This window comes from Streptomyces sp. NPDC111516 (assembly GCF_055635345.1).
Map to the genome: position 1 here is coordinate 57,672 of NZ_JBVKBV010000018.1, position 99,201 is coordinate 156,872.

Genomic DNA, 99,201 nt, shown 5'->3' on the forward strand with positions numbered 1-99,201 from the left:
AGCTGGTGGAGCCTCGGGCTGACGATCTTCGCCTCGCTGATCATCGGGCGGCTGGTGCGGGTCGACGAGTTCGTACCCGAGGTGGCGATCAGCGCGATGCTCGTCCTGGGCGTCTCGCAGGTCGCGTACACCGCATGGGACCGCGTGCTGGAGACCCTGATCGGGGCGGGCGTGGGACTGCTGTTCAACCTGCTCTTCGCGCCACCGGTGTGGGTACAGCCCGCGGGCGCCTCCATCGACAACCTGGCCCGGGCGATGGGACGCATGTTCCGTGCCATGGGGGAGGACGTCGGGGGTCACATCTCGTTCCAGCGGGCGGCCGACCGGCTCCACGAGGCCCGCCGGCTGGACCACGACATCGTGGAGGTCGACGCCTCGCTGCGGCAGGCCGAGGAAGGCCTCACGCTCAATCCGCGCGTCCGGCAGGGACTGCTGTACCGGGTCGTGCTGCGCACCGGTCTGGACACCCTGGAGATCTGCGCCGTGGTGTTGCGGGTGCTGTCCCGCACCCTGACCGACCTGGCCAGGGCCCGTACCGAGGAGACGCTGTTCCCCGCCGATGTGGCCGCCTCCCTGAGGGAGCTGTTCGGACAGATGGCCGGAGCCATCGAGAGTTTCTCGGAGCTGATCACCACTCCGCTCGCGGAGAACGCCGAGGAGGCGGAGGACCGGCTCGCCCGCGCACTCGCCGTCAGCCGCACGACCCGGGACCGGGTGGCGGACCTGCTTCTTGAGGCCGTTCAGGAACACCCCGGACAGTGGCAGTTGCACGGAGCCCTGCTTGCCGAAGTGGACCGGATTCTGGACGAGCTCGACATCGACAAGCGTACGGAACGCCTGGGCAAGGAGCTCGACCGACGTGCGGCTCACGTGCACGAACGCCACCCCTGGTTGCGTGCCGTATCGCGTCGGCTGCGAGGCAGCCAGAACTGAGGCGGCACGGGTCGGCGGAGGTCACCGAGGTGCCATCACGCGGAGGCCGTCACCCGATGGCGGTCCCCCCGGAGCCGGGAGCCGTTCGATGGCGACCAGAGCCGCGTCGTCGCCCAGGCGGCCGCCGACGTGGTGGACGAGATCGGCACAGAGCGACTTCAGCAGGGGTTCCGGGGCCTGACCGCACCAGGACGCGGCCCGTTCCCGGAGCGGATAGAAGACCCCCGACCGGTCCCGGGACTCGATGACACCGTCCGTGTACAGAAGCAGGGTGTCGCCGACACCGAAGGTGAACGTCTCCGCCGTGTGTTCGGTGACCAGCAGGTGCGCCAGACCGAGCGGCGGGGCGGGCACCCGCACGTGCAGCGGGATCGCCTCGCCCGCGCGCAGCAGCAGCGGCGGTGGATGACCGCAGCTGACGAGGTGGAGCTCGGCGGCGGTATCAGGGATGTCGAGAACGGCCGCGGTGACGAAGGACTCCGCGAGATCCTCGTCGTCGCCCCCGTCCCCGAGGTCGTGGACGGCGAAGCTCTGGTCCGGTGCGACGCTCACCTCCAGATGCGCCACCAGATCCGGCAGTTGCGACTCCTGGCGGGACAGAGCGTGGAAGGCACCCAGCACGCTTGCTGCCTCACCGATCGCGGACAGCCCCTTGCCACGTACATCACCGATGATCAGCCGGGTGCCGTCGCTGGTGCGGGCGGCCGCGTAGAGATCGCCCCCGATCTGCGCCTCCGCCTCCGCGGCCAGATAGACCGAGGCGATGCGCAGTGGACCACTTCGTGCGGGCAACGGCCGCAGCACCACACGCTGCGCCGCCTCGGCCACCGAACGCAGCTGCGTCACCGCCTGCTCGTTCCGTTCTCTCAGGTGGGCGAAGAAGGTGACGAAGGCAGAGATGAGGACGAGCGCGACGATCTGGTAGATGTGGTTGAGGTCGCCGAGAGCGTCGCGCTCGACGGCCACGAGGGTCTGGGCCAGCACGGCGACAGCACCGACGAACGCCGTCATGTGCGGCCCGGTGAACGAGGCGGCCACCGCGGGTGCCGCCACCAGGAACGGGCCGAGATGGACATCCGGCGGCGAGACCAGGTCCACCACCGTGACGAGGGCGATCAGCGCGAACGGCACCGCCACGAGTGAGTTCCTGCGCTGTCCGGACTCGCGGAACGATTGCAGGAATCGCCGGGAAGCCATGCTTCCGGAATACCTCACCCGGTCCGCCGACGCTCCTCGTGCGACGGGTACCACGGCGTACGAGGAGCGGCAGGGCCCAACCGCATCGTCACTCTGCGTCGTTCATATCTCACTCGAACGTCGGCGGTCTTCACTCCCCTGCTTCTCGTGTCGCGCTGTTCCGGCCGGGCCTGGCGACGCTGAGCCCAACCAACCGTTCCACGACGAAGAGAGAACAGCATGACCGTCTCAACCCTCCTCGCCCCGCGGAGACGGATACGCGGGCGTCGCGCGCAGACCCTCGCCGCAGCGCTCACCACGGCCGCCCTTGCCGCGGCCCCCGTACCCGCCGTCGCAGCCGACGGCGGGGGCGATCCGGCCGGCGCCAAGCCCACGGTGGTGCTGGTACACGGCGCGTTCGCCGATGCCTCGGGCTGGAACGGCGTGGTGGAACGTCTGAAACGTGCCGGGTACCAGGTCTCGGTCCCGGCCAATCCGCTGCGCGGGCTCGCCGGTGACTCCGCGCACATTGCCGACGTCCTGAAGGGCATCAGGGGCCCGATCGTGCTGGCCGGGCATTCCTACGGCGGTGCGGTGATCGGCAGCGCCGCCGCCGGGAACCCGAACGTCAAGTCGCTGGTGTACGTGTCCGCGTTCATGCCGGACAAGGGGGAGAGGCTGGCGGATCTGGGCGCGAAGTTCGCCGGCAGCGATCTGAACACGGCCCTGAAGCCGGTGCCGTTCCTGGGCCCCGGCGGCAAGGAGGGCACCGACCTGTACATCCGGCCCGAGAAGTTCCACGACGTCTTCGCGGCGGACGTGCCGTCGGACACCGCGGCCGCGCTGGCCGCCGCCCAACGCCCCATCAACGGAGCCGCGTTCATGGACAAGGCGACTGCGGCGGCCTGGCGGACCATCCCGTCCTGGGCGCTGGTCGCCACCCGCGACAAGGCCATCGCCCCGGACCTCGAACGCTTCGAGGCCAAGCGCGCCAAATCGCACACCATCGAGGTCGACTCCTCCCACGCCGCGATGATCTCGCACCCCGACGTCGTCGCCGATCTGATCAGACAGGCCGCCGGAGACCGGACACCGGCGAAGTCGGGCATGGCCTCGATGGGCACCAGCGCCCTGGTCCTGGCCGGTCTCGGCGGACTCGCGGGCGTGAGCATCCTGACCGGCGCGGGCATCATGGCGGCGGTCCGCAGGCGCCGCGCCACCGACAGCGGAAGCGGCACGGCCATCTGACACGAATCCGCCACGGTCGGGGGCGCGACGCCTGGCACGGCACCTCGCGGTGTTGTCGAAACGGCCGGATGGCTTCGCCGTCAGGACGTCACCGATCAGTGTGTTGTGCAAGACGAGGGTGCCGGCTGCCGCACACACCTGACGGTGGGTGCGGCAGCCCCGGAAGAGGAGTCGGCGCTCGGCCCGACAGGGAGTGCGGCGACCGCGCCGGCCCCCCCTGCCGGGAGAGTCCCGCTCCGGCCCCGGACCGGAGCGGCACTCTCCGGCGGGCCTACCGAACCAGCCGGGACTCCGACAGACGGGGCGAGGGCGCTGCCGCGCCGTCCAGCGTCGCGCAGTACAGCGCGGCGTGCTCCTCGCGGGACACCACCGACCGGCCGCCGCGCAGTGTGAGGCGGTGCCCCCGTGGGGTCGTCCAGCGCACCTCGGCGCAGTCGTCGACCCTCTCCACCTCGGGTTCCGGCGCCGGATCCACGCCCCGCTCCGTACCGGCCGGGACGAGGGACAGCGAACCCGCCGCGAACGTGTCGCCGAGCGTCGCCCAGTCCAGCTCGACCGGGGTCGCGCTCTCGAAGAGGACGACCTCGATCCGTACCCCGTCGGCGAGCGGAACCAGCCGGACCGTCGGTGTGCGGCCGCCGAATCCGCCCCCGGCCAGCCTGAAGCCCAGCCGTGCCGTACCCAGGTCGAGATCGACCCCGCCGTCGACCGCGGACGTCTCCGCCACGGGCGGCGCCCCGACCGCGTCGACCACCAGGCGCAGCGATCGCGCGCGGAACGTGTCACCCGGTTCGATCATGTCGAGGTGGTGGTGCCGGTCGCCCGCCGGGCACGCGAAGCCTGTCAGCCAGGCCACGTGCGGGCCGCTCTGCACGGTGGACAGGACACCCGACGCGAAGTCGAAGTCCTCCGCGCCGTCGTCCTTGACCAGATGGACGTGCAGATGCCCGGAGGTTCCGTCGGGGCGTACCCAGTGGCCGAACAGCGGACGCCGCTGCAGCCAGGTGTCCTGGTGGTTGACGCTGCCCAGCGTGGTGACCGCGTCCAGCCAGGTGGTTCCCGTCTCCGGGGACGGGCTCTCGGCGAAGAGCTCCCGGTGCTCGTGCTCACCCTCCAGCTCCAGTAGCCGCGGCAACGCCCAGTCGGGCATCCGGTAGTCCACGCAGGCATGGACACCGATCGACATCTCTCCCCCGACCGGGCCGATCTCCGGGGTGCCCAGCACCCCCCGTACCGCCTTCACCAGGAACGGTGGCACGTCCAGATCGTTGCTGTAGCAGCGGGCCATGGGGCCGGAGAGCTGACGGGTCGGCGGATGCCAGCGGGCCAGGAAGTGCAGCCAGAGCCGGTCGTGCAGCCGGTCGTTGAGCTCCAGCACCTCGTCGTCCCGGACGTGCTCCCTGATCAGGGTCAGCGTCTGGAACACGACACCCCAGTAGGCCGGGCTGTTGAACTCGGTGAAGCTGCCGGTGCTGTCGATCGCCTCGCACAACCGCACCATACGGTCCTTGCCGTACGCGAACAGCGCCTCGTCGTCGAGGAGTCTCCCGGCGGAAAGCGTGACGAAGGTGCCCATCACGGCGACATTGGTGTACGTCATGTGGACGTTCCGGCGGACGATCGACGCCGCCGCGTGCCGTACCGACTCCCGGAGTTCATGCAGCACCTCGGGTGGCAGACGGTCGCCGTGCCGGGCGTGTATCAACAGCAGATGGATGCCGAGGAAGTCCGCCCAGTTCCAGTCGGCCGGGTCCATCTCCGCCGCCGGCTCCTCGGCGTAGTAGCCCCAGATGCCGTAGGTGGGGCTCTCCGTGGACCGGTCCTGGAGCCCCGCGACCCGCAGGATCGCGTCGTGGGCGCGCTCGGCGTCGCCGGCGCCGCCCCGTTCCAGCAGGAGCAGCGCGTACTGCAGGGAGTTGTGGGTGGGGTGTGCGAGACCGCCCTTGATGTGGGTGTGGATGGGGTTGTACGGGGCTTCGACCTGCAGCAGGTTCGCCTCGGGGTCCCAGCGGCGGTCACCCTCGGACAGGGCTGCTCGCAGCAGGGCACGGTCGTACTCGGCGACCGACCAGGCAGGGTGCACGGGATGTCCTCCAGCTCGCGATCGTCGGACCCGACGATCTCCGGCAATGCTTGGGAAACGTTTTCCAGAGGCTAGGCCGACGTCAACCCTCCGGCAAGGGGTATACGGCGAACCTCCGGGTCGGAAGTCCGTCCCTGACCCATTGACGCAGCGATATCGGGCGGTGCAAGGTGACCCCGGCTGGAAAACGCTTTCCAGTCAAGTTCCGGTCTGCCCTTGAATGGAGTCCCCGATGAGACCCTCCCTGCGCATCGCCCTGACGGGCGTCACCGCGGGTGCGCTCGTCTGCGTGCTTGCCTCGTGTTCCGGTTCCGGCAGTGACACCGCCGGGGACGGTGCGGTGACCATCACGGTCTCCGGGCGCCCGCCGGCCACCAGCGCGGCCGCGCTCAAGATCTTCAACGCGCGGGTGGCGGAGTTCGAGAAGGCCAATCCCAAGATCAAGATCAAGACGAACGAGTACCAGTACGACCAGCAGAGCTTCCAGACCAAGGTGGGCGGCGGCAGCCTGGAGACGGTCGTCCGGGTGCCGTTGACCGAGATGTCTGGCCTGATCAAGCGCAAGCAGATCGCCGATCTCACTGCGGACTTCAAGGGGCTGAAGCACAGCGAGGACTTCAACCAGGTGGTGCTCGGCGCCACGAAGGGCCTGGACGGCAAGATCTATGGCATACCCACCGAGGAGTACGCGCTCGGACTGGTCTACAACCGGGATCTCTTCAAGAAGGCCGGACTCGACCCCGACAAGCCGCCGACCACCTGGCCCGAGGTCCGTGCCGCGGCCAAGGCGATCTCCGAGAAGACCGATGCCACCGGCTATGCCCAGATGACCAAGGAGAACGCCGGCGGCTGGATGCTCACCGCCATGGCCTACTCCTTCGGCGACAACATGCAGGAGGAGTCCGGCGGCAAGTGGGCCAACACCTTCGACCGGTCCGGGAGCGGCGCCGAGAAGTCCCTGAAGGCGCTCAAGGAGATGCGCTGGACGGATCAGTCGATGGGCAAGAACCAGCTGCGCAGCATCACCGACATGGAGAAGGACTTCTCCGCCGGAAAGATCGGCATGACGATCGCCGGGCCCAGCATCATCAGCCACTACGTCCTGCAGTACAAGGGCGACCCGGAGACCATCGGGCTCTCAGCCATGCCCACGGACGGCAGCAGCAGGCGGACCCTGGCCGGCGGCGCCGTCGCCGTGGTCAGCCCCAGGGCCACCCGGCAACAGCGTGAGGCCGCGGCGAAGTTCATCGACTTCTACTACCTCGCCCCCAAGTACGACGTCGCGCTCGGCGAGAAGGACGCGGCGTCCATGAAGAAGGACGGCGCCGTCGTCGGTGCGCCGACCGTCCCGTTCTACAAGCCGGTCATCGCCGCCCCGGTCCAGGCCGCGATCGACAAGCTGGCCAACGTGCCCGTCGCGCACTTCGCCCCGTACACCAAGGCGCTGGGCGAGTACGAGCTGGCCATCGAGCCGCCCGTCGAGGCGCAGAACGTCTACAAGGCCCTCGACAGCGCCGTGCAGGCCGTACTGACACGCCAGGACGCCGACCCGGCCGAGCAGCTGAAGAAGGCCGCCGCGCAGGTCAAGTCCCAGGTGGAGCGCGCGCAGAACTAGTACCCCTCCCGGCAAGCTTTGCCGGTCACGGCACCGGAGCGTGTCCGGCACATCAGGCATGAGCACAGCACGAAGAGAGGCGAGGAGACGTCAATGAGCAGGTCACACGCGCCTGCGGCGCCCGCCGGGAACCGCACCCAGAAGAACCGGACGCAGAAGCGTTCCGCCGACCCCTCCGCGGTCCGGCCGCGGACAGTGGACGGGCCACCGCGCACCGCCTCCCCGCGGCGCGGCGGCCCGGCGGAGCGCTTCGTCCGCTGGGTCAGGCAAGGAGGTGTCACCACCATCCTGTTCGGCCTGCCGATGGTGCTGTGCTTCGCCTACTTCTCCTGGTGGCCGATCGTCCAGAGTGTGCAGCTCAGCTTCCAGCAGACCAATCTGGTCGGCCCCGCCACCTGGGTGGGCCTGGACAACTTCCAGCATGTGCTGGACGACCCGCTGCTGTGGACGGCCGTCGAGAACACCGGGCTGTTCGCGTTGCTCGCCCTGGTGATCGGCTTCCCGGTACCACTCTTCCTCGCCGTGCTCATCGCCGAACTGCGGCGCGGCGGCACGCTGTTCCGTATCCTTGCCTACCTTCCGGTGGCGATTCCCCCGGTCGTGTCCGTCCTGCTCTGGAAGGTGTTCTACGACCCGGACGCCGGCCTGTTCAACCAACTGCTGGCCCATGTGGGCCTCGGCCCGTACCCCTGGCTGCAGTCCACCGACACCGCCATGCTGTCGATCGTCCTGGAAGCCACCTGGGCGGGCTTCGGCTCCACGGTGATCATCTATCTGGCGGCGCTCGGCTCCGTACCGGCCGAACTGTACGAGGCCGCCGAGATCGACGCGGCGGGCATCTGGCGCCGGGTCTGGCACATCACGCTGCCGTCGCTGCGCGGGGTCATCCTGATCATGCTGCTGCTCCAGATCATCGGCACCCTGCAGGTCTTCACCGAACCCTTCGTGATGACGGACGGCGGCCCGGAGGACTCCACCCTCACCGTCCTGATGCTGATCTACAACTACGCCTTCCAGAACGGTGACTTCGGAGCCGCGACCGCGCTCAGCGTGATGCTGGCCCTCGTGCTCGGCGTGCTCTCGGCGATCTATCTGCGGGCGACGAGGAACTGGAGCAACTGATGGCCGTACAGATCCCCCTTCGCAGCCGCCGCAGGAACTCCGCCGAGGACAGCGGACGCGGACTCATATCCAACGCCGACCGGCGGCGGACCTCCGTACGATTCTCGCTCCGTTCCGTGCAGACCCTCTCGCTCCTGCTGCTGCTCGCCTTCGGCGCCGCACCCCTCTACTGGACGTTCAAGGGCGCCGTCTCACCGACCCGGGAGCTGCTGCGCGATCCGCTGGCGCTCTGGCCCGACCACGCGCAATGGGACAACCTCTCCCGCGCCTGGAACGAACTCCAGGTCGGCCAGTACCTCTGGAACACCGTGGTGCTGGTCACCGGCTCGGTCGTCGCACACCTCGTCGTCGCCACCACCGGCGGCTACGTCCTGTCCGTGCTGTGTCCCAAGTGGGCGGCGCCAGTGCGGTGGATGGTGCTCGCCACCCTCTTCATCCCGGGCTCCATCTCCCTGGTCGCGCTCTACCTCACCGTGCTCGACCTGCCGGGCCTCGGCATCTCGCTCGCCAACAGCCCGTGGGGCGTCTGGCTGCCGCACGCCGCCGGCGCCTTCACCGTGCTGATCGTGATGAAATTCTTCGACGGCATCCCGCGCGAACTCTTCGAGGCCGCCAAGGTCGACGGAGCGGGCCCGTTCATCATCTTCCGCCGGATCGTGCTGCCCATGTCGCGGCCGATCCTCGCGGTGGTGACCCTGCTGACGGTCATGAACTCCTGGAAGGACTTCCTCTGGCCCCTGATCGTCATCCCGGACACCGAGAAGCAGCCCATCTCCGCCGCTCTGCCGCGCCTCGCGGAAACCGCGGAACAGTCGCTGCTCATCGCCGGGATGCTGCTCGCCATCCTGCCGCCGCTCGTGCTGTTCCTGGTCTTCCAGCGGCAGATCGTACGCGGCGGGGGAGGCTTCACCGGCCTCAAGGGATGAGTTCCACCCCGGGCACACGCGCGGACCCGGTCCGCGCGGCCGACGGCGGCAGCGGTGCGCGCCGACGGCAAACGGGCCGGTGTGCTCCGCCGGGGTACAGCCCGACGGAGCACACCACCACCCGGGAACCACCGATACGCACCGCGCCGATCCGATCGAGAGGATGCCTCGATGGAACAGAACGGCACGATCCGGCCAGGTCCACTGGTTCCGGCCAGAGTAGCGGGCCGCTCCAGACGTCCCGCCGTATGGGGCGGCGCCGCCGCCCTGCTCGGCTGTCTGCTGGTGGCAGCGCCCCTGCCCGGCACGGCCCCGGCCGCCCACGCGGCCGGCACCCTCACCGTCACCTCGCCCGACCTGATCTTCGTCAAGGGGCAGGCGGAGATCACCCTGGCCTCCGACGAGGCCTCGGTGGCCTGGAAGGCCATCGACGACCAGGGCCTGACCGTCGCGTCGGGCACCGCACCGGTCTCGGGCGGCACGGCCACCGTCGACGTCACCAAGCTCGGCAGCGGCTACTACACGCTCACCGCGACCGCGGGCGCCACCACCCGTACCGCCAATTTCGGCGTACTGAACGCGCTGGCCGGCCACGAGCAGAAGGACACCCGTTTCGGCACCGGCATCCACTACGGATGGAACGACGGCGACGACCAGAAGCTGCTGCGTTCGGTCAAGCTGATGGGCATGCACGGGATACGCTCCGACATCAACTGGAGTGCCATCGAGAAGACTGCCGGCGAGTACACCTGGAGCGGCTACTCCACCGACCAGCACATCCCTTACGCCAAGACGCAGGGGCTGACCGCCCTGCCCATCTCCGCCTACCGGAACCCCCTGTACGACAGTAACCGGACACCGGCGTCCGACGTGGCGCTGGAGGCCTACGGCAAGTACACCGCCGCCGTTGTGGAGAAGTACCAGCAGTCCACGAAGGAGGTCGAGATCTACAACGAGTACAACTCGACCGGCTTCAACAACGGCACCTGCGGCATCACCGCCGACTGCTACCTCAAGCTGCTCAAGGCGAGCTTCGGCAAGGTGCACGCCAAGGTGCCGGACGCCACCGTCGTGGGCGGCGGCCTGGCCGGTCTCCAGACCGACTGGCTGAAGCGGCTGTACGCGATCGGTGGCCTGGACCACATGGACGCGCTCAGCGTCCACGAATACGGCTACCCGAGGCCGCCCGAGGAAGCCCTGGCGAAGCTGCCGCAGGTGCGTGCCGATCTGGACGCGGCGGGCGGCAAGAACTTCCCGCTGTGGATCACGGAGAACGGCTACCCCACCCACAGCGACGGCGTCACCCCGGCCGTGCAGGCCGAGTACCTGCCGCGTGCCCAGATCTTCTCGTTCGCCTCGGGTGTCAACCGCTACTACTGGTACGACCTCACCAACGACGGCACCGACGCCACCAACAAGGAACACAACTTCGGTGGATTCAAGCGCCCCACCGCCGACGTCAAGGCCTGGCAGCCCAAGCCGTCCGTCATCACCGAGGGCGTCCTGATCCGCCAGATCGCGGGCCGTGCCTACACCGGCCGTGACGACGCCGGTTCCGACGCCGTCCGCTCGTACCGCTTCGGCACCGGCGCCGACACCGTCCGGGCGCTGTACACGACCGCGACGACACCCGGAACCGTGGAGCTCTCGGCCGCCGGCCCCCTCACCGTCACCGACCAGCTGGGCCACGCGAAGACCTACACCCCGGCCGGCGGCAAGGTGCAGCTCGGTGTCGACGGAAAGGTGCTGTACGTCAAGGGCGCGGTGACCGCCGTCAAGGCCGTGACCGCTCCCGTCTTCTCCCTCGCACTGCCGAAGCGCTCCAACACGGAGGAGACCGTCGGCGCGGTGCTCCAGGTGGACCGCACCAAAGGGCACACTCCGATGCCGCCGCGCGTCGACTTCCGGATCGCCGGGGCCGAGTACCGGTTGATCGCGCGGCCCGGCAAGGTCACCCGCAAGACGGTGGAACTGCCCACCTCGTCCCTGACCGGGGCTCGTTCGGTCAGTGGCACGGTCGGAGCGGGACCGCTGACCCTCGGCCGGATCACCTCCGACACCGAGGTGGTGCCCCCGACCGAGGTCACCTTCGACCCGGTGGTGAAGAAGGCGGCGCCGTTCGCCGCCGGACTCGAGGTCACCGTCACCAACAACCGTGCCCGCTCCGCGCTCGACCTCACCAAGCTGGAGTGGCAGGTGAACGAGGGCACCGCCTATCTGGACCGGGGCACCATCGACGGACCGATCAAGGTCGGCACCGAGTCCAGCACCTCGTACACCGTGGACGCGCGCAACATCAAGCCCTGGAACCGCTACTGGACGGCCGCCTACATCAGTACCCCCGACGGCACCAGGACCCCCGTGGGCACCTGGAACGGCTGGGGCGCCGTGCAGCCCGCCGGTACGGACACCGCCACGCCCATCGACATCGCCGCTCAGGGCAAGCTGTACTTCGCGGGCGGCTACCAGGGTGCGGCCGACCTCTCCGGCACCATCCGACCCCAGTACACCGACGCCGGACTCGTGCTGAAGGGCGAGATCACCGACAACGTCCTCGCCCAACCCGCCACCACCGCCGAGAACATGTGGCAGGGCGACAGCATCCAGTTCGCCGTCACCCCCCAACTGCCCGGCCGCAGTCGGCAGTACGTCGAGGTCGGCGCCTCGCTCGTGGGCGGCAGGCCGCAGGTCTACACCTGGCGGCCGCCGTCCGGCCAGACCGCCGGGCCGACCCCGGGTGCCACCGCCCAGATCACCCGCGACGGCACCACCACCCGCTATACGGTGACGGTGCCGTGGGCCTCGCTCGGCCTCAGCGGCAAGCCGACCGCGTCCATCGGACTCGGCATCGCCGTCAACGACTTCGACGACGACGGCCGGGGGCGCGGCTGGTCCGAGTGGGGTTCGGGCATCACCAACAACTCCAAGAGCGCCACCGGCCTGCGGGCCGTCCAACTGACCGACTGAACCCACCGATGAACGGGCGGGGCCGGGTGCACCTGACAGCACCCGGCCCCGCCGCTCCATGCGAGACCGTCACCTGGCACACCACGAGGAGAACAGCAACATGGCCCTGTTCGACCTGCCGCTCCACGAACTGCGCGACTACCGGCCGCGGATCGACGAACCCGACGACTTCGACGCCTTCTGGTCGAAGACCCTGGCCGAGACCCGCGCCCACGACCCCGCCGTCTCCTTCGAACCCGTCGACACGGGACTGACCGGCCTGCGCACCTGGGACACCACGTTCGCCGGCTTCGGCGGCCATCCGGTCAAGGGCTGGTTCAGCGCCCCCGCGCACGCCGATGGCCCGCTACCGCTCGTCGTCCAGTTCCACGGCTACAACGGAGGCCGCAGCCTCCCGCACTGCTGGGGCCTGTGGCCACTGGCGGGCTTCGCCCACTTCATCATGGACGTGCGCGGCCAGGGCAGCGGCGGCAACGTCGGTGACACACCCGACCCGGTCGGCTCCGGCCCCTCCCACGCCGGCTTCATGACCCGCGGCATCGAGGACCCGGAGAGCTACTACTACCGCCGGGTCTACGCCGATGCCGTGCGCGCCGTGGAAGCGGCCCGCTCCCATCCACTCGCCGATCCCACCCGCACGGTCGCGCTCGGCGGCAGCCAGGGCGGTGGCCTCACGCTCGCGGTCGGCGGACTGGTCCCCGACATGGCGGCCATCGCCACCGACGTCCCGTTCCTCTGCCACTTCGAGCGGGCCGTCACCCTCACCGACGCCGACCCGTACGCGGAGATAGCCCGCTACCTCAAGATGCACCGAGGCAAGCAGGAGACCGTTTTCCGTACCCTGTCGTACTTCGACGGGGTGTCATTCGCCGCGAGAGGCCGAGCACCCGCGCTGTTCTCCGTCGCCCTCATGGACCAGATCTGCCCGCCGTCCACGGTCTTCGCCGCCCACAACGCGTACCGCGGTGAGAAGAAGATCGAGGTCTACCCGTTCAACGGGCACGAAGGCGGTGCCATGTTCCAAGAGGCTGCTCAACTCCGCTGGGTGCCGAAGACCCTGGACAAGGCCGGCTGAGCCCCCGTCGCGGTCCGGCGGGTGGTGTGGATCACGGACAGACTGTGGACAGCACGTATATCGTCCCTCGGGGCACGTCATGGCCCCGCGACATGGCAGGGGCGAGGGCGGACAGTGCGGCAGAGAGCCTACGGGCAGGTGATGCGGGCCGTCGCCTGCGCGCTGATGGTGTGGCAGGTCTGGATGATGTGGTACATCGCCAGTCACGAGGCCTCCACCGTGCAATGGTCCTGTGACGGGACCGGAGGCTGTGCCAGCGACCAGTTCGCGTCGGCGGCCCCGATCGTCGGATTGGGCTCGGCCGTCGTCCTCGGTCTGCTCTCCGCCCGTTTCCTGCACCGTGCCGCGCCCGGGGCGATGGTCGCGCTCTGCGCCGTCGCCGCGGTCGCCGGCTGGTACGACGCGCTGGCGGAGAATCAGGTCGAGTACGGCACCACCACCTCCTTCCACATCTTCTTCCCGTTCGGTGAGTTCTCCGTCTCCGCCTGGCTCACCTTCCTGTGGTCCGTCGCGGGCGTGGGCTGCCTCGCCGCATGGTGGGGCGCGGCCGTCAGCCTGCGGCGCACCGCGGGGCTGCGCAGGCTCTCCCGCCGCTACACCACGGCCGACGCGGTGCTGAAGGGCTGGCGGTCGGTGGGCCGCAAGTACGGTGAGGTCACCGTGGTCTTCGACGACACGGCCGGGGTGCGCCACGAGGTCCCGGCCGTCGTGGAACGCGTCGCCCTCGAGCGGGACGTCCTCGCCCTGTACGACGCCGACCGCCCCGACGACCCGGACCGCACCAGGGTCGTCATTCCCCGACGCAAGGTGCTGCCCCTCACATGACCACGTCGGCATCCCGGTTCTCTTCCCTGCGCAGGTTCTTCACCCTGTTCAGCCTGGTGTCCGCGCTCGGCACCGGGCTCGCCCTCGCCGCGGTGGTCCAGGGCGCCGTGGACGGCCCCCGCTGGCTGCTGATGACCGGTCTTCCCGTGACGGCCCTGGCGCTGACGGCGTTCGGGAAGGTGGCCGAGGACTCGAGATCGGGCATCGCTCTCCCCGGGCTGCGCTCCGGCGGTCCGCGCGCCTTCGCTCCCGCCGTGGTCCACGGAGTGAAGGCCGTGAACAAGGCGAACGGCCGGCCGGCCGCCGACGGGCAGGCGGTGAACACCGTGTTCGCCTTCGACCTGACGGTGGTGCCGGACGATCTGCCCCCGTACCGGGTCGAGGTCCGTCACCCCCTCGACCTGCAAGGGCTGCTGCACAAATCCAAGGCGGTCGTCGAGTACGACCCCGAGCAGCCCTGGCGGGTCGTCATCCCCAACAACCCGCCGCGCGAGTGGCTGGCCCGCGCGAGCAGCCTCACCCCGCCGGCCGAGGCGAAGCGCCGCGTCGGGGGATTTCCGGCCGGTTTCCGGACGCTGGTGACGGGCGTGGTGTTCGCGGCCGTACTGCTGGTACTGGTCCGGCTGGCCGGCTGAGGCCGATTCGGCTCAGCCGTTGCGCGGATACTCCTTGAGCACTTTGCCGTTGATGTCGGCCCTCAGGTAGGCGCCACCGTACTCGTCGGAGACGTAGACGCTGAGGGTCGGCTGGTAGTCGTCGAACGGGGAGGCCGGATCGATGTTCACGTAGTGGCTGGTGGGTTCGGTGACGCCGAGCTTCTTGTCCGCCCGGCGCATCAGTCCCGGGAGCGCGTCCCAGTTGAACTTTTCGAGGTCCACCGCCTTGGCACCCGGCATGAGGGTGCCGCCCGCTCGCTCGCGGGTGGCTTCTCCGTTCTCGTACGCGTAGACGTCGTACAGGTTCTTGTTCTTCCTGACCGGGGCCTCGATCCGCGCGCGATCCTCGTACAGCGCGAACGAGGTGACCCGGCTGCCGCCCATCACCGGCTTGAGCGCGGCGATGACGGACCGTGCCCCGGCGGGCGTCAGCAGATCCTCGGTCCTCGCCCCGTTCGTCTTGTTCGCCTCCTCGGCCTTCTCCGTCCCGGAGGCCGACGGGCCGCTGGGGGAGCGATCCGAGGCGGAGGGCGTGCCGCCGGAGGCGTTCGTGTCGGGGGCGGGCAGCAGCGACCACACCAGGACACCGGTCAGGGCGGTGCCCGCCAGAGCCGTCGAGATCGCGAAGGCCCGGTTCCGTCGCACCCGGTGGCGGATTTCGCCCGAGCCCAGCGACCCGGGCCGCGGACGGTCGGGTGTGGCGACGGGACGACGGACGGGGGCGGTGGGCAGGACCGTGGTCGGAACGACCGGCGCGTGACCGGGCGCCACAGCGTCCTGCGGCGTCACCGGTTCGCGGCGCGGCGGGACGGCGTCCCGGGGAGGCTCGGGAGTCCGCGGCGCCCCGGTCGGCTCACCCACCGCCGCCAGCATCCGGTCCAGTTCCGCGGGCCCTGGTCTCGCCGTCGTATCGCGGGTCAGCAGTGCGGCCAGCACGGGGGCCAGCGGACCGGCCTGCCGGGGCGGCGGGATCTCCTCGTCGAGCACGGCCGCCAACGTCGCCAGCGTGGTCGCCCGGCGCAGCGGATGCACGCCCTCCACGGCCACGTACAGCATCATGCCGAGCGACCACAGGTCCGACGACGGATCGCCCTCCTCGCCGCGAATCCGTTCCGGCGCCATGTAGTCGGGGGAACCGATGATGGAGCCGGTCGCCGTCAGGCTGGTCGACTCACGGATCGCGGCTATGCCGAAGTCCGTGAGGACCGGGCTGCCGTCGGTCCGCAGCAATACGTTGGCGGGCTTGACGTCACGGTGGAGGATGCCGGCGGCATGGGCGGCACGCAGCGCGGACAGCACCCCGCGGCCGAGCTCGGCGGCCTCGACGGGGCTGAGCGTTCCCTCGGCGAGCCGCTCCGCGAGCGAGGCACCGGGCACCAGCTCCATCACGATCCACGGGTACGTGTGCTCGCCGCCGTCCACGATGTGGTGCACCGTGACGACACCCGGGTGGTCGAGCCGGGCCAACGCACGGGCCTCACGCAGCACCCGCTCGCGCAGCAGCCGGGCCGACTCCGGGTCGTTCTCGGCGAGCGCGGGGTCCGGGGGCCGTACTTCCTTGAGCGCCACATCGCGGTGCAGCGCGAGGTCGTGCGCCCGCCAGACCATTCCCATACCGCCGCTGCCGAGCCTGCTCACCAGCTCGAAACGGTTGTCGATCACACGGCGCACAGGCCCCCCAGCGTTCATGGAAGAGAGGGTACGGGGCGGGCGCGCAGCGGTGCGCACCTGCCCCGCACGCCTGAGAGCCTGCCGGGTGACCTCTGATCGGGCGGCCACGACGATCGAGGGCCACCCGACAGGCTCTCACGCGTCGTCGCTCGGCGTGAGCCGCAGTGTCACGATCTGGAACGGCCGCAGCCGCAGCCGCACCGCATCGCCCTCCACCTCGGCGGCCTCGTCGGCGAGCGGACGCTCCAGGAGGTCCGTGACGCTCGCCCCGGCCAACGCGAAGCCCGCCGTCAGACGTGCGAAGACACGTCCGCCGTGGGCCTCGTGGAGCCGGACCACCACATCCCCGCTGCCATCGTCCGCGAGCTTCACCGCCGTCACGACCACCGCGTCGTCGTCGACCGAGACCAGCGGTGCCACCGCGGCGCTCCCCGGCACCCGGCGCTCCGGGAGGCTGAACTGCCAGCCCTCACGCACCGCGTCACCGATCGTCGCCCCCGGCAGCAGCGCGTACCGCAGCCGGTGCACCCCCTGGTCGGTCGCCGGGTCCGGATAGCGGGGCGCCCGCAGCAGCGACAGCCGCACCGTGGTCGTGGTGGAACCGTCCTCCCGGACCGTACGGGTCACATCGTGCCCGTACGTCGAATCGTTGATCAGCGCCGCACCCCAGCCCGGCTCACCGACGTGCAGGAAGCGGTGGGCGCAGATCTCGAACTTCGCCGCGTCCCAGCTGGTGTTGGTGTGCGTCGGCCGCTGGATGTGCCCGAACTGGGTCTCCGCCGTGGAGTGATCGGCGCGCACATCGATCGGGAACGCCGCCTTGAGGAACTTCTCCTGCTCGTGCCAGTCGACCTCGGTGTCGATGTCCAGGCGCCGGGCCCCGGGCCGCAGCGTCAGCAGCTGGGTGACGCGGGACGACCCGAAGGTACGCACCACCTCGACGCCGTCACCGCTGCGTCGCACCACGTCCGCCTCGGCCAGATCGGTCACCGTGTTGCGGTAGAAGGCATCGACGTCCCAGGCGTCCCAGCGGTTGGGCAGATCCGGGTGGACCTGGAGCAGATTCGCCGCGCAGCCCGGGGCGACGGTCTCGCGGCCGGCCACCAGGTCGACGACCGAGACCACCAGACCCCGCGCGTCCACGGTCACCCGGAGCAGCCCGTTGTCCAGCCGGAAGCCACCGTCGTACGCCTCGGCCTCCACCGGCCGCTCCGGCTGCTCCGGCGCGAGCGCCGCGCCCCCCGCCGCCACACCCGCGCGGCCGTGCGGGGCGGAGTTGAAGACGACCGTGCCACCGTCGTCCGGCGCACCGGCCAGGGCCCGCTGCGCCGCGTCGATCACCCCTTCGAGCTCCTCGGCGATCCGGGCGTACGTCGCCTCCGCCTCACGGTGCACCCAGGCGATGGACGAACCCGGCAGGATGTCGTGGAACTGGTGCAGCAGCACGCTCTTCCAGATCCGGTCCAGCTCCTCGTGCGGATACGGGAGCCCGGTCCGCACCGCCGCGGTGGCCGCCCACAGCTCCGCCTCCCGCAGCAGATGCTCGCTGCGCCGGTTGCCCTGCTTGGTCCGCGCCTGGGAGGTGTACGTACCGCGGTGCAGCTCCAGATACAGCTCACCCAGCCACACCGGCGGCCGGTCGTACTCGGCCTCGGCGGCGGCGAAGAAGTCCGCGGGCCTCTCGACCGTCACCCGGGGCGAGCCCTCGAGATCCTTGAGCCGCTCGGCGCGCGCGAGCATCTCGCGGGTGGGGCCGCCGCCCCCGTCCCCCCAGCCGAACGGGACCAGCGAGCGCGTCGCGTGCCCCTTGTCCCGGAAGTTCCGCTCGGCGTGGGCGAGTTCCTCGCCGGACAGCTCCGCGACATAGGTGTCCACCGGCGGGAAGTGCGTGAACACCCGGGTGCCGTCCAGTCCCTCCCACAGGAAGGAGTGGTGCGGGAACGGGTTGGTGGTGTTCCACGAGATCTTCTGGGTGAGGAACCAGCGCGACCCGGAGAGCACCACCAACTGCGGCAGTGCCGCCGAGTAGCCGAACGAGTCGGGCAGCCACACCTCCTGGGTCTCGATCGCGAACTCCTCCAGGAAGAACCGCTTGCCGTACACGAACTGCCGGGCCAGCGCCTCCGACCCCGGCATGTTGGTGTCGGACTCCACCCACATCCCGCCCACCGGCACGAACTGTCCGGCCGCGGCCTTCTCCTTGACCCGCGCGTACAACGCCGGCTGATGCTCCCGCAGCCAGTCCAGCTGCTGGGCCTGCGACATCGCGAAGACGAACTCCGGATGGTCGTCCATCAGCGCGACCACGTTGGAGGTGGTGCGGGAGACCTTGCGCACCGTCTCCCGAAGCGGCCACAGCCACGCGGAGTCGATGTGCGCATGTCCCACCGCCGACAAACGGTGGGCGGAGGCGTGCGCGGGGGAGGAGAGCACGGGGCGCAGCCGCTGCCGGGCGGCGGCAGCGCTCGCGCCCACGGCGTCCAGGTCCAGTGCATCCAGGCAGCCTTCCACCGCGCGCAGAATCTCCCAGCGGCGGGCGGAGCCGAGCGGCAGCTGCCGCATCAGCTGGTCGAGCACCTCCAGGTCCTGGACCAGTTCCCAGACCTGCCGGTCGAAGACCGCGACGTCCATCCGCTCGACGCGGTACAGCGGTTCGCTGCCCGCGGTCTGCCGGTCGCCGAGCGCACTGACACCGTCCAGGATCTCCGGATTGGCGGCCGCCTCCAGGTAGTACGTGAACTCCTCGCCGCCCGCGACCGGTTCGCCGACGCGCAGCCAGGTGTTGCGCGGGTTGAGCGCCTTGACCACGCCACCGTCCGGCCGGTGGGCCAGCGCCTCGGCGGAGAACCCCGGCCGGTCCCGGGCAAAACCGAGGTCGATGACCGCTTCGACGGTCTCACCGGCCCAGTCGGCCGGGACGCGGCCGGTCACCCGGAACCAGCTGGTGCCCCAGGCCGGTCCCCAGTCGTCGCCGATGGCGCCGGGCTTGAAGGCGGCGGCCACCGCCTCGGCGAACGGCACCGGCTCGCCAGGGGCGTGCCAGACCTCGAATTCCAGGGGCGCCGTACGGGGATGGACGGCGGGGCGGATGCGCTCGCGCAGGGCGCGGTCGAGCCGTTCCTCGGTCAGTGTGCGGTCATCATGCATGAGTGAAAGGGCCCCTCTGAAGGAATGTGTGCGACGGGGTGGTGGCCACCGAGCACCCCGGCAGGAACCGCCGGGCGGGGATGTCGCCGGGCGGGACACGCAGCTCGGCGGTGAGGTCCGGATCGGCGCGGCGGTCGGCGCACACACCACCGCGCAGCCGCTCGAAGAGCGTGAGGAGCAGCCGGTCGGGCTTACAGATGAAGAAGGTGACGCGGGCGCCGTAGAGCGTGAACAGCGGTGCGGCGGCGGCCCATTCGCGTACGTGCCGGTCGTCGAAGGTGAGCAGCAGGGCACGGTCGACGTGGTGCTCCCCGCGGCCGGTCATCGCCCCGGCTCCTCGGGCACCCAGCCGGGCACGGAGCCGTGCAGTGCCGTATAGAACGGGTCGTCCGGCCCGATCTCACCGGCCAGGACGGGGCGTCCGGTGAGCGCCGCCTTGTACATCGAGGTGATCAGCTCCAGGGAACGGCGGCCGTCCCCGGCGCTCGCCCTGGGCCGTCGGCCCGCCCGCATGTCGGCCAGGAGCGAACGGAGCTGTGCGCCGTGCGAGCTGGGGACATCCTCGGCGGGGCAGGCCCAGTCGGCCGCCCGGCCGGGTTCGACACCCGGCGCCGGGGTGTAGGTCCAGTCGCCGTTGCCGTACCCGTACAGATGGTCGAGCTCGATCGTCGCGTCCCGCAGGTCGATCCGCAGATGGCTCAGCTGACGCGGCGAGAGGGCGCTGTTGACCACGGTCGCGAGGGCGCCCGAGGCGAAGCGGACGGTGGCGATGGTGACATCGTCGGTCTCGACATCGCGGGCCAGCCGGCCCGCCATGGCCCGGATCTCGGCCCAGTCCCCGAGCAGTTCCAGCAGCAGATCGATCTGGTGGATGCCGAGTCCCATGGCGGGGCCCGCGCCCTCGGTGGCCCACTTCCCGCGCCACGGGACCGCGTAGTAGGTGTCGTCGCGGTACCAGGTGGTCTGACAGTGGGCGACCAGCGGTGCTCCCAGTTCGCCGGAGGCGATGAGGGCCTTGGCGTGCTCGGCGCCCGATCCGAACCGGTGCTGGAAGACGATCGGGGCGTACGGGCCCCGCTCACCCTCGGCCGCGGTCATGGCGTCGTACTCGGCGAGACTCAGTGCGGGCGGCTTCTCGCACCACACCCAGGCTCCGGCCCCCAGGGCGGCGACGACCTGTTCGCGGTGGGCAACGGGCGGCGAGGCGATGACGACGAGATCGGCGCGCACCTCGCTCAGGGACGCGGCGAGATCGGTGGAGTGGTGGGGGAGCGCGAAGTCGGCGGCGAAGGAGCGGGCCGCGGTGGCATCGGCGTCGACGGCGCCGACCACCGAGAAGTCCGAGGCGAGTTCGAGGAACGCGGGCATATGGACGGCGCGGGCGATGTTGCCCGCGCCGACGAACAGGACACGGTAGGGAGTCGCAGTCACAGAGGGCCGTCCAGGCTGAGGGGCGAAGGGCCGCCAAGATGGGTAAGCGTTTTCCAGCAGGTCCCAGAAGTGCCCTCCCCGAAGGGAGGGCAGCGGGTCTCAGAGGGTGGCGTAGAGCGCCCCGGCGCTGGTCACGGGACCGGTTCGGAGCCGGTCCGGCCAGTTGAGGGCGAGGCCGAGCGAACCGCTCAACCGGCTCTGGAAGGAAGCGAGCCGGTGCTCGGTCCCGCGGACCGCGCGCGGCGGCAGCCGGTGCTCCAGGCAGTACGACACCAGCGCGCCGACGGCCTCGCCGATGCTCCACTGGCCCGCGTGCCCGCCGAGCGCGGGCGCGCTGAGATGCGTCGCGCCGATGTTCCGACCGGCCGGGAGCAGGTTCTCCACCCGTACCGGCAGCAGTGCGCCCAGCGGCAGCTGGAACGGCAGGCACTCCAGATCCAGGCCGGCGCCGCCACCGGTCCCCGGGTGCAGGGTGATCCGGGAGCGCAGGGTGCCCACGCTGTCCGTGAAGATCTCGGCGCCCGGCGTCCCGGCCCGTGCGGCAGCGGTCAGATGGTGCTCCAGCAGGGTGAACTCGGCCCGGATGCGCCGGGATTCGCGTACATGCGGAGTCTTGGCGAACCCGTCGGCCGTGCCGGTCGCGTCGGGCCGCAGGCGAAGCTCGGGGTAGCCGTGGCCGCCGTCGTGCCGGGGCGCCCGCGTCTGCATCCAGTAGAGGAACGACAGCGCCTGTTCGCGGGCCTCCTGCTCGGCGCGGGCCCGTACCTCGTCCCCGCGTCCGGCGAGCGGCAGCCGCGTGTAGGCCGTCTGCTCCCAGTCGACGAGGGTGATGTCGCTGTCGAAGGTGCCGGGCAGGTACCGGCTCCGGGCGAGCGCCCGCAGTTGGTGCCAGCGGTCGTTGGGCGGCGCGGCCCAGGGCGGGACCTCGTCCGGCTCGTGCAGGAAGAGCGGCACGGCGCGGGCCGGGGCGCCGCCGGGTTCCCTGGTGTCCCAGGAGAAGGCGTCGGACCAACGGCCGTAGTCGGCCGGCCGGTCGACGGTGTGGTCCTCGCCGGGCCGGTGGTCCAGGGCGAGGACCCAGGAGATCGGCTGCTGGTCCAGCGGATCGGCAACGGCGGCCGCGTGCGGTTCGCCGGTCTCCTCGCGGGACTCGGCGCCGGTGACGTGCTCGACGCCCGCGAGGTCGAGCAGCTCGCCGAGGTCCGTCGCGTCGACGACGTACGGGGCGCTGACCGTCAGCAGCGCGCCGTCCGCGGCCTCCAGGGTGACCGCGGCCACCCGGTCCCCGTCCGCCTGGGCGGCCACCGGGCGGTGGCGGAGCAGCAGGGTGAGCCGGCCCGAGGCGAGATGCGGGGTGAGCAGCTCCTGGACGACGGCGAGCGCGGCGCGTGGCTCGTGGCTGAGATGGCCGGTGGTACTGAGGCCGGGGTCGAGCAGTGGGTCGGCGAACGGCTCCGGGCACAGCGGGTAGTTGCGCCGGTAGAAGTCACGTATCCGTTCGCGCAGATCGCGGTATCCGGGAGAGACGGGGTCAAGTTCGATGCGGTGACCGTCGGCGAGCGGGACCGCCTGAGCGGTGAACAGGCCACCGGGCCAGTCGGTCGCCTCGGTGAGTACGACGCGGTGTCCGAACCGGGCCGCGGTCAGCGCGGCGGCGAGACCACCGAGACCGGCACCGACCACCAGGACATCGGTCCCGAGTTCGCGGGTGCGGGGTGCGGGGGTGGCGAACACAGGAGTCTCCTCCCTCAGGGCCGGCGGGCGGCGACGGTACGGAGCCGGACCGGCACGGACTCGCGCGTCCTGATCCGGACGGGGAGCACGATCTGCTCGGCGCTGCGGTACGGGTCCTCGCCCGCCGCGCGCTCGGCGATCCGGGTGACCAGTTGCTCGACCGCTCGGCTGCCGATCTCCCGGGCGGGCAGCCGGGCGGCGAAGCTGGTGAGCGGCAGCAGATCGTAAGGGCCCACGTCGTCCATGCCGGCCAGCACGATCTCGTCGGGCACGGCGATGCCGAGCGACGCCAGATCGGAGGCGGCCGTGGCGACGGCGAAGCCATGCGCACACAACAGGGCGGTCGGTGGCTCGGGCGCGGCGAGGAGCTCGGCCAGCAGCTGTCTGCGCTCGCGCTCGGGCAGCGCCGTGTAGGAGCGCAGTGCGGTCAACTGGGGGAGCAGGGGCTGGTCATGGGCGCGCAGCGCCTGCTGGTGCCCGGTCATCCGATCGTGGACGCTGGTGCAGTGCGTCTCGCCCCAGATCGTCGCTATGCGCTCGTGGCCGTCGGCCAGCAGATGCTCGGTGAGGCGGTAGCCGACGTCGTAGTTGTCGGCGGTGACCGCGTCGATGGCGAGGTCGGGAAAATACCGGTCGACCAGGACCATGGGGAGGTGCAGGCGCCGGATCTCGTCCAGCACGTCGAGATCGGGCGCTCCCTGGACCGGGTAGAGGATGATGCCCTCGACCCGGTCCTCGACGGCCTGGCGCAGTGCCTGGTTCTGACGGGCCAGGGACGCGGTGTGGTCGGCGTGTCCCGTGTCCGTCATCTGGATCACGGAGTCGGAGAAGAACAGCCGCAGCCCCCGGTCCGAACAGCCGGACTCGATCCCGCGCAGCACCTCGGACTGGTACGGACCCTGGCCGTTGATGATGCAGGCGACCACTTCGGACCTGTGCGCCGGGGAAGGTTCCGCGGTCCGGTCCGAGGGATCGGCGACGAAGGTACCCAGGCCCCGGCGCCGTACCAACAGCCCTTCCGTGACAAGGTCGTTGAGTGCCCGGACGGCGGTGGTGGAGCTGACGCCGAAACGCTCGCGCAGCTGGTTCTGAGTGATGAACGGAGCGCCGGCCTCGTACTCGTCACGTGCCACTTCGGCCCGCAACTCGTCCTTGATTCGCTGGTACTTGGGCCCGGACGTACCCATCCAGCCACCAACCTCTCGGATTTGACGCGTCAATCAGCGTTGATCTCAGTGTGGTGGCGGTTGACGCATCATTTCAAGGGGGTTGCAGCGAAATGATCGGCAATTAGTGCGTCAAGTTGGTGGGTTGTCGCTTCAACGCGTCAATCCGGTGGCTCGGCGGGGTTCCCCGGCGGCCACGGGGCAGCGGCCCGGCCGGGAGGCGGGCGCCAGGCCGGTGTCTTCTCAGTCGGTCGCACGGGGCGGCGGCGCGGTGCTGGCCCGCACCACCAGACGCGACGGCACGGCGAGCGTGCGCGGCGAGGCCGTCGCGTCGCCGAGGGCCAGCAGCAGAGCCCGGCGGCCGATCTCTTCGAGCGGCAGTCGTACGGTGGTCAACGCGGGCGTGACGTCACAGGCCACCGGCAGGTCGTCGAAGCCGACGACGGAGACATCGGCGGGCACGCTCCGCCCGAGGTCGTCACGGAGTGCCGCGAGCGCCCCGAGCGCCATGGCGTCGTTGAGCGCGAAGAGTGCGGTGATCCGCGGCGAGCCGCGGAACAGCCGCACCGCCGCGGCCCGCCCGCCGTCCCGGGTGAAGTCGGCCTCGACGCGACGGTGTTCCTGCACGGAGATGCCCAGCTCGGCGGCCCGCTCCAGGAAGCCGTTCAGCCGGTCCTGGACGGAGACCAGCGTCAGTGGTCCGCAGATGATGCCGATCTCCGTGTGCCCCAGCAGGGCGAGGTGCTCGGCGACCGCCCGGCCCCCCTCGCGGTTTCCCGGCAGGATCGTGTCCACCGGAAGGTCCTGGTGCGCAACCGCGGTCACCCGGCCGCCCTGCGCCGCGAACGCCTCCAGCTCCTGGGTGAGCGCGGGGCTCCCGCCGGTGAAACCCGATCCGGCGAGGACGACGGCGCGGGCGCGCTGCGCGCGCAGCCGTGCCACGTACTCCGCCTGGAGCCCGGGTTCGTGGAAGGTGCCGGCCAGCATCACGAGGAGCTTGTGGTCGCGGGCGACCTCCATGACTCCGGCGGCGATCGCGGAGTAGTAGGCGTCGTTCACATCGTGCACGATCAGGCCGACGATGGACGTCGTGGACTGTACGAGCGCGCGGGCCGGCGCGTTGGAGACGTAGCGGAGCCGGGCGGCCGCCTCCAGGACGCGCTCCTGCAGCTCCTGGGTGACGTTGCGGTCGCTGTCGCTGAGGACGCGCGACGCCGTGGCGAGAGAGACCCCGGCGTCCTGCGCGACCTGCTGGAGCGTCACAGCGGACGACGGGCGGGGGCGGGCGGAACGTCGATTGACCTGGCTCTGCATAGGGCTACGATAGCTGCACTGAAAGCGTTTTCCCATTGCGCAGCAATAGGTTGTGGGCCCGCTGCGGGGCTCCCCCGAGGCCCTCGGCCGGTCACGCGCTCCATCGGCCCGGCGTGGTCGGCGGCATCGTGGCCGGACAGCGGTAGACGGCATCATCGCGGCAGGCGTACCGCCGCTCGGTCTCCGAAGTGAACCCGACGCCGAGTCCCGGTGCCCGCGGGGCGAGCAGGTGGCCCGTCTCGATTCGATACGGAACGGCTCGACCAGGAGCTCGGACCGCAGTGCGTATGCGGGCATCGGCCACTCGGCCGGCCGACCGCCGCAGAGCGGGGTACTCGTGCGTACGGGCAGCTGCCGAGGCGAGCTGCAGCCACCGCAGCCGGGGGCTTCGGCCACCCGGGCCTCCCTGGGATCGCCGAGCGCGATGTCGGCGTCGGCGAGGGCGTGGGCGTCCGCCGAGGAGGCGCTTCCCGGCTCGGCGAACCACACCGGCCCGGACCCGAGACCGCGCAGGCGGGCACGGCCGGAATCGTCGAGCGGCAGTTGCACGTACAGGCTGAGGCCGTCCGTGTGCGCGTTCACCACGGGTGCTCCGCCAGGTACTCGGCGATCCGCTCCCGGTCCCAGGCCCCGTCGGCCACGGTGACCCGGTAGCGGCGGGCCAGGGTGTCGCCCGGGGCGAGTTCCAGTTCGTCGTGGAAGGCGAAGGAGGGGGCGACGGCCGCGAAGGGCTCGTTGCGGACGAACCAGTGCGCCGGATGGGTGCCGCTCTCTCCGGTGTGATCGTTCTCCGGGGCGTGCTGGAAGATCAGCGTGGCGTGCCCGTCGGCGCCGTCGTGCTCACCGCTGTAGGCGAGCCAGGGTGCCTGCGTTCCCATCAACTCCGGACCCGATCCGTCCGGTCCGAGGATCTGCCCGCCCCGGAAGGCCCGCGGCCCGCGCCAGAAGAGACCCGTGTAGCCCGCCGCCTCCCGGCCGTGCGTCGTGGGGCTGCCGAAGCGCAGCGGCTCGGTACGCCGATTGGTGATCGTGCTCGACCAGGTCAGCGTCCAGCTGCCGCCGACGCTCATCGCGTCGGTGCCGGCATCGACGTGCTCCACGTCGTGGATCTCGATCCGCCGTTGCTCGTCCGCCCAGTGCGTGCCGTCGTGGTGGCGCCAGCTCAGCCGCTCCGCGACGACCGCGCGTCCGGCATCCGCCGCCACCTCGTCGAAGCCGATGTGTGCCATCGATCCGACGCGTTCGGGCAGCGGCTGGTAGCCCTGACCGTGCACATAGGTATTGCCTCCCCACAGGTTCTGCCCGGAGAGATGGGAGGCCGTCATCTGGAGGCCCTTGTGCCAGCGGTGATCGTTGGGCCGGTAGTCGCTGACAACGTTATCGGACAGTGTGCGCAGAGGATGGACGTACGGTTTCGGGGCCTCCCAGGCCGCTTCCGGGCGGTATACGTAGCTGATCAGATCGATGCTGTCCCGCTCCTGGGTGACCGTGATCCGGTCTCCGTGGGCGTGCGTGATGTGCAGTGGGCTGCTCATGTCCCAAGTCTCCCCTGGTACGACTGGAAAGCGCTTACCGCAGCTCTCGCCGCGCCGGACGAGCTCCCCTTCGATCCCTCTGGCCAGTTCTCTGTCGCGCATCACGGAACTCCCGGACTTGCATGGTCTGCCGCCGCGGCTGAAGCTGAAGACGCCGGTGGGAGTATCCCTAACTCGTGGTCAGGCCGAAGACGGTGATGATCACAAGGCAGCACACCACGACGACCGCGGCGCCCGCCACATGGACGGCGACGGATCGCGCCCGGCCGGGCAGCAGCCAGAAGGCGAGCCCCCGGGTGACCAGTGGCATCAGCAACCAGGTCAGCACACTGACACTCAGTACGTTGCTGATGAACAGAGCGATATACCCCGGCACACTCAGGCGGTTGAGCCAGTCACCGACCGTCAGGTTCAGGATCATCACCGTGGGATACAGGGCCAGCACCACGGACATGGCCTGTTTCCAGTTGGGCGGAACATCTTCTGCCGTGCCCGCGCCGAAGCGGAACCAGCCGCCGAACGCCGAGCCGATCTTGTGCACGTCGTAGGCACGGAAGTAGTCGCGTCCTTCCGCCAGAAGCTGCTCCCGAGCCTGGGAGGCGAGCCATTCTTCGAGGTGTTCGCGTGTGTCGAAGCGGAAGGCAACCACCCAACGGTCCTGGACTCCCTTCACCGGCTTGAACAGCTCCGACCCCATGAAGCCCGGATGCCTCTCCTGCTCCCTGAGGACCTTGTCCTGCCAGTTCATGAATTCCCGCTCGCGCCCCGGCTGCACATCATGCGCGACGACCGCGGTGACGACATCCTCGGTCGGTGTGCCGCCGGTAAGCACTTCTTGCGTAGGGGGTCCGTCGAACAGTGGGCTGCCCTCGTCGAGGAGTTGCCGACGCGCGTTGGAGTCCAGCCACTCTGTCAGCTGATCGACACGGGAGAAACGGAATACCACGACCCACTCGTTCTCCTCACCGGAGGCCGGCGGGTACGACTCCGTTCCCTGGAACCCGTCAAAGCCTCGCACGACCTCGTTGGTCTTCTCCTGCCAGCGCTTGTATTCGTCATTCCGTCCCGCCCGGACTTTCTGGGAGATCACGACCGTTGCGCTACCGCCGGGGTCACGGCTTGCACGGGTACTCATGCGGAGTAGTCTAGTTCCAAAGGGAGTTATCGGACAAATGGGGGAAAATTACCGCGGCGGGCGGAGGTTCTCGAGATGGGACACAAGGAGTTCATGGCCGAAGCGGTCCGACTGGCCACCGAGTCCGTCGAAAACGGCTGGGGCGGGCCGTTCGGTGCGGTGATCACCAACGACGGCGAGATCATCGCACGGGGGCAGAATCGTGTCCTTCTCACGGCCGACCCGACCGCGCACGGTGAGGTGGAAGCCATCCGCAAGGCCGTTCAGCTGTTCAATCCGGAGGCACCCAGTATTTCCGAGGGGTATCAGGACGCGTACACCCTGAAGCTGGTGCCTCGACCCGAGGGTTCCCCCGACGTCGTGCCCGAGCGTGCTCGCATGCTGCAGGGGTGCACGATCTACACCAGTGGCGCTCCCTGCCCGATGTGCATGAGCGCCATCTACTGGTCCCGGATCGATACCGTCTACTACAGCTGCGACTGGAAGGCGACTCGGGAGATCGGCTTCGACGACGTGTTCCAGTACGAAGACTTCGCGAAACCGCCGGACCGGCGGAGCATCACTCTCGAACAGCTCCACCCCGAGCTGGGGGCCGCATCCTACGAGGCATGGGTGAACAAGGAGAACAGGCACCCGTACTGAGAAGCGGTTCGGAACGAGAACCCGATCACTGCATCGTGGTTGTCCGGGGGCGAGGACCGGGTGGCCGACGTCCTGCCGCTCGCTCGAGGAGAGCGGCAGGACGTCGGCCGTTCGCGTGAGACAGGTGCTACGCGGGGCAGGTACTACTTGGGCGGACGCATGTTCCCGGTGCCCATGTTGCCCTGCTGCTCGATCTGCTCCTGCAGCTTCCGTGCCTTCTCCTGGAGCCGCTGGCGCTGCTCAGGGTCGGTGGTGCGCTCTGCGGCCTCGTTCATCTGCCGGGCCTTGTCGCGCAGCTGCTGCGCACGGTCACCGGATTCACGTGCAACGCTCATCATCGCTCCTTGTGCGGTTGGGAAGAGCGGGCTCCATCAGAGAACCAGCGCCGCCGGTTCACCGCACCTTGGATCATCACTCAGCGTCACCGTGTGCCGAGAGGGTGGTACGGCGCTGGCATGATCGGGGGCATGAACGAGAGCATCATCGCCGCGTGTGACGGGGCATCGAAGGGCAATCCGGGGCCTGCGGCCTGGGCGTGGGTCGTGGCCGATGCGCAGGGGCGACCGGAGCGCTGGGCAGCGGGGCCGCTGGGGACCGCCACCAACAACGTCGCCGAACTCACGGCACTGAGCGAGCTGTTGGAGTCCACGGACCCGTCCGTGGCGATCGAGGTGCGGATGGATTCGCAGTACGCGATGAACGCCGTGACGAAGTGGCTGCCGGGGTGGAAGCGCAACGGCTGGAAGACCTCGGCCGGCAAGCCCGTGGCCAACCGCGACCTGGTGGCCGGGATCGATGCCCTGCTGACCGGCCGGACCGTGAACTTCGTCTACGTCCCCGCCCACCAGGTGGACGGGGACCCGCTCAACGCCCTCGCCGACCAGGCGGCCAGCGAGGCAGCGGTAGCGCAGCGGCCGGCCGGCACCGCGCACGGTTCGCAGCTGCCGAAACCCGCTCCCGCCCGGGCGACGGAGGGGCGGAGCAAGGGTGCGGCTCCGACGAAGAAGGCGAGGAGCGCGGCACGCCCCGCACGCTCCGGCGGAACGATCCGGGCGCGGTTCGCCGGTCGCTGCCACTGCGGAAAGCCGTATGCGGCCCAGGAGATGATCGCCAAGAACCCGAACGGCTGGGGCCACCCGGAGTGCCGCACCGCGTCCGCCTGAGGCGCGGCTCCGTCGGGCCCCCACACCCGGTGCGGGCCCGACGGGTGCGGATCGTCCGCCGGAGCACGCGATGTGGCCACGCGGAACACGGCCCGCGTGCCATGATGCGGCTCCGACGGCGGTGTCCGCGGCGCACCGCCGACGCCGCCGGGGCAACAGGGACACGCTGGGGGGCGTATGGAAAGCACGGGCACGGTTCTGCGTGAGTTGCGCGGTGCGCAGAAGACGGCCAAGGGGGTGTCGCTGTACTCGCGGTACGTGAATCGTCCGGTTGGGCGGGTGTTCGCGGCAGGCGCGTATCGTCTCGGGCTGACGCCCAATCAAGTGACTTTGCTCAGCGCGGCATTCACCTTCGCGGCGCTTGCCTCGGTGGCACTCGTCCGGCCGTCCTGGGGGCTCGCGGTCACGGTGTACGCCGGTCTCGCCGTCGGCTTCGCCCTCGATTCGGCCGACGGTCAGCTGGCCAGGCTGACCGGCCGGGGAGGCCCGGACGGCGAGTGGCTGGACCATGTCGTGGACTGCGCCAAGATGATCCTCGTACACACCGCTGTGCTGATCTCGTTCCAGCGGTTCTCCGTTCTGCCGTCCGACGGCTGGCTGCTCCTGCCGCTGGGCTTCCTGTTCACCGCCGTGCTGACCTTCTGCGCGGGGCTGTTGCGCGAACAGCTGGGGAGGGCGGCCGCGCGGCCCGCCCCGGCGGACGGCGCCCCGGCCCCGGTGTCCCGGGGGCGGGCCGTGGCACTGCTGCCCGCCGACTACGGAGTGTTCTGCCTGGTGTTCCTGCTGCTCGGCGACGGGACCGTGTTCCGCATCGGCTATGCCGCGCTCGCCGTCGTGCACGCGCTGTTCCTCGTGGCGTTCCTCGTCAAGTGGTTCAGGGAGCTGAAAGCGCTCCGGGCTGCGGACTGACGAGGGAGTCCAGTGCCCGGCGCAGCTGGGTGCTGGACGTGTGCACGGTGTACGGGAAGTAGACCACCTCGACGCCGACCTCGGCGAAGTCGCGCTCCAGCCGCCGGCCCTTCTCCGTGTCCCGCCAGTCGTCCCCCTTGAAGATGACGTCGAACCTGACCTGCTGCCAGGTGTCGACCTTGTCGGGCACCGTCTCGACGAACGCGGCATCCACATAGCGGACGCTGCGCACGATCTCCAGCCGCTCCGGCAGCGGAATCACCGGCTTGTGGCCCTTGGCGAGCGCGGCCATCTCGTCCGAGACGACTCCCGCGACGAGGTAGTCGCACTGACTGCGGGCATGCCGCAGGATGTTCAGGTGCCCGATGTGGAACAGGTCGTAGACCCCCGGCGCGTAGCCGACCCTGTGCACCATCCGTTCTCTCCCCCCACGGTGAACGTGATGTCCGTGTCCCGCAGCAGTTTGTCCGGACATGGCATCCGGTGGAGCGGGATATCGGTATCGGTGTTGATGGTGCAACGACCTTACTGTGAAGACCACTTGCGCATCTCGTGAACGGATAAGCTCACTTTTGGGGCTGTTCCTTGGGGGAACACAGATGTTCCGGGGGGAAGGCGAGCGTCCATGTCCGATGCCGACCGTCACACACCGTTCGAGGGCCGTACGCTGCTGGTCGTCTCGACGAACTACGCGCCGGAGCTGACGGGCATCGGTCCGTACGCCGCGCAGCTCGCCGAGCACTGGGCCGCGTCCGGGGCCGAGACCCACGTACTGACCGGCATGCCGCACTATCCGTCCTGGCGGACCGAAGCCGGGTACCGGGGTGTGTGGCGGGTCACCGAGCACCGGGCCGGGGTCACCGTCCACCGGCGAAGACACTATGTGCCGACCCGGCAGAGCGCCTTGCGCAGAGCCGCGTTCGAGGCGACGGTGCTGGGGCACGGACTGCTGTCGCCGCCCCTTCCGCGCCCGCCGGACGCGGTGGTCTCCCAGATGCCCAGCCTCGCGGGCGGCGTCATAGGGGCCCGGCTGGCCCGCCGCCGGCACGTCCCGTACATACCGGTCGTGCAGGATCTGATGGGCGCCGCTGCCGCGCAGAGCGGTATCCGGGGCGGTGGCCGGGCAGCGGCCGTCGCCTCGGCGGCCGAACGTTACGCGCTGCGCGGCGCCGCTCTCGTCGGCGTCATCCACGAGACGTTCGTCCCGCGCGTCACCGCGTACGGCGTGGACCCGGGACGCATCCGTCTGGTCCCCAACTGGTCACATGCACAGGCGCCTTCGGCCGACCGCGCCCGGACCCGCGCGAAACTCGGCTGGAGCGAGGGCGCCCCCGTGGTCCTGCACTCCGGGAACATGGGGCTCAAACAGGGCCTGGAAGTCCTCGTCGACGCGGCCCGGCTGGCACCGGGGATCCGCTTCGTGCTGATGGGGGACGGGAACCAGCGTGCGGCACTGCTGGGGCGCGCGGCGGGCCTGCGCAACCTCGATTTCCTGCCACCGGCCGCTTCCGAGGAGTTCACCGACATCCTCGCCGCCGCCGATGTGCTCGCGGTGACCCAGCGGGCGTCCGTGCTCGACATGAGCGTCCCGTCCAAACTCACCTCGTACTTCGTCTCGGGCCGCCCCGTCGTCGCCTCGGTCGCCGACGGGGGCGGCACCGCCCAGGAGATCCACCGGTCCGGCGCCGGGATCCTCGTCGCACCGGAGGACCCCGCCGCGCTGCTGTCCGCCGTACGCAAGCTCGTCGAGGCACCGGTCGAGGCGGACCGGCTCGGCGCCAACGGACCACGGTACGTCGCACGACACCTGAGCCGGGAGGCGGGCCTTGCCCGCTTCGACGCACTGCTCACCGAGGTCCTCGCGGACGCACAAGGGAGACGACGCCGATGACCCAGCCGATCCGCGCCCTGGAGGACCAGGACGAACCCGCGCTGCTGAGAGACCAGTTCCGCCAGCTCCTGCGCTACCGCGCACTGCTCGCCTCCGGTGTGGTCCTCGGACTGCTCGGCGGCGGCTGGCTCGCCCTCAGCGGCGAGGAGAGCTACACGTCGACGGGCGAGGTCGTCGTACGTTCCGCCGCCTCCGACCCCTTCGCCGCAGGCGCCTCCGCCGACAAGGGCATCAACATCGGCTCCGAGCGGCAGACCGCCGTCAGCGACACCGTCGGCACCCTGGCCGTCGGGTCCCTGGCCAGGCACGGCGACCGGGTGGAGGTCGGGACCCTGTTGTCCGGCCTCCAGGTCACCAACCCGCCCAACACCCTCGTGCTCCGCTTCTCGTACACCGGCCGCACCCCCGCCCTCGCGAGGGCGCGGGCCCAGGCGCTCGCCGATGCCTATCTGGAGATCCGCCGACAGCGCACCGAGGACAGCATCGCCAACATGGTCGACGGCTACCGCGCCCAGTTGAAGCCGCTCACCGAACAGCGCGACCAACTCGCGGAGCAGGCCGGCGGGAGCAACGACGTGACCAGCGCGCGCGCCAACCTCGTCGTGTCGATCTCCGAACTGAGCAGGAAGATCTCCGAGTTGCGCGCCCTGGACACGACCCCCGGCTATCTCACGAAGAAGCCCGTCGCGCCCACCGAGCCCACCGGTGCGGGACTTCCCCTGCTGCTGGGACTCGGCGGCGTCGTCGGCCTCGCGCTCGGGCTGCTGCTGTCCTGGGTACGGCTCGTCTTCGACCCGGCCGTGCGCTCCACCCGGGAGCTGGTCCGCTCGCTCGGCGCCCCGCTGCTCGGCACCCTGCCCAGGGAGCGGGCAGCGGCGGGCGCACTGCTCGCCATCGGGCGGAGCGGGAGCCGGCTCGCCGAGGAGTACCGGGCGGTCGCCTTCCGGCTCGCCTACGATCCGTCGTTCGCTCAGCGCCGCAGACTTCTGGTCACGTCCCCGCGCGGGGCCGGCGACGCGCCGTCCGCCGCCGCCGTCAACCTGGCCGCGGCCTTCGCCGAGATGGGGCGGGACGTACTCCTGATGGAGGCCGATCTGCGTACCCCGTCCCTGGCCAGGGCCCTCGGTCCGGCCGTGCAGGGCGCCCGGCCGCGCTGGGCGACGGAGGGCGAACGGGCCTGGCCGTCGGACGGCCGGATGAACGTGGACGTCCCCGGAGCGGGCGCCTTCACCCTGATAGCGGGCCGGCGCACGGACAACGTGCCGCGGGCCCTGACCTCCGCGCCCGTCGGACGGATCGTCGCCGAGGGCGACCGGCCGGGCGCCGTCGTCATCGTGCTGGCCCCGCCCGTGCTGTCGTACGCCGACGCCGTCGCGCTGATCGACCGGGTGGAGGGTGTCGTGGTGGTCTGCGACCCCCGCGAGGTGCACCGCAGCGACCTGGAACGAATCCGCGAGATCATCGGAGCAGCCGGCGGCACCGTGCTCGGCGCCCTGCTGCACCCCGGCCGGAACCGCCACGAGCGCCGGGCCCGCAAGCAGGCCGGCAAGCGCCGCGCGGGCGGTGACCGGCCCGGCGGGGCCGAAGCGGGCCACGGCCCCGAGCGCACCGGTGACCCCGCCGAGACCCTCGGCCTGCGCACCTTCGACCCCACCGCGGGACACAGATGAAGGCGCGGACCGCGATCCTCTGCTCGGTCGCGGACCAGGGCGTCGCGGCGCTCACCAACATCCTGGTACTGGTGGCCGCCGCCCGGCTCTCCACTGTGGCCGACTTCGCCCGCTTTTCGGCGGTCTATCTCGTTTTTACGGTGCTGCTGGGCGTCTTTGGCGCCTACATTGGGCAGCCGCTCGTCCTGCGGCGCGGCGAGAGCGACGAGGTGGGCGGCGCGTGCCGGTCCGCGGTCACCTTCACCCTGCTCGCCTCGGCCGTGCTCGGCGCCCTGCTCGCCGCCGTCTGTCTGCCGCTGCCGGGTGCCACCGCGCGTGCCCTGATGATGCTGGGACCGGTCCTGCCGGTGGTTCTGGGGCAGGACACCATGCGGTACGCCTTCTCCACCCTGCACCTGCCGCACCTGGCACTGGCGGGTGACGTGCTCAGACTGGCCTGTGTGCTGGGCGCGTTGGCCATGGAGCCCCACCTTGCCCCGGCCGCCCGGCTCGTCACCGTCTGGGGACTGTCCGCGCTGCCGGCCCTGCTGCTGTCGGCCGCCCTGCTGCACCGCAGAGTGGCCGGAACACCGCTGCGGCTCACGGTCCTGCTGCGGCGAGGGCATCTGGGGCGGCGCTTCGTGGTGGAGTTCGGCGTGGGCAACGCCACCAGTCAGCTCTCCGTACTAGGACTCGGTACGGTCGGCAACCCGCTGGTGGTCGGCGCCCTGCGGGGCGCGACCACCCTCTTCGGACCGCTGAACGTGCTGTTCACGTCGGCCACCGGCTTCGGCCCGCCCCTGCTCGGACGGCTCTCCTCCGAACGACGCAGGGTACGTGCCACGGCGACGCTCGCCGCCGTCCTGGCCGCCACGGCCGCCGCCTGGGCCACCGCACTCGCCCTGCTGCCCGACGGGATCGGCCGCCATCTGCTCGGCGACACCTGGCCCGCGGCGTCCGCCCTGCTCCCCGCGACCGGCAGCCAGTACGCGGCGATGGCCGTCGGCACCTGCGGACTGCTGGCCCTCCGGATGCTCGACCCCCGTACCACGCTCTCCATCCAGGTGGTCTACTCGCTCGCCGCCGTCGCCTTCCTGACCGGCGGCTATGTGCTCGGCGGGGTATCGGGCGCGGCCTGGGGCCTGTGCCTGGGATCCGTCTGCAAGGCGGTGGCCACCTGGGCCCGGGTGGCCCGGCTGTGCCGCCGCACCGCGCAAGACCAGGCGCCCGTCAGCGCGGGCGCCATCCGTTCCGGCTCCTGAAACTGGTGACCAGCAGCAGACACAGGGCCGCGATCGCCAGCTTCCCGACGGACTGCAGCAACGGCCCGCGCAACAGAATGAAGCTGTACCCGGCGATCAAAGGCGCGGCAATGGCCAGAACGCTGCCGGGGCCCGGGCCGTCCCGGGAGACCGCGCGCGCGTAACGCCGGTCGGTGCGCGCCGCGGCGTACCCGATCAGCGCGAACGCGCCGACCATGCCCGGAGCGCCGAAGTCGACCCAGAGCTCGGTCCACAGCGGTGCCGACAGGTTGGTCATGTTCATCCCCATCCACTGGCCGACGCGCACCCCCGTGTCCTCCGGCTTGCCGCTCCACACCGACCGGGGCACGAAGAAGAGGGCGGAGGCTGTCAGTTGACGCCCATAGGTGTGGCCCCGGGTATCGACCCAGGCGATGGTGTTGGCGAACATCACCGCCTGGTCGTAGTCCTTGGTGGTCAGCGGCTCGAAGACCGACGACGACTCCATCGGCCGGTACCCGGCGCTGTCGTAGCGGAACCGGTCCGCATACGGGAACAGCACCAGAGCCCCGACCACCCCCATCGCCAGCACCGACCGGTACATTGCCGCACTGCTCGGGAAAGCGGTGAACAGAAGCGAGACCAGCACCGTCAGGAACCAGTAACGGGCATTGGAAATCGGATTGTTGACGATCACGTTGAGGATCAGCAGCGCACACCAGACGAGAACCGTCGAGGGGGATCGCCGGGCCCTGCCCGAGGTCACCAGCCGGCGTGTGCAGAAGAGCAGCGCCAGCAGCGCGGGTACCGTACCGAACCCCTTGAGGAACGCCGATCCCACGTTGGACTGGGCCGACGTCACCCCGCTGACCGCGACCGAGGCGCTGATCTCCTGCCGGCTGGTGAAGAAGATGGCGGGCCCGCCGAGCTTCACGATGTAATAGCCGCTCGCCGCGAAGGCCAGCACCATCAACAGCCGGAGCCGCACCCGGTGCGCTGTTGCCGGACCGCTCCCGGACCGCGCGGTGGCCCGGCGGCGCAGCGGTCGCCGGGACGCCAGGAGCGCCCCGAGGTCGAACGCCGCACACCCCACCAGGACCAGCGCGATGGCGGTCACCAGATCCGACCGCGGCCCGACCATCGGTGTCGGGGTCTGCCCGATGACCACCTGCGCGAACGGCGCCACCCCCATCGCGATGTACACGAACATCCAGAAGACGCCCTGCAGCAGGCGGCGCCGCGTGGACAGGATCATCGTCGCGAGCCGGGCACCCGCATAGCAGGTCAGCGCGAGTTGCAGCCAGTACGCGGTGTCCCGGACGCCGGTGCCCGGCTGCGCGGCGATCACCGCGGGCAGGAAGCAGACCAGGCCGAGGATGAGAGGCACGGCGAGGGCGCGCGACAGCATGGCCCACGCCAGGGGCTTCGCCGACGGCTGGACCGGGCCTTGCGGGCCGTGCTCCGGTACGGGGGCGGACGGCGCCGCCTCGTGCACGGACGTCATCTGCCCCCCCGTTCCGTGGATCTGTGAACACTCTAACGAATCAACCCACTTGGGGGGTTTGGATGACTATTCTGTAAAAGACCGGCCGAGACCGAGGGGGACTCTGGTGAAGATCCTGCACGTCGTCACACTGCACACCCCGGACCACGCGTTCGGCGGCCCGACAAGGGTGGCGCTCAACCTGTCGAGGGTCCAGCGGGCCGACGGCGACGACGCCCGCATCATGGCGCTGGGCGACGGCTTCGAGGGGCGGCTGCCGCGCGAGGTCGAGGGAGTCCCGGTCCATCTCTTCCGGGCCCGTCATCTGCTCCCCATGTTCGAGGTCAGCGGAATCACCTCCGGCGCGCTCCTGCTCGCCGCCCGGCGCATGATGCGCGGCGCCGATCTCGTCCATGTCCATCTGATGCGCGACCTGGTGACGCTCCCTGCCGCGCTGCTCGCGCTGGCCTCCCGCACACCGCTGGTCGTCCAGACCCACGGCATGGTGGACCCGACCGAGAAGCGGGTCGCCCAGCTGACCGATCTGCTGGGTGTACGCAAGGTGCTGCGCGAAGCCGACGCCGTGCTGCATCTGACCGAGAGGGAACGCCTCGATGTGAACGCCGTTGCCGCCCCGGTGCCGTTGACCCGCACCGTACGGCTGGTCAACGGCGTACGGCCGCAGGAGCCGAAGCCCGCCCGCGAGCCGGGGCGGCCGCCGACGGTCCTCTTCCTGGGCCGGATCCAGGAGCGCAAGCGTCCGCAGGACTTCGTCGCCGCGATGCCGACGGTCCTGGCCGAGCACCCGGACGCCCGGTTCGTGCTCGCCGGCCCCGACACCGGAGCGTTGCCGGAGACTCTCGAACTCGCCCGCGAACTGGGAGTGTCGGGCTCCCTCGACCACTTGGGTCCGCTCGGCCACGAAGAGGTTCTGGCTGCGGGGCGGCAGGCGGATGTGTACGTACTCCCGTCGATCGAGGAACCCCTGGCCGTCTCGGTCCTCGAAGCGATGTCCGTCGGCACCCCCGTGGTCATCACCGGCACCAGTGGCCTCGGCCCCGATGTTGCGAAGGCCGGGGCGGGCAGGGTGATCGACAGCAGGGTCGGCGAGGACGGGAAGAACGCGGCCAAGGTCGCCGGGGCGATTCTGGAACTCCTGGAGTCCGAGGCCAACGCCCGTGCCGGGAAGGCCGCGTGGAACCTGGTCAATGAGCACTTCACCATCGATGTCGTGACCCGGACCCTCCGGCGGACCTACGAGGACGTGGTCCGCCGGAAGGGCCGTTGAGACCGGCCGGCAAATGGGAGGCGGGCGTCCCCCAATTGCCGGCCGGTCCGGGTCAAACGGTTTTCCCCTCACGGGACTTGAGCGCGATCTGCCAACGGTAGAAGCTCATTGCCAGCGCGAAGTCGAAGCCCGCCCGCCCGTCCAGGAAACCCCGCCGGTACACATACATGTACGCGAACGACACCAGGGGCTTGAAGGGTGCTTTGTGGAACAGCCGGCCCTGGCGTGATTTCACCTTCCGCACCTGCTCCTTGACCTCGGGATGCTGCTCCAGCCAGGCCTCCCAGTCCGAATAGCGGTTGTGCCGCTCGAACCAGGCGGCGACCGGATCGAGGTCCTGGTGCTCGATCGGGTTGCGGAGCGAGCCGGCCGACTCGGCGACCGGCTGGTAGTGGCCCTCGACCTCGCCGATGCCCGGCGCTTCGAGATCCCCGACCTCCGGATATCTGCAACGCGTACGGTCGGTGAGCGACCGCTTGCGGATGGTGTAGCCGTGCCGCAGCCGCTTCCCGGAGAACCAGTACCCGAGCGGTATGTCGTACGCGGCCGGCTTCGGCGCGCCGGGATCGGCGAAGAGCTGCCGCAGTTCGGCCAGCAGACCGGGGCTGAGCCGCTCGTCGCCGTCGAGCAGCAGAATCCAGTCCAGGTCCGTGCGGACATGGTCCAGGCACCACTGCTTCTTGCGCGGATGGCCGCCGTCCCAGGTGTAGTCGATCACCTCGGCCCCGCACTCCTCGGCGATCTTCGCCGTGTCGTCCGTACTGTTGGAGTCCACGACGACGACCGCCTCGAAGTGGCCGAGCACCGAATTCACCGCCTCGGCGATGTTCAGCCCCTCGTTCTTCGTGGGGATCGCCACGGCTATCGGCAGCTTGCTCATCCGTGCTCTCCTTCGGGCAGCCAGGCGTAGCAGCCTGTGGAGGTGAAGACGCGGGCCGTCTCCGGCACGGTGATCTCGGCCCTCTTTCCGGAGGCGGCGGAGCCCGACACCAGGTTCTTGCCGTTCGCCCCGGTGATCTGCCAGGTGCAGTTCCTGGTGGGAGTCACGTCGTGGTACCGGCCCGGCCGGATCTGCTCGTCCTTGTACGTGCCGTCCGCGTACCCCTGCGAGGCCTCCCGCACCAGCTCCTTGTGCTGGGTGCAGAGGTGCTCGACGGCGGGCTGCGCATCCGCGATCTCGCCCGTCACGATCGCGCCGACCGCCGTGTCCCGGTCGACCTTGACGAGGTACGTGAGCTTGTCGCAAGTCTCCTGACCGGTCTGGAGCACGGCCGCCGGGTCCATGCCCTTGGGCACGCGGTCGACCAGGTACTCCTTCTGCTTCTTGTTGAAGGAGCCGGTGGCCGGGGTGAGTTCATCGGTGGGTGGTTTCGGTGGCTCGCTCGTCCGCGGAGCCGAAGGGCCGCCGGACGCGACGGCTCCGGGACCGGAGGAAGGGGCCGTGACAGGGGCCTGGGTGGCGGCCGGCCCTTCATTGCCCGCCGCCTTGTGCCCGCCGGAGGACGAGCCGCAGGCGGCCAGCGCCGCCGTCAGTACGACGACGGCGGCGCCGGCCGGGAACGGATACCTCATCCGCCGGTCCTCAGGGCGTAGTGGGCACTTACCTGCGAGCTGCTGAGCGCGGTCGGGTAGACGGCGGTCTCGTCGATCTGCCCGGCGAAGAAGTTGCTCGTCGGCTGGTTGGGCCAGTTGTTCAGGTTGTCCCCGCCGACCCGCCAGTAGCCGCTGTAGTTCTCATTGCCCGTGTACAGGGTGTTCGAGGCGCGCAGCTGCCCGTCCACGTACAGCGCCATGCCGCCGGTGCCCTGCGTGGCGACGACATGGTGCCAGGCGCCGTCGTTGTAGGCGGCGGGCGTTGTGATGGCCTTGGTTCCGCCGCTGTAGACCCCGAAGTTCAGCCGCCCGTCATTGCGCATGTACACATGCTTGTCGTACTGGTTGCTGTTCTGCATGGTCACGTTGCCGAAGCCGATGATCTTTCCTCCCTTGGTGGTGGTCGTCTTGATCCATGTCTCCACCGAGAACCTGGTGGGCTGGGCATGACGCTTGTTGCTGTACGCGTACTGGTTCGATCCGTTGAAGCCGATCGCGGTCGAGCCGCCCGCGACAGCGGCCGGAGTCTGCCGGTACGCCGGGGAGTTGCGCAGGAATCCGTTGTCCAGCCCGCTGCCGGTGTCTGCGGCGAAGGTCGACGTGCCTTCGTCGTACCGCCAGTACAACGAAGCACCGTCGGCCAGCACCCTGGCGGGGTACTTCTCGGCCGTCGACGCCACGGTGGCGGACAGGGCGGGCGACTTGGCGCTGGTGTTGGTGCCGTCGCTCGCGCTGATCCGGTACGAGTGGGTCTCACCCGCCACCACGTCCGTATCGGTCCACCTCAACTGTGGGCGGTCCCAGAACAGCGAGTACCCCGTCGTGGTGTACACCGGGGTGCTCGCGCCGTCCTTGTAGATCCGGTACGTGAGCTCGCCGTCGTCGGCGTCGAAGCTCGTCTGCCAGTTGACCTCCACCTTGCCCGGGGCGACGGTGGACAGACTGACGTTCGGTACCCAGGGCGCCCCGGTGTCGGGGCCGTCGGCGAACCGGGTGAGGCCCTGCTGCGCGGAGCCGTTGACGGTGGTGAACTCGCCGCCCACCCACAGATAGTGATGGCCGCCCTTGTCGGTCTGCGCCATCACTCGCGGTCCGACCGGCTCCCCGATGCCGTCGTTGGTGTCCGGGAACCAGGGGAGCAGCTTCGGGTTGTCGACGGACTGGGCCAGCAGATGCCTGCGCGGCTGGTCCGGGAACTCGCCCATGCTGGCACAGTCGTGTGCGTGACTCCCGCTGTACAGAACGCCGTTGTGTACGAGAACGGCCTGGGTGGCGCCCAGGCAGGTGTCCCGCCAGCGCTGTTCGAAATTGCTGAGGTTCAGTGCGATCCGGCCGTCGAAGACGCCGCCCCCGGTGCCCTCGTTGGCGGTGTAGAAGCCGGTGGCGTCGGTGGTGATGTCCTGCACCGTGGACGTGTTCGGGATGAAGCCCGCCGGATAGCTCTTGGTCACGGCCCCGGTCGTGGCGTCCACCACGGCCAGCGCGTGCGAGGTCGTGCCGTTGACGGTGAAGAAATTTCCGCCGATCAGCACGTGCTTGCCGTCGGGCGTCAGCTCCACGGCCCGGCCGATCTCGTCCGCGTTGGCCGTCCACGGCTTCAGTGCGGCGCCGGTGGTGACCGCGGCGAACTTGTTCCGGGTCTGTCCCGCCACCGTGTTGAAGTCACCGCCCAGGTAGACGGTGTCGGCGGTGACGGCCAGGGCTCGTACGGTCGCGGAGACGGAGACCTTGAAGTCCTGGCGCGGGGTGCAGGTCGCGGTGTCGATCGCGGCGACATTGCTCACCCCGACCCCGCTCACCGCTCCGAACTGCCCGCCGACGTACAGGGTCTTCTGGTCGGGCGAGAGCGCCAGGGCCCGTACGGTCGCCGTCCCCGACGAGAGCGTGAAGGACAGACTGCAGCCGGTCGGCGCACCGGTCGCCGCGTCGAACGCGGCGAAGTTCACCGCCGGCTGTTCGGAGGTTCCGGCGGCCGCGCCCGGCGGCCGGACGGTGGAGAAGGTCCCGCCGGTGTACACGACACCGGCGTCCGACGCCGCCATCGACCAGACGATGCCGTTGGTCTGCCAGGTGGTGAGATCGTCCGCGGTCAGCGAGACCGGTGGGGTGAGGGCCGCGGCCGGGGAGCCCCCGGACACGGCGGCGGTCAGTGTTCCGGCGAGCAGGCAGAGCGCACCGGCCGTAGCCCATGCCCTCCTGCGTCCGGTGGGTCTGCGCCCCGTACTTCCGTTCATCAGTCAGCTCCGAAGGTGAGAACGAGCTGCGGCCCTGAGAGAAGCTCACACAATGGGCGCCCGGCTCGCGACGCCTGGCACGCACCCTCGCTGCGTTGCCGAAACGCCCTGGTAGTTCCTTCCCCAAGCTCTTGAAGAGCAGGGGAGGCCCCATCCCAGGACCTTCCAGCGCCTTGCGATCGCACGCACCAGACGCCGCGAGCTGATCGGACTCCCATCCTGTGAGCTCCTCTGAGACCGCGGTTTCTGCCTCGTCCGGCCGGCGGCGGAGACGGTCCTGTCCGCTGCCGGTCGGGGCGAGTGGGTGGTCCGGGCCGGGGGCCCGGACCGGTGCGGACACGCTCGGGTCCACCGGGCAGCCGGTGGAAGCGGAGATCGCGCCCGGGTCGGTCCCCGGCGGGGCCGCCAGCAGCGGCAGCCGGGTGCTGTGGGTGACCGCCGGACCGGCCGGTGTGCCGGTCCGGCCGACGAACAGGTACGGATGTCTCACCGGTCCACCCGCACGGCCGCTCCGGCGAGTTGGTCGGAGAGCTGGCGGATGTCCGCCTCGACCATGATCCTGGCGAGCTCCTGCGATTTCACCGCCGGTTTCCAGCCGAGCAGTTCCTCGGCCTTGGCGGCGTCACCGATCAGCGCGTCGACCTCGCTGGGACGCTCGTACTTGGCGTCGTAGCGGACGTGCTCCCGCCAGTCCAGGCCCGCGTGGGCGAAGGCGTACTCCAGGAACTGCCGGACGCTGACGCCCTCGCCGGTGGCCACCACATAGTCGTCCGGGCTGTCACGCTGCAGCATCCGCCACATCGCGTCGACGTACTCGGGTGCGTACCCCCAGTCGCGCACGGCGTCGAGATTGCCCAGATGGAGATGGGTCTGCAGACCCGCCTTGATCCTGGCCACCCCACGCGTGATCTTCCGGGTCACGAAGGTCTCACCGCGGCGCGGGGACTCATGGTTGAAGAGAATCCCGTTCACCGCGAACATCCCGTACGCCTCACGGTAGTTGACGGTCGCCCAGTACGAATACACCTTGGCGACGCTGTACGGGCTCCGCGGATGGAACGGCGTCTTCTCGTTCTGCGGCGGCGGCGTCGCGCCGAACATCTCCGACGACGACGCCTGATAGATCCGGGTGTCGATACCGCTCGCGCGGACGGCCTCCAGCAGCCGGATGGTGCCGAGACCGGTGATGTCACCGGTGTACAGCGGGGCGTCGAACGAGACGCGGACGTGCGACTGCGCACCCAGGTTGTAGACCTCGTCCGGCCGGATGTCGCGCAGCAGATTCACCAGAGCGACCCCATCGGCGAGGTCGGCGTGATGCAGGACGAACGAACGGTCGTCCTCCTCCGGTCCCTGGTAGATGTGGTCGATCCGCTCGGTGTTGAAGCTCGACGAGCGGCGTATCAGTCCATGGACCGTGTACCCCTTGTCGAGCAGCAGCTCGGACAGGTACGAACCGTCCTGTCCGGTCACGCCGGTGATGAGCGCGGTCTTCGCCACGACTACCCCCTCTGTGTTCGCCTGAAAGGCTGTTGGTTCACACCGGAATTTCGGAATTGAGCGATCTGTGGCAAAACATCACCGCGGTCCGCGGCTGCTGGCACAATCCCAGCCATGACGACTGATCTCCCCGGCCCTCCCCAGGAATCCGTCCGCCCCCTCCTACGACCCGGTGCCCGCATATTCGTCGCGGGCCACCGCGGCCTGGTCGGCTCGGCGGTCGTACGCCGTCTCACCGCCGCCGGACACGAGGTGATCACCCGCGATCGCGACCACCTCGATCTGCGCGACGCCGCGCTGACCGAGGCATTCCTTCGCGAGGCCCGTCCGGACGCCGTGGTGCTGGCCGCCGCCAAGGTCGGCGGAATCATGGCCAACAACACGTATCCGGTGCAGTTCCTGGAGGACAATCTGCGCATCCAGCTGAGCGTCGTCGCCGGAGCGCACTCCGCCGGGGTCGAGCGGCTGCTCTTCCTCGGCTCCTCCTGCATCTACCCCAGGAACGCCCCGCAGCCGATCCCCGAAAGCGCCCTGCTCACCGGTCCGTTGGAGCCGACCAACGAGGCGTACGCACTGGCCAAGATCGCCGGGATCGTGCAGATCCGGTCCTACCGCCGGCAGTACGGCGCCGCGTACATCAGCGCCATGCCCACCAACCTCTACGGTCCGGGCGACAACTTCGACCTGGAGACCTCGCACGTACTGCCCGCGCTGATCCGCCGCTTCCACGAGGCGCGGCGGTGCGGCTCGCCCGCGGTCACGCTCTGGGGCTCCGGCAGCCCGCGTCGCGAGTTCCTGCACGTCGACGATCTGGCCGACGCGTGCCTCCTGCTGCTGGAGCGCTACGACGGCGACGAGCCCGTCAACATCGGCTGTGGCCAAGACCTGACGATCCGCGAACTCGCCGAAACTGTCAGGGATGTGACGCGATATCAGGGCTCCATCGCGTGGGACACGTCGAAGCCCGACGGCACCCCGCGCAAGCTGCTCGACGTCTCCCGGCTCACCGCCCTCGGCTTCGCACCGCGCATACCGCTGCGCGACGGGATCGCCCGTACGTACGCGTGGTGGCTGGAGCGGCGGACCGCACAGCTCTGAGCGGAGCCGACCGATCCACCGGCACGGGCCGGCCGCCGCAACGCGACGGCCGCCCGTCCCACCGACCTCGAACGGCCGGTTGCTGTCCCGCACTCTTCGCATCGACGGCCGCCGCTCTCAGTACGCCCCGCGGCCGTCGGTGACGGCGCGCAGCGTACGGGCCATGAGTCCCATGTCCGTGGCCACCGACCAGTTGTCGACGTACCACAGGTCGAGCGAGACGGTCTCCTGCCAGGACAGGTCCGAACGCCCGCTGACCTGCCACAGGCCGGTCAGTCCCGGCCTGACGGCGAGCCGCCTCAGCTCCCGCTCGTCGTAGCGGGACACCTCCTCCGGCAGTGGAGGCCGTGGACCGACCAGCGACATGTCGCCCCGGAGCACATTGAGCAGTTGCGGCAGCTCGTCCAGAGACGTCCTGCGCAGCAGACGGCCGATTCCGGTCACCCGGGGGTCGCGGCGCATCTTGAACATCGGGCCGTCGTTCTCGTTCGCCTTGATCAACTGCTGCTTGTGGCTCTCGGCGTCCACCACCATCGTCCGGAACTTCCACATCGTGAACGGCCGGTTGTGCCGCCCGTGGCGGATCTGGCGGTGGAGCGCCGGCCCGTCGGAGCCGAGCCGCACCGCCGCCCCGATCAGGGCCAGCAGGGGTGCCAGGGCCAGCAGACCGAGTGCGGCGCCGATGCGGTCCACCGCGGCCTTCAGGACCACCTGCGGTCCCCGGCGCAGCGGCGGTGCGACGTGCAGCAGGGTCAGCCCGGCGGCGACGGCCGGCCGTATCCGGCCGGCCGCGATGCCCGAGAGTTCCGACAGCACGGAGAGTGGAAGCCCTCCGTCGTGCAGTCCCCAGGAGAGCCGGCGCAGCCGCTCCTCGGAGAGCTGCGGCCCGGGTACCACCAGAGCCAGGTCGGCGTCATGGGCGAAGGCGCCGCCCAGCACCGTCGACGCGTCGTCGTCGGCCGGTGCCGGTGCGAGCCGGCCCGGCACCTGGACCTCGCACTCCAGCGGCGCGGTCCCCACCGGTATGGCGGCCACGACCCGGTACGGGTGATCCGCACGGGAACCCAGCAGCCGCACCGCCCGTTCCACTCTCGGAGCCTCGCCCACCACCAGCACCCGCCGGACCGTCCGCTGCCGCCGCAACCGCCGTACCCACCACGCGGTCAGGCTCGCGGGCAGACCGGGCAGCAGTGCCACGACCGCGGTGGCGGGATCGACCGCGTCACCGGTCATGGTCCGCAGCACGGCGAGTACGCCGATGAGCAGCAGCCAGTCGCCGGCCGTGGTCAGCACCCCCGGCGGATCGCCCGGAGACCGGCCCGCGTACCGGCCGCGCGCGGCCCGTACACCCGACCACGCGAGCGCGGCCACCGCCGCGGCGACCTCGGCCCGCGGCTGCCCGCCCGCCCACAGGACGAGCCATGCCGGAATTCCCAGGCCGAGCAGTTCGGCGCCGATGATGACCGGCAGGCGCCGGCCCGTCCGTCTCTTGGCCGCAGCCGGTCCCGAACGTTCGCGCTCTTCGGTCGGCGCCCTCCACGGATCGTCAAGTACTTTGCCACGAGGCCGATTTGAAGCAGTCCGTGGACGCGGCGCTCCCGCCAGTCCCACGGGTCCTGATCTGTCCGAATCGGGTAGCTCGACATGCCCCATGAACCCCCCAGTCACAGTTGCATCGCCACAAACGGGACGCATCCGCCGATCCCATGGACTGACGGATGCGCCCGCGCTCGGTGCACGATATCCACACACGTGCCCTTTCGCTGGAGTTCCAGTGAAGTTCAGACATGCGCACTGACTCTGAACTCGTCCCGTTCCGCGCCGGATCGCTTGGTCTGTGGGTGACTGTTCGCATTTGGAGGGTGCCGGAATCGGATGGTGTGCGGACATGTAGGTCACCAGTTGCATGGTTTCACCAACAGGCTCGTCCGGGAGGATGCACCGTCGGGATCAGGACACCCGGCCGGTCACGAGAGCGGGGACGTGCGGTGACTCCCGTAGAGAAGAACCGGGCCGGAAACATCACCTTCGGAGCACGGCAGCCGAGCACCCGCGCTCCGAGGCCGAGCTGCGGAAATCGGTGTCCGCCGCGACCGAGGTGCACGCGCTCGGCACCCGGCATCCCTTCAACACCGAGGCCGACACCCGGGGTTAGCTGGTGTCCGTGGCGGGGCTGCCCCGCAGGATCGAGATCGACCGCCAGGCCGGGGCCGTCACCGTCGCCGCGGGGGCGCGTTTCGGGGAGTTCGCCGACGTACTGCACGAGAACGGGTACGCCCTGCACAGCCTGGGTTCGCTGCCGCACATCTCGGTCGCCGGCGCCTGCGCCACCGGAACGCACGGCTCCGGACGCGGTAACAGTTCCATAGCGGGCGCCCCCCCGGACACTGGAGATGGTCACGGCCGACGGCCGGACCGTGTCACCGGGGCGCGGCGACGCGGATCTTCCGCAGCCGTGGCCCGGCCGTCCGGGGGAACGAGGTCAGAGGCCGTCGGGCTCGTCGTCGGGCCGGGGCGGCCAGCCGCCCGGGGACCGTCCCGGCGCCAGCCGCTCCATCACCTCGGCCAGCTCCTCACAGGCACGCTGGATTCTGAGGCGGATGTTGCTCTGCTCGGTGACGACGGCCGAGAGCAGCAGCGCGGTCAGGGCCACCGAACCGTTGAACACGGCGAGATTCACCATCACATGAAGGACGGTGTGGCCCTCGAACGGCCCCACACCCTGCGTTCCCGCGGCGACCGCCAGGACCGACACCAGAAAGGCGCACGGCGCGCTCCCCGCCAGCCGAAAACGCAGAGCCGCCCAGATGATCAGCGGAAACACCAGGTAGATCATCGCCAGCGAGGTCCTGGTGGCCAGCAGCGAGACCGCCACGGAGGCCACCGCCAGCGCGCTCGCCTCGATCCACCGGTCCGTGGCCCGCGGCATCCGAACCCCGCGCAGCACGAGCAGCAGCGGGGTGACCACGAGTACGCCCGTCGCGTCCCCCGACCACCATGCCGTCCAGACCGGCCAGAAACCGCTCAGCGGCAGGTTGTCGTCCACCACCAGCATGCACGTGCCCACGGTCGCGCTGATGACCATGCCCGCCAGCGCGCCGAGGAACACCAGCATGACTCCGTCGCGCAGCCGGTCCAGCTCCGTGCGGAAACCGGCCCTGCGCAGTATCAGGTACGAGCAGACCGGAGCCAGGGTGTCGCCCGCCACGACGACGACGGTGATCGGCGAGGCCGAGCCGCTGAGCGTGGCGATGACGGACAGGGAGCCCAGTGCGATACCGGGCCAGGCGCGCAGCCCCAGGAAGAGCAGGGCGCCCAGCGCGATGCCCGTGGGCGGCCAGAGCGGGGTGACGACCGTGCCGTGGACGGACACCCCGCGGACCAGACCGAGCCCACCGGTCAGGTAGTAGGCGGCGGCGACGGCCAGGACGCGCAGTACGGACGAGGCTGTACCTATCGTTCTCTCGCTGCTGGACACCTTGCTGCGGATCACACATCTCATCAGACACCGACCCGGACCGGTGCGGCTGTCTGACACGCTCGTCCCGTACCCGGGCGTCACCACTCCCCGCAGGGAACCGCCCCGTGGCGCAGGACGAGAACGGCGGCGTCGTCCTGGTGTCCGGTCCGCTCCGCCGCGCGCAGAACCGCGTCGGCCAGCTCGTCGGCGTCGCCGGCCACCCGGGAGGCCGCGAGCCGCGTCACCGCGTCCAGCCCCTCGTCTATCGGGAACGAAGGACCCTCGATCACCCCGTCGGTGACCAGGACGAACACGCCGGGGCTCGTCAGGCGCCGCCGGGTGACCGGATAGCGCTCACCCGCCCGGATCCCCAGGGGCAGGCCGCCTTCGTCGTCGGTGAGACCGGAGAGCCCGTCGGCGGTGGCCCATACGGCGGCGACATGCCCGGCGCGGGCAGTGTGGAGCTCCCGGGTGACCGGGTCGAGGCGGGCAAAGGTGCAGGTCGCGAAGAGGCCCGAGTCCACCGAGAGCAGCAGATCGTTGGTCCGGCCCACGACCTCGCCGGGATCCGAGGCGGTGGCGGCTATCGCCCGCATGGCGATGCGGATCTGGCCCATGAAAGCGGCCGCCTCGACGTCATGGCCCTGTACGTCCCCGATGGCGAACGCCAGCGCGCCGTCCGGCAGCACGAACCCGTCGTACCAGTCACCACCGATGTCCAGTCCGCTGCGGGCCGGCGTGTACCGGGCAGCCGTCTGCAGCCCCGGGAGGGCGGGCAGCGCCGAAGGCAGCATCTCCCGCTGCAGCACCTCGGCCAGTTCCACCCGCGCCCGGTGCAGCTCCACCTCCTGGCGGGCCCGTTCGGTGAGCTGCTGCAGAGTGGTGAGCAGTTCGCCGGCGCTTGCCGCACGGGGAGGACGACGCCGGTTCATGGGCGGCTCCGCACTCGGGGGAAATGACTCCCGCATCCTATTTCGGCGCTGCGAGCCCCGCAGGACGAGAAGCGGCGCCGTGATCACGGCAGGACGATCCGGAACGCGCGGACGGGCCCGGCCGGGGGGATGCTGGTGGCAGGACCGCGTCGTGGCGGCGCACGGAGTCCGCGCGCGGTCGCAGGAGGTGCGCGATGACTCGCACGCTGGAATGGAAGGTCCGGGTAGGCCTGTCCGAGGAGGACGGTACGACCAGGGCGGAGGCGGTGCTGGACACCGGCTCGGAAAAGCTCGTGGGTCACGGGGTCGCCCGCTGCAACCCGCAGGACGTGGACGTCCCCTCCATCGGCGACGAACTCGCGGCGAGCCGTGCCATGAAGGACATTGCCGCGCAGCTGATGAAGGCCGCCGACCAGGAACTGGAATCGGTCGGCGCCGGACCCGCGACCGGGCCCGTCGCACCGCCGTACGCGTGGTCCGACACCACGGCCTGAGCCTTGCACCGCACCGGCCGCCGTGCCACGAGGGCGAAGCGGGCGCGGGCAGGACGGCACACATCCGGGCCTCGGCGGAGGTGGCCGATGCGTGAGATTCTTCCGGCGCTCAGCCGCTGGTACGCCGCCGGGGAGCCGTTCGGGCTCGCCACCGTCGTCGCCGTCAGCCGCAGCGCGCCGCGCGGCCCGGGGGCGGCGATGGCCGTGGGCCCGGACGACGAGGTCGTCGGCAGCGTCTCCGGGGGTTGCGTCGAGGGCGCGGTCTTCGAACTGGCCAAGGAGGTCATGGAGACCGGCCGTGCCCAGCTCCGTACCTTCGGCTACAGCGACGAGGACGCCTTCGCCGTCGGTCTCACCTGCGGCGGTGAGATCACCCTTCTCGTACGCCCCGTGACGGCCGCGTACGACGTCTCCTTCGGTGAACTCGCCGCATCGGTCGCCGCTCGACGGCCGGTGGTGGCCGCCACCGTGACCGACGGCCCCGCCCCGCGCGGCGCCGCCCTCGCCGTCCGGCCGGACACCGTCTCCGGCTCGCTGGGCGCGAGTGGACTCGACGCCGCCGTCACCGCCGACGCCCGAGGGGAACTCGCCCAGGGCGCAACCGGCTTGCGGCACTACGGCCCCGACGGCGAACGGCGCGAGGACGAGGTCACCGTGTTCCTCCAGTCGTTCGTCCCGCCGCCCCGGATGCTGGTCTTCGGCGCGATCGACTTCGCCGCGGCGGTGGCCCGGATCGGGGCGTTCCTCGGCTACCGCGTCACCGTCTGCGACGCCCGCCCCGCCTTCGCCGACCCCCGCCGTTTCCCGGACGGTGCGGAGGTGATCGTCGACTGGCCGCACCGGTATCTGCGTGGCACGGAGACCGACGCACGGACCGTGATGTGCGTACTCACCCACGACCCGAAGTTCGACGTCCCGCTGCTGGAGGTGGCCCTGCGCACCCCGGCCGCGTACATCGGGGTGATGGGCAGCCGACGGACCCACGAGGACCGCCTGGCCCGGTTGCGCGAGGCCGGTCTCGGCGAAGCGGAACTGGCCCGTCTGCGCTCGCCCATCGGCCTCGACCTCGGCGCGCGCACCCCCGAGGAGGTGGCCGTATCGATCGCGGCGGAGATCGTCGCACTGCGCTGGGGCGGCACCGGTAGCCCGCTCACGGAAACGTCCGGGGCGATCCATCGGTGAGCGACAGGCTCTCAGCCACCCTGGCCGAAGTGCCGCTCCACGATCGCCGCGGCGTCGGTGCCGCGCGGCAGGATGCCGTACTGGTGGCCACGCTCCTCGCCGAGCCGGGCGGCGACGAACGCCTCGGCGGCCGCAGCCGGGGCATGACGCAGCATCAGCGAGGACTGCAGAGCCAGCGCCATGCCCTCGACCGTCGCCCGGGCGCGGGTCTGCGCGGCGAGCGGGTCGCGCAGGTCCTCGGCCAGCTCCCGGCGCACCCGACGGATGTGGCCGTCCAGCACGGAACTCGCAGCGGCCGTGGTCTCCAGCTCGGCCCAGAAGGCGTCCAGCGACTGCGGGGTCCTGGCGATGCCCCGCAGCACATCGAGGGCGATGACATTGCCGGAGCCTTCCCACACCGCCATCACCGGCTGCTCGCGATAGCGCCGGGCCAGCGGCCAGTCCTCGGTGTAGCCGTTGCCGCCCAGGCATTCCAGCGCCTCGTAGGCGTGGTGCGGACCGCGCTTGCAGATCCAGTACTTGGCCACGGCGGTGGCCAGCCGCCGGAACATCGCCTCGGACTCGCCGCTGTCGGCCTCGTACGCATGGGCCAGGCGCAGTGAGGTCCAGGTCGCGGCCTCCGTCTCCAGTGCCAGATCCGCGAGGACCGCCGTCATGGCCGGCTGGTCGACCAGCCGGGCACCGAACGCGCTGCGGTGGTGCGCGTGCCAGATCGCCTCGGACACCGACTGGCGCATGCCCGCGGTGGTGCCGAGCACACAGTCGAGCCGGGTGTGGTTGACCATCTCGATGATGGTGGGGACACCGCGGCCGGGCTCGCCGACCCGTACCGCCCAGGTGCCGTCGAACTCCACCTCGGAGGAGGCGTTCGACTTGTTGCCGAGCTTGTTCTTCAGCCGCTGGATACGGACCGTGTTACGGGTGCCGTCGGCCAGCACACGCGGCACGAGGAAGCAGGTGAGCCCGGCCTCGGCCTGGGCCAGGACCAGGAACGCGTCCGACTGCGGGGCCGAGAAGAACCACTTGTGACCGGTCAGCAGGTGGGCCCGGCCCTCGGGGTCGCAGGCCAGCGGGACGGCCCGCGTGGTGTTGGCGCGGACGTCGGAGCCGCCCTGCTTCTCCGTCATCCCCATGCCGAACGTCAGCCCCGACTTGCGGCCCGGGGCGATCGGCCGGGGGTCGTACGAGCGGCTGAGCAGGCCCGGCAGCCAGTCCCGCCCCACGTCCGGATCGCGTTGCAGCACCGGGACCACGGCATGCGACATGGACATCGGGCAGGCGTGGCCGGGTTCGATCTGGGCGAACAGCATGAAGGAGGCCGCCCGTGCCACCGCCGCTCCTGGCTTCGGGTCGGCCCAGCCCGCGGTGTGCGTGCCGTGGTTCACCGCCGAGCCGATGACCTCGTGGTACGCGGGGTGGAAGTCGATCTCGTCGACGCGGTTGCCGTAACGGTCATGGGTGCGCAGGACGGGCGGTGAGGTGTGGGCGAGCTCCGCGTCGTTCTGGAACCGCTCGGAACCGACCAGGGTGCCGATCTCGTGCAGCTCCTTCTCGTGCCAGGCCGCGCCGAAGGCCCGGACGGCCTCCGCGAGCGGCGGATTGGTGCCGTACTCGTCGAGACCCTTCCTGGGCGGGGCCTGGTTGGTGACCTCGTGGGTGGGGTGCGGTGCGGGGGCGTCGGGCCGGAGGCCGGTCCGGTGCGGGGTGAGGGTCATCGCGGGTTCCTGTCCTGGGGAGGTGGGCGGGGCGGCGGGGAAGCGGGGGAGCCGGTGCGGCCCGCGATCAGGTGCCGTGGGCTCCGACCGCTCTCAGACACAGCGTGGTGATGCCTGCCACGACCGGTTCCGGGTCGGTCCGCCCGCTCACCGGTGACAGCGGGCCGAGCAGTGCCTCGCTGACCGCTCCGATCACGGCGGCGGCCGACAACCGAGCGTTCTGCGCGGGAAGGTCACCCGAGGCGATCCCTGCGGCGATGGCCGACTCGGCGAGGGCGTGATAGCCGCGCCGGTACGTCAGTCGCTCCTGCTCGACGAGCGGATCGACCGGTTCGGCCAGCAGCGCCCAGGCCGTACGCGGGTTGCGCAGCGCACGGTACGCGAAGACCTCGACCAGCGCGCGCAACTGCTCGTCGGCACCGCTCCGCGCCCGCACCGCCTCCCGCACCGTGCCGAGCTCATGACCTGCGACATGGCGGAAGACCGCCGCGAGCAGTTCCTGCTTGGAGGCGAAGTGGTTGTAGACGCTGCCAGTGGCGACACCGGCCCGGTCGGCGATCGCGGAGATGCCGGCCGCCGCGTACCCGCCCTCGGCCAGCAGCTGCCGTGCGGCTTCCAGCAACCGTTCGCGGTGCGCGAGCCGGGTCGCCTCCGTGCGGGCGGTGGGGCGGTAGGCCATGATGTTCTGAACCTCGATTCATATCTTTCTCTGTCACTGAACCACTGTTGTCCGCACCGCGCAACGGCCCTGCCGTAGAACTGTCGTTCTCGTTTCCGCGGCTGAGGGAACGGGGGTTCAAAGCTCTCCGGACAGCGGCTGTTACGGAATTCCCGGGCGGCTCGCGCGGGGTGCGTGCGGCCGTGCGTCCCGAGCCCGGGATCACCGCCGGCTGCGCCGGTGCGGCGCCGGGCGGGTGGATGTAGCGGGCAGTGATTGACAGGTACTCGGACGGCCGGGATGCGTGCCCGGTGCAGGCGCGTGTGACGGAAATGTCCGTACTTCGTCACACGTATCAGGGCGCCTTCCATGACTCGGGTCACCGGGCCACAGTGTGCGTTCTCGGCAACAGGCCGGGACCGAACAACGCTCGGACCGCAGGGGTCCGGGCCCGTATCCGAGGGGTTTTCATGTCCCGTTTCGCACGGCGGTTCACCGCCGCCGTCCTCGCTTCCGGTGCTCTGGTGGCGGCCGCCGCACTCCCGGCGATCGCAGACGAACACGACCACGGGCGCGGTCGCGACCGCGGCCACGGTCACGGTCACAGCCGGACCGACGAACGTCCGGCGGTGGTCCTGGGCGAGATCCAGTACCACAGCCGCGGTCGCGACGACGGCTCCAACCGCAGCCTCAACGGCGAATGGGTCACCGTCACCAACACCGGCCGCCACTCGGTCAACCTCCGCGGCTGGACCCTGAGCGACGAGAGCCACCGCACCTACCGGTTCTACCTGCGCCTGGCCGGCCGCTCCTCCGTGCGCGTGCACACCGGAATCGGCCGCGACACCGACCGCGACGTCTACCAGGACCTCCGCAGGTACGTCTGGGACGCCCGCGACACGGCGACACTGAGGGACGCGAACGGCCGCCGAGTCGACTCGAAGTCCTGGGGTCACGACCGCGACGACTACGACGGCCGTAACCGCCACCAGGGCCGCGACCGCGACCGCGACCGCGACGACTACGACCGCCGCAACGGTCACCAGGGCCGCGATCACGGAGGCAGCGACGACCGCGGCCGCCGTCACCACCACGACGGTCGCGACTGACCCGACCGGCGCCCGCTCCCCGTCCCCGGAACGGCCGCCACCGCCCTGATCGCGGCGCCCCGTGGCCAACCCGGCCACGGGGCGCCGCACTTGTCGGCGATCGCCGGAACGCCGCGCCGGACGGACTCAGGCGTTGAGGGCCGCGGAGACGACGGCCTTGGCCTCCTCCTGCACCCGACCGAGATGGTCGCTGCCGAGGAACGACTCGGCGTAGATCTTGTAGACGTCCTCCGTGCCCGAGGGGCGGGCGGCGAACCAGGCGTTCTCGGTGGTCACCTTGACGCCGCCGATGGGCGCGCCATTCCCGGGCGCCTCCGTCAGCGCGGCCGTGACCGGTTCGCCGGCCAGGGTGTCGGTGGTGACCTGCTCGGGGGAGAGGCGCCCGAGAACCGCCTTCTGCTCCCGGTCGGCGGGGGCGTCGATCCGGGCGTACGCCGGTTCGCCGAACCGGGCGGTGAGCGCGGCGTAATGCTCCGACGGCGACTTGCCCGTCACCGCGAGGATCTCCGAGGCGAGCAGCGCCATGATGATGCCGTCCTTGTCGGTCGTCCACACCGATCCGTCGCGGCGCAGGAACGAGGCGCCGGCCGACTCCTCGCCGCCGAACCCGAGCGATCCGTCGGCCAGTCCGTCGACGAACCACTTGAAGCCGACCGGCACTTCGACCAGTTCACGGCCGAGACCGGCGGCGACCCGGTCGATCATTCCCGAGGAGACCAGCGTCTTGCCGATGCCCGCGGTGGCCGGCCACTGCTCGCGGTGGGAGTACAGGTAGTCGATGGCGACGGCGAGGTAGTGGTTCGGGTCCATCAGCCCGGCGTCGGGTGTGACGATGCCGTGCCGGTCGGCGTCGGCGTCGTTCCCGGTCGCGATCCGATAGCGGTCGCGCTGCCCGATCAGTGAGGCCATCGCGTACGGCGACGAGCAGTCCATCCGGATCTTTCCGTCCCAGTCCAGCGTCATGAACCGCCAGGTGGGGTCGGTCAGGGGATTGACCACGGTCAGATCGATCCGGTGCTGTTCCGCGATCCGGCCCCAGTACGCGACCGACGCGCCGCCGAGCGGATCGGCACCGATCCGCACCCCGGCCGAGCGGATCGCGTCCAGGTCGAGCACGGACGGCAGATCGGTGACGTAACTGCCGAGAAAGTCGTACGTCCCGGTGGTCGACGCCGCCCGTGCGCGGGCGTAGGGCAGCCGACGTACGTCCTTCATGCCGGCCGCGATGATCTCGTTGGCGCGCTCCTGGATCCAACCGGTGGCCTCGGACCCTGCCGGACCGCCGTTCGGCGGGTTGTACTTGAACCCGCCGTCGCCGGGCGGGTTGTGGGACGGAGTGACCACCACGCCGTCGGCGAGCCGCGAGGTCCGGCCCCGGTTGTGGGTGAGGATGGCGTGCGACACCGCCGGGGTCGGTGTGTAGCCGTCGGCCGGATCGATGAGCACCGTCACATCATTGGCGGCGAACACCTCGATGGCGGTGATCCTGGCGGGTTCCGACAGTGCGTGGGTGTCGGCGCCGAGGAAGAGGGGCCCGTCCGTGCCCTGCCGCGCCCGGTACTCGCTGATGGCCTGGCTGGTGGCGGCGATGTGGTCCTCGTTGAACGCGGTGGCCGTGGAAGTCCCGCGATGGCCGGAGGTACCGAACGCCACCCGCTGGTCCGGCACGGACGGATCCGGGTGCAGCGTGTAATACGCGGTCACCAGCCGGGCCACATCGGTGAGATCCTCCGGCCGGGCCGGCTGTCCAGCTCGTTCGTGCGGCATCTGCCACTCCTCCGTATCGGTCGGTCGTTGCGGTCTTCCCCGCATCATTTTCGCGGGTGGCCCACGCCGGTCCGCGACTGCCCCGCCGTCGGCACCGGAGGCCGGGCTGCCCGGAGGTGCAGCGCAATTCCTGTGGAGGCGCCGCGTGGCCCCGGCATATGTTCGTCCACGACGAGGAGCGGTCCACCGCCCGACGGCGTCACCTGGCGGGACCGGGACGAACTGGGTTCCGGGCGAACCGGGTTCCGGACGAACGCAGGAAGAGAGAGACGAGAGATGGCACCGAACGAGTCCGCGCCCGCCGGCCGCGTCCTGTTGCGCGAGGCCACCGCCGAGGACGCGGGGCCGCTGACCCGGCTCTTCCTCGACTCCCGCGCCGCGTCCATGCCGCACCTCCCGAAGGTGCACAGCGACGAGGACACGCTCGCCTGGATGACCCATGTCGTCCTGCCCGGAACAACGGTGTGGATCGCCGAGACGGGGACCGGGGAGCTGCTGGGTTTCGCCTCCCTCGACGGAACCGAGCTGGAACACCTGTATCTGCGCCCCGACGTACGGCGTCGGGGCATCGGCTCCCTGCTCCTGGCCAAGGTGTGCGAGACCGCTCCCGACGGGCTCACCCTGTACGTCTTCCAGCGCAACACCGCCGCCCGTGCCTTCTACGAGCGATACGGATTCACCGCGGTCGAGTTCGACGACGGCAGCCGCAACGAGGAGAAGGAGCCGGATGTGAGATACCGGTGGACCGGGGACGGGCCGTCGGCAGGATCGCGGGTGCGCGAGGGCTGCGGCACAGTGGGCATATGGACGATCTGAATGCCCTCGCCGACGAGCATCTGGCCGTGGCCCGCGCATCCGCGCACGGCCGCAGCGCCCACCGCCTGCTGCATCAGGAACCCCTGCGCCAGACCGTCATCGCGCTCGCCTCGGGCTTCGCGCTGGACGAGCACAACGCACCCGCCGCGGCCTCCCTCCAAGTGCTCCGCGGCAGGGTGCGCCTCACGGCGGCCTCGGGCGATGTGGAGCTGAGCGCCGGTGCGCTCCAGCCGGTTCCGCAGGAGCGGCACGGACTGCTGGCGCTGGAGGACGCCGTGGTGCTGCTGACAGCCGTCAACGAGTGACGGAGGCGGTACCGGGACGTGCGGCGGAGGCCACCCGGACGCGCTCCAGAACCCACAGGACGAGGCTTCCGGCGGCCAGCGAACCACCCAGGAGGCAGATGCCGCTCCAGCCCGCCCGCGACCAGACCACCGAAGCCAGGGAGGCTCCGGCCGCACCGCCCAGGAAGAACAGCGTCATGAATCCGGAGTTGATCCGGTTGCGGGCCTCCGGGCGGAGCGCGTAGATCACGGTCTGACCGCTGTTGAGCCCCGCCTGCTGGGCGATGTTCAGCGAGATCACCCCGACCGCCAGCCACAGCAGCGAGGACTCGCCGGCCAGCAGCGGCAGCCACGAGAGCGTGAGGAGCGCGGCCGCCGTGCCCGACACCGCCTGCACCCTGCCGCGGTCGCTCAGCCGCGCCGCGATATTCATGCCCACGACACCGATGACGCCCACCAGCCCGAACAGTCCGATGGCGGCCGCGTTCCAGTGGAAGGGAGGCCGGGTCAGCAGGAATGTCAGCGCGGTCAACTGGACGCTGTACGAGGCCATGGAGAACGCGCCGATGGCCGCCCGCCACCGCAGCAGGGGTTCCCGCCGCAGCAGGGCCAGCGTGGAGCGCAGCAGTCCGGTGTACGGCATGGTGGCCGCGTCGCGCGGCCGGGACAGCCGTGGGAGCCGGTTGTGCAGGAGTATCGCCATGACGGCCATGAGCAGCGCGTTCACCCAGTACGCGGTCCGCCAGCCGCCGAGCTCGGACAGCGCACCGGAGGCCAGTCGTCCGAACAGCCCGCCGAGCAGGACACCGGACATGACGACACCGACGATCCTGCCGCGTTCGGCGGGAGCCGCGAGGGCAGCCGCGAACGGCACTACGACCTGCGCCCCGACGGAGGTCAGCGCGATGAGCAGGGTCCCGGCGATCAGCAGGGGGCCGGTGGGGGCCGCGGCCGTCACCAGGAGGAAGAAGGCGGTGAGCGCGAACAGGATCACCGCGAGCCGTCGGCGGTCCATCACGTCCCCGAGGGGAACGAGCAGGATCAGGCCCAGCGCGTACCCGGCCTGCGCGGCGGTCACGATCAGCCCCGCCGCGGTGACACCGATGTGCAGGTTCACCTGGATGACGTCGAGCAGCGGCTGCGCGAAGTAGTTTCCGGCGGCGGAGAGCCCGGCGGCGAGAGCCATGAGCAGAACCAGGCCGCGCCCCGGCGCGGGCGGATCGGGGAGCGTGCGCGGGACGGCGCGACTGCGGGTCCCGTGTGTGGAATGAGCCATGTCCCTCACCCTCGAGGATCCACCATCCATGAGTCCAACACATGTTTTTCATTCCATCGATCGTGGTTCACGATGGATGGATGGAACTTCAGCAGATGCGGTACGTCGTCGCGGTGGCGGAACTGGGGAGCTTCACCCGCGCCGCGAAGAGGTGTCTGGTCGTCCAGTCCGCGTTGAGCCATCAGATCGCGCGGCTGGAGAAGGAGCTGGGGGCCCGGCTCTTCGACCGCACCAGCCGTCAGGTTCGGCTCACCGCGGCGGGCGAGGCGTTCCTGCCGGAGGCCAGGCAGGCGCTGGACGCGGCGGAGCGGGCCCGGGCCGAGGTCGCCGCCACGACGGGGGAGGTCCACGGCCGCCTCGCGGTCGGAGCCATCCCGACCATTGCCGCGGTCGACATCCCGGCCGCGCTGCGGGCGTTCCACCTCCGCTACCCGAAGGTGCATATCGTCCTGCGGGACGGGGCGAGCAAGGACCTGGTCCAGGAGGTACGGGACGGCACGCTCGACGTGGCGTTCCTGGGCGTGCTGCCGAGCTACCGGCCGAAGGGCGTGAGCGATCACGAGCTCGCCACGGGCGAACTGGTCGCCGTCGTCGCCCCCACCCACCCCCTGGCCGGGAAGGCGGAAGTGGGGCTGGAACGGCTGGCGAAGGAGATGTTCGTCGACCACCCCGACGGCACTGCGGCCCGGGCGCAGTCGGAGGAGGCGTTCGCGGCGATGGGACTCACCCGCGAGGTGGCGTTCGAGGTCAGCGGCACCGACTTCATCGTCCGGCTGGTCCGCAGCGGGCTCGGCATCGCCATGCTGCCGGCCGCCTTCGCGGCGGAACTGCCCGGCGTGCATGTGCTGCCGGTCCGTGATGCGCCCGCCCGCACGGAGCGGCTGGTCTGGAGCCGCTTCCGCCCCACCCCGGCCGCTGCGGCGTTCCTGACCGGGCTCGGTGTCGATACCGGCTGACGATTCCGTTCAGCCCTCCGGAAGTGCCCGGCGGCGAGCCAGGTGTTCCTCCTCGCCTACGACACCGGCGCCGTGCCGGTCCCTCACTCTCTGTACGAACGGCTGCCGCCCGGATCGACACGGAACACGGCCCGGGCGGTCGGCTACATCCTGGGGACCGCCGACACGGCGCGCTTCGTGACGGAGTTCCGCAAGCGGTGGCTGCCCCTCGTCGAGGACCGTTTCCCGGAACCGGACGGCCCGCCGCGCACGTCCAGCTAGCGCGTCGCCCGGGTGTTGCCCTGGAACCCGGAGCCGGTCTGCAGCCCGCAGGCCCACGCGCGATTCCTGCCACTCGTGGCCGACGCGCTGGAGTCGGTCGCCCACTCGCGATGAGGTACGCGGCCCCAGGGCGTCTCCGCCCGTGCCGATGCCCCGTACGGACGTCAGCGATCGCGCCGGGCGTCCCGGTTCGCGAGGCTGGCCAGGAGCGCCCCCGAGCCGATCCCGCACGTCCCCAGGAGCAGGCATGCAAAAGGACAAGCACCCGCCCTACCGTCCCGTGGTCTTCCGTGACCGTTCGGCGGGCTACGCCTTTCTGACCCGGTCCACCGCGTCGAGCGAGCAGACGATCGACTGGGACGACGGCAACAGCTACCCCGTCATCGACGTGGAGATTTCCGCGCAGAGCCACCCGTTCTTCACCGGGAAGGCCCGCGTGGTCGACTCCGAGGGACAGGTCGCCAAGTTCGAGCGGCGGTACGGGGAGGAGGGGCGGAAGGACGCCTCCTGACCCGTGTTCGGACCCGAGTCCCCCGGCCCTCCCCACAGGGCCGGGGGACTCCGTCCGTCACACCCCTTGATACCGTCCGCCCGTCGTAACCTGCCCACGACATCGAACTGACGCGCGCGACTGAAGCGCGTCACCGGAGCACGTCCGCCCCCGGCGGGACGCAGGGGGTATCCGAAGTGGCCACGAACAACGCGCGACTGCTGATCCGGGCCCGGGACCAGGACACCCTCGTCACCGCACTCCAGGAGACCCCACCCTCATGCTCGACAGACTCGACCTGCTGGTCATCGGCGAGTGCGTCGCCGACATCGTCCGGCTGCCGGGTGCGGCCGATCAGGTCCACCCGGGAGGCAGCCCAGCCAATGTGGCGTACGGCCTGGCCAGGCTCGGACACGGCACCACCCTGCTCACCCAGCTCGGCCCGGACGACAACGGAGGGCTGATCAGGGACCACCTGGCCGCTGCAGGGGTCGAGGTCCGCACGGACGGTGCCACGGCGCCCACCCCGTCCGCCGCCGTGACCCTGGACGACGGCGGCCGGGCCGCGTACACCTTCGAGATCACCTGGACGCTCGCCCCGGTGACCCCGGACCGGCCGCCTCACCATGTCCACACCGGCTCCATCGCGACGGTGATGGCACCCGGTGCGGCCACCGTCCTCGCGGCCGTCGAGTCGCTGCGGACGTCCGCGACCGTCAGCTACGACCCCAATGTGCGAGCCGAGCTGATGGGGGACCACGACGCGGCCGTCCGCAAGGTCGAGCGCTGCGTCGCGCTCAGCGACGTGGTCAAGGCCAGCGACGAAGACCTGGAGTGGCTGTATCCGGGTGAGGAGCCGGAGGAGATCGCCGAGCGGTGGCTCATCACCGGCCCGGCCGTCGTCCTCGTCACCCGGGGAGGCGACGGTGCGCTGGCCGTCTTCCCCGGCGGGCGGGTGACGGTCGACGCGCTTTCCACCGACGTCGTCGACACGGTGGGGGCGGGCGACGCCTTCATGTCCGGCACCCTGCACGCCCTCGCCACACACGGGTTGCTCGGTGCGGACGGCCGCGAACGGCTGCGCTCGCTCGACCGGGACACCGTGATTGATGTCCTGCGCCACGCGGCGGCCAGTGCCGCCGTGACCGTCGCCCGGGCCGGCGCCAACCCGCCGGACGAGACGGAACTGAAGGCGGCGCTCGCCCGGGGCTGAACACGACGGTGCCGCAGAGCCTGCTCCGAGTCCACCCGGGCCAGGCCCCGCTCGTCCCCCCACGTTCGTGACTCACCGACGAGGTCACCGGAGTCCGGGCACCGCCAGATGCGGCGTGCTGTCGTCGTCGAGGAACTCGATGGCGGCGAGCGCGCACAACGCGCACAGCGCGATCCACACGGTGACCAGGCCCGTCGGCCGGTCCCACGCCACCAGGACCGCGGCGGCCACCACGACCACCGTCCAGTTCAGCCAGACCCGGGCCCGGTGCACCCACCTGCCGACCGGGCCGCCGGTGACACCGGCCGCGTCCCGTACCGCACCGATGCCGTCGCTCCACATGGCCCTGACGCGGGTGGCGGCGTTGCCGGCACCCGTGAGCCACGCGGCGAGGGCCACCACGACGCCGAGCGTGATCACCATCCGGACCAGGGTGCGTGCCGGGCCCGCCAGGGCGTCGAAGACGGAACCGGCCGCCGGCTGCGACACCTCGGGCGGGAGACTGTCGAGATAGAACGCGCGGCCCAGCCACATGGCCATGGCGAGCACCGCGGCACCCGCCGCGACCGCGAGCGCCGTCGCGACCAGGGCGCGACGGCGGCGCACCGCGAGCAGCACCCCGCCCGCGGCCAGGAGCAGAGTGACCGGCGGCAGCCAGAAGCCGATGATCTGGAGGGCCCGGAACCCCTTCTTGGCCTTGCCGACCGCGTCGGAGGTCAGCACCGTGAAGTCGGTGTGGATCTCGGGGATCTTCGCGGCGATCGTCAGCCCCCGGTCGACGAGGCGTTTCTTCACCCGGTCGATCACGGGCGCCAGGTCGATGGTGACGGTGTCGTTCGCGAGCTTCACCGCCCCGTGGCCGCTGCCGGTCAGTGCCTTCAGCGTCGCGGACTGGGCGGCCCGGTTGAGACCGGTCCAGATCGTCGCGAAGGCGTCGCTCGTGACGAACTTCTCCACGGTTCCGTGGACGAAGGCCGTGACTCCCGTGGTGAGGGGGCCGCTCAGGCGCGTGAGCGCCTTGTCGACCACCGGCCGGTCCGCGGGGGCGACATCGGCCAGCAACGCCTTCACATCGAGGTGCTTCATGACGGCCCCGGTGACGCGGTCGCTCACCGCGGCCTGCACATGGGGATCGGATGCGAGGGGCGCCATCATCGCCACATAGTTGTCCGTGTCGCCGATCTGGTTCTTCGCCCAGGTGGACACGATGCTCAGCGGTGTGAGGACGGCCGCGACGAGGATGAGCAGCACGGCGAGGAACGAACGGGCCCGCAGCCGGTGCCGCGCCGGCGCACGGGCCTCCAGCGCCGACACCCTGGCGTGCAGCGCCTCCAGTTCCGGGCGCGCGTCGGGGGATTCTGACCGGTTGTCGTCCGCTTCCATTACCCAAGGGGATGCCGCCCCGGTGCGCGCAGCGCGGTGGACTGCTGCGGACGGGGGAACGCGCGTACCGGACGTGCTGCGCGGATCGGTCCACTCGGCCCATCGGTGACCCGTTCGGCTCAGTGAGCGCATCCTCGCCGGGGCGACTGCCGTTCGACAACCGGTAGACGTGATCGATTTCGGCGGAGGGGCGGAACATGGGGCGGGCGGACATGGGTGTCGCGGTGACGGGAATGGGGCTGGTGACTCCGGCGGGCGCGGACGAGCACACCTTCTGGGCGGGCCTGTGCGCCGGTGTGTCCGTGGCCCGGCGCTGTGACGAACTGGCGGGGCTGCCCGTCGACTTCGCCTGTCCGGTGGACGGGCTCGATCTGGACGATGCCGTCGGTGGCCGCGCGGTGTGGCGGATGGCACGGTTCGTGAAGATGGCGCTGGTCGCCGCCCGGCAGGCGGTGGCGGACGCCGGGCTGTCACCGGAGCGGTGGGACGGCGGCCGGGTCGGCGTGGTGCTGGGTGTCGGTGTGGGCGGGGTGTCCGCGCTCATCGACAATGTGCGCAGGCTGGACGACCAGGGACCGGACGCGGTGTCGCCGCTCCTGGTCCCGATGATGATGCCCAACGCGGCCGCCGGGGAGGTGGCCATCGCGTTGCGGGCGTACGGCCCGAGCCTGGCGCCGGCGACGGCATGCGCGTCCGGGGCGACCGCGATCGCCGTGGCCCGCGACTTGCTGATGAACGGCCGGTGCGATGTGGTGGTGGCGGGCGGCGCGGAATCCGTAGTGACTCCGTTGGTGGTGAGCGCCTTCGCGGGCATGGGCGCGCTCTCCCGGCGGAGCGGTGATCCGACCGGGGCATCGCGGCCGTTCGCCGCGGACCGGGACGGATTCGTGCTCGGTGAGGGTGCCGCCGCGCTCGTCCTGGAGCGGACACCCGCCGCGTACGCCCGCGGCGGGCGGCCGCGCGCCCTCCTGGCCGGTGCGGGCTCCGGCACCGACGCCCACCACCCCACGGCCCCGGCCCCGGACGGAGCCGGGCCGCGCAGGGCCGTGGAGGCGGTGCTGCACGAGGCGGGCTGGGCGGCCCAGGAGGTCGATCACATCAATGCGCACGGCACATCGACGCCGCTGAACGACGCGATGGAGACGGAGCTCATCTCGGACCTGTTCCCGCACCGGCCTTCGGTGACGGCGCCGAAGGGCGTGCTCGGGCACACCCTCGCGGCGGGCGGGGCGATCGAGGCGGTGGCCACCGTACTGACCCTGGAGCAGGGGCTCGTCCCACCGATCGCCAACCTGGACTCGCTGCCGGACGGGTTCGACCTCGACTGTGTGGTCGAGGAGCCCCGCACTCAGTACGTCGAGCGGGCGATCAGCCACTCCTTCGGCTTCGGCGGGCACAACGTCGCGCTCGCCTTCCAGCGCGTCGAACCGGACGGTCCGCGGCGGACGGCCCCCGGTGTCCTCGCCGTCGACTGAGTCGTTCTTGTCGCATGACCGCAACGATCGACTGCCCCTTCACCGAACCGTCCACGGACCTCCTCACCGCTGTGCTCCTCGGCGACAACTACCGCCGGGAGCATGGCTTCTGGCAGCGGCTGATCAGCACGGAACCGTTCCGCCGCCCGGAGCGCCGCACTCCCGAGGAGCGCCTGGGTCTCACGTACGAGCGGCTGCGCATCCTCAACGACTGCCTCGACAGCGGCGCCGGGCTCGCCGCCGACCCGCGCGCCCTCGCGGCCCTGCACGAATGGCTCGGGCCGGTCGACCCGGCACTGGCCACGGTGGCGGGCATCCACTACAACCTCTTTCTCGGCACCCTCCTCGACCACGAGGGCGACACCCGGCGCGACCTGTCGGACTTCCTCCGGCTGCGGAGCATCGGCACCTTTCTCTGTACGGAGGTGGCGCACGGCAACGATGTGGCGGCCGTCGAGACGGTGGCCGCCTACGACCGCGCACGCGACGGGTTCGTGCTGCACACCCCGCACGCGGGCGCGCAGAAATTCATGCCCAACACCAGTCCGGCGGGCGGCCCCAAGACGGGGCTCGTGGCCGCCCGACTGCTCGTCGACGGCACCGATCAGGGGGTCTTCCTCTTTCTCGTACCGCTCACCGATGCCGTACGGGCCCTGCCCGGTGTACGGGTCCGCAGGCTTCCCGCACGCATGGGGAGCCCGGTGGACCACTGCCTGACCTCCTTCGACCAGGTCTTCGTGGGCCGCGACGCGCTGCTCGGCGGGGACCACGGACGGATCGGCGGCGACGGCGGATTCAGTAGCACCGTCGGCAACCGGAGGCATCGACTCCGCGTGTCGATCGGACGCGTCACCTCCGGGAAGATCTCGATGAGCGCGTGCGCGGTCGGCTCCGCGCGCGCGACACTCGCCGTCGCCGTCCGCTACGGCGGTCACCGGTACATCTCCGGGCCGCGCGGCTCGCGGCAGGTACCGGTGCTCGCCCACCGCAGCCACCACGGCCCGCTGGCCGTGGCCATGGCCACCGTCTTCGCGATGAGCCTGCTGCACCGCCGGGCCCTGGACCGCTGGGAGCGGCGGGAGGACGGCTCGGGCGCGGGCCCGGAGGAGGCGGAGCGGCTGGTCGCCGTGGCCAAGGGGTGGATCACCTGGCGGGCCAGGTCCGTGATCGTCGAATGCCGTGAACGGTGCGGCGCCCAGGCGCTCCTGGAGAACAACGGCATGAGCGAACTCCTCACCGGAGTGGAGGGCGCCATCACCGCCGAGGGCGACAACCTGGCCATCCACGCCAAGGCGGCCGCGGAAATGCTCTTCGTCACCGAACCCGCCGGGCGCGGAACCCCCTCCGGCGGCGCACCCGGTGATCTCGCCGACCCCCGGTTCCTCGGCAGGCTCCTGGCGGCTCTGGAGGAGATCTGGTTCGGCCGGGCCAGGGCACGGATGGGGCGCGCACCGCACGGCGATCCGCTCGGGCGCTGGAACTCCGCGGCCGGGCCCGCCCTGCGCGGTGTCGAGGCCCACGCCCACCGGCAGGCGGCCGAGGCGTACGCGGACGCGGTGGCCGGTCTGCCGGACGGGCCCGCCCGCGAGCAACTCGTCACACTGCAACGGCTGTTCGCACTCGAGTGGATCGCCAGGAACAGCGGTGACCTGCTGGCCGCAGGTCACCTGACAAGCGATCAGGTAAACCGGCTGCCGGAGGCCGTGGATCAGCTCATCACCGCCGTCGCCCCACAACTGCCCGTCCTGGTCGACTCCTTCGCACTGCCGCAGGAACTGCTCGCCGACTGGCCCATCGCGGGGGTCGATTACGTGGACGCGTACGACGACCCGGCGGCCGCCTGGCAGCAGCACGGCGGCCGGACGGCGGCTCAGGGACCGCGATGAGGGCCATGACCAGGACCGGAACGGGCCCGCGGACCCATCGGGTTCGGGAGGCGGCCGGGGCCCTCGGCGTCCGGGTCGTGCTGCTCGCCTTCTGGGGTACGGCGGCCGTCCTGGCCCGTGGTGCGGACTCCCGCGGAAAGACGGTGCCGAATCGGTTCGCCACAAGGCGTAACTGGAGGCACGCCACCCAGTTGATCCGGCATCGGGACGATGCCCACACCGTCCCCGGCAGCCGTACCGAATGATGGAGAGGAAGCTCATGAGTGCGATTCATCCCAAGATCACCGAGGTGCTCACACACACCTTCAAAGTGCCCGCCGCCGAGATCCGCCCGGATTCCACGATGGACAGCCTGGAGATGGACTCCCTCGCCGTCGCGGAGTTCGCCGTCCTCATCAGGGAGACGGCGGGCGGCGACGAGGCCTTCGACAGGCTCCCCAAGGACGCCACCCTCGCCGACATCACGCGGTTCATCGACGCGACAGCGGGCCGCGGGGCGCCGGTGGGCGGCTCGGCACCGATGAGCAACGCCCGATGAACAAGCCTGCCATCGCCGTCACCGGCCTGGGAATGATCACTCCGGTCGGCAACGACACCGAATCCACCTGGAAAGGTGTGTGCGCCGGAGTCTCGCCGGTGCGTACCGTCGCGGCACTCGAAGGCTGCGCGATCGATTTCGCCTGCACCGTCGACGGAATCGATCTGGACGCCGCGATCGGCGGCCGTACGTCCTTCCGGATGGGGAGGTACGTCAAGTTCGCCGTCCTCGCCGCCCGGGAGGCGGTCGCCGACGCCGGACTCGACCCGGCGCGGTGGGAGGGCAGCAGGGTCGCGGTGGTCGTCGGCACCAGCAGCGGCGGCTCCGCCTCACTGACCGAGCAGGCCGTCGTACTCGAACGGCACGGACCGGATGCCATCTCGCCGTCGGGCATCCTGCTCACCATCCCGAACATGCCGGCGGCCGAGATCGCGATCCAGTTGCGGGCCACCGGTCCCAGCATGGCACCGTGCACCGCGTGTTCGTCCGGTGTCACCGCCCTGTCCGTCGCCCGCGATCTCCTGGTCACCGGGCAGTGCGACATCGCGATCGCCGGAGCCACCGAGTCGATCGTCTACCCGGCCGCCATGGCCGGGTTCGCCCGGTCCGGAGCCGCGGCCCGGGCACACGGCGACCCGGCCAGGCGGTGCCGGCCCTTCGCGGCCGACCGTGCCGGGCTGGTCATGGGCGAGGGCGCCGCCGTCATGGTGCTGGAACGGGCGGCCGACGCCGCAGCCCGGGGCGCCGGACCCCGGGCACTGCTCGCGGGCACCGGCGCCACCACCGACGCCCACCACCCCACCACCCCGCACCCGTCCGGCGCGGTCGCCCAGGCGGCCGTCGAAGCCGCGCTGCACGACGCGGGCTGGGCGGCCGAGGACGTCGAGCACATCAACGCGCACGGCACGGCGACGCCGCTCAACGACGCCACCGAGGCCGCCCTCATCGGCCGGGTCTACCCGCACCGGCCGCCCGTCACCGCCCCGAAGGGCGTGCTGGGGCACTGCATGGGGGCGGCCGGAGCGATCGAGGCCGGACTGACCGTCCTCACGCTCCAGCGCGGAGTCGTACCGCCGATCGCCAACCTGCACACACCGGCACCCGAGTTCGACATCAACTGCGTCACCGAAGAACCTCTGCGGCTGCCTGTCCGGCGCGCCATCAGCCACTCCTTCGGATTCGGCGGACACAACGCCGTGATCGCCCTTCAGCGTCCGTAGGCGTCGGGCGGGTGGTGCGACCGGGGGCACCGCCCGGCGTACCACCGGCCACACCGCCCATGAGCTGCATAGACGCTCGTGATAGCTTGCCGGGGCCAGTCGAACTCCATGTAGGAGTCAGGGAATCCGGTGAGAATCCGGAACTGACGCGCAGCGGTGAGGGGGACGGGCGGGGCCACGGCCACTGGGACCCACCCTCGGGTGTCCTGGGAAGGCGTCCCGTCCGAAGGAACCCGAGTCCGAAGACCTGCTGGCGGCTGCGACCCGGTACCGGGCGCAGAACTCCAACGGGCTCCGCGCATGGGCCCAGAGACGCAGAGGGACTCCGTGCCGTCCATAGCCAGCCCCGTCCGCACCATCGCCCTGCTCACGGCGGGACTCGTCCTGCTGACCGCCTGCGGCCGCGGAACGAGCAACTCCGCCGCGAAGTCCGGCTCTGCCGACGGATATCCCGTGACGCTGAAGAACTGCGGACGCACCGTCACCGTCGAAGCCCCGCCGCACCGCGCCGTCTCGGTCGACCAGGGGTCGACGGAGATCCTGCTGTCCCTCGGCCTCGCCGACCGGCTCGCCGCCACCGCGACCTGGACCGACCCGGTGATGAAGGGCCTGGAGAAGGCCAACGCCGAGGTCCCCAGGATCGCCGACAACCGGCCCTCGTCGGAGAAGGTCCTCGACCAGGAGCCCGACTTCATCAGCGCGTCGTTCGAGTCGACCCTCGCCAAGGGCGGCGTCGCCCCCCGCGAACAGTTCGAGGAACTGGGCGTCCCCACCTATGTCTCGCCCGCCGACTGCACCGGCAAGGACAACAGCGGCGGCGGCGACGGAGCCCGTATCGAGCCACTGACCATGGACATCGTCTACGGCGAAGTGCACGACCTGGCCAGGATGTTCGGCGTGCAGAAGCGCGGCGACACGCTCGTGGCGCGGCTGCGGGCCCGGGTGGAGAAGGCGACCGGGTCCATCGACGCCTCCGGTACCACTCTCCTCTACTGGTTCTCCGACTCCAAGGCCCCGTACCTGGCCGGCTGTTGCGGAGCACCTGGAGTCATCACCGGGGAACTCGGCGCGAAGAACGTCTTCGACGACACGCACGAGGAATGGCCGCAGATCAGCTGGGAGACCGTCGCCGACCGCAACCCCGACGTCCTGGTCATCGGTGACCTGACCCGCAAGGCACAGACCGCCGAGAGCGCCGCGAAGAAGATCGAATTCCTGGAGTCCAACCCCGCCACGAAGAACATGGATGCCGTCAGGCACCAGCGGTACATCCTGCTCAGCGGCCAGGCCATGAACCCGTCCATCCGGACGGTCGAGGGCGTGGAACGCGTCGCCGCCGGGCTGCGCACGTTCGGGCTCGCGCAGTGACGGACACCGAGCGGACCTGGGCGGAGGGCGCGCGGCGAGCCTCCCAAGGCGGGGACGGTGTACGGAAGCTGCGCGGCGGGGTCCTGTGGGCCTGCGGCGTCGCGCTGCTCGTGCTGTCCGTCGCGGTCGCCGTAACCATCGGCCCCGCCCGCATCTCCGTCGCCGACGTCTGGTCCACGGTGGCCGCCCACCTCGGCTGGGGCCGGACGCGGCTCACCCCGATCCGGGACGGCATCATCTGGAACCTGCGCATGCCACGCACCCTGCTCGCGGCGGTGTGCGGCGCCGGACTCGCGGTGTGCGGCACCGTCATGCAGTCCCTGCTCCGCAACCCGCTCGCCGACCCGTTCGTCCTCGGCGTCTCCTCCGGCGCGTCGACCGGCGCGGTCGTGGTCGTCGTCCTCGGGGTCGGTGGGGGAGCGGTGTCGATCTCGGCCGGCGCGTTCATCGGCGCACTGTGCTCGTTCGCCCTCGTTCTGCTGCTGAGCCACACCCTGGGCGGCACGACCGACCGGGTCGTCCTCTCCGGTGTGGCGGCTATGCAGCTGTTCTCCGCGCTCACCTCCTTCGTGGTAATGACCTCCGCCGACGCCGAGCAGACCCGCGGGGTGCTGTTCTGGCTGCTCGGCTCGCTCAGCGGGGTCGGCTGGACCGACGTGTGGATCTGCTCCGCCGTTCTTGTCCTGACGCTGCTGGTCTGCCTCGGACACGCCCGTACGCTCGACGCCTTCGCGTTCGGCCCGGACGCCGCCGCCGCGCTCGGCGTCCAGGTCGCCCGCGCCCGGATCGTGCTGCTCTGCACGACCGCGCTGCTGACCGCCGCACTCGTCAGCTCGGCCGGCGCCATCGGCTTCGTCGGCCTGGTACTCCCGCACGCCGCCCGGGCACTCGCCGGCTCCGGACACCGGCGCCTGCTGCCGGTCACCGCACTGGCCGGGGCCGTGTTCCTGGTCTGGGTCGACACGCTCGCCAGGACGGTCCTCGACCCGCAGGAGGTGCCGGTGGGTGTCGTCACCGCGCTCATCGGCGTGCCCGCGTTCGTCCTGGTCCTGTACCGCACCCGGAGGATCACATGACGGGGGGAACCACTGAGGGGCTGCGTGCCGAACGGGTCAGCCGGGAAGCGGGCGGACGCCTCATTCTCGACGGGGTCCACCTCGCTCCGCCGCCCGGCACGACCGTCGGGCTGATCGGGCCGAACGGCTCCGGCAAGTCCACCCTGCTGCGGGTGCTCGCGGGGGTCCTCGCCCCGGAGACCGGCGTGGTCACCCTGGACGGCCGGCGGTTCGACGCGATCGGCCGCCGGACCGTGGCCCAGCGGGTCGCCGTGGTCGACCAGCATGCCGTCACCCAGGTCGAGTTGAGCGTCCTGGACGTGGTACGCCTCGGGCGCGTCCCGCACCGCAGGGCCTGGTCGGCACCCGGCCGGGCGGACGACGACGCGGTGCGCGAGGCCCTGGAGCGGACCGGTCTCGTCGACCGTGCCGGCCAGTCCTGGCACACCCTTTCCGGAGGCGAGCGGCAACGTGTCCAGATCGCGCGCGCACTGGCTCAGCAACCACGTGAACTGCTGCTCGACGAGCCTACGAACCACCTCGACATCCAGCACCAGCTGGAACTGCTGTCACTGATCACCTCGCTGCCCCTCACCGGTGTGATCGCTCTGCACGACCTCAACCTGGCCGCGATGTTCTGCGACCGGATCGTCGTCCTGAAGGAGGGGCGGGTGGTGGCCGCCGGAACCCCCGCCGAAGTGATCACCGAGGAACTCATCGCCGACGTCTACCGGGTGCGGGCGCGGGTCGCTGGGGACGGCCCCGACGGGCGGCCTTCGGTGCGCTTCCTGCCGGAGCGGCGGGAGCGCACGGAGTGACCGGAGCGGCGGCCGCTGGCAGCGCGGGCCGACGGGCGTTGCGGTGGCGGTGCCGTACGCGAGCCGCCGGGGCCCTGACGGCGAGAGAGCAGGCCCTGACACGGCACGGGCCCGCCCCTCACTCGCGCTCCCGGTGCGGCTGTCCGCCGTTCTGCGCGGCGGTCAGCGGCTGCGCCCTCGGCCGTACTCGCCGCCCATGCCCTTGCCTCCGGTGTCTGCGCCCCCGATGTTCCTGTCGTCCGCGTAGTCGATCTGCTCCTTGCGGAGTTCCGCGGAGACCTCCTTCTGCTCGGTCACCTTCTTGGTCTCCATGCGCACCCGCTCGACCGGCACCGTCTCCTTGCGCGTGGTGGCGCGCTCGGCGTGCAGGGTCACCTCGACGTCCTGCTCACGGATGTCCGTGGGCCCCGTCGTCCTGTCGCCGGGCCGCAAGGGTTCACGGATGACCCGTACCTCTTCGTGTGTCACCGGCACCGTCCTGGTCACGTTCTCGGTGACGACGTACTTGTGCAGGCGCGCCTTGCCGCTCTCGTACTCCTCGGTGCCGATGTGCAGTTGCTCCTCGCAGCGGATCAACTCCTCCTGGCCGCCCAGGTCCGCGGCGGACCGCTCGGCACCCGTCCCGGCGCCGACGAGGGGCCGGGCCGTGCCGGCCGTCCCGGTGTCGCGGTGCCTGCCCGGACCCGTACCGGTTCCGGCCGTGCCGGTCGTGCGTGGCGTGGTGGTGCGGGAGGTGTCCGTACCGGAGGTGCCGGCCGCGCCCATGGCTCCGGTTCCGGCGGCACCCGCCGCGCCCGTGGCCGTGGTGCCGGTCGCGGACGATGCGGTTCCGGTGCCCGGCTGCCCGCCGAGCCGGGCGGTGGTGTTCCTGGCGAGTCCGTAATGGCGGTAGAGCTCCTCCTCCTCCGCCACGGACAGATGCGCGTCCGCGTCCACCCGGGGCGCTTCCTTGACGCGGTCCTTCGGATGTGTGATGTGCAGGTCGGAGCCCACGCGACGGGCCCCGGCGAGCGGCACGAAACTCTCCTTCATGCCGAACAGGCCGGTTTTCACCGTGATCCAGTCCGGGCGGCCGGTGTTGTCGTCGACATACACCCGGCCCACACTGCCGATCTTCTCGCCCGCGGTGTCGTACACCGTCAGGCCGTCGAGCTCTCCGGAATCCGTGAAACCGTCAGCGGCTCCCATGGCCGATCCCTCCTCGCCCGGGCGCGTCCTGTGGCTGGATCCATCAGGGGAGGCGCGTCCGATTTCCATCGCGCCTCACCCGGATGGACGCTGCAACCTCCCCGCCTGCGCAGGCCGGCCGTCACATGCGCGGCGCTTCGGCGGTGGCCGTCCGTCACGGCGGCGCGGACGCCACCCTTGAGTTAGGCCAATCGGGTGAAGCGTGTCGGGTGTGCGCCACCTGCACGAACTCCCGACCATGCGCAAGGACGCGTGCCCACCGGCAGCACACCTTCCCGTCGGCGCCACCTGTTCGACGTGTTCCCGCCACCGCATGTGAGCAGCACATTCGTGCTGCGGAGGCGAATTCGCGGCAAACCCTTGAGATCCGCTGGGGGCCCCTCATCCTTTCGCCAGAAAACGCAACGGCGTTGCGATTTCCGCACCGGTAGACGGATGACATGGACGAAGGAGGGCCTTCATCGTGACGGAGCACGGACGAAGCCCGACCGTCCGTACCGGGGCAGGGCACCCCTCGGGGACGCCCTGCCCCGGCGCATATGATCGACCGGCCAAGTGCCGACCGTCGTCCTGCCGTGCCACCGGGGGTGCCCCATCAGTTCCGTACGCATCCGGCTGCCCCAACAGCGCGGCGAACTGCTGACCCGGCGCGAGGACGGTGAGGACCTGCATCATCTGGTGTGGCGGCTGGGGCACGGATGGCGGGTGTGCAGCAGTGCCGTGCTCGGCGGCGGCATCGGCCCGCGCGACTGGATCCTCAACGCCCAGGTGCCCGGCGGCTATCCGCGTATGGACCCCGACCGCCACCTCGCCCGGATCGCCGCCGCGGAACACCTCACCGGCCCTGGTGCCGGGCTGATGACAGCCGCCGACGTCACCGCGTACACGGTCGCCGACGACGGGGGCGTCACGGCCACCGCCACCTGCGGACTCGGCGTACGCGGCTGGGCGGCGACCCCTGCCGAAGGCACCGGCGGCCCGCCTCGGCCGGGCACGGTCAACATCGTCGTCACACTCCCCGTGCCGCTGTCCGACGCCGCACTCGTCAACGCCGTCGCCACGGCCACCGAGGCCAAGGTCCAGGCACTCCTCGACGCGAGTCTCGACTGCTCGGGCACCCCCACCGACGCAGTCTGCATCGCCGCCCCTTCTCCGGGAGCCGACCCCGGCGAACCCTTCGCGGGACCGCGCTCGCGCTGGGGAGCGCGACTCGCCAGGGCCGTGCACGCTGCCGTACTCGACGGTGCGCTGCGGCAATCCTGAGAACCCACCGCGCCGCGAGCCGACCGAGGCGCGGCCGACCAAGGGAGCCCCTCATGTCCTCAAGCGCTGCCGACGCCACCCCGCAGCGGCCGACCGTCGCCGTCCTCGGAACCGGGATCATGGGATCCGGCATGGCCCGGAGCCTGCTGCGGGCCGGACTCGACGTCCGGGCCTGGAACCGGACACAGGCCAAGGCGGCCCCGCTCGCCGCCGACGGCGCCACGGTCACGGAGACGGCGGACGAGGCAGTGCGCGGCGCCGACGTCATCCTCACCATGCTCAACGACGGCCCCTCCGTCGCCGCCGCCCTCGCCGCCGCGTCGCCGGGGCTCCACACCGACCAGGTGCTGCTCCAGAGCTCGACCGTCGGGTTCGAGGCCACCGCCGATCTCGCCCGGCGCGCCGCGGAGCTGGGGCTGGTCTATCTCGACGCGCCGGTCGCCGGCACCAAACAGCCCGCGGAACAGGGCGCGTTGACGGTCTTCGTCTCCGGCCCCTCCACCGTCCGGGCGACGGTGGACCCCGTGCTGGAAGCGATCGGGCAGCGCACGGTCTGGGTCGCCGAGGTCCCCGGAGCGGCGTCGCGGCTGAAACTCGTGGTCAACACCTGGGTGATCAACCTGGTCAACACCATCGCGGAATGCCTCAACCTCGCCGAGGGCCTGGAGATCGACCCGCAGACGTTCCTCGACGCCATGAAGGGCGGCCCGCTGGACTCCCCGTATCTCCAGGGCAAGACCGCCGCCGTCCTCTCCGGCGACCTCAGCCCCAGCTTCGCGCTGTCCACGGCGCTCAAGGACACTCGCCTCATCCTGGACGCGGCGGAGAACTCGGGGGTGCGGCTGGACCTGGTCGCCGCGTCGGCCGACCGGTTCTCGCGCGCCGAGGCGGCAGGGCACGGCGGCGAGGACATGATCGCCACCTACTACGCGGGGCGCGCCCCGGAGAAGAACGGCGACTGAGCCCGTCGGCCGGCCCGGGTGCCGGAGCGATCCGTTCCGGCACCGCAGGGCCCTGCAAGGCCGTCGGACCACCCGCACCTCGTGCCGGACCACGGCGCCGAACAGGTGGCCACTAGGTCCTGTCCTGCCGATCTTCGTGGATCAGCCCGGGGCGTCTGGTGCGGTGCATCGCAAGGCGGAGGATCGTCCTCGTACTGGACGTACTCGGGCGACTCCGACAACGCGGCGAGGTGCCGTGCCAGGCGTTCCGGGCCCGCGAAGATCGGCAGGACAGGTCCTAGACCGCCGGGATCACTCCTCGACGAACATCCCGCTGCGGAGCTTGTGCAGAATCCTGCTGATCAGCCGGGACACGTGCATCTGCGAGATGCCGAGCTCCGCGCCGATCCGGGACTGTGTCATCTCCTGGCCGAACCGCATGTCGACGATGCAGCGTTCACGCTCGTCCAGACCATCCAGCAGCGGGGCCAGCGTATGCAGGTTCTCGACCGTCTCCATGGCGGGATCCGGACCGCCCAGGACGTCGGCGAAGGCGCGGCCCGCCGCGTTGCGCTGACTCGCGTCGGCCGGATCGGCCGGCATGTCCAGCGAGCCCGCCGTGTATCCGTTGGCCGCCACGATGCCCTCGGTGACCTCTCCCTCGCTCAGCCCCAGTTGCTCGGCGAGTTCCGGGACGGTGGGCTCGCGGTCGAGCTCCGTGGTCAGGCACTCCTTGGTCCTGGCGATGTCGACCCGCAACTCCTGAAGCCGGCGCGGGACGTGCACCGCCCAGCTGGTGTCGCGGAAGAATCGTTTGATCTCACCGGTGATGTACGGGACCGCGAACGAGGTGAACTCGACCTCGCGGGAGAGATCGAACCGGTCGATGGCTTTGATCAGCCCGATGGTGCCGACCTGGACGATGTCCTCCATGTCGCCGCCGCCCCGGTTCCGGAACCGCCCGGCGGCGAACCTGACGAGGGAGAGGTTCATCTCGATGAGGGTGTTCCGCGCGTACTGGTGGGCGGGGGTCCCCTCCTCCAGGCCCCGCAGACGTTCGAAGAACAGCCTGGACAGCTCCCGCGCGTCGGAAGGCGCAACCTTCCCCGCGTTCTCGATCCACGGCAGTTCGCCGCTGTCCGCGGCAGCCTCCGTGAACCCCGTGACCTCCGTCGGCTCTGCGGCAACTGCCCTGTGTTTCCGGATTCCTGTCGGCATGTCGGCCGATGTCGACCGTGCGCTCTCCGCCCGCTCCGCACCGGCGGTCCGCGCAGTGTGCGCCGTCATCTCGTCACGCTCCCCTGGTCGTAGGCCATGAGGTACCTGCGTCTGCCCCCGGGGGGAGGCTCCCATGCGGAAAAGGGGAAGTTGATCAGGTCACACGGCAGTAATGGCCGGGAATCGTCGTGATCGGCCGTCGTGTTCGTACGGGGGCCGGACGCGCCGGGCAGCGGAACCGCCCCACCGGTACGGGGGAGCCCGGTGGGGCGGTCGTCTCCAGACTGCCACAGCCGACGGCGCAATGGGGACCGACCGTCGTATATCCAGCGGTGCTTGAGTCGAAATCGATGGTGACCCGGATCAGGGACGCTGCCCGGACGGGTCAGTCGCGCGGGTAACCCACCGGCGCAGGCCGTCACTCGGTCAGTTCGGGTGGTCGGGTCTTGAGCGGCGGGATCGCTCAGCGTCTGACGATCCGGTGGAACGGCTCGGATTCGCTCGGCGCACCCGACCTCGGGCACCCGGCGGACGGGGTCGGGTCGTTGCTGCGATCATGACGGGAGCAGGGGGAAGGCGCGACCAAGGGGGGCGTAATGATTTCTGAGCCGGAAATGGCTGGCGAGCCGGGCGGAGTCGGGGCCGACGAGGTGCTGGGCGCCTTCGGCCAGGGGCACATGGACTTCGGCCAGGGACACATGGGGGAGCCGCGACCGCGCAGGCCGTGGCGGTGGGCGCTGGGCGGAGCCGTGGTGGCTTCTGCCGTGTGGGCGGCGGCGCTGCTCCTGTTCCCAGGGAGTGACCGACAACCGGACATGCACGGATACCGGTTGAACGAAGCCCCCTGCCCGGTGCTGCCACTGAAGGCGCTCGGTACGGCGATCGCACCGAGAGAGCCCACGGGCAAGGTGGAATCAGGGGTTCTGAACGACCCGGCATTGGATCAGGTCAGGTGTTTCATTCCTCTTCTTTCCTCCGCCGGGCCGAAGCGCTCTCTGAAGCGCTGGTCCACCGACTACTCCGTCGGCGTCATGGTGGAACTGCACAAGAAGACCGACCCCGCTGCCGAGTTCGAGGCGAAGCGCGGGGTGACCGATTTCGGCGACACCGGCGTGAAGGTGGAGTCGGTCGCAGACCTCGGCGACAGGGCGTATCTGCTCACCTCGGACGACGGCATCGCGGAACTGCGTGTGCTGGAGGGCGGCGCGGTCCTCTCGCTGACTCTCTCCTCCTCCCTGCAGTACGAGGACGACCTCGGCGGAGCCCCGATGGGTGACGGACCGGACGTCCCTGATCTCTCCCCCTACCAGTCCGCGATGATCAGCGACATGCGCGACCTGATGGACGGCCTCAAGCGCTGACGGTACTCAGGAGTCGGGCGAGGATCACTTCCGCGCCCGCGTCCGTGCCGCGAGCGGGTACTGGCCGGCCGGCACCGGAAAAACCACGTGCGTACGGCCTTTGGTGCTGTCAGGCTGCGCCGGTGAACCGTGAACAGATGTCCAGGCTTGCCCATGTCGAACACCCGATCAAGTCCCCGCTCGACGACGAATCGGTGCGACAACTCCTGGCGCGTGGCGCCCCGCGTGGGGACGAGCGGGTGCTCGACCTCGGCTGCGGCGGCGGAGAATGGCTGCTGCGTGCCCTGACCGCGCACCCGCGGCTGCTTGCCGACGGCGTCGACACCTCCGAGGACGCCCTTGGGCAGGCCCGTGAGGCCGCGAGCCGTCTCGGCGTCCAGGAACGCCTCGCACTGCACCACCAGGACGCCGCGCAGTTCCGTTCCGCGCACTCCTTCGACCTGGTGCTCAGCGTCGGGGCCGCGCATGCCTTCGGCGGACTGCTGCCCACGCTCGCGGCGGCGCGCACACACCTGGCTCCGGGCGGACGCGTCCTGATCGGTGAGGGCTTCTGGGAACGCGAGCCGTCGAAGGAGGCCACCGAGATGCTCGGGGACTTCACCGACCTGGCGACCACCCTGGACCACGTCGCCGCCGACGGGTGGACCCCGGTCCACGGTCACGTCAGCACGCGCCGCGAACTGGACGACTACGAGTGGTCCAACTGGGGGTCGCTCGCCTCCTGGGCCCTGGATCACCCCGACCATCCGGACAGCCCGCAGGTGCTGGAGACGGCCGCGGTCCGGCGTACCGAATGGCTGCGTGTCTACCGGGACACCTGGGGCTTCGTCACTCTGGTCCTGCGTCGGACAGCCGGCTGAATCGAGGCAGGTTGCCGGGATCCTCCATGCCCGCCCGGTGACCTGCCGTCAAGAGAGCTGGCTTAGGCTCCGGTTGTGAAATTTGGCGTGAACATACTCAATTTCGGTGTCGGCACCACCCCGGCGAGTCTCCTCCAACAGGCTGTGGACGCACGTGAATTGGGGTACTCCTTCGCGATGATCTCCGACCACGTCGCAGTCACCTCCGATGTGCACGAGATGTATCCGGCCCCGTTCTACGACCAGTTCGTGCTGGCCGCGCACATCGCCGGGCGGGTACCCGGTCTGGCGCTCGGCACGACTGTCACGGTGATCCCGTACCGTCACCCGCTGCAGACGGCCCGGCTCGCCGCCAATATCGACAACCTGAACGCCGACGGGTTCATCCTCGGTGCGGGGATCGGCTGGTCCGGGGCCGAGTACGAGGCGCTGGGCGTGCCCTTCGCCGAGCGGGGGCGCATCACCGATGAATACCTGGCCGCGATCCGGGCCGCCTGGGCCGAGGACCCCGCGTCGTTCCGGGGCGATTACGTCTCGTACGAAGGCGTACGGACCGCGCCCGCGCCCGTATCCGCTCCCGGCCTGCCCGTCTGGATCGGTGGCAATTCGGCCGCCGCCCAGCGGCGCGCCGCCCGGTTCGGCGAGGGCTGGCACCCGTACCGGCTGCCGCTCGATGCGATCCGGGCCGGGCTGCCCTTGATCACCGAGGAGGCCGAACGCGTCCACCGCCCCGTTCCCGCGCTCGTGCCGCGGCTCCAGATCCGCGTCACCGACGCCCTCCTCGGCAGTGAACGTCCCGCCGGACACGGCACGATCGACCGGATCCGGGCCGATCTGGCGGAGCTCGGCGAGCTGGGCGCCACCCATGTGCTGCTCGACGTCAACCCGGACACACCCGCCGAGCGCGGCACCGTGGGCGACGACCGGAGGCTTCTCGAACTCCTGGTGGACAAGGTCGTGGACCCGGTCACCGGCGGAGTCCGCTGAGCATCGCGGGAGACGCCACGGAGGTCGTAGCGGCAAGCATTGCGGTCCGCTGAACGCCCCAGCGGTCCGGGAATACACACACGGAGAGGCGCCTTCCTGCTGCTGTGGCGAGCGGTGACCGGCCCGGTCCCGGGTGCTGTGCACGGTCACCGCCATGAACAGGAGAGAGGAAGCTCATGCCCAAGGCGTACGTGTTCACCCGCAACGGCGGACCGGAGGTCGAGGCCCTCGTCGAACAGGACGTGCCGGTGCCCGGCCCCGGCGAACTGCTCGTCGCCGTCCGGGCGGCCGGGGTCAACCCGGTCGACTGGAAGCTGCGTACGGGGTACACCAGGCCCGGCAGCGAGCCGCAGCCGTTCCCCACCGTGTTCGGCAGCGAGGCGGCCGGAGTCGTCGAGGGAGTGGGCCCGGACGTCGAAGGATTCGCGGTCGGGGACGAGGTCTTCGGCAATCCGGTGACCGGCGGCTACGCCGAGTACACGCTGCTTCCCGTCGCCGTGACCGCGCACAAGCCGGCCGGTCTGTCGTTCGCCGACGCGGCTGTGCTGCCGGTCGCGGCTGCCACCGCGTACGACGGTGTGCGCCAGCTCGGTCCCGCCGCCGGCTCGACCCTGCTGATCACCGGGGCCGGAGGCGGTGTCGGCGCCTTCGCGGTTCAGCTCGCCCGCCACGCCGGTGTCCATGTCATCGCCGCCGCGAGCGCGGCCAAGAAGGACTTCGTCGAGTCGCTCGGCGCGGTGCACGTCGAATCCGGCGCCGGTCTCGCCGGCCGGGTGCGGGCGGCGGCGCCCGACGGCGTCGACGCGATCTTCGACCTGGTCGGCGGTGACACCCTCAGGAGCGTGGCCCCGCTGCTCGCCGACCCTACGACGCTGATCAGCGCCGGGGGCAAGCCACTGGCGGTGGAGCTCGGCGGGGCGGCCGTCGCCCGTGCCCGCACCGCGGCCGTCCTCGACGAGGTGGCGGACCTCGTCGTCGCCGGAGTCCTGCGGACGCATGTGACCGCGACCTTCCCGCTGTCCGGGGCGGGAGAAGCACTGCGCTCCGTGGAGAGCGGACACGCGCGTGGGAAGACCGTGATCGAGATGGACGCATGAGCGCTCCGCGTGCCGCCGCGGTGACGGGCACCCGTTGGACAACCCGGTCCGCGCCGCGCTGACCGGCCCGCACGTTTCTTCGCCGAGCAGCGCGGCCCCGTCCTGCGCTACCCGGCGGACTGGGCCGACGCCGCGGCCCCGTTCCCGCAGGCCGTGCGGCTGCGCCCCATCCGCCGACATGCCCGGCAGGGTCCGGCGGTGTCCGTACGGCACCCGTGCGGTGATACCCGGTGCGGGACCTTCGGCCCGGGACCTCCGGGCCGGAGTCCACCGACCGCCTCCCGTCGCGGGACCTTCGGCGTACTCCATGGGGCCGTAAGCCTCGTGCGTCGACCCCCGCGATCCCGATGGACTGGGACCGAACGCCGGCGCGGGGTCGGCAGATCCCGGGAGGAATGGGCCGTGACGATCGGGCTCCGGCGCCGGACGGCGACGCGAGGAGCGACGCTCCCGGGTACGGACGCGGGGGAGGCGGCCGTCACCGCCCTGGTGCTCGGAATCGACGGGAAGGACCGGGTGGAGGGTGTCAACTGCGGTCATCTGCCGCCTCGCCTGCTCCACGACGGCGCGGCCCGCACGGTTCCGCTGCGCCGCACATCCGTTCCGCTCGGCATGGCGGAGCTCAGCGGGGAGGCACGGGTCGCGGAAGGGCTCGACTTCCCGCCGGGCGCCACGCTCCTGCTCTTCACCGACGGGGTCACCGAGGCCCGTGACGCATGGGGCGCCTTCTACCCGCTCGACGCCCGGCTGGGCCAGTGGGCGCAGCAGGGGCCGCGCGAGGTACTGGACGCACTCCATGCCGACCTGGAGTCCTTCTCCGGAGGCCTGCGACGCGACGACATCGCCGTGTCGCCGTGCGCCGCGCACCGGTCGGAAGCGGCTTCCGCACCGGGGCGGCCGGCCAAGGCGCCCGCCGGGCCGCGGCGACCTTCAGTTACCGGTAGGAGGGCGCCGAGGCTCCGCAAGGAGCGCCGGCGCGCTCTGCTGCTGCGCGACGACGAGGAGAACGGCGCCCCACCCCACCGGTCCACCGTCGACCTCGACGGCGGCCTCGCCGTCATCCGCCTGCCCGGTCACAAGACCTGAGACGTGTCTGCCCTGCGGCGCAGCACCGAGTCCGCCACCCCCGCCCCGCACTTCTGCAACATGCTGTACGCGAGAACCGGCAGGAGCACCTGTGGGCTGCTGGGCAGATTGGTCGCCGCCAGCACCGCACCCGCACTGCTGTTGTTCATTCCGCAGGCCAGCGTGATCGCCACGGTGTCCGCGCGGTCGGCCCGCACCGTACGGGCCAGAAACCAGCCGATCACGAAGGAAGCCGCGCACAGCGCCCCGGCCACGACGACGGCCGCGACCAGCAGTGCGGGCCGCGGGTGGAACAGGAAACCGCCGAGCGCCCCGCAGGCGTTGCTGTAGGTAAGCAGCACCGCGTCGACGAGTCCGAGCAGCCCCAGCCACGGCAGATGCCGTTCGAGCACGGGGCGGGGCGTCAGACGTTGGACGGCCAGACCGGCGACGCACGGCACGATCACACTGATCACGGCGAACGCCCCGCCGTCCGTCGCGGCCATGCGTGACAGATCGTGGGCGTAGTGGCCACGCGTCACCGTCGAGGCCACCGAGAGCATCAGCGGAATGGTCAGCGGACTGAGCAGCGTGGAGGCGAGGACGATCCCCACGACAAGTGAGTGGTTGCCGCCCGCCCGGCCGCCCCAGACCGTGGCACCGGCCGCGACCGGCATGGCCCCCACGAGCGCGAGCCCGGTGATCAGCCCGCTGCATCCGTCCGTATCGGGCAGTCGCCCCAGCACCATGGCCACACAGGGCAGCAGGGCCAGCGGAATGAGCGTATTGGCGGCCGTGCCCACCAGCAGCGACAAGGGCCGGCGGACGAGCCGCGGCAGCTCCCCGGCAGGCACCCGTAACGCCGCGGTGAAGAGCAGATGGGCGAGCAGGAGCGAAGGCAGCGTGAGCTGCGTACGGGCGCCGCCGGGGACGGGAACCGCGGCAAGGTGAACCCGCCGCAGGGCCAGTCCCGCCTCGGGCACCAGCGCCGCCGCCGCGTACGCGGTCACCGTCACCCGGGTCAGCCGACGTTGGAGGAGCGAGAGCACACGCGGCACCACCGGCCCACGGACGGCACGGGTGGCAGGCGCGGGAGACATGAGGGGCATCGCACGGTACCTCGATGAGGGTGGGACCTTGAACGGACCGGTCACTGCGGGAGCGGCAGTGCCTTCCGTATCAGCGCGGTCCCCAGCCCCACCCAGACCGCGGCGAACAGCCATCCGGCGAGCACATCCGTCGCCCAGTGCACCCCCAACAGGATCCGGCTCAGGCCGACGGCCGCCGCCCAGCAGATCACCAGGGCGGCGACGGCGGCACGGAGAGAACGCGGCACCCTCCCGCCGCGCGTCCGGACGCCCATGGCCGTGAGCAGCAGGCCGGCCATCAGTGCGGACGTCGTCGCGTGACCGGAGGGGAAGGCGAAGCCGGAGGCGTGCGTGGCCCAGTCGCCCAGCGGCGGGCGGGGCCGGGCGAACAGCTCCATGAGACCGTAGCGGACACCTTGCGCGAGCAGCAGGAAGGCCAGGGCGCCCACCGCGTACTCCAGCCGCCGACGGGTGTCACGGCCCGCGATCAGCCCGGCGATCACCGCCGCCGCGTACGGGAACACTCCGGTGCCGGTGGCCGTGACGGCCCGAGCGGTCGCCACGAGGCCCGACGACCGATGCCGCAGCGACCAGTCATGGGCGGCCCGGTCCAGGGCGGGCGGGGAGCCGTGCCGGGCGGCCAGGACGAAAACCGCCAGCCCGACGAGTCCGAGCAGCCCGACAAGAACGGCTCCCAGCGGTGCACGGAGCCCTAATGCCAGGGGTGCGGTCCGGCCGCGCGTGAGCGCCGAAGCGTTCTCGGTCACCGGTTCGCCACCAGGGGACGCAGCGGGCTCTCGCGCAGCCGGACCACCACCGGGGCGCAGCGCTGCGCCGCGATGGTCAACGGCCAGGCGACGAGCGCGCCCGTGACCAGCCCGATCAGCACATCGTGCGGGTAGTGCACACCGATCCACACCCGGGACGCCGCCATCAGCAGAGCGGCGGGCACCGCGATCGCCCCGAGTCTGCGATCGGTCAGCCAGATGGCCATCGCGGCGGCCGCCGCGATGGCGGCATGGTTGCTGGGGAAGGACCAGTCACCGAGCGCGGGGCAGGCCTCCACCGTCACTACATGCAGCGTCTGGCACGGCCGCTGCTCATGGAAGGCCGATTTCACCAGGTCGTTGACGATGTACGCGGCCACCACGACAAGCGGGGTACAGAGCGCCATGGCGGTACGGTCGGGGCCTGCGGAGCGCGAGCGCCACCAGGACACGAGCATCAGCAGGGCGAACAGGGCCAGTCCGTAATCCGACCAGACACGGACGGCGGAATCCAGAGCGGCGGGGGAGCGCTGGGCCAGCTCGGTGATCCAGGTGTACAGGCCACCGTCGATCGAGGTGGCCGTGGAGGCGAGTGGCATCAGCTGTTGTCTCCTTCTGCGGTGCGCCGGCCGCGGGAGCGGAGCAGTTCGGTGGCGAGGGGGATGAGGGAGATCACGACCACGACGGCGACGATCGGCAGCAGATAGCGGTCGACGTTGGGCACCGAGGCGCCCAGCGCGTATCCGGCGAGGACCAGCCCCACGGTCCAGACCACCCCGCCGACGGCCTGCCACAGCGTGAACAGCCCGGCGGGGACGTTGAGCGCCCCGGCCAGCGGGTTGAGCACCGTGCGTACGACGGGTACGAAGCGGGCCAGCACGATCGCCCGGGCGTGGCCGTACTTGCCGAGCAGTTCCTCGGCGCGGGCGGCACCCTCGTGCAGCCGCTTGGCGCGGCTGCGGGCGAGCAGGGCCCGGCCGCCGCGGCGGCCGATCCAGTAACCCACCTGCGCGCCGAGCAGCGCGCCGACCACGGCGGCGATCAGCACCTGCGGCAACGACAGCTCGACCGGCCCGTGGGTCCCCGACACGCAGAGAAGACCCGCCGTGAAGAGCAGGGAATCGCCGGGCAGGAAGAAGCCGACGAGCAGTCCCGTCTCGGCGAAGAGCACGACGGCGATGCCGAGCGCACCGAACGCTCCGAGCAGTGAACCTGCGTCCAGCACGTTCACCGCTTGTGGCGCGGCCGCCAGTGAGAATACGGACACGGTGGAAGGTCTCCCATAATGGTGAGCGGGCGGCCCGACGGAACGCCCGGACTGACTACAGTGGTGTAGACGGTCTGTGTCACTGTAGACGCCCGGAGGGGGAGGAGAGTTCCCATGTCGCAGGTGAAGGGAATATCGAGCGGGGAACCCGCCCCCCGCCCGGACGGCGAGCCGGCACCGGAAGTCGTCCCGCAGCGCCCGCAGCACACCGCATCGGAGCGGCGCCCGTCCGGCGAGCTGGAATCCACGATCCTGGCGGCCCTGTGGGCGGCCGGCACGCCCCTGACCCCCGGCCAGGTGCAGGGCGCGATCGGGGCGGCGCTCGCCCGCACCACCGTCACGACGATCCTGTCGCGTCTCTACGAAAAGGGTACGGTCACCCGCACCCGGGCCGGCCGCGGATTCGCGTACACCCCCACCGAGGACGCGCCGGGTCTGACCGCCCGCCGGATGCACAGCGAGCTGCGGAAGGAGGAGGACCGCAGCACGGTGCTGGCGCGATTCGTGTCACAACTCACCGATGAGGACGAGCAGCTGCTCCGGGACCTGCTCGACGGAGAAAACCGATGATCTACGCCGTGTGGGTTCCGCTGCTGATGCCCTTCGTCGCGGTACCCGCTGCCCGTCGCCTCGCGGACGCCCTGTCTCCGGTGCGTGCCGTACGGCTCCTCGCCTCCACGGGCATCGGCCTCGCCCTGTGCAGCCTGCTCGCCCTGGTTTTGCTGGTGGTGCCCGGCGCCACCCGGTTCTCCGCCGTCTCCGCCTTCGGTGAACTGGTCAGACCGCTCTCCGACGCCCCTCCCGCCGTCGCCGTACCCCTCGCGGCCGCCGCACTGGCGCTGCTCGCGGGTTGCGCCGCGGCGGTCGCCCGCGCCGCCCACCGCCACTGGGCGGAGCTGTACCGAGCGGTGCGGCCGCCCGAGTACGCAGACGGTGAACTGGCCGTCCTGCGCGACAGCCGCGCCGACGCGTACGCGCTGCCCGGCCGTCCGGGCACGCCGGGCCGGATCGTCGTCACCACGGGAATGCTGCGCGCCCTGGACCCCGCCGAACGCGACGCCCTGCTGGCACACGAACGCGCCCATCTCACAGGCCGGCACCACCTCTTCATCGCAGCCGCGGAAATGGCCGCACTCTGCCACCCCGCACTGCGCTCCCTGCGCGCCCCCATGGGCTACGCCCTGGAGCGCTGTGCCGACGAGGCAGCAGCCTGCGCTGTCGGCGACCGACGGATCGCCGCCCGCGCCATCGGCCGCGCCGCCCTCGCCGCCCGCGCCGCCGAAGGAGCCCCGCAGCCCCGTCCCCGGACGGCGCTCGCCGCGGCGGCCGGCCCCGTACCGCGCCGCGTCGCCGCACTGCTCGGCCGGAATGCCCCGCGGCCCCGCGTCGGCCGGGCGGCGGCCGCCGCGCTGCTGGCCTGCCTGGTCCTCTCCGGAGCCGCCGCGCTCGACGCGACGAGCGATCTGCACAGCAGCATCGAGGCAGCGCAGGACGGCGGAGCGCAGCACTGACGTTTCCGACCGTTGTCAGGCCCTGTCCTGCCGATCCTCGCAGGCCCGGAACGCCTGGCACGGCCCCTCGCCGCGTTGTCGGAGTCGCCCGAGTACTCCTTCCTCCACCTTGTGATGCACGGCACCGGACCCCGCTCCCTGATCCGGCCTGATCCAAACGAAAGGCCCTCGCCGCGGCACCTCGAACACCACCCGCACCGCCCGGAGATCGACCGCACAACCGGCGAACAGCCCGCTCAGGGCCCGTCCTGAGCGGGCGTCACCCGCCCGTGGGCCACGTGCTCCCGCAGCCGGTCCAGGAAAACCCGCTGCCCCGTGACCAGCCGCTCCGCCGCCTCCTGGGGCGTGCACCAGGCGAACCGGTCGACCTCCGGAAAATCCCGCAGTACCCCGGACCCCCGCGGCCACTCCATGGTGAACGTCCCGGGAACAGCCGTCGCGGCATCGAGATCCGCCTCCAGCGCCCACACCGTCACGGTCTTGCCGCCGGACTGACGGGCCTCACCGAGCGCCACCCACTGACCGTCCGGCGCCGGACGGCCGAACTCCTCCGCGAACTCACGGCGGGCAGCGGCCGCCGGCTCCTCGTCGGGGCCGTACTCACCCTTGGGGATCGACCACGCCGCGCTCTCCCGGCCCGCCCAGAACGGGCCACCCATGTGCCCGATGAGCACCTCGAAACCGGCGTCGTCGTCCGCGGCCCCGGCCGGCCGACGGAACAGCAGGAGACCCGCACTGCGCATGGCGCGCTTCTGGGATGACATGCCGTCAAGTCTGCGGGCCGGTCCGCATGCCGCCCCGGACGACACCCCTGCCCCAGTGATCATTTCCGTCATCGAGCCGACTCGTCCTGTTTCCCCCGAGGTTCCCGATGCCCCCTGGTGCGGGGCTGCGCGCGCGGCCATGCTGTCCGCCGACAGCGCTTTCCGCCCGTGGACCGGGACGGGCAACCAACGTGATTCCAGGAGGATTTGTGGCCTTCGGCATAGTCGGCAGGACGACCGGACCGCATGCGAGAGCGGCGCGGCGGTACGGGACGGTCGCGCGACCGCTCGTGCTGCTGGCGACGGTGTCCGCGATGACGGTCGGCGCGATTTCTCCCGCGCTCGCCGATTCGACCCCCGACCCCCGTCCCCGTACCTCCGCCGATGTACTCCGGCCTGTCGCGCCACCACCCGCGAGCAACCCGGCGGGAGAGCCCCGGTCCGTCGCGGACGGCGACGGCATCGAAACCGCACGCACGTCGCGCCCGATCGCCCAGGGTGTCCGCCTCGACTCGTACGACCGGCTCGAATCCGACAAGTGGCTGCGGGTCGACTCCCTCTCCGTCGACCTCGCAGGCACCGGCGTACAGGCCGACTACCTCTTCTCCGGGAAGGTCTCCGAACGGCACACGGTCTCCGAACTCGCCGCCGGACACGAAGCGGGCCGCGGCCGCCGCACCGTCGCCGCGATCAACGGCGACTTCTTCGACATCAACCAGACCGGCGCGCCGGAGGGGATCGGCATCAAGGACGGGGCGACCGTCCAGTCGCCCGCCCCGGGAATCAACCGGGCCGTCGGTATCGGTCCCGACAGCGCGGGCCGCATCCTGAACCTGTACTTCGACGGGACGCTCACCCTGCCCGCCGGACAGCGGCCGCTCGCCGCCTACAACGCCGCCAATGTCCCAGCCGGGGGAGTCGGCGCGTACACCTCGGCCTGGGGAACCGCCGACCGCGCCCTGACCGTGGACAACGCGACCCCCGTAGCCGAAGCGGTCGTACGGGACGGCAAGGTCGTCTCCGTCGCGCACACCCCCGGATCAGGAGCCGTCCCGGACGACACCACCATCCTGATCGGTCGCGAAGCCGGGGCCGCCGCGCTCGACGCACTGAAACCCGGCGACCCGGTGTCCCTGACTTACCGGGCACGCACCGACAACGGAGCCCTGCCACGCACCGCCGTCGGCGGGCGCGAACTCCTCGTCGTCGACGGAGTCGCGCAGAACCATGACGGCGAGGGCAACAACACCGCCGCACCCCGCACCGCCGTCGGCTTCTCCGAAGACGGCCGGACCATGCAGATCCTCACCGTCGACGGGCGGCAGGCCGACAGCGGCGGCGTCACCCTCACCGAACTCGGTCTGATGATGCGGCGCGCCGGCTCCTACAGCGCACTCAACCTGGACGGCGGCGGCTCGTCGACCCTCGTGGCGCGTGAGCCCGGCAGCGACGCGCTCCGGGTGGAGAACAGTCCGTCCGACGGCAGCGAACGCACCGTACCCAACGGCCTCGCCCTCACCGTCCCCGACGGCAGCGGACGCCTCAACGGCTTCTGGGTCCAGCCGCGTACGCCCGCCGGTTCCGCACCGGGCGTCGACCCCGTCAAGGGCGGCCACCCCGACCGGGTCTTCCCCGGGCTCACCCGCCGCCTCACCGCGACCGGATACGACGAGACGTACGGCCCCGCCGACGGCGACCCGCGCTGGCGTACAGTGCGCGGCTCCGTCGGCACCGTCGACGGCGACGGGCTCTTCACCGCGCGCCGCGGCGGCGCCACCGAGGTACGCGCCGAACACGGACCGGCGCGCGGCAGCACGACCCTGACCGTCCTCGACGAACTGGCCCGGATCGAACCGACCACCCGGCGCGTGGGCCTCGCCGACGCCGAGGCCACCGGCACGTTCGGCATCGTCGGACTCGATGCCCACGGCACCAGCGCCCCCGTGGAACCGCGCGACGTCACCCTCGACTACGACCACGCGCTCTTCGACATCCGCGACGACGGCCAGGGCTCCTTCACCGTTGCCTCACGCACCGGTGGCGATGCCGGACAGATCAAGGCCACCGTGGCCGGCACCACCACCGTCCTCGCCGTCAGCGTCGGCCTCACCGAACAGGCCGTCTCCTCCTTCGACGACGCGGCGTCCTGGAAGTTCAGCCAGGCCCGGGCGAGCGGTTCACTCGCTGCCACGCCCGACGGCCACACCGGCACCGGACTGCAACTCACCTACGACTTCACCCAGTCGACCGCGACCCGCGCCGCCTACGCGTCCCCGCCGCAGCCCGTCACAGTGTCCGGCCAGCCGCAGTCGTTCAAGCTGTGGATCAAGGGCGACGGCAACGGCGCCTGGCCGACCCTGCACCTCAAGGACGCCGCGGGCTCCGACCAGCTGTTGCGCGGACCGTACGTCACCTGGACCGGCTGGCGGCAGGTCACCTTCGCCGTACCGTCGGGAGCCGCCATGCCGCTCTCCGTGTCCCGCTTCTACCTCGCGGAGACCGCCGCCGCTCAGCAGTACACGGGTGAGATCGTCATCGACGAACTCACCGCCCAGGTGCCGCCCACCGTCGACCTTCCCGAACAGGCGGCCCCGGCGGACCCGTTGATCGACCCGGCGGCCGTGACCGGGCGCAGGGACTGGCAGTTCGCGGTGATGTCCGACGCCCAGTTCGTCGCCCGGGACCCGGACAGCGCCATCGTCGCCCAGGCACGGCGCACCCTTCGCGAGATCAAGGCGGCCCACCCGGACTTCCTCGTGATCAACGGTGACCTCGTCGACGAGGGATCACCCGCGGATCTGGCCTTCGCCCACCGGATCCTCGACCAGGAACTCGGCGACTCGCTGCCCTGGTACTACGTACCGGGCAACCACGAGGTCATGGGCGGCAAAATCGACAACTTCATCACCGAATTCGGCCCCGCCCAGCGGACGTTCGACCACAAGGGCACCCGCTTCGTCACGCTCGACACCTCCAGCCTCAGCCTGCGCGGCGGGGGTTTCGCCCAGATCAAGCAGCTCCGCGCCCAGCTGGACGCGGCAGCGAACGACCGGACCGTCGACTCGGTCATGCTGATCGAGCACGTGCCGCCGCGGGACCCGACCGTACAGAAGGGCAGCCAGCTCGGGGACCGCAAGGAGGCGGCCCTCGTCGAACAGTGGCTCGCCGACTTCCGCCGTACTACGGGCAAGGGCGCGGCGTTCATCGGCAGCCACGTCGGCGTCTTCCACGCCGCGCACGTCGACGGAGTGCCGTATCTGATCAACGGCAACTCCGGCAAGGCACCGGCCGGACCGGCCGACGAGGGCGGCTTCACCGGCTGGTCACTGGTCGGCGCCGACCACATCACGCCCGGTGAACAGGGAGCCGCGCGGCAACGGCCGTGGCAGGGCGGGCCCGACTGGGTCTCCGTGCAGACCCGCGCGCATGTCGACGCGCTGGAGATCGAGGCGCCCACCGTGCTCGGTACCGGCAGCCGTACGAAGGTCACGGCGACCGTCACGCAAGGCGCCCGTAAAGTCCCGGTCGGCTTCCCGCTGGCCGCGGACTGGACCGGATCCCCGAACGTCCACATCGGTGACCTGGGCGACGCCCGCCACTGCCATACTGCGGTCCTCGACCCGTCCACCGGCATCCTCACCGCACTCCGGCCGGGCACGATCACACTCGCCGTGACGGTCAACGGCACGACACGGCAGGCCCGGATCAGGATCGAGGCAGCCGCGACCGCGTCGGCTGCCTGATGGCAGGCGTGAGGCCGCCCCGTGCACCCACGGACGACGGGTGCACGGGGCGGCCTCACGGACCGCGGGAATCCACCTGCCTACACCTTGCGGTACTCGTAGGCCTCCGAGGCCGCGGCCGCCACCGCCGCGATGTCGGCGCCCGCCGACGCCGTGACCACGGCGGCCACCGCACCCTCCAGGAACGGCGCGTCCACCAGGCGCGAACCGTCCGGCAGTTCGTCGCCCTCGGCCAGCATCGTCTTGACCGTGAGCACCGCGCTGCCCAGATCGACGAGCAAGGCCACCCCCGCACCGCCGTCCACCGACCTGGCGGCCTCGGAGATCAGCTCCGCGCTGGTCCCGAGCCCACCCGCGGGCGTACCACCGGCCGCGGCGACCGGGGCCGTCGATCCACCGGCGGCCAGCCCCCTGGCGAGCTCGGCGACGGACTCGGCCACCGGGCCGCTGTGCGAGACGAGCACGATCCCGACCTGCTTCCCGTCGCTCATGCCTCACCCCCGAGCACGCCGCCGGTCTCGGCCAGTGCCGCGATCAGCAGGGCGGAGGACGTCGCCCCCGGATCCTGATGACCGATGCTGCGCTCGCCCAGATAGCTCGCCCTGCCCTTGCGGGCCTGGAGAGGAACTGTCGCCAGCGCCCCCGCCTCCGCCGCTTCCCGGGCCGCTCCGAAGGAGGTCCCCAGCGCCTCGGCGGCCGGCAGCAGCGCATCGAGCATCGTCTTGTCCCCGGCCTGCGCCCCGCCCAGCTGGGCCACGGCCGCGACGCCCGCCCCGAGCGCCTCGGCCAACTGCTGCGGCGTCACGGCCGGCGTGTCGCCCAGAGCCTTTCCCGTACGCCGCAGCAACGTCCCGTACAACGGCCCCGCAGCCCCGCCGACCTTCGAGATCAACTGCCGTCCGGCGAGCGTCAGCACGGCACCCGGGGTCTGCGGCTGCTCCTGGCCCAGGACCTCGGTCACCGCGGCGAACCCGCGCTGCATGTTGCTGCCGTGATCGGCGTCCCCGATCGCCGAGTCGAGCTCGGTGAGGTGGTCCGCCTCGCGATCCACGGCAGCCGCGGCCGTGGTCATCCAACGGTGGAAGAAATCGGCGTCGAGCACGTGATCTCCTTGTCGGGTGGGTCAACGGCCCCAGCGCAGCGCCGGTGTCTCCACCGGCGCGTCCCAGAGGCGCAGCAGCTCCTCGTCCACCTGGCAGAGCGTCACCGAACAGCCCGCCATGTCGAGCGAGGTCACATAGTTCCCCACGAGCGTACGAGCCGTCACGACCCCCCGCTCGGACAGCACCCGCTGCACCTCGGCATTGAACCCGTACAGCTCCAGCAGCGGAGTCGCTCCCATCCCGTTGACCAGCACGATCACGGGTCCGCGTGGCCGCAGGTCCTCCAGCACCGCGTCCACCGCGAAGTCCGCGATCTCCCCCGACGTCATCATCGGACGCCGCTCCCGCCCCGGCTCGCCGTGGATCCCGATCCCCAGTTCCAGTTCGCCCGGCGGTAGATCGAAGGTCGGAGACCCCTTGGCGGGCGTGGTGACGGCGCTGAGCGCCACCCCGATACTCCTCGACTCCTCGTTCACCCGCCGAGCAATGGCCGCCACCTGTTCCAGCGACGCGCCCTCGTCGGCGGCGGCCCCGGCGATCTTCTCGACGAACAAGGTCGCGCCCGTGCCCCGCCGCCCCGCCGTGAACAGACTGTCGGTCACGGCCACGTCGTCGTTGACGAGGACCTGGGTGACCCGAATGCCCTCGTCCTCGGCGAGCTCGGCGGCCATCTCGAAGTTCAGCACGTCGCCGGTGTAGTTCTTGACGACGAACAGCACCCCCGCCCCACTGTCGACCGCGGCGGCTGCCCGCACCATCTGATCGGGCACGGGCGAGGTGAACACCTCTCCCGGACACGCCGCCGACAGCATCCCGGGCCCGACGAATCCGGCGTGCAACGGCTCGTGTCCGGACCCGCCCCCGGAGACCAGCGCCACCTTCCCGGCCATGGGCGCGTCACGCCGCAGGACGACACGGTTCTCGGCATCCACGGTCAGCTCCGGATGGGCGGCGGCCATACCGCGCAGCGCGTCCGCGACAACGGTTTCCGGGACGTTGATGAGCATCCTCACGGGTATCTCCTAGGCAAGGTAGCAGGTGGGTGGTTGTCCTGCGTTTTCGCTGTTCAGAGTGGGTATGGGTAGTTCGTGATCTTGGCTGTTCGTGGCGGTCGTGAGCGGGTTCTGGCGGAATTGATGCTGACTTAATGTCGACTTTAGTGACGGTTCGTCAGGTTGGTCGGGCGGGTCTCGGCTGACCTGCTCCTGTCGGCAGTATCGGCCTTGCGGCAGCGAAGGGCACGTGCCAGAACGTCATAGGCGCGCCTCGGTCCGAATCAGGACGCGTTCGGTTGTGGCCGGACGTCGGTGTCTATGTGTACACCGGGCCTCGTCAGCGCGTGGTGTACGAGGATGTTCCAGCCCCTTGCCTGCGGCGGGAGGGATTGCGAAGCGGCATTCGCTGCGCGGACCGGCCGTGGTGTCATCCCAGCAGGTTTTTCGTCTGCTGGTGGTACATCGTCATGGTCCATCCTGACCTGGCAGATGGCGTTTCGGCGGGGCTCCGCGCGTCGCCTTGGCCCGGAACTGGTCCGGATCTTGGAGTTGACAGTGGCCGAGGATCAGGTTGTCCACCAGGACGGGGACTTCGTCCTTTTGTGGGCCGGCGTGCGCTGAGAGGGCGGGACGGACGGGCGTCGGTCCTCCGGCCCGTCAGTGGGGAACGATCACAGCGCGTCCCCGTACTTCGGAGCAGCAGAAGCAATGGCTCGAGCCGATACTCGCCTCGTAGGCGTTCACTTCCTTCGGCGAGGCCCGGACCCCGGCAGAGTGGCAACGCGGGTTGTCAGGCAATCTCCCGTGTGCCCTCGACAAGGCCGGTCACCGACATCCTGGAGACCATGCGGATCTGCCACGAGGCCGGGTACGTACAGAGGGTCTCCCGTCGCTCAGGGGAAACGCCGGCCCCTCGACCCGGTGGTGGGCGTCGCGTGCGGGGAGATCAAGTCCGGTGCCCGGCCTGCGGCGTGCGCGTCGCCAAGTACAACCAGCTCCGCGAACTCGCCGACGCATACCGCGAATCAGTCCCGTTCAGGACCGACGGCGACTGAACGGCGGACCGAAGCCGGTCCCCGCTGCCGCCGGGATGGTTTCGCGCCTACCGCCGTTCGGCCCCTGACGACCTACGGCCGGGCAGTGCGTGCCCGTGATCCAGGGGCGTCGAGGGTCGGGTGTGCGAGGCCGCAGGGCGGGCGTGAAATCAATGAATTGCATAATTCTGCAATTCGCTACATGCTGTAGGGGCTGTGTCCGTGGGTAGCCGCAGGCGCTTCGTCAAGCGATGTCCCAGGTGCCTGGGTGATGGGGAGTGTTCGAGACCGTGCCGGTTCCGCTGTATCAGGCCAAGGCCGAGTTCTTCCGGATGCTCGGGCACCCGGTGCGTATCCGGGTGCTGGAGTTGCTGCAGGGCGGGCCGATGCCGGTGCGCGATCTGCTGGCGGAGATCGGGGTGGAGCCGTCGGCGCTGTCACAGCAGTTGGCGGTGTTGCGCCGCTCGGGGATCGTGATCTCTGCCCGGGAGGGTTCGACCGTGGTGTACGAGCTGGCCGGCGGGGATGTCGCGGATCTGATGCGGGCGGCGCGGAGGATCCTGACAGAGATGCTGACCGGGCAGAACGAACTGCTGGCCGAGCTGCGGGAAGCAGCGGGAGCAGCCGAGTGAGTACGTTGCCGGACCGGTTCTGGGGCCGGGTGCGTTCCCTGTTGCCTGCCCGCGCCGATTACGCGGTCATGGCCCGTAACCCGCGCCGTGACCTGCTCGCGGGCCTCACCGTCGCCATTGTGGCGCTGCCGCTCGCTCTCGGGTTCGGTGTCTCCTCTGGGCTCGGCGCCGAAGCCGGGTTGGCGACTGCCGTGGTGGCGGGTGCCCTGGCGGCGCTGTTCGGTGGCTCGAATCTCCAGGTCTCCGGTCCCACGGGGGCGATGACGGTGGTGCTGGTGCCGATCGTCGCCCAGTACGGGCCCGGCGGAGTGCTGACGGTCGGACTGATCGCCGGGTTGATGCTGATCGGCCTCGCTCTGGCGCGGGCCGGGCGGTACATGGCCTACATTCCCGCCTCGGTGGTGGAGGGCTTCACTCTGGGCATCGCCTGCGTGATCGGCCTCCAGCAGGTCCCGAACGCGCTCGGGGTGGCCAAGCCGGAGGGCGACAAGGTCCTGGTGGTGACCTGGCACGCTATCGAGGCGTTCATGAAGTCCCCGAACTGGATTGCCGTGGCGCTGGCGGCCGGGGTGGTTGTGGTGATGCTGGTGGGGGCCCGCTGGCGGCCCACCATCCCGTTCTCGATCGTCGCGGTGATCGCCGCGACCCTCGTCGCGCAGCTCTTCCACCTGGACGCCGCCGCCCCGATCGGGGACCTGCCGGCGGGTCTGCCCGTACCTTCGCTCGGCTTCGTCGACATGTCCGCGCTCGGCTCGCTACTGGCCCCGGCCATCGCGGTCGCCGCCCTGGCGGCGCTGGAGTCGCTGCTGTCGGCGCAGGTCGCCGACGGGATGACGGTCGGTCAGACGCACGATCCGGACAAGGAGCTGTTCGGGCAGGGCCTGGCGAACATTGCCGCCCCGCTGTTCGGCGGCGTGCCGGCGACCGGCGCGATTGCCCGCACCGCGGTCAACGTCCGCACTGGCGCCTCCTCCCGGCTCGCCGCCCTGATCCATGCCGCCGTGCTGGCGGTCATCGTGTTCGCCGCCGCCCCGCTGGTCTCCAGAATCCCGCTTGCCGCGCTGGCCGGGGTACTGATCGCGACCGCGATCCGCATGGTCGAGGTCGGCTCCCTGCGCGCGATGGCGAAGGCGACCCGTGCGGACGCGATCGTCCTGGTCCTGACCGCGGCCGCTACTCTGGCCCTGGACCTGGTGTACGCGGTCATCATCGGCTTGGTCGTGGCCGGGGCGCTGGCGCTGCGGGCGGTGGCCCGTCAGGCCCGCATGGACCAGGTCGACTTCCGCCCCGACATGCCCGGCGAGCACAGCGACGAAGAGCATGCGCTGCTGGCCGAGCACATCGTCGCGTACCGGATCGACGGGCCGCTGTTCTTCGCCGGTGCCCACCGTTTCCTCCTTGAGCTTTCCGAGGTCGCCGACGTGCGCGTGGTGATCCTGCGGATGTCGCGGGTCTCGACCATGGATGCCACGGGTGCTCTCGTATTGAAGGACGCCGTGGAGAAGCTGAACCGGCGCGGTATCGCCGTGATGACCTCCGGTATCCGACCCGGCCAGCGGCGCGCCCTGGATTCTGTCGGCGCGTTGGGCCTGTTGCAGCAGGAGGGGCACGAGTACGCCTCCACTCCGGAGGCCATCGCCGGGGCTCGTGTCCACCTGCAGAAGGCCGGGCTGCTGCCCGATCGAGGCCGGATCGCCCCTGTCACCGAAAAGGCTTCCCGATGACTGCCCCCATCGCCCGCCGCATGGTCGAGGTGTCCTCAGCGGAGGCCCTGTGGCTGCTGGAAAGTACCGGTCAGGGACGCCTGGTCTACTTCCAGCGCGAGACCGCCGTGGTCCGCCCGGCCGTGCACGTCCTGCAGTACGGGCGCCTGATCGTCCGCACCCCGGTTCAGGAGGCCGCCCTGGCTGACCGGGGCGCGCTGACCTATCAGGCGGACGAGATCCGGGGGGCCGGCGGCACAGGCTGGACCGTCACCGTGACCGGACCGGCCGAACTCGTCAGCGACGCGGACGAGGCGGCCCACTACCGCCGTACGCTGCAGGGCTGGACCCACGGCCCGCACGACACCCTTGTACGGATCCGCCCGCAGGCGATCAACGGCTTCCGCCTCGTCTCCCCGGAGGCCCGGTGAGTACGCAGCTCGAAAGCTTGCCGTACCGGCATGTGCTGACCCTGCCCATGATGGGCTCGGCGGTGCGGATAGCGCGTGAGACTACGGAGCAGGTGATGGCGGAGTGGGGGATCAGCCGCCGTCATCCGAGCGTGGATCCGGCGCTGCTGATCCTGGCGGAGCTGGTGACCAACAGCGTGCGGCACGCCGCCGTGCTCTCCCTGAACGTGACGGTCGTCTTCGCGGGCGGGCCGGACACGTTCGCGTTCGCCGTCCACGACCGCCACCCCTACCAGCCCTCCTTCTACACCGCGGTCACCGGCGGTGTCAGTACCGGGCTGGCCACCGTTGCCGAACTCACTCTCCAACTCGGCGGCACCACGGTCGTACGCGGGGACGCGGACGGCCGGGGCAAGAGCATCTGGGTCACCCTCCCCCTGTAGAAGATCGAGGCAGCGACAATGACCATCGAGTGGCGCTACACCACCCACCACAACCTCGGCGTCCTCTCCCTCGCCGGATACCTCGGCCCGGACGCCGTCCACCGGTTCACCGGCGCTATCGGCTGGGTCCAGGCCCGCGGCACCGGCCCGGTCATCCTCGACCTGACCGAACTGCGCGGCTGGTCCACCGGCGGTCAGCTCGCCGTGGCCCAGGCCGCCCGCCAACTCCGCAGCGAGGGGCGGCGCCTGGAACTCGCCGCGATCCCCGCCGACGGCTCCCTGGTCCCCGACGCCACCCACCCGCCGGTCCCCGTCCACAGCGACCTGCCCACCGCCCTCGCTACCCACCAGGACCCTGCCGGCGACGGGCGGGAGTGGTGCACCGACGAATGGCCCGGCACGCGCACCAGCGCCGACCAGAACTGATGCAAGCACTGCACAGCAACGAACAGAGCAAGGAAAAGAACATGAGCGACGTGATCGTGAAGGACAGCAACGGAACCGTTCTGGAGGACGGCGACTCCGTCACCCTGATCAAGGACCTGAAGGTGAAAGGCACCTCCGAGACCCTCAAGCGCGGCACCCTGGTCAAGAACATCCGCCTCACCAGCCGGGCCGGCGAGGTCGAGTGCAACACCAAGAAGGTCAAGGGCCTCGTCCTGAAGACCGAGTTCCTGAAGAAAGCCTGACCCAGGACACACTTCGCACGCATTGTGCCCCGTCCGCCGGGACGGGGAACGGCGCCTGCGCGTTTCGCCGCCTTCGAGCGCCTCGCCTGCCTCCCTCACGGGCCGGCTGTGGCCCTCACCACCCCAGGCAACTGCTGCGACCTTGACCGCGGGCCTTCAAGCAGGCAGTTCGGCCGCAGCGCACAACATGTGACCCTCAGCAGCGGCCTTGCCGCACCGGGCCGATCCGGCCGCCGTCACTTGTGGGCGTGCTCGCCCACGTAGAACAGCAGCCAGACGAATCCCGCGAACAGGTGCGTACCGAAGATGTAGAAGAAGGCGCGCAAGGCCACGCCCTTCTGCTTCCAGGACTCGGTGCCGGCTCCGCGGCCCTCGGGCGCGGGCTGACTCTCGTCCCGCACGGTGTCACTCATGACCTGTCTCCCGTCTTGTGTCCGGTACTCGGCAGCGTGCTCGTGCTGTCCGGCCGGGCGGGTAGGCAGTGAGCGAGCTGACCATGGCCGCGTCCGCAGTACGCGTGACGGGTTTGTTGTCCGTGTACGAGCAGGTGAGCCCGAAACGCACTCCGGCCATTGCGTCCTGCCCCATTATTGGGGGCCGTAGAGCTGGAAACGGACCAGGACCGTCTTCCCCCGCCCCCGGGAAGCAGGTTCGACACTGACACCGCCGTCGTAGACGGTGGCGAGTTCCGCAGCCGTCCGCAAGCCCGTGCCTGTCACCTCGGCGGCCAGGTCGATCATGCGGGGATCCTGGTCGCATACGCCGATCACCAATTGCCCGCCAGCCACGCTGACCACCACCTCCGCGTCGGGCGAGCGCTCGGCGTGCCGTACGGCATTGGTGATGAGTTCGCTGACGACCAGTAGTGCGGCACCGGCCAGCGAGGAATCGGGGCCGATCCCGAAGGAGGTGAGGGTCTCGGCGGTGTTGACGCGAACCGCCCTGACCGACGCCGGGATCAGCGGCACCGTCGTGGCATGCCGCTTCATGTCCGGCAGGGCACGCACCCTGGCGGGCATATGCCGGTGCATGCCCCAGTTCACGACGCCGTCGACGATTCGGCGCTGTGCAACTGGTCGAGCAGGTCCTGCTGCCCCGCCAGCATCACGGTCAGAATCCGGCGCGCGGCCCGCATCAGCTCCGCCACATCCCCGCCGGCCAGCTCATACACGACTGTCGCGCCCTCGCGGGTCGCGGTCACGATCCCCGAACGGCGCAATACGGCCAACTGCTGCGACAGGCTCGACGGTTCGATCCCGATCTCCGCCAGCAGATCCCGCACGGGCAGCGGCCCGTCCTGCAGCAGCTCCAGCACCCGGATACGGACCGGATGACCGAGCATCCGGAAGAACTCCGCCTTCGCCTGGTACAGCGGTACCTGAACCACGCTCACTCCCCGGCCTTCTTGTCGTCCGTGCCGATGCCGTGCTCGCGCGCCACTCGCAACGCATCCTCCACCTCGTCCTCGGCCAAGGCCGCCTCATAGGCATCCTCAGCATCCAAAGCGGCCGCAAGCCGGGCCCGCGCCCGACGGACCCGCTCCCGTACCTCGTAGGCGAACCCGCCCACCACCACGCTCTCCACCCCGCACTTCTTGACTAATCCGGCAACTAGCGAATTGCAGAACTCTTCAATTCTAGAGGCGGGGGCGGCGCGGTGCACCATCGGTGCCGGTGATTTCGTGCCGCCTCGCCAAAGAGGGAGCGGCTGCGGACCGCGCCTGGCCGCTGCCTGTTCTGCGGCTCGCCGCCGCCGACGCACGCGCGCCGACAAACTCAGGCGGATCTCGTAAACCCAAGCGTCACGAGCCGACGCGTCAGCGGTTCCGGTCGAAGCTGACCTGGTGCTGCCGGATTCCGGCATGGGGTGTTGTCAGGTTGAGTGGTGGCCTCCTCGGGCGGCATGATCATCCGGCTGGTCGGATCGCTGGAGGGGGCTGTCCGTGATGACGCCGTCGTACCGGGGTTTCCGCTTTCCGCCGGAGGTCATCTCCCACTGCGCGTGGCTGTATCACCGCTTCAGCCTGAGCCTGCGCGACATCGAGGAGCTGATGCTCGAGCGCGGCATCGAGGTCAGCCACGAGACAGTCCACCGGTGGACGCGCCGGTTCGGCCCGGCTTAGAACTCCTAACGAAATGATCTTCGAGGTGGTTGGATCACTCCAGGAGCGTTGATCCGGGGGTGCGGAGTGGCGCGGCCGAAGCCGTGGGAAGTCGATGACGAGTTGTGGGCGGTGATCGAGCCGCTGCTGCCCAAGGTCGAGCGC

Annotated in this window: 89 protein-coding genes, 4 pseudogenes and 1 riboswitch (1 of these 94 cut by a window edge); of the genes and pseudogenes, 53 read left to right on the forward strand and 40 right to left on the reverse strand. The window is 70.8% G+C overall.

Features of this window, described 5'->3' with window-relative positions:
- Window positions 1–933, forward strand: partial view of an FUSC family protein gene (locus ACZ7L9_RS27770; RefSeq protein ID WP_471419313.1) — the 3' portion only. 279 nt of this gene lie to the left of the window's left edge; only the last 933 of its 1,212 coding nucleotides appear in the window; its start codon lies off the left edge, out of view; the stop codon is at window positions 931–933.
- Between the two features lie 21 nt (window positions 934–954).
- Here the strand turns inward: ACZ7L9_RS27770 and ACZ7L9_RS27775 are convergent, their stop codons facing one another.
- A complete protein-coding gene (locus ACZ7L9_RS27775) occupies window positions 955–2,130 on the reverse strand; it encodes a PP2C family protein-serine/threonine phosphatase (RefSeq protein ID WP_471419315.1) in 1,176 nt (391 codons plus the stop codon).
- 219 nt (window positions 2,131–2,349) lie between these two features.
- Here ACZ7L9_RS27775 and ACZ7L9_RS27780 point away from each other — a divergent pair, with 219 nt between their 5' ends.
- Window positions 2,350–3,357 (forward strand): alpha/beta fold hydrolase, encoded by a 1,008-nt coding sequence (locus ACZ7L9_RS27780; RefSeq protein ID WP_471419317.1) that lies wholly within the window; start codon window positions 2,350–2,352, stop codon window positions 3,355–3,357.
- 271 nt (window positions 3,358–3,628) lie between these two features.
- Here the strand turns inward: ACZ7L9_RS27780 and ACZ7L9_RS27785 are convergent, their stop codons facing one another.
- Window positions 3,629–5,440, reverse strand: coding sequence for a hypothetical protein (locus ACZ7L9_RS27785; RefSeq protein ID WP_471419319.1), 1,812 nt, complete (start codon window positions 5,438–5,440; stop codon window positions 3,629–3,631).
- A 232-nt stretch (window positions 5,441–5,672) separates the two neighbouring features.
- Between ACZ7L9_RS27785 and ACZ7L9_RS27790 the strand changes: the two genes are divergently transcribed.
- The 7 genes from ACZ7L9_RS27790 (at window position 5,673) to ACZ7L9_RS27820 (ending at window position 14,605) form a co-directional block, all read left to right on the forward strand.
- Window positions 5,673–7,055: an extracellular solute-binding protein gene (locus tag ACZ7L9_RS27790; protein WP_471419320.1), complete on the forward strand. Its 1,383-nt coding sequence runs from the start codon at window positions 5,673–5,675 to the stop codon at window positions 7,053–7,055.
- 93 nt (window positions 7,056–7,148) lie between these two features.
- The gene (locus ACZ7L9_RS27795; RefSeq protein WP_471419322.1) at window positions 7,149–8,177 is read left to right on the forward strand and encodes a carbohydrate ABC transporter permease; all 1,029 of its coding nucleotides are present in this window, start codon (window positions 7,149–7,151) and stop codon (window positions 8,175–8,177) included.
- Window positions 8,177–9,103, forward strand: a complete 927-nt coding sequence (locus ACZ7L9_RS27800) for a carbohydrate ABC transporter permease (RefSeq protein ID WP_471419324.1) — start codon at window positions 8,177–8,179, stop codon at window positions 9,101–9,103. Before ACZ7L9_RS27795 ends, ACZ7L9_RS27800 begins: the two co-directional genes overlap by 1 nt.
- 171 nt (window positions 9,104–9,274) lie before the next feature.
- Window positions 9,275–12,070: a hypothetical protein gene (locus ACZ7L9_RS27805; protein ID WP_471419326.1), complete on the forward strand. Its 2,796-nt coding sequence runs from the start codon at window positions 9,275–9,277 to the stop codon at window positions 12,068–12,070.
- Between the two features lie 100 nt (window positions 12,071–12,170).
- Window positions 12,171–13,145, forward strand: coding sequence for an acetylxylan esterase (locus tag ACZ7L9_RS27810; RefSeq protein ID WP_471419473.1), 975 nt, complete (start codon window positions 12,171–12,173; stop codon window positions 13,143–13,145).
- A 114-nt stretch (window positions 13,146–13,259) separates the two neighbouring features.
- Window positions 13,260–13,970, forward strand: a complete 711-nt coding sequence (locus ACZ7L9_RS27815) for a hypothetical protein (RefSeq protein ID WP_471419328.1) — start codon at window positions 13,260–13,262, stop codon at window positions 13,968–13,970.
- Window positions 13,967–14,605, forward strand: a complete 639-nt coding sequence (locus ACZ7L9_RS27820; RefSeq protein WP_471419330.1) for a hypothetical protein — start codon at window positions 13,967–13,969, stop codon at window positions 14,603–14,605. The genes ACZ7L9_RS27815 and ACZ7L9_RS27820 overlap by 4 nt, the downstream gene beginning before the upstream one ends.
- A 12-nt stretch (window positions 14,606–14,617) precedes the next feature.
- On the opposite strand, the gene ACZ7L9_RS27825 is transcribed toward ACZ7L9_RS27820, so the two are convergent.
- From ACZ7L9_RS27825 to ACZ7L9_RS27865, 9 genes are all read right to left on the reverse strand, one after another.
- Entirely contained in the window at window positions 14,618–16,315 is a 1,698-nt protein-coding gene (locus tag ACZ7L9_RS27825; RefSeq protein WP_471419332.1) for a serine/threonine-protein kinase, read from the reverse strand.
- Between the two features lie 117 nt (window positions 16,316–16,432).
- Entirely contained in the window at window positions 16,433–19,444 is a 3,012-nt protein-coding gene (locus ACZ7L9_RS27830; protein WP_471419334.1) for an alpha-mannosidase, read from the reverse strand.
- Window positions 19,437–19,769: a hypothetical protein gene (locus ACZ7L9_RS27835; protein WP_471419336.1), complete on the reverse strand. Its 333-nt coding sequence runs from the start codon at window positions 19,767–19,769 to the stop codon at window positions 19,437–19,439. Before ACZ7L9_RS27835 ends, ACZ7L9_RS27830 begins: the two co-directional genes overlap by 8 nt.
- Complete coding sequence (locus tag ACZ7L9_RS27840; protein WP_471419338.1) at window positions 19,766–20,875, reverse strand: Gfo/Idh/MocA family protein; 1,110 nt, start codon at window positions 20,873–20,875, stop codon at window positions 19,766–19,768. The genes ACZ7L9_RS27835 and ACZ7L9_RS27840 overlap by 4 nt, the downstream gene beginning before the upstream one ends.
- Window positions 20,876–20,974: 99 nt before the next feature.
- Entirely contained in the window at window positions 20,975–22,609 is a 1,635-nt protein-coding gene (locus tag ACZ7L9_RS27845; RefSeq protein ID WP_471419340.1) for an FAD-dependent oxidoreductase, read from the reverse strand.
- A gap of 14 nt (window positions 22,610–22,623) precedes the next feature.
- Window positions 22,624–23,796, reverse strand: a complete 1,173-nt coding sequence (locus tag ACZ7L9_RS27850; protein ID WP_471419342.1) for a LacI family DNA-binding transcriptional regulator — start codon at window positions 23,794–23,796, stop codon at window positions 22,624–22,626.
- Window positions 23,797–24,018: 222 nt separating this feature from the next.
- The gene (locus tag ACZ7L9_RS27855; RefSeq protein ID WP_471419344.1) at window positions 24,019–25,089 is read right to left on the reverse strand and encodes a LacI family DNA-binding transcriptional regulator; all 1,071 of its coding nucleotides are present in this window, start codon (window positions 25,087–25,089) and stop codon (window positions 24,019–24,021) included.
- A gap of 578 nt (window positions 25,090–25,667) precedes the next feature.
- The gene (locus tag ACZ7L9_RS27860) at window positions 25,668–26,624 is read right to left on the reverse strand and encodes a DUF6807 domain-containing protein (RefSeq protein ID WP_471419346.1); all 957 of its coding nucleotides are present in this window, start codon (window positions 26,622–26,624) and stop codon (window positions 25,668–25,670) included.
- Window positions 26,625–26,793: 169 nt separating this feature from the next.
- Window positions 26,794–27,759 carry an antibiotic biosynthesis monooxygenase gene (locus ACZ7L9_RS27865; protein ID WP_471419348.1) on the reverse strand — a complete coding sequence of 322 codons (966 nt, stop codon included), beginning with the start codon at window positions 27,757–27,759 and terminating at the stop codon, window positions 26,794–26,796.
- Window positions 27,760–27,834: 75 nt separating this feature from the next.
- On the opposite strand from ACZ7L9_RS27865, the gene ACZ7L9_RS27870 reads away from it, so the two are divergent.
- Window positions 27,835–28,401 carry a nucleoside deaminase gene (locus ACZ7L9_RS27870; protein ID WP_471419350.1) on the forward strand — a complete coding sequence of 189 codons (567 nt, stop codon included), beginning with the start codon at window positions 27,835–27,837 and terminating at the stop codon, window positions 28,399–28,401.
- Window positions 28,402–28,544: 143 nt separating this feature from the next.
- Here the strand turns inward: ACZ7L9_RS27870 and ACZ7L9_RS27875 are convergent, their stop codons facing one another.
- Window positions 28,545–28,736: a DUF6381 family protein gene (locus ACZ7L9_RS27875; RefSeq protein WP_471419352.1), complete on the reverse strand. Its 192-nt coding sequence runs from the start codon at window positions 28,734–28,736 to the stop codon at window positions 28,545–28,547.
- A 132-nt stretch (window positions 28,737–28,868) separates the two neighbouring features.
- Here ACZ7L9_RS27875 and ACZ7L9_RS27880 point away from each other — a divergent pair, with 132 nt between their 5' ends.
- Window positions 28,869–29,564: a ribonuclease H family protein gene (locus ACZ7L9_RS27880; protein WP_471419354.1), complete on the forward strand. Its 696-nt coding sequence runs from the start codon at window positions 28,869–28,871 to the stop codon at window positions 29,562–29,564.
- A 177-nt stretch (window positions 29,565–29,741) separates the two neighbouring features.
- Window positions 29,742–30,473 (forward strand): CDP-alcohol phosphatidyltransferase family protein, encoded by a 732-nt coding sequence (locus ACZ7L9_RS27885; RefSeq protein ID WP_471419356.1) that lies wholly within the window; start codon window positions 29,742–29,744, stop codon window positions 30,471–30,473.
- Here the strand turns inward: ACZ7L9_RS27885 and ACZ7L9_RS27890 are convergent.
- Window positions 30,439–30,888, reverse strand: coding sequence for an FAD synthase family protein (locus tag ACZ7L9_RS27890; RefSeq protein WP_471419358.1), 450 nt, complete (start codon window positions 30,886–30,888; stop codon window positions 30,439–30,441). The two genes, ACZ7L9_RS27885 and ACZ7L9_RS27890, sit on opposite strands and share 35 nt — an antisense overlap.
- A gap of 210 nt (window positions 30,889–31,098) precedes the next feature.
- On the opposite strand from ACZ7L9_RS27890, the gene ACZ7L9_RS27895 reads away from it, so the two are divergent.
- Genes ACZ7L9_RS27895 through ACZ7L9_RS27905 form a run of 3 tightly spaced genes read left to right on the forward strand, consistent with a single transcriptional unit; the run spans window position 31,099 to window position 35,275 of the window.
- Window positions 31,099–32,364, forward strand: coding sequence for a glycosyltransferase (locus ACZ7L9_RS27895; RefSeq protein WP_471419360.1), 1,266 nt, complete (start codon window positions 31,099–31,101; stop codon window positions 32,362–32,364).
- Window positions 32,361–34,034 carry a P-loop NTPase family protein gene (locus ACZ7L9_RS27900; RefSeq protein WP_471419362.1) on the forward strand — a complete coding sequence of 558 codons (1,674 nt, stop codon included), beginning with the start codon at window positions 32,361–32,363 and terminating at the stop codon, window positions 34,032–34,034. Before ACZ7L9_RS27895 ends, ACZ7L9_RS27900 begins: the two co-directional genes overlap by 4 nt.
- Window positions 34,031–35,275: an MATE family efflux transporter gene (locus tag ACZ7L9_RS27905; protein WP_471419364.1), complete on the forward strand. Its 1,245-nt coding sequence runs from the start codon at window positions 34,031–34,033 to the stop codon at window positions 35,273–35,275. The genes ACZ7L9_RS27900 and ACZ7L9_RS27905 overlap by 4 nt, the downstream gene beginning before the upstream one ends.
- Here ACZ7L9_RS27905 and ACZ7L9_RS27910 read toward each other — a convergent pair.
- Window positions 35,244–36,758 (reverse strand): hypothetical protein, encoded by a 1,515-nt coding sequence (locus tag ACZ7L9_RS27910; RefSeq protein WP_471419366.1) that lies wholly within the window; start codon window positions 36,756–36,758, stop codon window positions 35,244–35,246. The two genes, ACZ7L9_RS27905 and ACZ7L9_RS27910, sit on opposite strands and share 32 nt — an antisense overlap.
- Before the next feature lie 106 nt (window positions 36,759–36,864).
- On the opposite strand from ACZ7L9_RS27910, the gene ACZ7L9_RS27915 reads away from it, so the two are divergent.
- Window positions 36,865–38,025 carry a glycosyltransferase gene (locus ACZ7L9_RS27915; RefSeq protein WP_471419368.1) on the forward strand — a complete coding sequence of 387 codons (1,161 nt, stop codon included), beginning with the start codon at window positions 36,865–36,867 and terminating at the stop codon, window positions 38,023–38,025.
- A 52-nt stretch (window positions 38,026–38,077) separates the two neighbouring features.
- On the opposite strand, the gene ACZ7L9_RS27920 is transcribed toward ACZ7L9_RS27915, so the two are convergent.
- The 4 genes from ACZ7L9_RS27920 to gmd all read right to left on the reverse strand — a co-directional run bounded on the left by ACZ7L9_RS27920 (window position 38,078) and on the right by gmd (window position 43,352).
- Window positions 38,078–38,905 carry a glycosyltransferase family 2 protein gene (locus ACZ7L9_RS27920; protein ID WP_471419369.1) on the reverse strand — a complete coding sequence of 276 codons (828 nt, stop codon included), beginning with the start codon at window positions 38,903–38,905 and terminating at the stop codon, window positions 38,078–38,080.
- Entirely contained in the window at window positions 38,902–39,597 is a 696-nt protein-coding gene (locus tag ACZ7L9_RS27925) for a hypothetical protein (RefSeq protein ID WP_471419371.1), read from the reverse strand. Before ACZ7L9_RS27925 ends, ACZ7L9_RS27920 begins: the two co-directional genes overlap by 4 nt.
- On the reverse strand, window positions 39,594–41,852 hold the full coding sequence (locus tag ACZ7L9_RS27930; RefSeq protein ID WP_471419373.1) for a LamG-like jellyroll fold domain-containing protein: 2,259 nt from the start codon (window positions 41,850–41,852) through the stop codon (window positions 39,594–39,596). Before ACZ7L9_RS27930 ends, ACZ7L9_RS27925 begins: the two co-directional genes overlap by 4 nt.
- A gap of 486 nt (window positions 41,853–42,338) precedes the next feature.
- Window positions 42,339–43,352 carry a GDP-mannose 4,6-dehydratase gene (gene gmd / locus ACZ7L9_RS27935; RefSeq protein ID WP_471419375.1) on the reverse strand — a complete coding sequence of 338 codons (1,014 nt, stop codon included), beginning with the start codon at window positions 43,350–43,352 and terminating at the stop codon, window positions 42,339–42,341.
- 114 nt (window positions 43,353–43,466) lie between these two features.
- Between gmd and ACZ7L9_RS27940 the strand changes: the two genes are divergently transcribed.
- Window positions 43,467–44,450: a GDP-L-fucose synthase family protein gene (locus ACZ7L9_RS27940; protein ID WP_471419377.1), complete on the forward strand. Its 984-nt coding sequence runs from the start codon at window positions 43,467–43,469 to the stop codon at window positions 44,448–44,450.
- A gap of 117 nt (window positions 44,451–44,567) precedes the next feature.
- Here the strand turns inward: ACZ7L9_RS27940 and ACZ7L9_RS27945 are convergent, their stop codons facing one another.
- Window positions 44,568–46,103: an exopolysaccharide biosynthesis polyprenyl glycosylphosphotransferase gene (locus ACZ7L9_RS27945; protein WP_471419378.1), complete on the reverse strand. Its 1,536-nt coding sequence runs from the start codon at window positions 46,101–46,103 to the stop codon at window positions 44,568–44,570.
- Between the two features lie 511 nt (window positions 46,104–46,614).
- On the opposite strand from ACZ7L9_RS27945, the pseudogene ACZ7L9_RS27950 reads away from it, so the two are divergent.
- Window positions 46,615–46,749, forward strand: a pseudogene (locus tag ACZ7L9_RS27950) (FAD-binding protein); the annotation flags it as partial.
- Window positions 46,750–46,932: 183 nt separating this feature from the next.
- Here ACZ7L9_RS27950 and ACZ7L9_RS27955 read toward each other — a convergent pair.
- Together ACZ7L9_RS27955 and ACZ7L9_RS27960 are read right to left on the reverse strand one after the other, a co-directional pair.
- Window positions 46,933–47,928 carry an MASE1 domain-containing protein gene (locus ACZ7L9_RS27955; RefSeq protein WP_471419475.1) on the reverse strand — a complete coding sequence of 332 codons (996 nt, stop codon included), beginning with the start codon at window positions 47,926–47,928 and terminating at the stop codon, window positions 46,933–46,935.
- Window positions 47,929–48,008: 80 nt separating this feature from the next.
- Window positions 48,009–48,842: a PP2C family protein-serine/threonine phosphatase gene (locus tag ACZ7L9_RS27960; RefSeq protein WP_471419380.1), complete on the reverse strand. Its 834-nt coding sequence runs from the start codon at window positions 48,840–48,842 to the stop codon at window positions 48,009–48,011.
- A gap of 194 nt (window positions 48,843–49,036) precedes the next feature.
- Here ACZ7L9_RS27960 and ACZ7L9_RS27965 point away from each other — a divergent pair, with 194 nt between their 5' ends.
- Together ACZ7L9_RS27965 and ACZ7L9_RS27970 are read left to right on the forward strand one after the other, a co-directional pair.
- Window positions 49,037–49,336: a DUF1876 domain-containing protein gene (locus tag ACZ7L9_RS27965; protein WP_471419382.1), complete on the forward strand. Its 300-nt coding sequence runs from the start codon at window positions 49,037–49,039 to the stop codon at window positions 49,334–49,336.
- Window positions 49,337–49,423: 87 nt separating this feature from the next.
- The gene (locus ACZ7L9_RS27970; RefSeq protein WP_471419384.1) at window positions 49,424–50,518 is read left to right on the forward strand and encodes an XdhC family protein; all 1,095 of its coding nucleotides are present in this window, start codon (window positions 49,424–49,426) and stop codon (window positions 50,516–50,518) included.
- An 11-nt stretch (window positions 50,519–50,529) separates the two neighbouring features.
- Here ACZ7L9_RS27970 and ACZ7L9_RS27975 read toward each other — a convergent pair whose 3' ends face one another.
- Entirely contained in the window at window positions 50,530–52,233 is a 1,704-nt protein-coding gene (locus ACZ7L9_RS27975) for an acyl-CoA dehydrogenase family protein (RefSeq protein WP_471419385.1), read from the reverse strand.
- Between the two features lie 67 nt (window positions 52,234–52,300).
- On the reverse strand, window positions 52,301–52,912 hold the full coding sequence (locus ACZ7L9_RS27980) for a TetR/AcrR family transcriptional regulator (RefSeq protein WP_471419387.1): 612 nt from the start codon (window positions 52,910–52,912) through the stop codon (window positions 52,301–52,303).
- Between the two features lie 449 nt (window positions 52,913–53,361).
- Between ACZ7L9_RS27980 and ACZ7L9_RS27985 the strand changes: the two genes are divergently transcribed.
- Entirely contained in the window at window positions 53,362–54,000 is a 639-nt protein-coding gene (locus ACZ7L9_RS27985; RefSeq protein ID WP_471419389.1) for a lamin tail domain-containing protein, read from the forward strand.
- Window positions 54,001–54,126: 126 nt separating this feature from the next.
- Here the strand turns inward: ACZ7L9_RS27985 and pgm are convergent, their stop codons facing one another.
- Window positions 54,127–55,767, reverse strand: coding sequence for a phosphoglucomutase (alpha-D-glucose-1,6-bisphosphate-dependent) (pgm, locus tag ACZ7L9_RS27990; RefSeq protein ID WP_471419391.1), 1,641 nt, complete (start codon window positions 55,765–55,767; stop codon window positions 54,127–54,129).
- 276 nt (window positions 55,768–56,043) lie between these two features.
- On the opposite strand from pgm, the gene ACZ7L9_RS27995 reads away from it, so the two are divergent.
- A complete protein-coding gene (locus ACZ7L9_RS27995) occupies window positions 56,044–56,583 on the forward strand; it encodes a GNAT family N-acetyltransferase (protein ID WP_471419393.1) in 540 nt (179 codons plus the stop codon).
- A complete protein-coding gene (locus ACZ7L9_RS28000; protein WP_471419394.1) occupies window positions 56,571–56,888 on the forward strand; it encodes a cupin domain-containing protein in 318 nt (105 codons plus the stop codon). The genes ACZ7L9_RS27995 and ACZ7L9_RS28000 overlap by 13 nt, the downstream gene beginning before the upstream one ends.
- Here ACZ7L9_RS28000 and ACZ7L9_RS28005 read toward each other — a convergent pair.
- The gene (locus ACZ7L9_RS28005; protein ID WP_471419396.1) at window positions 56,878–58,143 is read right to left on the reverse strand and encodes an MFS transporter; all 1,266 of its coding nucleotides are present in this window, start codon (window positions 58,141–58,143) and stop codon (window positions 56,878–56,880) included. The genes ACZ7L9_RS28000 and ACZ7L9_RS28005 overlap by 11 nt on opposite strands.
- A gap of 80 nt (window positions 58,144–58,223) precedes the next feature.
- Here ACZ7L9_RS28005 and ACZ7L9_RS28010 point away from each other — a divergent pair, with 80 nt between their 5' ends.
- The 5 genes and pseudogenes from ACZ7L9_RS28010 to ACZ7L9_RS28030 all read left to right on the forward strand — a co-directional run bounded on the left by ACZ7L9_RS28010 (window position 58,224) and on the right by ACZ7L9_RS28030 (window position 61,063).
- Window positions 58,224–59,099 carry a LysR family transcriptional regulator gene (locus ACZ7L9_RS28010; RefSeq protein ID WP_471419399.1) on the forward strand — a complete coding sequence of 292 codons (876 nt, stop codon included), beginning with the start codon at window positions 58,224–58,226 and terminating at the stop codon, window positions 59,097–59,099.
- Between the two features lie 126 nt (window positions 59,100–59,225).
- A pseudogene (locus tag ACZ7L9_RS28015) lies at window positions 59,226–59,351 on the forward strand (GNAT family N-acetyltransferase); the annotation flags it as partial.
- Window positions 59,352–59,366: 15 nt separating this feature from the next.
- Window positions 59,367–59,474, forward strand: a pseudogene (locus ACZ7L9_RS28020) (ABC transporter substrate-binding protein); the annotation flags it as partial.
- Window positions 59,475–59,607: 133 nt separating this feature from the next.
- Window positions 59,608–59,871, forward strand: a complete 264-nt coding sequence (locus ACZ7L9_RS28025) for a type B 50S ribosomal protein L31 (protein ID WP_471419401.1) — start codon at window positions 59,608–59,610, stop codon at window positions 59,869–59,871.
- A 259-nt stretch (window positions 59,872–60,130) separates the two neighbouring features.
- Entirely contained in the window at window positions 60,131–61,063 is a 933-nt protein-coding gene (locus tag ACZ7L9_RS28030) for a carbohydrate kinase family protein (RefSeq protein ID WP_471419402.1), read from the forward strand.
- An 84-nt stretch (window positions 61,064–61,147) separates the two neighbouring features.
- On the opposite strand, the gene ACZ7L9_RS28035 is transcribed toward ACZ7L9_RS28030, so the two are convergent.
- The gene (locus tag ACZ7L9_RS28035) at window positions 61,148–62,446 is read right to left on the reverse strand and encodes a hypothetical protein (protein ID WP_471419404.1); all 1,299 of its coding nucleotides are present in this window, start codon (window positions 62,444–62,446) and stop codon (window positions 61,148–61,150) included.
- Window positions 62,447–62,643: 197 nt separating this feature from the next.
- On the opposite strand from ACZ7L9_RS28035, the gene ACZ7L9_RS28040 reads away from it, so the two are divergent.
- The 8 genes from ACZ7L9_RS28040 to ACZ7L9_RS28075 all read left to right on the forward strand — a co-directional run bounded on the left by ACZ7L9_RS28040 (window position 62,644) and on the right by ACZ7L9_RS28075 (window position 70,806).
- The gene (locus ACZ7L9_RS28040) at window positions 62,644–63,921 is read left to right on the forward strand and encodes a beta-ketoacyl-[acyl-carrier-protein] synthase family protein (RefSeq protein ID WP_471419406.1); all 1,278 of its coding nucleotides are present in this window, start codon (window positions 62,644–62,646) and stop codon (window positions 63,919–63,921) included.
- A 14-nt stretch (window positions 63,922–63,935) separates the two neighbouring features.
- Window positions 63,936–65,807, forward strand: a complete 1,872-nt coding sequence (locus tag ACZ7L9_RS28045) for an acyl-CoA dehydrogenase family protein (protein ID WP_471419408.1) — start codon at window positions 63,936–63,938, stop codon at window positions 65,805–65,807.
- A gap of 5 nt (window positions 65,808–65,812) precedes the next feature.
- Window positions 65,813–66,052 carry a hypothetical protein gene (locus ACZ7L9_RS28050; RefSeq protein ID WP_471419410.1) on the forward strand — a complete coding sequence of 80 codons (240 nt, stop codon included), beginning with the start codon at window positions 65,813–65,815 and terminating at the stop codon, window positions 66,050–66,052.
- A 14-nt stretch (window positions 66,053–66,066) separates the two neighbouring features.
- Window positions 66,067–66,345 (forward strand): acyl carrier protein, encoded by a 279-nt coding sequence (locus ACZ7L9_RS28055; protein WP_471419411.1) that lies wholly within the window; start codon window positions 66,067–66,069, stop codon window positions 66,343–66,345.
- Window positions 66,342–67,565: a beta-ketoacyl-[acyl-carrier-protein] synthase family protein gene (locus ACZ7L9_RS28060; RefSeq protein ID WP_471419413.1), complete on the forward strand. Its 1,224-nt coding sequence runs from the start codon at window positions 66,342–66,344 to the stop codon at window positions 67,563–67,565. The genes ACZ7L9_RS28055 and ACZ7L9_RS28060 overlap by 4 nt, the downstream gene beginning before the upstream one ends.
- A 79-nt stretch (window positions 67,566–67,644) precedes the next feature.
- A riboswitch (cobalamin riboswitch) is annotated at window positions 67,645–67,834 on the forward strand.
- Between the two features lie 58 nt (window positions 67,835–67,892).
- Window positions 67,893–68,933, forward strand: a complete 1,041-nt coding sequence (locus ACZ7L9_RS28065; RefSeq protein WP_471419415.1) for an ABC transporter substrate-binding protein — start codon at window positions 67,893–67,895, stop codon at window positions 68,931–68,933.
- Complete coding sequence (locus tag ACZ7L9_RS28070; protein ID WP_471419417.1) at window positions 68,930–70,009, forward strand: FecCD family ABC transporter permease; 1,080 nt, start codon at window positions 68,930–68,932, stop codon at window positions 70,007–70,009. The genes ACZ7L9_RS28065 and ACZ7L9_RS28070 overlap by 4 nt, the downstream gene beginning before the upstream one ends.
- A complete protein-coding gene (locus ACZ7L9_RS28075) occupies window positions 70,006–70,806 on the forward strand; it encodes an ABC transporter ATP-binding protein (RefSeq protein ID WP_471419419.1) in 801 nt (266 codons plus the stop codon). Before ACZ7L9_RS28070 ends, ACZ7L9_RS28075 begins: the two co-directional genes overlap by 4 nt.
- Window positions 70,807–70,968: 162 nt before the next feature.
- Here the strand turns inward: ACZ7L9_RS28075 and ACZ7L9_RS28080 are convergent, their stop codons facing one another.
- A complete protein-coding gene (locus ACZ7L9_RS28080) occupies window positions 70,969–71,994 on the reverse strand; it encodes a DUF2382 domain-containing protein (protein WP_471419421.1) in 1,026 nt (341 codons plus the stop codon).
- Between the two features lie 609 nt (window positions 71,995–72,603).
- Between ACZ7L9_RS28080 and ACZ7L9_RS28085 the strand changes: the two genes are divergently transcribed.
- Together ACZ7L9_RS28085 and ACZ7L9_RS28090 are read left to right on the forward strand one after the other, a co-directional pair.
- Complete coding sequence (locus ACZ7L9_RS28085) at window positions 72,604–73,257, forward strand: adenosylcobinamide amidohydrolase (RefSeq protein ID WP_471419476.1); 654 nt, start codon at window positions 72,604–72,606, stop codon at window positions 73,255–73,257.
- Between the two features lie 53 nt (window positions 73,258–73,310).
- Window positions 73,311–74,219 (forward strand): NAD(P)-dependent oxidoreductase, encoded by a 909-nt coding sequence (locus ACZ7L9_RS28090; RefSeq protein WP_471419423.1) that lies wholly within the window; start codon window positions 73,311–73,313, stop codon window positions 74,217–74,219.
- A gap of 291 nt (window positions 74,220–74,510) precedes the next feature.
- Here ACZ7L9_RS28090 and ACZ7L9_RS28095 read toward each other — a convergent pair whose 3' ends face one another.
- Complete coding sequence (locus ACZ7L9_RS28095; RefSeq protein ID WP_471419424.1) at window positions 74,511–75,485, reverse strand: RNA polymerase sigma factor SigF; 975 nt, start codon at window positions 75,483–75,485, stop codon at window positions 74,511–74,513.
- A 527-nt stretch (window positions 75,486–76,012) separates the two neighbouring features.
- On the opposite strand from ACZ7L9_RS28095, the gene ACZ7L9_RS28100 reads away from it, so the two are divergent.
- The 5 genes from ACZ7L9_RS28100 to ACZ7L9_RS28120 all read left to right on the forward strand — a co-directional run bounded on the left by ACZ7L9_RS28100 (window position 76,013) and on the right by ACZ7L9_RS28120 (window position 80,807).
- The gene (locus ACZ7L9_RS28100) at window positions 76,013–76,777 is read left to right on the forward strand and encodes a hypothetical protein (RefSeq protein ID WP_471419426.1); all 765 of its coding nucleotides are present in this window, start codon (window positions 76,013–76,015) and stop codon (window positions 76,775–76,777) included.
- A 122-nt stretch (window positions 76,778–76,899) separates the two neighbouring features.
- The gene (locus tag ACZ7L9_RS28105; RefSeq protein ID WP_471419427.1) at window positions 76,900–77,637 is read left to right on the forward strand and encodes an SAM-dependent methyltransferase; all 738 of its coding nucleotides are present in this window, start codon (window positions 76,900–76,902) and stop codon (window positions 77,635–77,637) included.
- Window positions 77,638–77,724: 87 nt separating this feature from the next.
- Window positions 77,725–78,624, forward strand: coding sequence for a TIGR03619 family F420-dependent LLM class oxidoreductase (locus ACZ7L9_RS28110; RefSeq protein ID WP_471419429.1), 900 nt, complete (start codon window positions 77,725–77,727; stop codon window positions 78,622–78,624).
- A 176-nt stretch (window positions 78,625–78,800) separates the two neighbouring features.
- Window positions 78,801–79,721, forward strand: a complete 921-nt coding sequence (locus ACZ7L9_RS28115; RefSeq protein WP_471419431.1) for an NADP-dependent oxidoreductase — start codon at window positions 78,801–78,803, stop codon at window positions 79,719–79,721.
- 402 nt (window positions 79,722–80,123) lie between these two features.
- Window positions 80,124–80,807: a SpoIIE family protein phosphatase gene (locus tag ACZ7L9_RS28120; protein WP_471419433.1), complete on the forward strand. Its 684-nt coding sequence runs from the start codon at window positions 80,124–80,126 to the stop codon at window positions 80,805–80,807.
- Here the strand turns inward: ACZ7L9_RS28120 and ACZ7L9_RS28125 are convergent.
- Genes ACZ7L9_RS28125 through ACZ7L9_RS28140 form a run of 4 tightly spaced genes read right to left on the reverse strand, consistent with a single transcriptional unit; the run spans window position 80,795 to window position 83,908 of the window.
- Window positions 80,795–81,886, reverse strand: a complete 1,092-nt coding sequence (locus ACZ7L9_RS28125) for a bile acid:sodium symporter family protein (protein ID WP_471419435.1) — start codon at window positions 81,884–81,886, stop codon at window positions 80,795–80,797. The two genes, ACZ7L9_RS28120 and ACZ7L9_RS28125, sit on opposite strands and share 13 nt — an antisense overlap.
- A gap of 50 nt (window positions 81,887–81,936) precedes the next feature.
- Window positions 81,937–82,641 (reverse strand): phosphatase PAP2 family protein, encoded by a 705-nt coding sequence (locus ACZ7L9_RS28130; protein WP_471419437.1) that lies wholly within the window; start codon window positions 82,639–82,641, stop codon window positions 81,937–81,939.
- The gene (locus ACZ7L9_RS28135; RefSeq protein ID WP_471419439.1) at window positions 82,638–83,240 is read right to left on the reverse strand and encodes a phosphatase PAP2 family protein; all 603 of its coding nucleotides are present in this window, start codon (window positions 83,238–83,240) and stop codon (window positions 82,638–82,640) included. Before ACZ7L9_RS28135 ends, ACZ7L9_RS28130 begins: the two co-directional genes overlap by 4 nt.
- Window positions 83,240–83,908, reverse strand: coding sequence for a DedA family protein (locus tag ACZ7L9_RS28140; protein WP_471419441.1), 669 nt, complete (start codon window positions 83,906–83,908; stop codon window positions 83,240–83,242). The genes ACZ7L9_RS28135 and ACZ7L9_RS28140 overlap by 1 nt, the downstream gene beginning before the upstream one ends.
- A 114-nt stretch (window positions 83,909–84,022) precedes the next feature.
- Between ACZ7L9_RS28140 and ACZ7L9_RS28145 the strand changes: the two genes are divergently transcribed.
- Window positions 84,023–84,478 carry a BlaI/MecI/CopY family transcriptional regulator gene (locus ACZ7L9_RS28145; RefSeq protein WP_471419442.1) on the forward strand — a complete coding sequence of 152 codons (456 nt, stop codon included), beginning with the start codon at window positions 84,023–84,025 and terminating at the stop codon, window positions 84,476–84,478.
- Complete coding sequence (locus ACZ7L9_RS28150; protein ID WP_471419444.1) at window positions 84,475–85,419, forward strand: M56 family metallopeptidase; 945 nt, start codon at window positions 84,475–84,477, stop codon at window positions 85,417–85,419. Before ACZ7L9_RS28145 ends, ACZ7L9_RS28150 begins: the two co-directional genes overlap by 4 nt.
- A 236-nt stretch (window positions 85,420–85,655) precedes the next feature.
- On the opposite strand, the gene ACZ7L9_RS28155 is transcribed toward ACZ7L9_RS28150, so the two are convergent.
- Window positions 85,656–86,183, reverse strand: a complete 528-nt coding sequence (locus ACZ7L9_RS28155; protein ID WP_471419446.1) for an NUDIX hydrolase — start codon at window positions 86,181–86,183, stop codon at window positions 85,656–85,658.
- 314 nt (window positions 86,184–86,497) lie between these two features.
- Here ACZ7L9_RS28155 and ACZ7L9_RS28160 point away from each other — a divergent pair, with 314 nt between their 5' ends.
- Complete coding sequence (locus tag ACZ7L9_RS28160; RefSeq protein ID WP_471419478.1) at window positions 86,498–89,926, forward strand: phosphodiester glycosidase family protein; 3,429 nt, start codon at window positions 86,498–86,500, stop codon at window positions 89,924–89,926.
- Window positions 89,927–90,006: 80 nt separating this feature from the next.
- On the opposite strand, the gene ACZ7L9_RS28165 is transcribed toward ACZ7L9_RS28160, so the two are convergent.
- From ACZ7L9_RS28165 to dhaK, 3 genes are read right to left on the reverse strand one after another with little or no spacing between them, the layout of a single operon-like run.
- A complete protein-coding gene (locus ACZ7L9_RS28165) occupies window positions 90,007–90,417 on the reverse strand; it encodes a PTS-dependent dihydroxyacetone kinase phosphotransferase subunit DhaM (RefSeq protein WP_471419448.1) in 411 nt (136 codons plus the stop codon).
- Entirely contained in the window at window positions 90,414–91,028 is a 615-nt protein-coding gene (dhaL, locus tag ACZ7L9_RS28170; protein WP_471419450.1) for a dihydroxyacetone kinase subunit DhaL, read from the reverse strand. The genes ACZ7L9_RS28165 and dhaL overlap by 4 nt, the downstream gene beginning before the upstream one ends.
- Before the next feature lie 21 nt (window positions 91,029–91,049).
- Complete coding sequence (gene dhaK, locus ACZ7L9_RS28175) at window positions 91,050–92,036, reverse strand: dihydroxyacetone kinase subunit DhaK (protein WP_471419481.1); 987 nt, start codon at window positions 92,034–92,036, stop codon at window positions 91,050–91,052.
- Window positions 92,037–93,348: 1,312 nt separating this feature from the next.
- On the opposite strand from dhaK, the gene ACZ7L9_RS28180 reads away from it, so the two are divergent.
- From ACZ7L9_RS28180 to ACZ7L9_RS28205, 6 genes are read left to right on the forward strand one after another with little or no spacing between them, the layout of a single operon-like run.
- Window positions 93,349–93,690, forward strand: a complete 342-nt coding sequence (locus tag ACZ7L9_RS28180; protein ID WP_471419482.1) for an ArsR/SmtB family transcription factor — start codon at window positions 93,349–93,351, stop codon at window positions 93,688–93,690.
- The gene (locus ACZ7L9_RS28185; protein ID WP_471419451.1) at window positions 93,687–95,414 is read left to right on the forward strand and encodes a SulP family inorganic anion transporter; all 1,728 of its coding nucleotides are present in this window, start codon (window positions 93,687–93,689) and stop codon (window positions 95,412–95,414) included. Before ACZ7L9_RS28180 ends, ACZ7L9_RS28185 begins: the two co-directional genes overlap by 4 nt.
- Entirely contained in the window at window positions 95,411–95,824 is a 414-nt protein-coding gene (locus tag ACZ7L9_RS28190) for a pyridoxamine 5'-phosphate oxidase family protein (protein WP_471419453.1), read from the forward strand. The genes ACZ7L9_RS28185 and ACZ7L9_RS28190 overlap by 4 nt, the downstream gene beginning before the upstream one ends.
- Window positions 95,821–96,246: an ATP-binding protein gene (locus tag ACZ7L9_RS28195; protein ID WP_471419456.1), complete on the forward strand. Its 426-nt coding sequence runs from the start codon at window positions 95,821–95,823 to the stop codon at window positions 96,244–96,246. The genes ACZ7L9_RS28190 and ACZ7L9_RS28195 overlap by 4 nt, the downstream gene beginning before the upstream one ends.
- 18 nt (window positions 96,247–96,264) lie before the next feature.
- Complete coding sequence (locus ACZ7L9_RS28200) at window positions 96,265–96,672, forward strand: STAS domain-containing protein (RefSeq protein WP_471419458.1); 408 nt, start codon at window positions 96,265–96,267, stop codon at window positions 96,670–96,672.
- Between the two features lie 41 nt (window positions 96,673–96,713).
- Window positions 96,714–96,935, forward strand: a complete 222-nt coding sequence (locus ACZ7L9_RS28205) for an alkylphosphonate utilization protein (RefSeq protein WP_471419459.1) — start codon at window positions 96,714–96,716, stop codon at window positions 96,933–96,935.
- A 236-nt stretch (window positions 96,936–97,171) separates the two neighbouring features.
- Here ACZ7L9_RS28205 and ACZ7L9_RS28210 read toward each other — a convergent pair whose 3' ends face one another.
- The 4 genes from ACZ7L9_RS28210 to ACZ7L9_RS28225 all read right to left on the reverse strand — a co-directional run bounded on the left by ACZ7L9_RS28210 (window position 97,172) and on the right by ACZ7L9_RS28225 (window position 98,519).
- Entirely contained in the window at window positions 97,172–97,348 is a 177-nt protein-coding gene (locus tag ACZ7L9_RS28210; RefSeq protein WP_471419461.1) for a DUF6126 family protein, read from the reverse strand.
- A 174-nt stretch (window positions 97,349–97,522) separates the two neighbouring features.
- A complete protein-coding gene (locus tag ACZ7L9_RS28215) occupies window positions 97,523–97,924 on the reverse strand; it encodes an ATP-binding protein (protein ID WP_471419464.1) in 402 nt (133 codons plus the stop codon).
- Window positions 97,925–97,974: 50 nt separating this feature from the next.
- Window positions 97,975–98,328 (reverse strand): ArsR/SmtB family transcription factor, encoded by a 354-nt coding sequence (locus tag ACZ7L9_RS28220; protein WP_471419466.1) that lies wholly within the window; start codon window positions 98,326–98,328, stop codon window positions 97,975–97,977.
- Window positions 98,325–98,519, reverse strand: coding sequence for a hypothetical protein (locus tag ACZ7L9_RS28225; protein WP_471419467.1), 195 nt, complete (start codon window positions 98,517–98,519; stop codon window positions 98,325–98,327). Before ACZ7L9_RS28225 ends, ACZ7L9_RS28220 begins: the two co-directional genes overlap by 4 nt.
- Before the next feature lie 361 nt (window positions 98,520–98,880).
- Here ACZ7L9_RS28225 and ACZ7L9_RS28230 point away from each other — a divergent pair.
- A pseudogene (locus ACZ7L9_RS28230) lies at window positions 98,881–99,051 on the forward strand (IS6 family transposase); the annotation flags it as partial.
- Window positions 99,052–99,201 lie beyond the last annotated feature (150 nt).

Coding starts and splice junctions, on each gene's coding strand:
- ACZ7L9_RS27775 (WP_471419315.1), bottom strand. CDS start 2,130: ATGGCTTCCCGGCGATTCCTGCAATCGTTCCGCGAGTCCGGACAGCGC.
- ACZ7L9_RS27780 (WP_471419317.1), top strand. CDS start 2,350: ATGACCGTCTCAACCCTCCTCGCCCCGCGGAGACGGATACGCGGGCGT.
- ACZ7L9_RS27790 (WP_471419320.1), top strand. CDS start 5,673: ATGAGACCCTCCCTGCGCATCGCCCTGACGGGCGTCACCGCGGGTGCG.
- ACZ7L9_RS27795 (WP_471419322.1), top strand. CDS start 7,149: ATGAGCAGGTCACACGCGCCTGCGGCGCCCGCCGGGAACCGCACCCAG.
- ACZ7L9_RS27800 (WP_471419324.1), top strand. CDS start 8,177: ATGGCCGTACAGATCCCCCTTCGCAGCCGCCGCAGGAACTCCGCCGAG.
- ACZ7L9_RS27805 (WP_471419326.1), top strand. CDS start 9,275: ATGGAACAGAACGGCACGATCCGGCCAGGTCCACTGGTTCCGGCCAGA.
- ACZ7L9_RS27810 (WP_471419473.1), top strand. CDS start 12,171: ATGGCCCTGTTCGACCTGCCGCTCCACGAACTGCGCGACTACCGGCCG.
- ACZ7L9_RS27820 (WP_471419330.1), top strand. CDS start 13,967: ATGACCACGTCGGCATCCCGGTTCTCTTCCCTGCGCAGGTTCTTCACC.
- ACZ7L9_RS27825 (WP_471419332.1), bottom strand. CDS start 16,315: ATGAACGCTGGGGGGCCTGTGCGCCGTGTGATCGACAACCGTTTCGAG.
- ACZ7L9_RS27830 (WP_471419334.1), bottom strand. CDS start 19,444: ATGCATGATGACCGCACACTGACCGAGGAACGGCTCGACCGCGCCCTG.
- ACZ7L9_RS27835 (WP_471419336.1), bottom strand. CDS start 19,769: ATGACCGGCCGCGGGGAGCACCACGTCGACCGTGCCCTGCTGCTCACC.
- ACZ7L9_RS27850 (WP_471419342.1), bottom strand. CDS start 23,796: ATGGGTACGTCCGGGCCCAAGTACCAGCGAATCAAGGACGAGTTGCGG.
- ACZ7L9_RS27855 (WP_471419344.1), bottom strand. CDS start 25,089: ATGCAGAGCCAGGTCAATCGACGTTCCGCCCGCCCCCGCCCGTCGTCC.
- ACZ7L9_RS27860 (WP_471419346.1), bottom strand. CDS start 26,624: ATGAGCAGCCCACTGCACATCACGCACGCCCACGGAGACCGGATCACG.
- ACZ7L9_RS27865 (WP_471419348.1), bottom strand. CDS start 27,759: ATGAGTACCCGTGCAAGCCGTGACCCCGGCGGTAGCGCAACGGTCGTG.
- ACZ7L9_RS27870 (WP_471419350.1), top strand. CDS start 27,835: ATGGGACACAAGGAGTTCATGGCCGAAGCGGTCCGACTGGCCACCGAG.
- ACZ7L9_RS27875 (WP_471419352.1), bottom strand. CDS start 28,736: ATGAGCGTTGCACGTGAATCCGGTGACCGTGCGCAGCAGCTGCGCGAC.
- ACZ7L9_RS27880 (WP_471419354.1), top strand. CDS start 28,869: ATGAACGAGAGCATCATCGCCGCGTGTGACGGGGCATCGAAGGGCAAT.
- ACZ7L9_RS27885 (WP_471419356.1), top strand. CDS start 29,742: ATGGAAAGCACGGGCACGGTTCTGCGTGAGTTGCGCGGTGCGCAGAAG.
- ACZ7L9_RS27890 (WP_471419358.1), bottom strand. CDS start 30,888: ATGGTGCACAGGGTCGGCTACGCGCCGGGGGTCTACGACCTGTTCCAC.
- ACZ7L9_RS27895 (WP_471419360.1), top strand. CDS start 31,099: ATGTCCGATGCCGACCGTCACACACCGTTCGAGGGCCGTACGCTGCTG.
- ACZ7L9_RS27900 (WP_471419362.1), top strand. CDS start 32,361: ATGACCCAGCCGATCCGCGCCCTGGAGGACCAGGACGAACCCGCGCTG.
- ACZ7L9_RS27905 (WP_471419364.1), top strand. CDS start 34,031: ATGAAGGCGCGGACCGCGATCCTCTGCTCGGTCGCGGACCAGGGCGTC.
- ACZ7L9_RS27910 (WP_471419366.1), bottom strand. CDS start 36,758: ATGACGTCCGTGCACGAGGCGGCGCCGTCCGCCCCCGTACCGGAGCAC.
- ACZ7L9_RS27920 (WP_471419369.1), bottom strand. CDS start 38,905: ATGAGCAAGCTGCCGATAGCCGTGGCGATCCCCACGAAGAACGAGGGG.
- ACZ7L9_RS27925 (WP_471419371.1), bottom strand. CDS start 39,597: ATGAGGTATCCGTTCCCGGCCGGCGCCGCCGTCGTCGTACTGACGGCG.
- ACZ7L9_RS27930 (WP_471419373.1), bottom strand. CDS start 41,852: ATGAACGGAAGTACGGGGCGCAGACCCACCGGACGCAGGAGGGCATGG.
- ACZ7L9_RS27940 (WP_471419377.1), top strand. CDS start 43,467: ATGACGACTGATCTCCCCGGCCCTCCCCAGGAATCCGTCCGCCCCCTC.
- ACZ7L9_RS27945 (WP_471419378.1), bottom strand. CDS start 46,103: ATGGGGCATGTCGAGCTACCCGATTCGGACAGATCAGGACCCGTGGGA.
- ACZ7L9_RS27960 (WP_471419380.1), bottom strand. CDS start 48,842: ATGAACCGGCGTCGTCCTCCCCGTGCGGCAAGCGCCGGCGAACTGCTC.
- ACZ7L9_RS27965 (WP_471419382.1), top strand. CDS start 49,037: ATGACTCGCACGCTGGAATGGAAGGTCCGGGTAGGCCTGTCCGAGGAG.
- ACZ7L9_RS27970 (WP_471419384.1), top strand. CDS start 49,424: ATGCGTGAGATTCTTCCGGCGCTCAGCCGCTGGTACGCCGCCGGGGAG.
- ACZ7L9_RS27975 (WP_471419385.1), bottom strand. CDS start 52,233: ATGACCCTCACCCCGCACCGGACCGGCCTCCGGCCCGACGCCCCCGCA.
- ACZ7L9_RS27980 (WP_471419387.1), bottom strand. CDS start 52,912: ATGGCCTACCGCCCCACCGCCCGCACGGAGGCGACCCGGCTCGCGCAC.
- ACZ7L9_RS27985 (WP_471419389.1), top strand. CDS start 53,362: ATGTCCCGTTTCGCACGGCGGTTCACCGCCGCCGTCCTCGCTTCCGGT.
- pgm (WP_471419391.1), bottom strand. CDS start 55,767: ATGCCGCACGAACGAGCTGGACAGCCGGCCCGGCCGGAGGATCTCACC.
- ACZ7L9_RS27995 (WP_471419393.1), top strand. CDS start 56,044: ATGGCACCGAACGAGTCCGCGCCCGCCGGCCGCGTCCTGTTGCGCGAG.
- ACZ7L9_RS28000 (WP_471419394.1), top strand. CDS start 56,571: ATGGACGATCTGAATGCCCTCGCCGACGAGCATCTGGCCGTGGCCCGC.
- ACZ7L9_RS28005 (WP_471419396.1), bottom strand. CDS start 58,143: ATGGCTCATTCCACACACGGGACCCGCAGTCGCGCCGTCCCGCGCACG.
- ACZ7L9_RS28010 (WP_471419399.1), top strand. CDS start 58,224: ATGGAACTTCAGCAGATGCGGTACGTCGTCGCGGTGGCGGAACTGGGG.
- ACZ7L9_RS28025 (WP_471419401.1), top strand. CDS start 59,608: ATGCAAAAGGACAAGCACCCGCCCTACCGTCCCGTGGTCTTCCGTGAC.
- ACZ7L9_RS28030 (WP_471419402.1), top strand. CDS start 60,131: ATGCTCGACAGACTCGACCTGCTGGTCATCGGCGAGTGCGTCGCCGAC.
- ACZ7L9_RS28035 (WP_471419404.1), bottom strand. CDS start 62,446: ATGGAAGCGGACGACAACCGGTCAGAATCCCCCGACGCGCGCCCGGAA.
- ACZ7L9_RS28040 (WP_471419406.1), top strand. CDS start 62,644: ATGGGGCGGGCGGACATGGGTGTCGCGGTGACGGGAATGGGGCTGGTG.
- ACZ7L9_RS28045 (WP_471419408.1), top strand. CDS start 63,936: ATGACCGCAACGATCGACTGCCCCTTCACCGAACCGTCCACGGACCTC.
- ACZ7L9_RS28050 (WP_471419410.1), top strand. CDS start 65,813: ATGACCAGGACCGGAACGGGCCCGCGGACCCATCGGGTTCGGGAGGCG.
- ACZ7L9_RS28055 (WP_471419411.1), top strand. CDS start 66,067: ATGAGTGCGATTCATCCCAAGATCACCGAGGTGCTCACACACACCTTC.
- ACZ7L9_RS28060 (WP_471419413.1), top strand. CDS start 66,342: ATGAACAAGCCTGCCATCGCCGTCACCGGCCTGGGAATGATCACTCCG.
- ACZ7L9_RS28075 (WP_471419419.1), top strand. CDS start 70,006: ATGACGGGGGGAACCACTGAGGGGCTGCGTGCCGAACGGGTCAGCCGG.
- ACZ7L9_RS28080 (WP_471419421.1), bottom strand. CDS start 71,994: ATGGGAGCCGCTGACGGTTTCACGGATTCCGGAGAGCTCGACGGCCTG.
- ACZ7L9_RS28090 (WP_471419423.1), top strand. CDS start 73,311: ATGTCCTCAAGCGCTGCCGACGCCACCCCGCAGCGGCCGACCGTCGCC.
- ACZ7L9_RS28095 (WP_471419424.1), bottom strand. CDS start 75,485: ATGACGGCGCACACTGCGCGGACCGCCGGTGCGGAGCGGGCGGAGAGC.
- ACZ7L9_RS28100 (WP_471419426.1), top strand. CDS start 76,013: ATGATTTCTGAGCCGGAAATGGCTGGCGAGCCGGGCGGAGTCGGGGCC.
- ACZ7L9_RS28115 (WP_471419431.1), top strand. CDS start 78,801: ATGCCCAAGGCGTACGTGTTCACCCGCAACGGCGGACCGGAGGTCGAG.
- ACZ7L9_RS28125 (WP_471419435.1), bottom strand. CDS start 81,886: ATGTCTCCCGCGCCTGCCACCCGTGCCGTCCGTGGGCCGGTGGTGCCG.
- ACZ7L9_RS28135 (WP_471419439.1), bottom strand. CDS start 83,240: ATGCCACTCGCCTCCACGGCCACCTCGATCGACGGTGGCCTGTACACC.
- ACZ7L9_RS28145 (WP_471419442.1), top strand. CDS start 84,023: ATGTCGCAGGTGAAGGGAATATCGAGCGGGGAACCCGCCCCCCGCCCG.
- ACZ7L9_RS28150 (WP_471419444.1), top strand. CDS start 84,475: ATGATCTACGCCGTGTGGGTTCCGCTGCTGATGCCCTTCGTCGCGGTA.
- ACZ7L9_RS28155 (WP_471419446.1), bottom strand. CDS start 86,183: ATGTCATCCCAGAAGCGCGCCATGCGCAGTGCGGGTCTCCTGCTGTTC.
- ACZ7L9_RS28160 (WP_471419478.1), top strand. CDS start 86,498: ATGACGGTCGGCGCGATTTCTCCCGCGCTCGCCGATTCGACCCCCGAC.
- ACZ7L9_RS28165 (WP_471419448.1), bottom strand. CDS start 90,417: ATGAGCGACGGGAAGCAGGTCGGGATCGTGCTCGTCTCGCACAGCGGC.
- dhaK (WP_471419481.1), bottom strand. CDS start 92,036: ATGCTCATCAACGTCCCGGAAACCGTTGTCGCGGACGCGCTGCGCGGT.
- ACZ7L9_RS28190 (WP_471419453.1), top strand. CDS start 95,411: ATGACTGCCCCCATCGCCCGCCGCATGGTCGAGGTGTCCTCAGCGGAG.
- ACZ7L9_RS28200 (WP_471419458.1), top strand. CDS start 96,265: ATGACCATCGAGTGGCGCTACACCACCCACCACAACCTCGGCGTCCTC.
- ACZ7L9_RS28205 (WP_471419459.1), top strand. CDS start 96,714: ATGAGCGACGTGATCGTGAAGGACAGCAACGGAACCGTTCTGGAGGAC.
- ACZ7L9_RS28210 (WP_471419461.1), bottom strand. CDS start 97,348: ATGAGTGACACCGTGCGGGACGAGAGTCAGCCCGCGCCCGAGGGCCGC.
- ACZ7L9_RS28215 (WP_471419464.1), bottom strand. CDS start 97,924: ATGAAGCGGCATGCCACGACGGTGCCGCTGATCCCGGCGTCGGTCAGG.